This window comes from Paenibacillus sp. FSL R10-2199 (assembly GCF_038000235.1).
In the GTDB taxonomy this organism is placed as follows: domain Bacteria; phylum Bacillota; class Bacilli; order Paenibacillales; family Paenibacillaceae; genus Paenibacillus_AQ; species Paenibacillus_AQ phytohabitans.
In genome coordinates this window covers 4,205,586-4,320,928 of the sequence record NZ_JBBOBO010000001.1, presented here as the reverse complement: position 1 = coordinate 4,320,928, position 115,343 = coordinate 4,205,586, and the positions used below count along the sequence as shown (strand labels likewise).

The following is a 115,343-nucleotide window of genomic DNA, read 5'->3' as shown; positions in this document are numbered from 1 at the left end:
TCCTTGCCCTCTATTTCAATGGTCCCCTGGCTCACCCGGTCGATGGAGGACAGGACATTCAGCAGAGTCGTTTTGCCGGAACCGGAAGGACCCATGATTCCTACGAACTCCCCTTTATTCACCTGAAGATCGATCCCCTTCAAGACCTCCTGCTTGTTAAATTTATTGCCATAGGTTTTATAGATTTTGTTAGCCTGCATAATAACCATTATTCACCCACTCCTTTTCTATAGATCTATCATAAGCGGGCTGATATATATTATCCTGCGCTTCGCCGAACAAAGTGAAGAAGCATGTGACATTATCGTCACACGCCTGTAATTCTCTGAAAGTCGTTCTCCCGGGGAAAAGTAAGCGTAAATATACTCCCTTCTCCGGGTACAGATGCCGCATGAATGCTGATCAGCAACGGCTCTGCCACCTGCCGGGTCAGATAGAGTCCCATTCCGGTGGCTGCACCATCCTGGCGCCCGCGCGATGACGTGAAGCCTTTGTCATAGATCCGCGGCAGATCCCTAGGGTCAATCCCCTGCCCGCTGTCTTCTATAGTAAGCACGGCATGGCCGTCCTTTTCACCACTCCTGATGAGGATATCCGAGGCTTCGCTGTACTTCACCGCATTCGTGAGCAGCTGTCTGAGCATGAAGGCCAGCCATTTGCCGTCAGTCAGCACCTCTTCCACCTCAAGCTCCACATCAAAACCGATTCCCTTGGAGATACACCATGACTTCAGCGCCCGGATTTCCTTATTAAGAACCGGCTCCAGACTGATATTCTCTATGAACAGATCATTGCGCATAAAAGGAATCCGTTTCTGATGAAGCTGCTGGTCAAGCAGATGATGAATCCGCAGCCATTCGTACATGAGCTGTCTTTGCAGGGTTTCATCCGGCAGCCGCTCTATCATTAGCTGCATCGCAGTGAGCGGCGTCTTAACCTCATGAATCCAGGACAGCAGGTCATCCTTCTCAGACTCCAGCAGCTGGTAATTGACGGAGGATTCCCGCTTGTACCTGTCAGTCTGGGCGATAACCGCCTCATGGACGATCCGCTCCAGCGGACTGCCGGGCTCAATTACAGCATGAAGGTCATAGATCTGATCCCAGGCTTCCAGGCTCCTGTAGAATCTGGTTTCTTTGGCATATCTCAGGAATACGAACGCGAGACATAGCAGCACATTCAGCAGCACAATGTACAATACCGGCAGCAACGGGATAGCAGCATCAACATAAGCCACGAATATAATAATGAGCTGCAGGACGGCAAGCAGCAGCAGCCAGCTCCGCTTCTCGGTTATGTATTTCCTTATCATTCTGCCGCCTCTTCGGTCGCCATATACCCCTGCCCGACCTTGGTCTCAATGAAAGAATCCAGTCCCAGCGGTTCAAGCTTTTTGCGCAGCCGGTTTACATTTACGGTCAGGGTATTGTCACTCACGAAATGCTCATTGTCCCATAAGCTCTTAATCATCTCTTCACGGTCAACGATGCTGTCCTTGCGCTCCACTAATATTTTGAGGATCAGCATCTCATTCTTCGTCAGCAGAGCTGCTCCCTGATTGTTAGTCACCGTATTCTTCACGAATTCAATTGCTGCCCCGCGCCAGGTCTTCAGCTCTGTGCGTTCGGTGCTATAATTGTAGACCCGGCGGAGCGTGGCCTGAATTTTGGCAATCAGCACTTCGAAGTGAAACGGCTTCTGGATGAAGTCATCCGCTCCCAGCTGCATGGACATCACCATATCACTCGGGTGATCGCGGGAGGAGAGGAAGATAATCGGCACGTTGGAGTGAGCCCGCAGAATCCGGCACCAGTGGAATCCGTCGAATTGCGGCAGCTGAATATCAATCACCACCAGATCCGGCTTCACCTCCGTAAATTCCTGCAGGACCTTGCCGAAATTCGTGATCCCGTATACCTCATACGACCACTGGGACAGTCTTTCCTTGATCTCCCCGAACAGGGTGATGTCGTCTTCAATAAGCATGATTTTGAACAAAATGGACTCTCCTTCTGCAGATATTTCGTTATTCAAAGATCATTCTGACAACCCGGTGTGGAGCAATACTGTTAATTACTGCGGTATCGCTCGAAATCATTGACTTCCAAATATCCTCAAACGTCAGATTGCTGTCATCCGTCAGCACAATAAACCTGCTGTCCTTCAGCGGGTTTCCCACCTGACCGGTAAGGCTCAACAAATGAGCGAAGGGCTCTTGCTTCTGAGACTCTGCGGTATTATCAAACAAATAATACTTCTTATCCTGAACGAACAGATCACAATAAAAAGGGCTCTCCGTTTCATCATCAAAAAAATTGGCAATGCGAATCCCGTTATTACTGCCTTGAACTGCCGAATTCATAAATTTATCCCATACTTCCTGGCCTTCAGCCAGCTCACTGTTATGCAGTACTACATATCCAGCCGCAGCTGCCTCTTCCATTGTATAATCCCCGGGCAGTCCGGTGAACCCTGTATAGAAACCTCTCATGTCCAGCGTCAGGGCAACTGTATGACCGGCAGCTTCTCCCGCGGTATTATTTGTAGAATCATCTATTGCTTTACCCGTTGTATTCCCCGCTGCAGTAACCGCAGTAATATCAGCAGTCACACCAGCAGCATTATTAACGATATTCCCCTCATTCTTGCAGCCTGCCAGCAAACCCGCAGTACATATAACCGCCAGTACACCTGTCATCATCTTAAGCCTCTTCATCCCCATTACTCCCCGCTGGAAATTGTAATTATTGGATAATTATACTTCACATTGATGAATTGACAAAGGCTTGGGCAAGTTTTAGAATACTAAATATATCTTGATGATCAAGATAATTGAATTCGAAGATATTTTTCGGACCGGGAGGGCTCATGAATGGCATTACTAATCTTATACGCTACCAAATCTGGAGCTTCAGAGCAATGTGCGTTCCTTCTGGCAGAATATATTCCCGGTAGCACGTTATGCAATCTGGAGTCAGAGAAGCCGGACATTGAGAACTATGACCACATCATTCTGGGGGCTGGTGTACGCGACGGCAAGCTCTACAAGCCAGTCCGCGATTTCATCAAAAAAAACAAACCCGCCCTGCTGGACAAGCAGATGGGCTACTATATCTGCAATGAGAAGCCCAAGAAAACCGAAGAGATTATCACGGATAATATTCCTGAGGATCTAAGGCAGGCCTCTCTCTGTATTGAGTCTTTTGGCGGATATAAAGCCTATGCCGCTCCCGCAAAGGATGCGGATCAGCTCAAAGGAATTTTCGTGGAGAGAATCCGCACTTTTTCAGAACATTTCAAATAACCCGCTATGTCCCTCACTTATACTGTCTGCCGCTCAATCATGTTCAAATGAATCTCTTCATGGGCCCGGCCCCCGTCCACCGCTTGCAGAAAAGCCCTCCGGCCGATCTCCACCAGCGGTATCTCGAAGGTTGTGATGTGCATCATTCTGGCGATCGGCTGATTGTCGAACCCTACAATGGCAAGCTGACCCGGCACCTCTATCCCATTCTCCCGGCAAAAGGACAGAATTCCCGCCGCCACCTGATCACTGGTAACCAGCAGTGCAGTTGGAGGGTCGTCCATCTTCAGAATCCGCTGCATAATCCATTCCCCGTCTTCCAGCTGCACACAATCGTAGAACATATAGTCATGGTTATAGGCTTCATGCCGGTTCATATAGAAGTCCCGGTAGGCTGCCTCCCTTAAATTGCTGTTAGGACTGGACTGTCTAGCCAGGCAATAGCCGATCTTGTAATGGCCTTTGCTCCTCAGATAGGTAAGCGCACGGGTAAAGCTCTGATAGTGATCCATAAATATGGATGACACATGATGTCCCCTGCCATCCTCCAGCACAATAATAGGCCCGTACTGCGTATACTCGTCAACAATCTCCCAGCTGCAGGTCCGCGAACAGATAATCAGCGCATCAATCTGCTTCAGCTTCAGCATCATCAGTGCATCCAGCTCCCGCTCCACTTCATAGTTGGACTGAATCAGCACCAGCTTATAATTATCCTTGATAGCCTCATCCGCTATTCCTTCAACGACCATCCCGAAATACGGCCGCGTGATATAGGGAACGACCACCCCAATCAGATTCGTCCTTCCCCTGCTTAGATGTACTGCATTTATATTACGTTCATAATCGGCCGTCTCCATAGCCTGCAGAACGGCTTCCCTCTTTGCCTGGCTTACATAAGGATGACCGTTAAGAACCCGGGATACGGTTGTGACCGAGACTCCGGCCAGCTTCGCAATATCTTTGATATTCGCCATAAATTCCACCTTCCCATGCTTGCTGCATATAGCCTGTACTCCTCTTAATCTTACCTCAAACCGCCGGAATGCGTTACATTCAGACCACAAATAAAGCATTTGACATGGAAGGCGTTTCATAGATTACAGTGGTTCTGTAATAGGGCGGAATCAGGGCTAAGTATTGTAAAAGAGGTGAGTAGAAGATGTACAACGAGGATGCCGGGGCTGATCCAAAGAATCACCACCGGGACTTATGGGATACGCATGAGGCTCTGGCCGGATTCATGGGTGCTCAGCTGATTGAACACCCTTTTCCGCAGACAATGGGGTCTCTTGTTTCGTTTGAGCTGATGACCAAATTCCATACGTCATTGCTGGCAGAACGCCTGCTGTTGAATTCAGGCTTCTGCCATGAGGCTTATTGTATACTGCGCCTGATGCTTGAATACACGATTACTTTGAAATTCATTCTGCTCCTGCCTGAAGAAAGGGCCATGCGCTATTTGGATGACAACTCCGCAGCTTCCCGGCCGTTTGATTTCGACATTCCGCTGATGGCAGACGAAACCCATATGCAGGAGTGGCTACGAATCATTGAACACCCTCTTTCCGGCTGCTCCAGCCCGCTTGAAGCTGGAGATCTGCTGGCGAAATCTTGTGAGCTGACATCCCTTATGCTGGAAACCTGCCGGAATAAAGAAGATGAAAAAATAGATTGTTGATGTTCACATTCCCCTTCGTATGTCCGTACAAGAAGGGTAGTCAGCTTTGAACAGTCTCTTTCATCCGTCTGGCGACCAGAGCGGCCAATTTCGCCCGCTTGAGCTCCAAATCCGTATTATCCGTATTATCCGTAATCTTCACAACGGCCCTATCCCCCGTGATCCACTCCAGCAGTCCGGAAGTATCCGTGAACAAGGGTTCCGTGGCAGCTGCTTCCTTCACTTTCACACCGGTATGGAAGATCAGCCGGAAGCAACCTTTCCCCTGCAAGTTCATGGTTACACGGTCTTGTCGGTTGTAGCAAAAACTCGGCGCATTCCACTTTATCTGCTCCGTGATGTCATCAGCTGCACTCAGGATTATCTTCCGTACTTCTTCAATCTCATCTTTAAGCGGATGCTCCAGCTCCTTCAGAAATAGGGCTACCTGTTCCGGTCCGGTCAGTTTCACAGTCTTGCTGCGACCAGCTGCGGGTTCTTTAGAGCTTGAGGCCATGGTTAGGCTCACCCTTTCATTATGGTTATCCTGAAACCATTCGCTTCACACCCTATAATTCCTTTATAGAACTCACCCTGCAAATATAGCAAAAAGCAGCGCCTCCCCCTAACAGGAGCTGCGCTGCTTGTCTCATTCCTTCGCTGGCCGGCTTCTACTGATGGTTCAGCACAGGCTTATGGCAGGATCGTCGGTCTAATCACAATCTCATTCACACTGGTATCCTCAGGTTCATTAATCGCATATACGATCGCTCTGGCAATACTGTAAGGAGATATTGCCATGCTGTTCATCTGGCCTGCCATCGCCCGGATCTCCGGACTGCTGATCGTGTGGGTCAGCTCTGTGTCCGTCATCCCCGGCGAGATAATGGTCGAACGGATATGGGAGGCGGCTGATTCTTCCTGGCGCAGCCCTTCAGAGATGGCCCGGACAGCATATTTGGTCGCGCTGTAGACTGCAGATGAAGGACTCACGCTATAACCTGCTACCGAGGACAGGTTGATGATATGCCCCGACTGCTGCTCCCTCATAACTGGCAGAACGGCAGCGATGCCATACAGCACGCCTTTGATATTGACATCGATCATCTGATCCCATTCATGTACCTTCAGCTCCTGCAGCATGGATGCGGGCATTACCCCGGCGTTATTCACCAGTACATCAATACGTCCGAATTGCTGCAGGGCGAATCTTGCCAGCTTCTCCATCTCCTCCGCAGAAGTTACGTCGGTCTGCAGATACACGGCATCACCGCCTTCCTGCACAATTTCACTGACAATGGTCTGCAGGCGCTCTGTTCTTCTGGCTGCCAAGACGAGCTTTGCGCCTGTTTGAGCCAGCAGCCGGGCTGCAGCTTCGCCTATACCGCTTGAAGCTCCCGTAATGATAATGACTTTGGATTGTTTATTTTCCACTTGTGACCTCTCCTTTATTCAACTTGTGTTGATTATCTGACTGGTGTTGATTATTATTATATAGAGAAGAGATGGTAATTCAATCGCTAATGTAAGCGGAAATGTCCTATATACAACAAGTGCAGGCTATGTGTTCATTAACTGAAGGAGGTTCATCATCATGGGTACCGGAATCAAGACAGACAGACGGATTCTGAGAACAAAAGAAGCGATTAACAGAGCTTTTCTGGAGCTTTTTGGGGAGAAGGAGCTGGAACAAATCACGATCAACGATATCGCGGAACGAGCGAATGTAAACCGGGGAACCGTCTATCTGCACTACACCGACAAATATGACCTGCTCAACAGATGCATTGAGGACCATCTGGGCAGAATGTTCCTATCCTGCAATATGACCCGCACTCCGGACGGAGATGTTGGTCTCATCAGCGAAATGAAGCCGGTATTTCTCTATTTCGAACAGAACTTCCTGTTCTTCTCGGCTATGCTTGCCAACCAGAGAACCACAATCTTCCGTGAACGCCTGCTGGAGATTGTCTCGGCGAATGTAATTCATAAGCTGGAGATGGAGAAGTCTGTTCCTGAAGGAATGGATAAACAGCTCATTGCCCATTTCATGGCCTCGGCCTTCGTGGGCACTGTCGAGTGGTGGATTCAGAACCGGATGCCGCATGCTCCGGAAGAGATGGCGCAGCAGGTTCGGAGCTTGTTTGAGGGTAATACCATGTATAGGGGGCATCAATAATCCCGCACCTCTTCCACTTGGGAATGATGCGGGATCCGCAGCCGGGGACCAGGGCCTCCGGGTTAATCAATATGTACGCTGAATTAGACTAACTTATTCAGTTCAGTCAATAATGCCTGTTTCAGTTCTGCCAGCCTTTCCTCACTTGGTTTGCAGCTGTCTGCGTACATCGTTTCTCTGGGTGTCCACCAGACGGGATGTGCCGGATTCGGTTCCGTTAGCTGTCTCGGGAAAATATGCCAGTGCATATGCGAATCGCCGTTTCCCAGCAGCTCATAATTTAATTTGTGCGGCTTGAATGCCTTATACACCGCTTCTGCTGCGATGCTCATTTCGAGCAGAAATTTCTGTTTGTAGCCTCTGTCCAGTTCATGCAGCTCGCGTTTATGTTCCTTACCCAAAAATAAAGTGTAGCCTTCGAAATATTGATGGTCTCCAAGCACCACATACCCTGTCTCGAGCTCGGCTACAAAGTACTTATTTGTTCCTTCTTTGATCATATTAATGCGGCTGCAAATCAAACATTCTTCCATAGTGTGAAACCTCCTATTAGATAAGTAAAACTGTCCATTATCACCACTTGTGTAAGCTGAACTTAAAAATGATGGCCAGCCGATAGACACACCTCTTCCTGAGCCGGGTTTCGTCCATGCAACAAGTCAGATTCTTAAGTTGACTCTATATAGCAATAACTATTTATGAAATGCCCCTAAATAATAACATTACAGATGTCGATAATATTAAAGCAATATAAATTCCTTAGAAAGGAAAATAAATATATTATTGAGATTTTAATACATAGGTCAAATATCATATAGTGAGTAGGAGGAATTATTTAGTATGAATATTACAAAAAAAGTATTTATCTCTTCCATTTTGGCTACCGGATTGTTATGCGGGGCTGTAGGGGTTTACGCTGCAGACGGGGTTTCGTTAGTACAAGCTTACCTTAATAGTACTATTAAGTTTACTGTGAATGGCGTTTCGTGGACTCCTAAAGATGCTAATGGAAATAAACTCTCCCCTCTAGTATACAATGGTTCAACCTACCTTCCCGCCAAGGCAGTCGGTGAAGCAATGAATGCATCCGTTCTTTGGAATGCTGGTACTAAAACCGTTGCCATTACAACTACAGGAAGTGCCAGCGCCGGAGAACCTTATAATGATTCATCATCAGCTACGACTACACCAGTCACCAACGTACCAGTAACAACTGCTCCAGCAGCTACCGCCCCTGCCTCTCAGTCAAGCAGCCTTCCAAGTGGACTGCTCACCCTGCCTTATAATCATGATCTCACTGCAGTAGGCGAAAATAACAAATCGGTAGCATTAGCTTTTATCCAAGCTTACGGAAATGCCTTAACTTCCGGATCCAACTCAAGCTATAATGCTTTAATCGATAAATATGTGATTGACGATTTAAATGACTACGACATGGGCTACAAAAAAACATCGAAGGACAATGCAGCTAAATCGATTTCCGGGGTAGTAAAATTGAATGATAGTGGAGTTATCACGAAATATGCAGGTATTTTAAAGAGTGCCACACTTAGTGATGTGAAATTAGACACAACCTGGTCTGAAAAATATTCAACCTCTACTACATTGTGCTACAAAGTAGAATTACCCGGCTTCTTCATATCTTCATTCAGTGTCTTTTTTGAATTTGATATGGATAAAGAAACGAACACTTATTATCTTGTAGCAGTCAATATCTAAACTTCCAAATGAATAGAAGGTGTGCGGGCCCATGATGGCTTGCACACCTTTTTTGGATATACCCAAAAGAAATAGATGCTTCTCAAAAGTTTGGAAGGATGCCGCACCAAATGAATGTCTAAATAGCTCGCTCTTATTCGCTGACAACGATGAACTGGCGATTCTTCCATTCGAAATCCGGCTCCGCCTGGAACCCGGAGAGGCTGATCTGCCGGTTAAGCTCCTTGCGGGGCAGCTCCCCGAATCGTCCTGTATCATCTGCAAAGCAGGAATACAGCTCGAATTGCTCACCAGGAAGCAGGTTATCCTGCAGATAACGGAATAACTCCGCAACGCATTTCCTGCCTGTTACAGCAGCACCGGGATAGGGCTCAGCCACTTCGGAGATCATTTGGAAGCTCCCCCCTTCAGGATTCACCTGATAAACCAGAGGTTTCTTGAACAGATGCGACGAATCCTCCTGTGTCAGCGGTCCGGAAACATACAGGCCGGCAGCATCCTCCGCCGTCTCAAAGACCTCAATCATTTTCCCTTCCAGCGTACCGCTCTCCCTCATACCCTTCACTGGAAATTTGTCCAGGGCAGCAGGATCATTCTGCATCAAGTAATCCTTGAGCTTCATCATGGTCCCCCGCTGTCCGAAGGAGCCGGCAGGAAGCTCACGGTCAGCGGCGATATAATAAAACAAGGTCAACAGTGTTCTCTCCCCTCTTCCCGCAAGCAGCCAGGTTCACATTGACTAGTATACCGCAGCTCCGGACTATAATGCCTCTCAGGCGGGCACCTGCAATAATGTACTATAGCCATTTCCCTGCCGGGTGTATATTCATGTGACTACTTCACCTGGAGGTCATCATGAATATCGTTTCTTTTATCATCTATTGTATTGTGGTAACCTTCACACCCGGCCCTACCAATATAGTGATTCTATCTTCCGTACAGCATCACGGGGCCAGAAAAACAATGGGATACGTTGGCGGAGCCACTCTGGCGTTTGGACTGCTGCTTGCCGCCTCTGCCCTGCTGAACCGCATGCTTGCGGACATCATTCCGCATATTCTCGGCGTTATGCAGATCATCGGCAGCCTGTACATGCTCTACCTGGCTTACCAGGTCTACACTATGGGCCGTACCGAGGAGAATCCCCGGCAATCCTCCGGATTTGTCTCCGGGCTGCTGATGCAATTCGCCAATCCGAAGGTGCTGCTGTTCACGCTGACCGTTATCCCGGGTTACGTTATGCCTTATTATAGTTCACCCGCAGCAGCCTTCATCTTCGTTATGGTAATTACTGTAATAGGTTTTCTCGCATTCACTACCTGGGTCGTATTCGGCTCCATATTCAAGAGCTTTCTGCAGCGGCATCAGCGGGTGATGAATAGTATCATGGCACTTTTTCTAGTATACTCTGCTGTAATGGTATCCGGAATTTTATAGAGGACGGTGATTAAGGTGGAACAATTCAATTATAGAAAGTCTGCAGAGATTCTCGCCTTATCGGCCAGCATGACGGATTTCACTTACAAAAAGCATTGTCACGAAGAATATGCCCTGGGCGTAACACTGCGCGGAATCCAGCAATACCATCTGGCCGGCAGCCTGCACTCCTCCCATCCGGGCGGTGTCATGTTGTTTAACCCCGAGCAGTATCACGACGGCAATTCCTATGACAGAGAAGGTATTGATTATGTCATGCTCTATATCAAGCCGGCCATGTTTGCAGAGATTCTGGGCAAGCAGGAACTGCGGTTCACCTCGCCTATCGTCTATGACAAGGAGCTGGCGCAATCTATCTGTTCCTTGAATCAAGCGGTCCAGAATGGCGCTGACAGCGCACTTTGCAGTGAACTGCTGCTTCAGCTGGCCCATCTGGCCGCCCACACCGAAATCGAAGCCGCCATGCGGACCGATAGTGCCTTTGTTCAGCAGGCCAAGGAAATGATGTACTACAGCCTCGGCCAAGTGCTTAAGCTTGATCACATCTCACAGGAGTTAGGCCTGTCCAAATACCAGTTCATCCGCGAGTTCAAATCACATACAGGCATCTCCCCTTACCAATTCTTCCTGAACTGCAAGGTTGAGCATGCGAGACAATCGATCGAAAAGACCAAAGATGTCTATTTCGCAGTAGCGGAATGCGGCTTTACAGACCTGACTCACCTGAACCGGCATTTCAAAAGTGTCTTCGGCCTTACAGCCTATGAATACATGTCCCAGCTGGCTTAATCCATATTCTTCGGCGCCCGCATAGCAGTATCCTTGTCCACTTCTTATGTTACGGAATCCGCACTGTTACTCTGCCGCCAGCACCTTCTCAAGCTGTTCCAGCACCATCGGCCACGCCTGCTCATGCTGGTCCCTGGACTCCTCATCCGGGAAACCGGCATGCGTCAAGCAAAGCAGGGTATCAGTACCCCGAGTCTCTAATTCAACCCGTACCACGGTTTCCGCCCCCTTCGTCCCTCCTGCACCGGTAACCCAGGTCATTTCCACCAGGCGGTCCTTCTCCAGACTCAGGAATCGCCCGTAATGCGGATAACGCTGGCCTTCATGACGTGTTTCGAAGAAGAACGGAGTATTCACGCTTCCCTCCATGGACACCGTGCCCGGCGCTGCAAACCAGCGGTCAAACTGCTTCGTCCAAGCCTTGTACAGGTCTTCTGGTGAGGCTGACAACAGGCGTTCCACACTCAGGTTATACGGCCTGGATGAAAGATCAGGTGCATTTACGGCCATAGCCATTGTAATCATCCCTCCCTATTCGATGTCTAGTTCTACAAAACGGTTTGTTACAGCATTCAAATAATACAGCTTGTTATCCACGATGTGGATATATAAAGTCTTGTCATCACCCAGCTTCTCACTGGTATAATCGGTTAGATTGAGCCGGTACAGCTTCTTGCTGTACTCTGAGTAATTGCTGAAGTACAGATGGTTTCCGCTCAGATTCATCTCTTTGCCATTCAGACCGGAAATTCGGGTTAATCCGGTTCCATCCAAGTTCATAATATATAAATTCTCTTTGAAATTGAAGTACATAATATCGTCTTTCATCACTATATTAGTGATGTATCCGCCATCCAGCAGCTTCTTTTTGTGGCTGCCGTTCAGATCCATAACAAACAGCTTACTGAAGTCAATCGTGTAGTAGATCTTTCCGCCATACACCGCCAGGCTGGATACCCCGTACTGTTCAAGCACCGTTCTGGAGCTGCCGTCGGTCTTCATCCGGTAGAGCGGCTTGTTCATCGAAGAATTTCCCTGCGTGAAGTAGATCCAATTATCAGCAACCGTCACCAGGTTCTTCCCGATGGCAAAATCTCTAAGCATCGTCCGGTCCGAGCCGTCCGTATTCATGCTGAACAGCTTGTTGTTGTCGCCCGTATAATACAGCTTTCCGTCTACAAGATTAATATAAGCCGCATATTCGTCATCGCTGAGCTTCTGAAGTTCAGTACCCTCCTTCTTCTGTTTATAGAGCCTCCCCGAGTCTTGCGGATTATTGAAATATACCCATTCATTGTCTGTAGCGTACAAGCCCCCATTGTTCAGATTGCCCACCGAATTCCCGGTTATACCAGAACCGACGGGTTGTACGGCTTCTTCCTGCTTGATTGCTACCTGACCGTTGGCATAGGTGACCGTTGCATCAAAAACCTCAGAAAGCACCCGGAGCGGCACCAGCATTCTTCCATTCACCAGTCTCGGAGCCGCGGCCAGCGTGAACGGCTGCTGATTCTTATAGGCTGCGGTCGAGCCCGCCGTTAGACTCAGCGTAATGGTTCCTTTGGAGATTATGATTGCTTTATTATTCCCCGGAACAATCATCCCGCCCAGCTCATCCGCCACGAAGCGGAGGGGAACATACACCGTACCCTGATCATTCACTGGCTGCACATCAAAATTCACCAGCTTCCCATTGACTGTAACCGTAACCGCCGGCTGATCCGCCGGAGCTGCGTAGCCTGTCCCCGCCCCCGTTAAACTCAGCAGCAAAGGGGCAATAATGAACCATTTTCTCAATGAACACACCTCTTTGAACTCAATTTCTGAACAAACAACTCTTATGTATTCTACACCCTTCTTCTTCATTCTTCCATAATATCAAAGGATCACCATCCTGAAGATCAGCTTCCGCACACAATGTTCACTTTACAATTTCTTGTATATGGTTTATTTTAACATTAAGTATTCACTGAATGTTGTTGTATGTTAGTCAACATTCAGTATTCAAAATAATTAACTGGAGGACATGATGAACCATTCTTTGCAGGAGACATTACTGAAGAATATCCTCTTTGCTTACAACGAAGCAATCGAGCTTGTGATTTCCATGGGAATGCTTGCTTGTGAGGACCAGATCTCAGATTTGGCAGAGGATTATAAAATCGAAGCAGATGAGCTGCTTGGAGCCTATCTTGATGATGCGCGCAAGCGGTTATCCCACTTCTTTACCCGTGAGCTGCTGTTTTTTTTCCGTTATGACCTGCTTCATCATGCACTTGATTTCCCGTTGTATGAATCCATCTTCACTCATCGGGAAGTGCTAACTGCAGAGGCGTTGATTAACCGGCTGGATAACAGCCCTGCGGAGCATATCGTTGCAGAGATGGTCTACGGCGTCTACAACGATAACCTGGAAGCGCTACTCCAGGGCAACGACTGGGAGCTGGTCAAGAAGGATCTGAAGAAGCTCTCTGAACTGGTGACTGCAACAAAACCGCAGCCCGAGGTTGCTGAAGCCCATGCGCCGCTGCTTGAATGTCTCGCTAATCCGCAAGAGACCAAGCTGCGCTACCTGCAGCTATTGCGTCAATTCAATCAGGATGTCTTCATTCACTGGAAAGACCGGATCCGTGAGCTTTCTGAGCAGGCTTCCCGCAGGTATGAGGCTCAATTCCGCAGCAACCCTGAGGTTTTCATTCGTGAAATCCACAATAATGAACCTTCGCTGTTTGACTTCCCCGTCACCTTCCATGTCAGCTTTGTTTTCCAGGTGGCAAATGGCTTTTACAATTTCCACACCGATGCCGGGCAGGTCGGCTGGGTCATCTTCGGCATTAATAATGAACGGGTGCACGGACCCGCCGCTGACCGGGAGAAAACCGAACTGTTTCTCAAAGCCTTCTCGGATAAGCGGCGGCTGGACTTCCTGCTGTTACTCAAGCAGCGTCCGCATTACGGCCAAGAGATTGCTGCAGCGCTAGGCATTACACCGGCTGCTGTGAAGTATCATTCCAACTTCCTGTTCTTTCTGGATCTGCTCGATGTCGAGCGGGTGGATCACCGGCTGTATTACGTGCTTAGAACCGATACTTTGCGCAGTCTGCTGGCCTTGATGGCTAAAGTTATGCTGGACAAAGATCAATTCATGAGTTGATAACTGGAGGGGTCCACTTGAACAGGATCACGAATACCGCGGCAACGCCGCTGGATGAACCGCCCGCCGCTGCCCAGAGTACATTTATACGTTTGCTGCAGCTAGGCAAACCTTATACAGGCTGGTATATCATTCTGTGTGTTCTGGCAGCGGTCAGCTCACTCACAACTGTAGGTTTGGCTGAGTCCCTGCGGCGGATTATCAATGCGGCCACCAACCACAACACCTCCGGTCTGACAGCCGGAATGACCTTTGCTGCTGTCATCGTAGTTACGGATGCCGGAGTCCACTTTCTGAATACATATCTCTCAGGTCTGCTTGAGATCAAATCTACCTCGAAACTCCAGATGTCCATGCTGACAAGAATGCTGAATGTCCGGATGAAGGATCTGGACCGCTATCATTCCGCCGATCTAATCAGCCGGATGAATGACTCGGCTCCAGCCGCACAGCAGGGAATAAACCGGAAGACGATTGAACTGATAAGCAATCTGCTGCAAATCAGTTTTCTGCTCACTTATCTGCTGTCTCTGCAATTTGCTCTGACACTGGGGACAGTCATCATCTGTGCACTGGTTCCGCTGGTTATGCTCCCCTTCACCTCACGGCTCCGCACCATGAATGAGCAGCGTCAGAGCATTGAGAGCGCCCAGCAGGCATTCATCCAGGATTCGATGCAGGGCGCTGAGGTGGTGCGTGCCTTCTCCCTTGCTACCCGTCTGCTCGGGCAATTCACCAGCAGAGTCCGGCAATACAACACAGTCCACCTGCCGCTCTCTCGAGTAGAAGCTGTAGGTTACAATATGCCTCTGGCTGTTATCCTGGGCGGATTACTGTATGTACTCTCCTATGGCGGCTATCTTGTAATTGGAGGGCGGATTGATGTAGGCGCCGTTGCTGCTTTTCTCATTTGCTTTGAACAAATTTCGAATCCGGTATCGCGGCTTGCCAACCTGTGGACAGAACTGCAGGCTTCGCTGGCACAGGGGAAGCGTTTATTTGAGATCATGGATTTAACCGAAGAAGGCATCAGCCCTGCTAATTCGGGTACCGCAGGGCATCTGGCTGAAGCACGGGATACCGTTAATCTGCCCGTTGCCGGACAGCTGCCGCTCATATTCAACAATGTCAGCTTCGGGTACGGACAAACGAAGGTATTAACTGAAACTCAGCTGCGGATTGAACCAGGTAAGGTTACCGCTTTCGCCGGAGCCAGCGGGAGCGGCAAGAGCACGATTCTTCAGCTAATGCTTGCAGCTTATGTACCTGACGGAGGAAGCATTTATCACGGCAGCACGCCCCTACATACGATTCCTCCGCGCAGCTGGCGCAGCCGTATCGCCTATGTATCCCAGGAGCCTTATCTGTTCTCCGGAACTCTATACGAGAATATTGCCTGGGGACGGCCGGAAGCCTCCCGGGAAGAGGTGATAGCCGCCGCACAGAATGCAGGTATCCACGAGTTCATTATGCGGATGCCGCAGGAATACAATACTCTCATCGGTGAGCGAGGGCTTACCTTATCTGGAGGTGAACGCCAGCGTCTATCGATTGCTCGCGCCTTCGTCCGTGAACCGGGGCTGCTGCTGCTTGATGAACCTACTGCTGCCCTTGACAGCCATAATGAAGAGATTGTCCAGCAGGCATTGAAGGCCCTGATGACGAACCGGACAACGGTCGTAGTCGCCCACCGGCTCTCAACTATTAAGTACGCTGATCATATCTACTTCATGGAGGCCGGAACAATTGTTGAACAAGGGACCCATATGGAGCTGATGGCGCTGCAAGGTAAATATCACGCAATGGCCCAAGCGGGCGTTCAGACAGAGGTTGCTGCCGGAGGAGGACTGCAAAATGAATACTAAATCATCATCATCCGGCCGAATCCGGCTCGGGGAAGCCCTCCAGCGGCTGCTTCCTTATGTCAAGCCATACCGGCTCGGCTTTCTGGCAGCAATAGTGCTGCTAATGGCCAGACTTGCACTGGATATCGGATTTGCTACAATTCAGCAGGTTTTCATTGATACGATCAACAGCACGAACATGCAGTCACTGACACGGATAACCTTAATTTGTTCACTGGCCTGCTTCCTGATTATTCTCTGTCTTATGCTGCAGCATTACTTCCGCTTCACCGTGCACAGCCGGATGGCCTGGGATTTCCGGGCGAAGCTGTTTGACGCGAGCCACCGGCTGCCTTACCGCCAGCTGGAAGCCATGCACTCCGGGGATCTGACCTCCCGGAATACCAAGGATGCCGGAGCGGCCATGGGGATGATTAGCAGTCTGGTCTACGATCTGGGTTATAATCTTCTGCTCTGCCTGGTTGCATTTCTGTATTTGGCCAGCATGGATGTCTGGCTTGCACTCCTTGCACTTGGAACGGGCCCCGTTGTCTTTCTGTCCGGCCGTTTCTTTGACCGCAGACTGCGTAAGCTGTTCACGGAAATCTATGCCCAGGAAGCCTTGCTGCGGGGAATCCTGCAGGAGACCCTCCAGGGGATGAAGGTTATCCGTTCATTTTCACTGGAGAGTACGCTGCTGGGCAGGTATGCAGCTGAACGCGAGCAGTTGAACCGGCTCCAGAAGCAAAAAACTCTGTTAAACGCACTGCTCTGGCATTCTTCAGCCTTCATCAACAATGCAGTAATGATCAGCTGTGCGGTACTAATTGCCCGGTCAGCGCTCCGTGGGGAGACTTCGGCAGGGGAAGTGCTTGCCTTCATCATCCTGATGGGACGTGTTCAGTGGCCATTCGTCCATATGTCGCAGACATGGGGCGGAGTACAGGAATCTCTCGGGGCAGCTGACCGTGTATTTGAGATTCTTGATGCTCCCCGGGAAGGGGCAGCATCTAGCGATGAACAGGATTCTGCTACCGCATCCGCTGCGGTAGCCGCCGCTGAAGCAACCGCCTTGGCGGAAGCTGCTGCACTAAGCATACAGGGGCTGCACTACAGCTTCGCGGGACCCCAGTCCAGGGAGGGAACCTGTCTGAGCGGGATCCACCTTGAGCTGAAGTATGGCGAGACGGTTGCCGTTGTGGGCCCCAGCGGCTCGGGCAAGACGACACTTGTACGGTTGTGCTGCGGACTCTATGAACCGGAGGCCGGCAGTATTACCGTGTGCGGTTATGGTGTGCATGATCACCTGGAGGCGGCGCGCCTGAGGATCTCCTATGTGCCGCAGAATCCTTACCTGTTCTCCGGCAGCATCCGGGATAATCTCGCGTTCAGCGCTGAACATGCCAGCGATGAAGAAATCCGGGAAGCTGCCCGCCTGGCAGGTGCAGATGAATTTATTATGCGGCTGCCTGAAGGATACGACACGCTGATCGGTGAACACGGCTCTACTTTATCAGGCGGTCAACGGCAGCGCCTCGCCATCGCCAGAGCTTTTCTGCGTAATGCCCCGCTCCTGCTGCTGGATGAAGCTACTTCAGCACTCGACAACGAGTCCGAACGGCTGGTTCAGCAATCGCTTGATCTGTTGATGAAAGACCGGACCACCCTCGTGATTGCCCACAGGCTCTCAACGGTAAGGGAGGCTTCGCGGATCATTGTTCTGGATCATGGAAGAATTGTTGAAGAAGGCACACATGATGCGCTCATTGAACAGGATGGGCTCTATGCGGAGCTGTATCATTTACAGTTTAGAACAGCACCGGTTGAAGAATTGGAATCCGCATCCTATGCGAAATCCCTTACTTCAGTATTACCGGCATAACATCAGTTCTCCCGGGAAAACAAATCACAATTACAGACGAAGACCCCGAAGGTCCGTGTCACCACGGCGGCCGGAGTCTTCGTCTCTTTTCAGACTCAAATAGAAATGTTGTACGTTTTGCAACTTTGATACTTAGATACCCGGATACTCGGGAAGATTGTTGTATGAAATGCAGGAATTCTCCCAATTAACGGCTTGTTCACGGAGGAATGCTGCATTGTGTACAACAATTTGCGATTAGGGCTGATATTACAAGGGAATTGTTGTATTTCGTGCAACACTCCCGCCATTGAAGGTTATGCGAAGCCCCTGCACTTTTTATTTTGAACCACCTAGCGGAATCGCCCCGCTGTCTCTGGCGTCTGTTATGATTTTGGAAGCGGCCACTTCCCCGTCCTCATCAAACCCTTCAATCTCAAACGGGACACCCGCCGTAACCGGCTGAAAAGCGAACCAAATCGTCCGGTCTGATCCGACTTTAATCAGCTTTGCTTCGGATGTATCCGTTCCTGCCTCCTTCTGCTCGACTGTAATATGCTGAATGGACGGGTTCAGAACATCTCCGATCACCATGGGAAATGGAGTCGAAATATGCTCCAGTTCAGGAAAACACATATAATTTATTGCAGAGCTCTCCGGACCTCCGCCCATTCCGTAGCCGCCTCCCCATACCCACTTCCATCCGAGCCAGGTTTTGCGGACATACTCTACTTGAAGATTACTGCTGCCTTGCTGCCCCGGCCGGGTAAGAAATACCAGCTCCCCTCTGGCTGCAGGCTCCTGATGAATTACAGTCATCGTGTCAGAGGCGCGGAACAGCCGGACAGCTTCTTCCGGACTTTTGCCAAGTGGAATCTGGAGGGTCTGGTCCATTCCGAGTGAGCGGGACATCCGCTGGTCAGACCATCCGCCCGGTCTTTCATACATATACAAAAGTAAATAGAGTACGGCTACGGAAGCTAGAATCACTCCGGCAGCCATTCCCAATCTCCGGCTATTCTTCATGAATAATTGCATCCCCTGTCCCATGTGTTTGCGCTTACAATACCTTCCATAATACTATAGAATATTTCAGCGCAGAATACAAAAAAGCCCGTAGAGCAAGCCCCAAAGGGCCTGTCTACAGGCTGTTTGCAATCCATTCTAATATTGTAACTGCTATATTAGGTTTGAATTATTTAACTTCATTTGCTCCGGTTACTTTGCCTTCGATCACAGCAGTAGCCTTCACATCTTCACTTGCATAGTAGAGGTTACCGTCGATAGTAGCATCTTTGTACAGGTTGAATCCGTTAGCTTCTACATATACGTCACCTTTGATTGTACCGCCTTGAACGCGGAAGTTCTCGCTCTGTACAGTTACTTTAGGTGCTGTCAGTGTGTAGGTAGCTGTAACCTTGTGATCTGCATCTTGTGCATACAGGGCAAGCTTACGGTAGATCGCTGCAGATGCATCGCCTTTGTCATGGAATTCACCGGCTACAACAACATCTTTGTCAACGGTCAGATCGTTCAGGATTGCTACAATCCAGTTGCCGCTTTCGCTTACAGCAGCAGTGAAGGCATCTGCCTGGTTAACAATCGAAGCTGTGCTTTTTGCATCAGTCTGCTCTGTGGCTGGAGCTGTTGTTGCTGCTGCACCTGCATTATTAGCTGCGTTATTATTATTCGATCCACAACCCGACAACAATGCTGCTGATACCCCTGCTACTACTAGAACTTTGAATAATTTCATTTTTAATTCCCCCTGTTTCTTTTAATTAACTTTATTATATATTAAAATTTTTATGATAACAACGTGATAGTTTTCACAATATTGTGTCTTTTTTCACAAAGAAACATTTTAATTGTTTCATATCGTGCAAAATGCAGGTATTTCATGCTTATTTGTCTAATTTTGTTCGCGAACCCTCAGCGGCTCCAGCGGCTGATCCTTTCAATGCTAAAGCCTCCCACTCCTCTCTAAGCAGCCCCATTCGAATAGAATCGTAGAACTGCCCATCGTAGTAACGGCATTTCCGGAGTCTTGCTTCCATCGTCATGCCTAATTTCACCCCGGTCCTGATCATCCGCTCATTCCCGGACCATGTGGTATAGCCTACACGGACCAGCGGATACGCATTGAACAGATGACCGATCCACAGTCTGAGAGCTTTAGTCCCGTAACCGCTGCTCCAATATGCCGGATCATAGATGATAATACCCATTTCCAGCCAAAGGGATGGCTCATGCTCCCAATAGTAACTGACGTCGCCAATAACCCCGCCCTCTACTTCTATTACCCAATTTTTTCCGCATCCAACAATCTCCGCTCTGTTCCCATAATACTCTTCCCACGGAATCCGCTTGTGTTCGTAGTAAGGTGCATCCCATTTCTTCCACTCCGGTGCTTCCTCTTTGTGTGAGAGCTCCCACAGTCTGAATAGATCCCCTTCAGCTATCGGCCGAATCTGCAATTCATTTTCCTGATACATAGATTTCCTCCGTTGCCGCTAATATTTTACATACTGATATTATATTAACTGAACTGCTGAAGCTGTTGCTGGTAGTGAACATTTATAATTAAGGAATACTGAATGTAACGGCTGCTGTAAACTTTTCACGGAGCTTAGCGTTGTATAGGGGAAGGGGGCAGGACATGGCCAAAGAAACCATTCATCACTTTCTGCAGCAAGCCGGAACTTTGCTATACCGGTATTTGAGGAAACGCGGACTCGCCCGCGAGGATGCTGAAGATATCGTTCAGGACACCTGTTATAAATACTTAACCTATCAGGATGGTATCGGCCCGAAACAAGTCATGGGCTGGATGTTCCGTGTCGCCACCAATCAGTTCTATGATCTCAAGCGAAAAGACAAACGTCATCCGGCGGTCGATGTTGACGATATCCAGCTTCTTTCTTTAACCCATCTGCCGGAGATCCAGCTGCTGAGGCGGGAAACCGCACAGAATATCCGCGACACGCTGTCTATGCTCTCTGAGCAGCATCAGGAGCTGCTGATTCTCAAATATGAGCTGAACCTTACTTACAAGGAGCTCTCGTCCCTGTACGGTATGAATGAGAACACGCTCAAGACTCATGTTACACGCGCCAAAAACCAATTCATCAAACATTATGGGGAGGACTATTAAATGGAACAGAATCATGAACAGGACCCGTTTATTTTCGGAGGGAAAGGGGCTCAGCAGATAATCAAAAAAGCCAGACTCCGCTCCACCCTGAAGACCATTGGCATCATTGTTATCGTAACCCCGGTTATTCTCGCCGTTATCTGGTATGGCCTCTACCACTTGAGACTGAACCAGGGAGACAAGGTGCAGTCTGAGATTCTCTGGAAAAATGAGATCAGTGCACCCAATGTGCACATCAGCAACCAGTCGGTGAAATTAGACAGCTTTGGAGGCGAGACCTACAATCAGACTTACAAATGGCTGGGAAATAAACCTTATATATGGCAGCCCATCGAGGAATCCTATAATCTGCTGGGCCACTCGACCGGCAGGTATGGCGCATTTGGAGCGATTTCTCTCCCGGAACAGCTGAGCGCAGCGTCCACACACCGTTACAACTCTGCCACCGGGGACCGGGAAATGATCTTTTATCATCCGGAGATTGATTATGATTCCTATGAGGACAGCATCAGCCAGCTGAAGCAGCTGGGAGACGATACACTTGTGGAGATGGCGTTGTCTTTTGACCAGGCCTATACGCTGGATAAGACGCAGAAGCTTCTGCCTGCCGGGATGCAGCCTGTCTGGTTATGGACGGATGCATATACTCCCTCTTATAAAAAATACCTGAAGGAAACGCGCCAGACCATCGCAGCTGATTCGATGATCATCTACGGATTTCATGGAGAGCAGTTTGCCCCCTACGGCGGTGTAAACTCCTTCATTAATAGTGTCGAACAGCTGCGGAAGCACGGCAAAAACTTCACCTGGGAAGCAGATCAGGTTCATCAGAGCCTGGCCGGGGATAATAATATTCTGGAACCGGATGATATCACAATTATTGGTGTAGTCGTAACCGGCACCGCTAAACAGCTGGAAGCTCTGCAGAAACAGGCTTATATCAAAGCCTCTACCTTCGGCGTGGTCTCTGATTCCATTACACTTCCTAATTAAGCTGTCATTCCAAGGAAGCTTCCCAGCCGGACGGTTGAATTGGACTTCTTCACTACAGCTTGAGATAATTAAGCCAATCCATCCAAAGATTACTGCAAATCCATAAAGCAAGGAAGCCAGCAGTATGGGCAGCATGATATAAGAGCTGCCCGGATGACATACCGAAAGGACACAACTATGAACCTGTCAGCACTTTCCGACTCCCTAAAGCCGCTGAATCTGCGGAGCTGTCTGATCCAGCAGCAGGGCAGTCTGATCTTTGAACATTATAGAGATCAGCGCACTTCTTCCGAGATTGCCAAGATCAACTCCTGCACCAAAAGCATACTCTCCGCGCTGGTCTGCATCGCGATGGACCAAGGCCAGCTTTCCGGTCCTTCGGCTCCTATCAGCGAATACTTCCCGCAGCTCAGCCGTGACGCTGATACACGCAAGCAGCAAATTACAATCGGACAGCTGTTAACCATGTCGGCCGGCTTTCGCTGGACCGAATTCGGCGGAGCGAATTCCTTCCCCAAGATGACCCGTTCCTCCCATTGGGTGAACTATGTACTGGAGCAGCCGCTCGCGGATGAACCGGGAACCCGGATGGAGTATAACTCAGGGATCTCGCAACTGCTGTCGTCTATTGTGGTGCAGGCTTCAGGAATGAGCACAGCAAGATTCGCCGAGCAATATCTCTTCGGACCTCTCGGAATTACGGAGTATGAGTGGGAGACAGATCCCCAAGGCATCCATACGGGCGGCTACGGGCTGAAGCTGAGGCCCGCCGACCTGCTGAAATTCGGACAGCTCTATCTGCAGCAGGGTGTATGGGAGAATTCGCAGATTATATCCGGCGAACGGGTCGCATGTTCGGCGCAGCCGGCTCTGCCGGCTGAACCGCCCCGCCATGGCGGATACGGCTGGCACTGGTGGACAGATTCAATAACGGGTGATACCAGAACCGGGGGGTCTGCTGCTGTGGATTATTATTATGCACGCGGGTACGCCGGGCAATTTGTGTATGTACTTCCGGAGCTTAAGACGGTGGTCGTGCTGACCCGGGACAACATGCGGGGCCGTAACAACCCTCCGCCTGATGCATTCGGCGAGTATATTGTACCGCAGCTTATGAATCCAAGCGGACTTTAGCAGCCTCCAAATAAGCTGCCTCTCCGGTGAAACCAAGCAGCTTCCCGCCTTCTTTCTGTACGCTGAAAAGATTCAAAAAACTCCATTTCAGCCGCACTGGCGAAATGGAGTACCTTATGTATATACGCATAAATCCCCGCTGCCTGATTACTTGAGGCACGGGGATTTATGTGTTTATTCCTGTATTCAATTCAATCATTTCCTCCTGCTAACAAAGCCATATCCCTGACATGGTGATTGTTCAAATTTCATGTTACCGTGTTGCCCGTTCGCTCCTCTTCGGAGTGTTGCTCCATGTCCTGCATATGGGGTGAATTCCCGCGTACACGATTTCACGAAAAACGTTTTCACGGACGTTTTCCCTGCTGTGAAGAATCGTTTTAGTACGCTTCGCTAACCTTTTTCAACGGAATCACGCTCTTTCTTCCGCAAGATTACTCTTGCTTGAATGAATAGCTTTGGTTCATCTTCAAAGATTTGCTCTTGGGTTCCCGCATACCCACGATCTGCCAGAAGATGTTATCATCCACTTTCCTCATCAGCAGCCGATTCCGGCACGCTTCGCTAACGCTAGTACATCGGGATTCTCTCCTTTCCTTCATTCATTGCTAATTTTAGGAATGAGGCAATCACCTGTGGTTACCACCTGTGGATTGTTGCTGTGGCTCCTTTGGTGATGTCTACATTATATCCCAGAAACAATAAAATTTAAAACTTCAAAAACCTGCATATCCCGGCATAATCCCTGAAATTCCCTGCTATTTATAAGCAGAATGCCCATGCCTAACGATTACTCTTTTTAGGGATAATTTGCTCCGGCTTGCTGGTTTCATGTTATGTATGCGTTATCATTAATCGGATTTCCGGCCGGCATCCGGGATAACTTCCTGAATGCCGGCCGGTTAATTTACATTGACAGGCTATGATTTTTATTCCGCCGGGTTAATTCAATAACTAAATAAATGCCATACAGCAGATACATGATATTCAGAATACCCACTATCAAAACCTCATGCTCCAAGTTCTCATTGCTGACCAAAGCCAGAGCATCATAAATGAAATGAAAGGCGATCAGCGGGATGATATTGTTGCCTGCCTCAATCAGCAGGGCGAGTACGCAGCCCAGCAGCAGTGCATTGGCAACCTGGAGAAGTGTGCTTATGATATCATTTCCGCCAAACGCGTTGGCCATATGTAGAGCACCAAAGATTACGGACGAGAATACAATATAAAATACAGGCCCCTTATGCTTCAGCTTATCTCTGATGATTCCTCTGAAAATGGATTCCTCAGTATACCCCACAATCATAGTCATGATCACGATACTGATCACTTCAGCCGCCGTCGTCTCCACATTGATTCCAGATATAACCGGCTGGGCTACCGCAAGAATCAACAGGGGGATGTAGAACAGCACAGGCTTGGCCTGCTTGGCGTCAAGCTTGCGGAAGCCGAATCTCTCAAGCGAGGAATCCTTTCGCTTCATATATACAGTAACGATGATGGCCATAACCAGAAAGGCGCAGGCCTGGGCATTTCTTACCCCCATGTCCCCAAACTCCTGAATAGATGCTACTGCAGATGCTACTGAAACTAGAAGGGTCAGGACGACTCCCAGCATCAGCGAGAAAATAACCGGATGTCCTTTTGCAACGGTGTTCTTCATCTCTTATCTCCTTTTATGTAGGTGGTTTCATCATTGCCATCCAAGGACAATAATGGATTTATTGTAAACGATCGCTTGGAAATATACTACAGTTTTCACTGCGGTTACTACCCCTTCCATTCAGGAGCACAGAGACAGATTCATCCGCTGACTTGCCGTCCTCTACAACAGTCTGTCTTTAATCTGCAGAACAACTTCATCCAGTCCGATCTCACTTGTATCCACTGAATGTGAAGGCATTCCTGCATAAGTGCTTATCCGTTCCAGACTCCGATTGATCTGCTCCTCCGTTCTATGATCTTCCTGCATCCGCTGCCTGAGTGCTGATTCCGAACAGGTCAGTGTAATTACCTGATGTTCAAATTCCAGATCTGACAGCCTAGCTAGCAAACGGTCAATCATCTCTTTACGGTGAAGAACCCAACTGAAGATTACGTAATCGAACGACGTATTCGTTAAGAAGCTGTGCAGCAAGTAGTTTATGTTATTCTCAACCATAATGATATTCTCGTCATTCACAGTCCAAGGCTGCATCATCCAGCACCAGTCCCCATCCAACCATACGGAGCGGTCCATCGACTTGAATAGCTGTTTACATACTGAACTCTTGCCAACGCCCATTGTACCGTTTACGATGATGAGCTTTTTCATTACAATCTCTCCCTCCTTAAAATAACCGTATTGTCATATCCTACATTGTAATAGCTACTGCAATATATCACATCACTTTACCTAATATTCCAGTGGGAAATACAGCTGACGCATGCTATAATCTCTGAGTCCTATAGTGAGAATTGAACATAAGTATGGGGGTTGCAGGAGGTTTTGCTCAACATGAACAGTCCTATTAAAATTTTTAAAGTGACCGTACAGCTGGAGAAGGATGAATACGATGTCGAGGCCAGTCATTGGAGACTGCTGACGGAAACGAACCGCTACTATGAGATCAAACCCGAAAGCGGCCCTGTAAAGCGGATTTACAAAGAGAAATTGAATACGGTAGTGGATGATACCAAATCCTATACAGATGGATATCTGGCTTGTTCGGCATTCTGTATCGAAGACCGTATTCATGATATGCATATCGAAATGCTGCACAAGCTGCGGATGAAGGTCAATGCTTATATGGATGAGCTGCAGCTGAACCAGCAGGCCATCGAGCTGCAGATCAAGAGCCCCAAGGCTGTTCCGCACAAGAAGTAACCCTATTTCTGCTGGCGGCACGCAAAAAACCGGAAGAATCGCAGTGTGCTGCGGATCTTCCGGTTTTTTGTGTATCTGATTCAATTACAGCAATCCGGCGTTCTTCACGGCATGTTCCCAGCTCGGAAAATAATGCAGCGCACTGCGCATTAACTCCGGATCCTGCTGCTTAACCTGCTTCTTGTTTACGGTACCTCCACCAGACTGAAGCTGCTTGATCCGACTGATTACTTCATCTGAAGCCAGCGTAATATCCAACTCTCCACCCCTTTCTGGTACGTCTTTCCATATTTTTCACAACTCCTGCGTGTTCTATACAAAACCTGCAGCAATGAAATTAATGGCTGACCAGATAGGAGGCATCCAGAATCAGTGCAACCCGCCCGTTCCCCAGAATTGTTGCCCCGGAGAGATGGTTCATCGTCCCCAAATACGCACCCAGCGACTTAATGACCACCTCCTGATTACCAATGATCTCATCAACGGCAAAGGCGGCGATCCGGTCCACAGACCGGACAATCACCAGCGGGATAGTCTTGGAGCTGCGCTCGGTCCGCGGGTAATGCAGCTTGTCTCTAAGCCAGGAGAGCGGCACAATCCGCCCGTGGTTAATAATCGCCTGTTCGCCTTGAACGATCTGAATGTCTTCGGGGGAGATCCGCACTATTTCCGCTACATTATACATAGGAAGGATCAGCACCCGGCCGGATACATTCACCAGCAGCCCCTTAATGATGGCGAGTGTAAGCGGCAGACGGATAATGAACACAGTCCCTTGGCCCGGTACCGTTTCAATATCAATGATACCGTTAAGCCGTCCAATCTGGCTGCGTACGATATCCATCCCCACCCCCCGGCCCGATACCTCACTTACTTCGGCAGCCGTTGAGAAGCCGGGCTCAAAGATCAGGTGGATGGCTTCTTGAGCGGTTAAGAACCCGGCCTGTTCTTCAGTGATGATGCCTTTGCTAAGTGCAGAGGCTTTGATTTTGCCGGCATCTATGCCCTGCCCGTCGTCCTCCAGACGGATAACCACCTGATTCTCCTCGTGGAACGAGGTAAGCGTAATCGTTCCCTTGGGAGATTTCCCCCGCTCTGCCCGGACTTCCGGGCTTTCAATCCCGTGATCGGTGCTGTTGCGGATCAAATGGATCAACGGATCACTCAGCTCTTCGATAATCATCCGGTCGAGCTCGGTCTCGCCGCCCTGGATCACGAGTTCAATCTCCTTCCCCAGCTTGTGGGCGAGATCCCGGACCAGGCGCGGAAAACGGTTGAACAATTGATCCATCGGCAGCATCCGGGTCTTCATTACACCTTCCTGGAGCTCTTTAATTATAGCCCCCATATGATCCGACACTCCGCCTATACCCGGCAATACCTTAGCCGGATCATTCCGCTGGCCGGCTGCGCTCAGATCGGCCAGGGAGGTCTGCTCGATCAGCAGCTCGCCTACCAGATTCATCAGATGATCCAGACGCTCCACGCTGACCCGGACTGTCGGCTGGGCGCTGTTCCCCCGTTGTTCCTTGTTCGGAGATGACGGAGGCCCCGCCAGTAACGGTTCAACCGCCGCTGCTGCGCCAATAACGCTTGAAGGACCAGGCACAAATGGAGTGATGACAATACCCTGGACATCTGAATCACCTGCCAGCTGTTCTGATATCTGCTGAATTTCTTTGCCGGCAGCAGCCACTACAGCAAACCGGCTGTAACGCGAGTCTTCGTCTGCTCCGGCGGCCGCAGCTGCCGGCAGCGCGACAGCAATGACCTTTCCGCATACATCTTCCATACGCTGCAGCAGCATATAATACCGTGCCGCCTTCATCAGGCACTCCTCTTTGAGTGTTACCGCGAGGGACAGCAGCGAGTACCCGGCAGCCACGGCTTCTTCGGCCAGGAGCATCTCCGCCGGACTTAAGACGGGCAACCGGACCGGCTGTGGTTCAGCCGGCTGATTAATCAATGCCTTGATCTCCGCAACGACGGCGCTGCAGTCGGCGTAATCCCCGCCGCTGATATATTGCGTGCGCAGCAGCTTCATGGCGTCCAGCGCCCGGAAGAGCGTATCAATCAGCTTTGCGGTAATCTCCGGTTTCTTCTCCCGGACCCATTCAAGGGCATATTCAACCTCATGCGTCAGATCGCTCATTTCACGGAAGCCCATGGTTGAGGCTGAGCCCTTGATCGTATGAGCTGCGCGGAATATCGTCTGGACCAGCTCAGGTGCCGGAGCATGCTCCAGTGTGAGCAGGGATTGGTCGATCCGCTCCAATTGCTCATTCAGCTCTTCTATGAAAATATCGCGGTAGGCAGACAGTTCCATCATCATTACTTGTTCCCCTTCCTAACCGCCCAATATTTCCTCGAGCTTCAGAATGCCAATCAGCTGGTCATCCCGTTGGCCAATCCCGTGGAAGACTGCTTCGCGGCTGCGGTTATGTCCGCCCGCCGGAGGGTGGATCTCCGCATAAGTAGTCACTTTATTAACCTTATCCACAATGAGGCCCACGAATTCCTCCCGGTAGTTGACCACAATAATTCTTGTATTCCGGGTGTACGGCTCATCCGCCATCCCCAGCAAATTGCGCAGGCTCATCACGCAGACCACTTTACCGCGCAGATTGACCACACCCTTCACTTCATTCCGGGTGAACGGGATATCTGTAATGCTGAGCATTTTGATTATTTCATGAATTTCTTCGATACGGATCGCACAGGTTTCGGCTCCTACAGCAAGCTCGATATACTGTTCCTTCTGTAAGGATGACATGACTTCACCTTCAGTCTGTAGAATTAATGAGTCTTGAATGCGGCAGCGGACTGGGCCAAATCCTCGGATAACAGGGCCAGCGCCTGGCAGGTAGCTGCCGTTTCCTCTGAAGCCGCTGCGGATTCCTCGCTGGAGGCGGCAATGGACTGGACCGAGCTCATCACTTCGGCTGCCTGGGCGGATTCCTCTTCACAGGCGGCAGCAATTTCATTCACTTTGAGTGAAGACGTATTAACCATACTGATAATCTGTTCAAAGGCCTGGCTGGTCATCGAAGACTGCTCAACGCTTTCCGCTACTGCCCGGACGCTTTGCTTCGTATTCTCCTGCATGGCCTTGATGATCTTCGTGATTTCCTTCGTGGCATCACTGCTGCGCTCGGCAAGCTTGCGGACCTCATCCGCCACCACTGCGAAGCCGCGGCCCTGCTCTCCGGCGCGAGCAGCTTCAATCGCCGCATTCAAGGCCAGCAGATTGGTCTGCTCGGCAATATCATCAATTACTTCGATGATATCTCCGATTTTGCCGGAATCCTCTTCGAGCTGTTTCATCTGGTGATTGACGGTCTGCATTCCCTGCAGCGAGGTCTCAACCACATATCCGCCTTCCCGGGCCGTGCGCACCGTCTCATTCGACAGCTCCGCCGCTTCCTCTGCACTGGAGGCTACGGAATCAATAGCCAGCGACAGCTCCTTGAACAATTCGGTAATGTTCGTTGCCGCTGCAGACTGGTTCGTGCTGGTGCCAGCGATTTCCTGGGTACTTGCCGAGATTTGCTCGGAAGACGCAGCCACACTCTGTGAATTCATAACAATCCCGTTGATCAGATCCTTCAGGTTATGAACCATCCGGTTCAGGGCAGCAGCCAGCTGGCCTACTTCATCCTTGGTGGAAATATCAGATTGCTGGGTCAGATCACCGTTCGCCACCTCTGAGGCCAGCCGCAGCATCTGCATAAGCGGTTTGGAGATGGATCTGGCGATCAGGTAACCTATAAGAATGCTGATGATAACAGCAGCCGAGACAACTGAGATGGTGAGCACCAGTGAGGAGGAATATGCTGATTGGGAGTGGCGGTTCGCTTCCTCGGCCAGCTCCACGTTAAATTCGATCAGACCATCCAGGTTCGCAAGCACTTTCTCTCCCTGCGCAGTCAATTGGGTGGTCAGGAATGTATTAAATTGAGCCGGATCATCCAGTTCAGCCAGAACAAGCGCTTCCTCAAACAGCTTCAGATAAAGCTCATATTCTTTGTCAAAATCGTTCAGCAGCTCTTTCTCCGTACTAGTCGTGGCCAGCGGACGGTAATTGTCCACCTTCTGGATCAGATCCTGCCGGGTGGATGCAATCTTGTCCTGATAACCGGCAATTTGGGTTGCATCCGTGGTGTTGCTCATATCGCGCATATATACCCGGATGACCTGATAATTGATTTTGGCAGCAGACAGATCTCTGACCGAAATCAGATTGTTGTTATACATGCCTTTCATATTCTGATTACTGCTGCTCAGCGAGAAAATGGAATACACCCCGAGTCCCGCCAGAATTAATGAGACCACCATAAAAGCTGAGATAATTTTTGTTGCTGTCTTCATGTTTCCGAACCATTTCATGTGATTTCCCCCTGTGGTTAACTTCTTAGTGTCCATCCTGCCGTAATCCTGTTGTATTCTCCCATAACACTCTCCCATCAGCCGGACACATCAGCTATATTTCGACATTTTTCGTTAAATAGTTAATATGATTATTTTGCATTAATAAATTTTTAATTTATTTTCTGTAATGCGCTTCCACATTGTCTATATGTAACGGTTATCCAGCCGGCTGCGTTAGCCATATTCAGCTTGACAGAACATCAAAAAAAGTTATAAATAAACATAATTAGCAAATGGTACAACCCTACATATACACAACGAAAAGAGGACTGCCCATTGACAACAAAAGTACCTTTGGCTGAGAAAATGGTGTTCTCCGGCGGCTTGCTGGGCCAGAATATGCTGTACAGCTTCATGTCGATGTATATTCTGTTCTTCTACACGGATCTGCTGGGCATTCCGGCGACTACCGCCAGTGTCATACTGGTAGCAGCGAGCATCTTCGATGCTTGCCTTGATCCGCTGATGGGCATGATTACCGACAAAACACGCTCCAGTTGGGGCAAATTCAGGCCTTATCTGCTGTTTGCCCCCTTCCTGATTGCACTGGCAACCATCGTCTGCTTCTGGGACTTCGGCGGCTCCTCTAGGACGACGCTGGTGATCGCCACCGTATCGTATCTGCTCTGGGGTATGCTGTATACGGTCTGTGATACGCCGCTTTGGGCCTTGTCGTCCGTTATCTCTACAGATCCGGGTGAACGGACATTGTTCGTCACTTTAGGCAAAATCGGCGGGACCCTCGGTGCGGTCGTGATCACAGTCGGCGGCATCCAGCTGCTGCTGGCCTTCGGCGGTGAACGGAGCACGCAAGCTTATCTGTATTCTGCAATTATTATAGGAATCATTGCTGCGTTATCTATTTTGCTGACCGGAATTCTTACCAGGGAAAGAGTCGCCCCTTCACCCGTGAATATCTCCTTCCGGCAAAATCTGCAAACGGTGTATAAAAACAAACCGCTGCTCACCCTGCTTGCCTCGCTGCTGATTATCAACCTGGTCAACGGCATCCGGCAGAGCATCCAGCTGTATTATGTGGTCTATGTCTGGGGAGATGCCGGTTATGCAACCCAGGTCGGGATTAGCCTTGTTGTAGGCATGCTGCTGGGCATGACGGCTACGCCGCCGCTTTTGCGCCGCTTCTCCAAGAAGAAGGTATTCATCCTATCCTGCATTCTGGGGAGCTTGTCCTGCATCCTGCCTTACCTTCTCGGTGACCACAATGTTATGACCACACTGGTGTTCTTCGCGGTCAGCTTCTTCTTCTCGGGCATGACAACCATTGTGAGCACGTCCATGCTGCTGGATACCATTGATTATTCGGAGTGGAAGCTGGGCTTCCGGGGCGAGGGGATTGTGTTCTCCACGAACACCTTTGTCACTAAATTCAGCGGGGCATTGTCACGGCTCATTATCGGTGCAAGTCTGGGCCTGCTCAGCTATGTTGAGAATCAGCCGTCGACTCCAACGCTCCAGCATGGGCTCAGCTTCGTGATGTTTCTCCTGCCCGCCCTCTGTTTCCTGGCCGCAATCCTGCCGATTCTGTTCTACAATATAAGTGACAAGCAGCGGCTGCAGACGCTGAGTGATTTGGAGAATACCCGGTCCGTATAGAAAGGAACTCAAGCATTTATTGATATAAGGAGTGATCATGAACATGGATATATCCACAATGGCAGCACTGATGTCCCCTCCCGATCTGACAGGCTGCCGCAGAATATTATGTGTACAGCCGCATCCGGATGATAATGAGGTGGGCATCGGCGGGACAATCGCCTCTTTGGCGGAGCAGGGCTGCGAGATTCATTATTTGACTGTGACGAACGGGGATCTTGGTGCGTTGGACGAGCATTTGTCTTCTGCCGAGATTGCAGCCGTCCGCGCACGTGAGCTGGAGGCCGCAGGGCGGTCGCTGGGTGCTACGGTGTTCCATCAGCTGGCCCACGGCGACGGCACCCTGGAGCATATTCCGGCGCTGGCAGAAGAGATTGCCGGGATCATCCGCACCGTGCAGCCGGATGTTATCCTCTGTCCTGATCCGTGGCTGAGCTATGAGGCACATTATGATCATATCGTTACCGGCAGAGCCGCAGCCCAGGCCTTCCTGTCGTCCGGACTTCCGCTGTATCCCCGAGGGACAAGCACCCGCCCCTGGCAGCCGAAGGCGATTGGTTTCTATTTCACCTCGGAGCCTAATACGGTGATCGACATTACAGACCACTTCGAGCGGAAGTTCGCAGCCCTAGCCCTGCACAGCAGCCAATTCAGTGAGGAGACTCTGGCGATGTACCGGATCTATTTCCGTGAAAAAGGCCGCCAGCTCGCTGAAGGCAAAGACTTCGAGCTTGGTGAAGGCCTGAAGTTGCTGTCCCCGCTGCATCTGCACTGCTTCGTGGATGCCCGGCTGATCTAAAGTGTATTAACATATAGAAGAGCAGCACTTCTCACCTAAACGGGAGATTTGCTGCTCTTCTTTACGTGGAATCTATGAACTTTAGGCTTGTTCCAGGATCTTATTCCTTCTCCAAGGCGAATCTCAGCAGACGGCTCAGCGCCGCAGGCAGTACGCTAACATGGCTCTCACCGGCGAATTCATTAAGACTCGTCTGCAGGCCATGTTCTGCCAGAGATGCCAGCCGTCCTGGAAGCTTCCCGGCATCCTCGACCATATGCTCCAGCTCGTGGGCACCGATCGTAATCAGCAGCTTACGCTGCAGAGCCTTAGAAGGATATGCTTCCAAGAACTGCTCCAGTTCAGCCAGCAGGGCATAATCATTCCACCAGACTGAAGGACTGCCAGCCGTATAACGGGTTACCAGCTCGGGACGCGTGAACAGTGCGTGCAGTACAAGTAAACCGCCGAGGGAGTGGCCGAACAGCGCCTGACGCTTTGTGTCTACCCGGAACAGGCTGGCGATCATCGGCATAATCTCCAGCTGCAGCAGATCGAGGAATTCGTCTGCCCCGCCGCTCTCCGGCCACTGGCTGCCATCCGGCCGCTTGGGCAGCTGCTGCTCCTCAGCCGGCATGGTGAAATCATAGCAGCGGCGCTTCATATCGAAGGGCTCACCGGAAGGATAGCCGATCCCCACCACTACCACCGGATCATAACCATGCGGTTTGCGGGACTGCAGACGTGCAGATTCGGCCAGGGTATGGAATACGGCATGGCCATCCAGTGCGTAAATGACCGGATACCCCTCCGGCGGGGCTTCTCCGGTTGGATGCGAGATCAGAATCCGGTACTCCTGGCGTTTTGCCCCGGCATAAATGACATGTTCCTCGCAGCCAAGATGCGGGTAGCTCCGTTCATTCGTTATAGTCATGGCCGAGGATCTCCAGAACATCGTCAATGACATTGCTGTAGGCAACGATACCGCCGCCCAGCCAGTAACGGTCGTCCACATCATAGACCTTGCCGGCCTGGACGGCAGGGATGCTTTTCCAGAGTGCACTCTCTGTGAGCTCCTTATAAAAGGTTTCTCCGGTATTAGCTGTATCGTTAGCCAGGAAGATGTAATCGGCATCGATCTGCGGCAAAACCTCAAGCGACAGCTCTACACTGTTCTCTGTAGCGACAAGATCGCTCTTGGTAATTCCCAGCTCTTCCGCCAGTACAAACCCGCCGTAAACACCGCCCATCAGGAACATCCCCCGCGAATTGAACCGGATAATCAAGGCCTTTTTGTCTTGGATATGCGGAGCCAGGGTTGTCTTGGCCTCCTCTACCTTTTTGCGGTAATCTGCAAGGCCTTTAGCCGCTTCCTCCTGCTTGCCGAGGAGATCACCCAGTATCGTTACGGAGCTGTCCAGGTCACCTGCCGCCTGCTGGAAGACATAGGTCGGGGCAATTTTGGAGTATTGCTCATAGACACCATTCTCCGCATAGTAGGAGTTATGCAGCACAATGAGATCAGGCTGCATCGCCATGACAACCTCCGGCGAAGGCAAGCCGCTGGTGAAATCAACAAGCGGAACCCCGGCAAGCTGATCCTGAAGATACTGCTGTCCCTGGCCTTTATTGGACCACTGTCCCACCGGCTTTACGCCGAGCACTACCAGAGAGTCTTCCATATATGGAGCAAATACTTTCGTTGGAGCAGTGTTTAATGTAACCTCATGTCCCAGTTCGTCCTGAACCACTAGCGGATAGCCGGTTGCCTCTGCAGCTTCAGCCACTGCCGGCTCCACTTCAGGAGACGTTGACGGTGTCGCTTCTGCGGTGTTTGTCTGAGCGGCTTCATTCCCGGCCCCGCTGTCAGCCGCCGAATTGTTGCCGCAGCCCGCCAGCAGCATAATCACGAAGATTAGCGCTAACAGGGCCGGGATTCCTGACTTCTTTCTCTTGGCTGAATTGACCTTATGATCTTGCATGTTTTATCTCCCCCTAGTGATAATCATTCTCATTACTAGGGATTATAGAGGATAAACAGAAGGGTAACCATGGACAATTTCCTGTTCCGGGCTTGGACTATTTCCTGTAAACATCAGAACGGCCTCCTCCAGCATCCGGTCCAGTGCTACCGCCGAGTACTCGAACCAGGGATCAGAGGGGAGCAGGTCCAGTTTGCCTGACTGTACTGCCGGCAGATTACGCCAGCTCTCACTGTGCTGCAGGGACAACCAATGCCGCCTCGTGGCAAAATCAGGACAGATGATCAGCATTAGCCGCTGCGGATTCAGCAATCTGACTTGCGCAAGCGAAATCGGCTCATTATACAGCGTACCGGAGCCGGTATATGCCGGCTTCAAGGCAAGTTCGCCATAGATCACATCACGGATTCCCCTGTTGCAGTAAGCATGCCATTGATCTTCGTATAGGCGGAGCACCATACAGCTCTCTTCACCCGCGGCGGCGGCCACCTGCTCTCTGGCATGGCGGGCTTTGTGTTCAAACCGCTGCAGCCACTGGCTGCACTGCTGTTCCCTGCCCAGAAAAGCAGCGATCTCCCGGAGCTGGACATCCCAGCGGTCCTGTTCGCGGGGGATGAAGAGGTTCTGGCTATTGCGCTGCAGATGCTCCTCCCATGCCGAATCCCAGGCATCGTGGCCGATAATTGCCTCCGTCCGGGCATTGATCAGCTTAGCCCGCTCAAGCTCCTGGTCCATCAGGTCTACCCTAAGATGTGTTTCAATCCGGTCGTAATACTTGTTGAAGTAATAGGAAGTCCATTTGGAATCCAGCGGAGCGGCCACCGGGATAATATCCAGGGCCAGCAGTTGCCCGACCGCAGCAGCAGAGCAGGCGGCAACCCTCCGTTTATGTTGACGGATGAACGACGAAGGAGGAACTCCGGTTTCCTTTTTGAATTTGCGGCTGAAATAGAATTCATCGCTGTAGCCGACTTTATGCGCGATCTCACGCAGCAGATCATCCGACTCCTGCAAGTATTGCTTGGCCCGGCCGATTCTCAGCTCAGTCAGATAGTCCATCGTGCTCTGTCCGAACGTTTTTTTGAACAATTCACCAAAATACTTCGGCCGCAGTCCGGCCATTCCTGCCAGCTGATCCATGGACAGCGGTTCATGATAATGCTCCGCCATGTATTCCCGGACGGCCGCCAGGTTAAACCGCCCGCCTTCCGGATGAAGACTGCCCTCCAGCAGCTGTTCCCGCTCCATACGTATTCCTCCGTTCTTATTTAGTATTGTAATGCAGACCGCAGCAAATGCGGCTGACTGCAGAATATCAGCTCTACAGCGATAATGATAATCATTATCTGTGTAAAACTCAATAAAAAAGAACGCCACCGGGCACTCTTCTCTGGATTGATGTTAAAAATCAATAAAGTTCTAGACTGAAAAATAAAGTGTTAGATTCACATTGGTTTTTCCTATAGATTTAATTACATTTATATATTAGACCAATAAGATATTACATCATACTATGTATTTATATAATACTAACGAAGGGGGAGTGTTCTGATGTCTATTTATGATATTCAAGTAAACACAATCAATGGTAATACCCTTGATATGTCAATATACCTTGGAAAAGTACTCCTTATTGTCAACACTGCAAGTATGTGTAGTTATTCACGCCAATTCGCTGGTCTTCAGAAGCTTTACGAAAGTTACAGTGAGCAGGGGTTTGAAATACTCGGTTTTCCTTGCAACCAATTCAATGAGAAAGAGCCAGGGGAAAACTCGGAATTACAGGAATATTGTGAGAGGAACTTTGGAGTGACGTTTCCGTTATTAGAGAAAGTGGATGTTAGGGGGCAGACCGCTCATCCATTATTTCAATTTTTGACGAAGCAAGCGCCATTTCAAGGCTTTGATACAAGAAATCCGAACGGTGAATGGATGCAGAAATTTCTGCAAGAAAATTATCCTGACATATACACTGGGGATGGGATCAAGTGGAATTTCACTAAGTTTTTGATCGATCGGAACGGACAAGTACATGATAGATACGAAACATCGACGGAACCATTTGAAATACAGCCAGCTATTGAAGCACTGCTTTTAAAGGAAATGGATTGATTCGGTCATGACACTAACGGGAAACGTTTATTTAACAACAGCAGCGGCAGTCTAAGACTTTATTTATCAAGTCTAAGACTGCCGCTGCTTCTTTTGATTGATCGGTTAAAAACTTAAACAATTGATATGTTATTCTGCTGAATCTGTTATTCACTCGGCCAACCGGTAATAGGGGATGTACAGCGATGGCTTGAAGCCCAGCTTCTGAGCCAGTCTGTAAGAACCCTCATTCTCCCGGCGGCAGCCCCACACCGGCTCCAGCCCGTGCTCCAGGCAGTAATCAATCAGTGCGGAACATACGGAGAAGGCAAAATGCTTCCCCCGGTGGCCTGCTGCCGATTCAATCCCAATCTCCAGCTGATCCGCTGTACGGTACGCCGAGAACGCACTCGAGGCGCTCTCCCCCTCCCTGAGCAGGGTGTATCCTATGCCTGTACTTAGGAAATGCTCTGCATCTCTCCAGAAATAGCGCGGAATCACAGCACCTGATTGCCCGTCAAACAGCCCGGCAGTCATCTGAACAATTACTGCATCCCGCCGGAACCATTGCTCCTTCGCACTGTGGTAGACTTCCGGGTCAAAGGTGAAATTCACTCTGGTATGGGTGTGTATCTTCCGTGTATCAGCCGTTTCAGGACCGGGCTCGACCGCATTTAACAGTGCGTTATGCTCAGTAATTATGGACTCCACCAGCGGAGACCAGCCTCCTGCCGGGTCACCCTGCAGCCATTCCGGAGACTGCCTGTCCCCTGTCTTGTTGGTAATATAATCATATAAGCTCCGGTTAAACGCCTCATTGCCCGAATCCCCATAGACCAGCGACATCCCGTAATCATGGGCCACATAAAAGGTATGGGGGTTCTGCACATTATCCACATAAACAATGCCGGTAGTCTGGCCCTTGAGTACAGCTTCGGCGAACAGGGTGTTGATCTTCACTTGACTTAACAGCGGCAGAGCCAGGGCATAGTCCCGGCCATCCAGCTTCAGCATAATGTTCTCCTCTTTTCTCAGGAATGAGTATATGTATCGTACAGCCAGCGGAAATTCCACTCAAAGATATGGGAGCCCTCCCATGTATCGAATGGTGCCGGAATTCCCTTAGCTAACCAGAAATCCGCGTTCTCCCCGCTCCGGGCAGCCGCTGCGGCATACGCCTGGATCTCTTGAAGATAACTTAACATTTCAGCGATGCTCTCACGTCCGGCAACCCCTCCATGACCGGGGATCAGCCGGGTGAAGTCAATCTCGCGGCCAATCCGTTCCACGATTAAAGCCCATGCTTCAGGGAAACCGTGCAGCATAGCCGGATGGGATTGGTTCAGCACCAGATCCCCGGCAATCAGCACCTTAACGTCAGCAATATATACCATGGCATCGCTGCAGGTATGGCCGCCGCCGTATGTAAACAGCTGTATGGACCGCTCTGACCCGTGGATATCAAGCGTATCCTTGAATGTCACAGCAGCTGTTACTCTGCGGATCGCAGGCGTTGCCTCCAGCAGGGCCTGCTTTTCCGATATTTCATATCCCAGCGCTGCCTGCAGGCGGGTGTCCACAGCAGTACTGTGAGCCTCCTGAAGCGCTTCAATCTGCTTCTGCAGCCCTTCCTGCCATTCCCCAAGCTCAGGCGGACCATTCGTTGTCAGCACTTCACGGGTAAGCTCCGTGGAAATGATGACACAGTCGGCAAACTCCATATTCCCGTAATGATGATCCCCGTGATAGTGGGTATTCACTATGTATTTGACCGGCTTCCCCGTCAGCTGCTCAGCCGTTTCCCGCAGAAGCTTCGCTGCCCCGGGCAGGCTGAAGGTATCCACCACGACTGTGGTATCCCCAAGATCTATAATGGACGCATTGCCTACCGCGCCCCGGCCCGGAATAACAATCGCTGCCCACACTCCCTGTGCTACTTCCTCTACCGTGAACATACATATCCTCCCATTTATATTTTTACTTATTATACCTTAATATGGCATGCACTTATTGACTAATTATTTGCAGGGAAAAACAGGAGTAAAAACAGATCATTGTCCCCTGAAATCGTATGTTATAATACATTCAATGTAATTCCATAGCCTTCATTCTGATTCGACCTGAAAGGAAACGATCTATGATTATTCCAGCACCTGAAGTGAACTTCACAGCATCCCCATTTTATAATCCCAGCCTCAAAAATGTAGTTATTCTGGCTACCGGCGGCACCATTGCCGGCAGCGGCGAAGCGCATAAAACCTTGAACTACGAACCCGGTGCCCTGCCCGTGCAGGATCTGCTGGATAGTGTGCCCCACCTGGAACGGCTTGCCAATTGTGCCGGCGTGCAGGTCAGCAATCTCTGCAGTGCAGATATCACCAGCGAACACTGGCTTACACTGGCTGCGTACATCAACACGCTCGCCCTCCGGGAGGATGTGCACGGCTTCGTAATTACCCACGGCACCGACACCCTGGATGAGACCTCCTATTTCCTGAACCTGGTGATCAAGACCGACAAACCGGTGATCATTACCGGCTCCATGCGCCCCGCAACGGCAATCAGTGCCGACGGTCCGCTCAATCTGTATCAGTCCGTTGCACTGGCAGCCAATCCGGATGCATCCGGACAGGGCGTGATGGTTGTCTTCGCCGAGGGCATCTACAGCGGACGGGATGTGCAGAAGGTGAACACCTTCAAGGCTAATGCCTTCGATGAGCGTGATTTCGGCTGCCTGGGCTACATGCGCGACAGTCATGCCTTTTTCTATACCCGGACGCTCAAAAGACATACGACTGCTTCACAATTCGATGTATCGGCCATGACCGGACTGCCGGAAGTATCCGTAGCCTACTTCCATGTCGACGCCGATCCCGGCATCCTGGATTATCTCGCCACGATCTCCAAGGGCATTGTGATTGCCGGAGCAGGCGGAGGCATCTACAGCAAGCCGTGGATAGATAAAGTCGGCGAGCTTAAGAACAATAACATCCCTGTGGTCCGCTGCTCGCGGATCTCAAGCGGAATTACGCTCAAGGACTCCTACATTGACCTGTCCGCCAATTCCATTCCCTGCAACAGTCTGGTGCCGCAAAAAGCACGGATTCTGCTCTCCCTGGCGCTGACTCAAACGACCGGCTACGACGAAATCGCTGCAATGTTCAACGAATATTAAAACATTAGACATCACTCTAAGGGGGTGTCCCGTAAGCCTTATAGTGGCTTCCGGGACACCCCCTTTTTTTGAGTAAGAACAATGTATGCACTTGAGAGGACGCTGCGTGAACGGACCGTTGTTCCAATCGCTTTGCTCTCCAGCTTAGAAAATCAGTAGACTAAGGCGAGTATTAAAACAAGCTGCAAATGACTAAAAGCGCAAAGCGGCGATCTTCCAATAACAAGAGATATGCTCTGACTCTACTTATAGAATCTATTTATAGACTCTACTTATAAAACGCCACTTTTTTGTCTGCCGGCAGCTATTACCCGGCTGCGGATGGAAATTCAAACGTGAGGACGGCCCCGCCTTCCGGGCAGTTCCGGGCGGTAATCTTACCGCCGCAGCGCTCCACGATGGCGCGCGAGATGGCCAGACCCAGCCCGGAATCACCATTTTTCCCTTTGACGAACCTGTGAAACAGACTGGGCAGCAGCTCCTGCGGAATGCCGGGGCCGTCATCCGAAACTGTTAATGTGATCAACCCCTTGCTTACATAGCCATGGACATCAATCTTCCTGTCTGCATAACGCGCAGCATTGGATAATACGTTCAGCAGTGCCTGCAGCAGCTTATCACGGTCAGCCCTCAGCATCAGCCCGCGGTCTCCGGAGATTACAGTCTTGAGCGACAGCTTTCTTGCAGCCAGCTGCGGATTGATCCGTTCTACCGCCTCTGAGAGCAGCTCTTCCAGATCGCATTCTACCGCCCGGAATATATCCTCTTCGCTGTCCAGCTTGGCCAGTAGTGTCATTTCGCCCACCAGGTCCCGCAGGCGTCCACTCTCGCCCAGGATAATATCCAGCCCTCTACGGACATCCTCACCTTCAAATATCCCGTCCCTGATGCCCTCCGCATAACCGGATATCGACATCAGCGGTGATTTCAGCTCATGCGAGGCATTCTGGAAGAATTGCTTCTGTACCCGGTTGAACCTGTGCAATTCTCCGGCCATTTCGTATACGGTCCGGGCCACAGAACCGATCTCCCCACCCGCCCGGATCAGATTCACGTCGGCAAACCGGCGGTTTTTCACTTTTTTGAGTTCCTCGCGCAGGCTGATCAGCGGATCAATCAGCTTCCTTGTGATAAACAGGCTGAACAGGAACATCACGGCTGCACCGGCGGCAAAGACAAGAATCAGACGTTTGAGCAGTGCCTGCTCAATCGCTTTGATTCTGCTGACAGGGGTCAGCAGGGTCAGCTTGCCTTGGGGAAGCGCATTTACCTGCACCAGATAACGCGGGTCGTTGCCGTCCCATAAGCTCTGCAGGCTGCCTGTCTCTACTGCAGCTATGCCGGTAACTGCCTGTGCCTGTCCGGGTATCGCCGGGAGGGTGCCCGACACCACCTTCCCCTGCTGATCCGTCACAATGGCCTGTACTCCGCTGGAAAGCGTAGCATATTGAACAGGAAACAAATCATTTTCTTCAATTGGGACTGCACTTATTGCTGCGGCGGGCAGCTGCTGCATGCTGGCGGTCAGTGTTGCGCCTAGCGTCCGCAATCCCTCCTGTTCCTTACCGATGAAATGATCCATCAGTACGAAATGTATCATCACTCCCGTGATGGACAGGACAAGCAGCAGAGACAATCCGAAGGCGAAGTTGATCTGATGCACCAGCTTCAGCTTCTTCATCTGCCCGTTTAGCTTCATCCGCATATTCATCATTCCTGCCCTTCTCTCATCCGGTAGCCGTGTCCCCAGACCGATTCCAGCGGCAAGCCGTCTATTTTTTTGCGGATGCGTTTGATCAGATGGTCCACTGCGCGGTCACTGCCGAAATAATCATCCCCCCAGACATAACCCAGCAGCTCTTCCCGCGTAAATGCCCGGTTCGGATGTCCGGCAAAAACCTTCAGCATCAGGAACTCCTTACTCGTCAGCTCCACCTCTGATCCGTGCCAGAAGGACCTCCTTTCTTCCGGAAGCAGCAGCAGTCCGCCCAGCTCTATGCCTGAAGGGGAAGGCAACGCAGCTGCGGGCTGAGGCTGCTGGAGCCGTTCCCACCTTTCCAGCTGCCGTTTGATCCGGGCCACCAGCTCACGGGGACTGAACGGCTTGACCAGATAATCGTCGCTGCCCAGCTCAAGACCCAGTATTTTATCGACTTCATTATCTTTGGCAGAGATCATAATGATCGGCACCTCTGCTTCATCACGGATGCGCCTGCATAGTTCATACCCGTCCATCCCCGGAAGCATGATATCGAGCACCCACATGCCGGGAGGATCGCTTGTCCACAGGGCCCAGGCTTCTTCGGCACTTCCCAGGCCAATCGTGCGGAAATTCTCCTTATGTAAATAAGCCTCGACCAGCTTGCGTATATTCTCATCATCGTCCACAACGGCAATGACCGTTTGATTGTTCATCGTAGCCCTCCACAGTTTTGTCTGCTCCATTATAACAAGCTGCCGGAGGCGGTAGGGCCCTGCCATTGTTTTTCCACAAAGCCACCAATTTCCTGCCACAGTAGAACGCTATATTGGGAGCTGTAAGACAAACCTCACCCATAAGGAGTGTTAGTTCATGAACCGTTTAATCTTGAGAAGAATGGCCCTCTCCACCCTGCTGCTGTCCTCCATCGCAACCCCGGTGTTCGCCGATGCAGACCGCACGCCGCCACAGGCCGGGAACGCCGCCGTTACCTTAAGTGCAGCCTCAGCCCCGTTGCAGGGAAGTATCCTGATTACTGCACGTATTCCAGACTTGCTGGACCTTGCAGAACGCTACGCGCCGGAAACCGTTCAGGACTGGACCGACACGCTCAGCAGATACAATAAGGCCATCCGCCTTAATGTACAGGTGCTTACCCTGGATGCAACAGGAGAAGTTACCGCTCCAGCCGTGCAACTGGCCACACCTGTAGCCTTGACAGCAGCAGTAACACCTTCCCTTGCCGTTTCAGCGCCGTCAGCCGATCTTCAGCTTGTCGTAACAGACGGAACCCTCAGTGCCTTCGCTACAGGAACAACGGCTTCATCCACTGCAGATTTCGCCGTGTTTGCAGCACCTGACAGCCTCTCGTCCGCCGAACTCACAGGCTCTGGCTCAATAACAGCTGCTGCAGCCCCGGCTCTGCTCCAGATGACAGAAGATAACGGATTCTTCAAGGCACAGGCTGCACTGGCTGAAGCCGTAGAATCCAAAGATGCCGGTGCGGTCAAGCACGCACTGGGCGGGCTGCTGGAACAGTACAAGGACCTTACCAAAAAGCTTGAAGAAGCGAAGTAAGCACGGAATAACGCCTCTATAGCAGCAGGAGATACAAAAAGCAGGTCAAGGGCGGGTACCTTTGGCCTGCTTTTCGTTTAGACAAGCTATCGTCAGGAGAGCGCGGCCACCGATTCAGGGGTAAATGCCTGAAGCTCACTCAGCCGTCCCTCACGGATTTTGACCGCCCAGGCTGGATCTCCGAGCAGCGCCCGGCCCACGGCCACCAGATCAAACTCATTGTTGCTAAGCCGCTCCACAAGTCCCTCCAGTCCGGGATGAGCCTGTCCTTCCCCTTCGGCGGGATCACTGTCCATGCCAACCGCCCCGACCGTAATGGTCGTCTTGCCTGTCAGCTTCTTAACCCAGCCGGCAAAGCTAAGATTCGAGCCGGCAAATTCGGGCTCCCAGAAACGGCGTACTGAGCAGTGGAAGATATCTACTCCGGCGTCCACAAGAACGTTCAGCAGTTCCCTCAGCTGTTCCGGTGTGTCCGCCAGTCTGGCAGTGTAATCGCCCATTTTCCATTGGGACAGACGCATGGCTACCGGATAATCCGGACCTACCGCAGCACGTACAGCTTCGACTATCTGAGCAGCAAACCGGGCGCGCTTCACCAGATCGCCGCCGTAACGGTCTGTCCGCTGATTGGTCTTCGCCCACAAGAACTGATCGATCAGAAAGCCATGGGCTCCGTGAAGCTCTATACCATCGAACCCGGCTTCTTTGGCATGAAGCGCTGCAGCCGCGTAAGCCTGAATTACATCCGCTATTTCGTCCTCTGACATCGGCTCGCCTGCCTTGTTCCCCTCCAGATCCAGTCCGGACGGACCGATGGACAGGGCTTCCGGATTAGGCTGGGAACCATTCGGCCGGATCATGCCCATATGCACGATTTGCGGGAAAATTTTGCCCCCTGCTTCATGCACCTGTCTGACCACTTCCGCCCAGCCGTTCAATGCTGCTTCCCCATAAAGCCTAGGCAATCTGGACTCACTGGTTGCTGAAGGATGGTCAATTAGGGCTCCTTCGGTTATCACAAGACCGACACCGTTCTCGGCACGGCGGCGGTAATAAGCGGCTACGTCGGGTCCCGGCACACCCTCAGGCGAGAAGGCACGGGCCATCGGCGACATGACAATTCGTGTCGGCAAGGTCAGTTGATGGATCGTATAAGGCTGAAACAAGGCTTGGATGGAATGATTATTGTTCTGCGGATGACTCATGAACCGCACCTCCAATATTATTTTGGCACCCGCAGTTAAGGGGTACGAATGCAATATTAGCAATGCCACCTGCCCCATTCAACCAACAATCCGCACCATCTGTTGCTTAAGCGAAATGAAAAATATATTGTTGGTTATCCAGGGATACCTTGGTTGGCGCAGCCGCAGATGTTTATAATAGATAAAGCATTAGTTACTGAAGGGAGCATGGATAGAGAATGCCCAGTATACTTTCACCGAACCCGAACGACCCGCGCGTCATCCGGACACGCCAGTTAATTCTGGACTCATTTGCCGAGCAGTTAAATACCATGGACTTCAACGCAATTACCGTACAGGATATCACGCGAAAAGCCACGATTAACCGGGCTACATTCTATGCTCATTTCCCTGATAAATACGCACTGCTTGAATCGTTCTTATCAGATGCCTTCACGGAGCTTGTTCTCCGCAAAATCGATGACCAGGCAGCCTTAACCGAGGAAACGCTCTATACACTGGTTGCCGCTCTTTGCGATTATCACGAATCCAGCCATCACTGCCTGAAGAAATATGATTCCCTGGCGCTGATTATTGAAGAGAATATTAAGCTGCAGCTGGAACAGCTGCTGCAAAGACTGCTGTCCGGAGTAGACAGCACAGCGGATAGCCGTACACTGCAAACGGCCGCAACCCTGCTCAGCTGGTCAATCTACGGGGTGACCTATCGCTGGAATAACGAGGGCCGTCATGAATCCGCTGCTGCGCTGGCCGGCAGATTAGTGCCATTGATGAACAACGGAGTATCGTTGCTGACTCCCGCTGGCGGAGAGTGAGAAGCACGGTTCCGCTAAACACCTTCGGATGATTGTCCTCCGTCCGGCAGGCAGCATATTCTTTCCGGCCCCAGGCAGTCCCGGTGAAATCAAGTGCACTAATTTTGCTCTTCATTTCCTCCTTTTGGCGGCATTTGGCGGCATTTGGCGGCATTTGGCGGCATTTGGCGGCATTTTTGGCGGAATTAGAGGGATTTATCCCTTTGATTTCCGCGTACCGCTCACTTTCAGCGGAATTAGAGGGATTTATCCCTTTGATTTCCGCGTACAGCCTACTTTCGGCGGAATTAGTGGGATTTATCCCTTTGAATTCACCATGCTGCCGACTTCTGGAGGATGCAGTAGGACCCCTGATACAAGGACAAGTTCTTCCTTCAGTAGGAAACGGATCTGCTCCAATTTCCAAAGAAAAGTATCTGGGGCATTATGCACGTTATATCCACAGCAGACGAATATCATAATTTCCTGCATAACCAAAAAGGAGCGCAGCCGTTCTGAGCTCCGTACCTCCACCGCTACTTCCGCTTCCGCTTCTTCCGCTTGCCGCCGCCTTTTGTCCCGCCCTGGCCCGAATGCCTGCCGCTCTGATCCGGGCGGTTATGACGTTCCTCCAACCGTCCCTGATGACGATCCGTCCATTCCTCCGCAGCCTCCATCTGCGCTCTGCCTCCAGGCACCTTAACCTGCAGGGAGGGCTGCCGCCTGCGCCCGGATTCTCTCCCCTTACGCAGTGCCCCCACCGCATAAATGCCTGAGAAGACCAGAACAAACATAATTCCCGCGGCCAGACCTCCCCCTTGTCCCGGAATCAGCGGCATGCTGGCGAGTATGGTGACCAGACTTCCCATTGCAATCCATGAGCTGTACGGATAGCCGCGTAACCCGCGCTGGCCCTTGAAGGGTCCTCCGTGGCGCCGGCGCAGCCGGTAGTGGCTGGCCATGATGATGAAGTAGGAGAACAGCAGCGCGAAGCCGCCGGAGCTGACCAGAAACAGGTAGACTCCCTGCGGCAAAAGCATACCCAGTCCAAGCCCGGCCAGCATTGCACCGCCGGAAATGAGGATGCCCCGGTACGGGATATCTGTACGGTCCCGCATCCAGGCCGGAGTATGCCCTTCTTCCGACAATGAGCGGAGCATCCGGCCCAGGCCGAATACGGAGGCCAGCATCGTTGACAAAATAGCGGACACCAGGACGATATTCATCACCGTCCCGGTCCAGCCGAGGCCATACAGGCTGAGGGCAGACACAAACGGACTGATCTGTTCAGAGACCAGAGCCTGGGGCAGCAGCAGAAACAATGCGATCATGGCAGCCAGATAGAGGCTGACCAGCAGCAGGATCGTCCGCCGGATCGCTCTGGGGATGGTGACTCCGGGATTGCCTGTCTCCGAGGCTGCCAGTCCCAGCACTTCAAATCCCGCATAGGTAAACATCACCATGAGCATGCTGCCCGCAATACCGGCAATTCCCCCGGGGAACAGGCTCTGGCCTCGCACAACTTGAATACCGGCCGCGCCTTCGCCCCTGGTTCCAAATCCGGCTACTATAGCCACCGCGATCACGATGAATGCAACAATGGCCAGCAGCTTGAAGGCAGCCAGTCCGCTCTCCAGCTTGCCCAGCCGTTCTGCTCCGAGCAGATTGAGCAGTGTTACCAGAACAATGATCCCCGAGCCCGCCAGCGCCAGCGGAAGCGCAGGAAACCAGCCCCTCAGCAGGATGGATACTGCCGTCGCTTCACTGGACATCGCGAGTACAAGGCCTGTCCAGTATACCCAGCCGACCGTGAATCCCGCTCCCCGGCCGAACGCCTGCTCGGTGTACGTGCGGAATGAGCCGGGTGCCGGATTCGCCACCGTCATTTCCGACAGCGCGGAGAGGATGAGATAGACCAGAACCCCTCCGATTACATAAGCCAGCAGCACAGACGGGCCAGCCGCCCGGATCGCCACGGAAGACCCCAGGAAGAAAGAGCCGCCGACCACGGTCCCCAGTGCGAGCATCGTCAGCTGCCATACTGATAATCCTTTTTTGCCCGGGTTCCCGGACTTCCGCGGCTTCTCCAGCTTCTGCAGCTTATCCAGCCTCGCCAGCTTCTCCACCTTCTCACGCTTCACCTGACTACCTTGTTTTCCTTCCTCCATAATCCTGCCTCCCGGTTTGAGATAACAGAAGTATCTGCATATTCCGGGGAAATTAGCCAAACCAGCCTTTGGGTAAGATGGAGACCTGTCCGGGCTTCAGATGATAGGTCATCAGCTTCTGGGTAAACGGATCGAACAAGGAGGTAATCAGCTCGCCGCTGATGACGAACACCATCTCCGTGACGTTCGTGTGCCAATGCGGCTGTACAATAAACCCTTTGCTCATATGTGCATTGAAGAACCCGTTCCGGATCGCCGGAAGCTGCATAAGCTCAAGTTTTGTGAACCTGTAATTCAGCTGGGCAATCGCCCAGATACTTTATGCCGGGGAGGAATCTTTTGACACAGCGGCTTCTATGGCCCAGCAGCATAATCACTCTGACAGGTGAATCAAACGGGGGCATTGCCTCATTTAGCTCGTCTACTCTATCACTTGCACATTCTATTCGGTTTATCGCATACATTTAGCTCGTCTACTCTATCACTTGCACATTCTATTCAGTTTATCGCATACATTTAGCTCGTCTACTCTATCACTTGCACATTGTATTCGGTTTTTCGCATACATTTGGCTCATCGTCCCTATCATTGGCACATTGTATTCGGTTTTTCGCATACATTTGGCTCATCTACCCTATCGTTTTCTTAAGCCCCCGAGCAAGACGTACGAATCAGATCGCACACTGGGCAAGAGGCTCAGAACCGCTTTTTAAAGAATGTAGAGCGCCCCAATTCAGTTTTTTGACATACCGGTCACCGAGTGACATCCTGCCTTTCGCGTCTAAAACATGTTCCTTGTAAGAATTGGATTATTAAATCATATTCATCCTTTGGACAGATCTGCTCCAAATTTCAATGTATCTTATCCATCACAGATGAATAATATCATTTCCCACTTTAGATAAAACAAGAAACCATGCCGAAACCCTCAATCCGAACACAACAAAGGCTGACCCAGGCAGCCATATCATAGCCTACCAGGTCAGCCCACACTTCATTGCATTACCGCTCGAACAGCGTGACGCAGTTGCGGCCTTCCGCTTTGGATTGATAGAGCGCATCATCGCCCAGCTTGTAGATATCCTCCTCGCGGAGTCCGTCGACAAGAACGGCCGCTACGCCGATGGATACGGTAATTCTTCCGTATTCCGGGCTAAGCTCATGCAGAATCCGCAGCTCCGCGATGCTTCTTCTGATTGCTTCGGCATATTCCCGCGACTGCTGAGGGGTGAACCCGGCCACCACAATGCCGAACTCTTCTCCGCCCAGGCGGAACGCAACTCCGTCCGCCCGTTCAGCCAGCTCATTCAGCAGCTGGCCGACTCTCCGCAGTACGGTATCGCCCTCGTAATGGCCGTAGGTATCATTGTATTTTTTGAAATAGTCTATGTCCAGCATCAGGTAGGTCAAATGCCGTTTGTACGCAGCTGCCTTCTCTACCTCGTCCAGGAACAGCTTATTGAAGTATCTGCGGTTGTACAGCCCGGTCAGCTCGTCGGTAATCGAGATTTGCTCGATCAGTCCGATATATTTGTTCAACTCCTCGTTGTTGAACTCCAATTCCTTGGTCCGTTCCGCCACGAGCTCCTCCAGATGCTCCTTATGCCGTAGCAGCTCCTCTTCCGCCTTCTTGCGCTCGGTAATATCCTTCACGGTCCCCTGAATGGCCGGTTTGTCCATATACATGATCCGGATGACCTTGTGGATCACGATGACTTCACGGGTCTTGTCCTTGTGAACAAGCCGGGTCTCATATTCATCAGGCACCTGCTTGCCTTTAACCCTTCTTGCATAATAGTGCGATACTTTCTCCTTCTCGGAGGGGCTGAGGAAGTTCTCGAAGGGCTGATCCAGCATCTCATCCATCTCATACCCCAGCATCTGCGCCAGGGCTTCGTTGACATATTTACACCGCTTGTCCTGGGTAATGAATACCCCGTCCTGCAGATTGTTCACCAGTTCACGGTATTTCTCTTCCGACCGCTCCAGCTCTGTATAGAGGCTGGCATTTTCCAGTGAGAATACCATTTCTCTGGATAACAGATTAATGATCTTCATCCGTTCCTTGGTGAACACGCCGGTAACCAGGTTATTCTCCAGATAGATAATCGCAATCGTCTTATTCTGGTTGATCAGCGGCATACATACCATGGATTTCGGCTGGTGCTTCACAATATACGGATCGTTCACAAACGGTGTCTCCGAAAAAGCATCATTGTAAATCAGGCTCTCCCGGCTCTCCTCCACCTGTCTAATAATCGAGACCGGCAGGTTATCCAGCCTTGACGATTCATGAACAGCCACTGAGATTCTATCAGCATCGGCTTTATATTCACCCTCCACCAGAAGATTCGCCTGGGAGGTCATCAGAATGCAGCCCCGCTGGGCACCGGCATTCTTGATGACAATCTCCATGAGCGCTTCCAGCAGATTGTTCAGCTCAATCTCCTTGGAGATTGCCTGGGAAGCGAGAATCATTGAATTCAGATCAATGCTCTCGGTGTAGTCCGTAACCGTCCGACCATGGAGGAATTCCTTCGTATTAATTTTTTTGACAATGGAAGAGTAACGCTCGTTAATGAACCTGATCTTCTCCTTGGCGCCCCAGACCGAATAATAGTATACGGATTGTCTGAGCAAATAAGCGGCGAACTCATTGAACTCCTTATGATAATAGAACCGGGCTGCCAGCTCATTGCTGAGCGCTTTATAGCGTACAAAGCTTCCTTGCTCACTGGTCTCAATCGCCATATCATAATAGCGGCTTGCCTGATTATCGTTCCCGCTGATTCTGGCCCATTCGGCCTTCATCAGATATTCATGCTGGCGGAAGGTTCCCGGCGCATTCCTGGCCCATTTACGGACCCGCCCGTACTCTTTGCGCATTCTGGATTTGGCTTTGCGTTTGCCGTTCACACTTAAATCCTTATAGGCGTAAGCCAGATTCAGGAAAGTATACAGGGCGAACTCCTCCATAAAAGCAGAACCGGCCAGCGTTCCGATGATCGGGTAGGCTTTATCGATATACTCCAGCGCTTCATGATGCTTCTCATATGTGAACAGCAGCTTCATTTTATATATATAATAGATGGCAATTCCCGAATAATACCTCGCTTCTTCCAGCTGGCTCAAATAGGCCTCTTCACTAAATGACTCACTGTTGAAGGAAGTCCGGTCCGGCAGCTCGCCTGCGAGACTGCGGAAATACTGGCGGGCCAGCTGCGCTGTGGCAAGTGATTCCTTATATTTCGTATTCTCGATCATAGAAATTGTACGCGTACTCTCCTGAAGCGTAGTCGCGATGTCCATCGACGGGTTCCAGAGATTCACATAGAATGCGGAATGGGCGAGATAGAGCAGATCCCCTGTCCGCAGACTGGCTTCAATCGAGGTGCCGAACCAGTCCTGCAGCGTATCCCAGGGCTCGGTCCAGGAATGGCTGAACAGCGTATATAATACATGTGCCGCACCTTTCCACTGCAAATCATTGAACTTGTCATTAATCCTGATCCCGAGCCGCCCGAATTCAAAGGCCCCTCTGGTATCTCCGAAGCCGGACAATAGCATGGCGTATCCGATAAAAGCAAGCGCCGACTCGGGGGAGTTGCCGTATTTCAGGGTCAGGCCGACCTTTTTGAGGACAACAAGACCAAACAGCGAAGTCTCACCTGAAATAAAAGATGGCGGGATAAAATTAATCAGCAGCCGCATGACCAGCTTCATCTCCGGATCTTTCATTTCCGGCGATGTAAAAATCCCTTCTGGTGTTCTTCCCCGCAGCGCAGCCTTGATCACCAGCAGCTCCTTCAGTACGGAGGCCATTCCCACCTTGGCGGGAATCCGGATTCCCAGCGCCTGCAACCCTTGTCTGCCTGCAGCGATCGATTCCGGCATCATACCCAGATACATATAATGATTGGCCTGCATTTCGTAAATTTCCGCGAGTGTTATTCTGTCTGTAGTATGTATCTGTAAAAGGCTGCAGGCCTGATCCGCCTGTTCTACATGGTGGGTGAGATAACCGCATTCCGCATACAGTCTGTAGATCTCAGCAGTCTGCTCCCTGTCCGCCAGCCAAGAATTCTCCGGCAGCAGCTTTATTGCCGCCTCCAGCAGGATGAATGCAGAATCATACCCGTAGCCAGCCTTCGCTTTTTGCGCTGCACGGAGATTTAGAGCAATCACATCCTCAATTTCAGAGCGCTCGCTGATAAATTCCAGGCCTTTGTTCATGTGTGCTGCAATATCTACGATCTTGTCCTCGGCATCCCCGTTGCCATAATTCTTCAGCAGAAGACGCCCGATGCTAAGATGCAGCCTTTTCCCCCGCTCAGCGTCAAGCATCTGGTAGAAGGCCTGCTGAATCCGGTCATGGGCAAATTTCAGCCGGATTTCCGTCTGCAGCGGTGCCGCCCCTGCTTCACTCAGCATCCCGGAGAATATGGCATAGCGGTGGTCCGCAGGAAGAATATACTCCTCGTGTACGGCCCGGCTGATGGCAGCTGCAATCACCTCCGGCGGTTCTTCACCGATCAGGGTAAGCATGCCGTAATCGAATACATTGCCGACGGCCGAGCTTAACATTAAGATCCTGCGGACATCTTCCGGCAAATTCTGCAGCTGACCCACCAGGAAATCAACGACATTCTCATTGACCGGCAGCGCCTCAATCCGCTTCAGATCCCAGTTCCATTCCCCGCTCAGCTTATCAAAAACAAAAAAGCCGCGTTTATGCAGATCCTTCAGAATTTCCGTCAGGAAAAAGGAATTGCCTTTGGACCGCTTGAAGATCAATCCGGTAAGCTTCTGCACTCTCTCCTTGCTGCTGTACAATGTGTCAGCGATAAGAGTCTGCACATCCTCCTCGTTCAGAGGCTTCAGGTGGATGCGTGAAACCTCACGGCTCTTCTCTATTCTGGCGATGGAGGCAAACAGGGGATGCCCTTCATGAATTTCATTCTGCCGGTAGGAACAGATTACAAACAGCCTCTGCAGATGGTTATCCAGCACCAGCTTCTCCACCAGCTGCAGGCTGGAGTAATCCGCCCACTGGACATCGTCCAGGAACAGGACGAGCGGTTTGTCATTATGGGTGATCCCTTCCACGAACTTGGCAAAGGTCAGGAAGAAGCGGTTCGTCTCCTCGGCTGGATTCAGGGGCTCAACCTCCGGCTGAACGCCGATCCAGGCGGCAAGCTCAGGGATTAACCCGGTAATCACACTGCCGTTTCCGCCCAGTGCCTTGTTCAGCGAACGGCCGATATAACCCTTGTAATCCTCATCCGGACTCTCCAGCAGCTGGCTGATCAATCTCCGGAAGGCCTGGATCAGCGCGCTGTACGGAATGTTTTTGTTATACTGGTCGAATTTTCCTTCCGCGAACAGCCCTTTCTCCTGGCTGATGGTCTGGTGGAGCTCATGGACCAGTGCCGTTTTGCCGACACCGGCATCGCCGGATACCAGCATCAGCTGCGAGCTTGTTTTGAGGCTGCTGCGGAAAGCATCCCCCAGGCGGGACAGCTCCTGCTGCCTGCCTACAATTTTTTGCGGAATGCGGAAGGTATTCAAGAGGTCCTCCGTACCTATCACGAAATCCTCATGCCCGGCCAGACATTTCTTCAAATCCGCCTTGATTCCGTGAGCGCTGCGGTACCGGTCTTCCGAGGACTTCTCCATAAGCTTCATAATTATAGCCGACAAGCCGCTGGATACACGGCCCCCGCTTGCCTTATAGGGAGGAATAGCCTCTTTGGCAATTATGGAATAGATCTGCTCAAGCATTTCCTGTGAATTAAAGGGCTTGATGCCGGTCATCATCTCATAGAGTACGACGCCCAGCGAATAATAATCGCTCCGGTAATCAATATTGCGGTTCATCCGTCCCGTCTGTTCAGGAGAGATGTACAGCAGGCTGCCTTCAAGCACTCCGCTGTTCTGGAATTCCCGTTTCTCCTTGGACAGCTTCACCGCAAGATCGAAATCAATCACCTGCACAATATCCTGTTCCCGGTTCCAGATAATATTGGACGGCTTAATATCCTTATGGATTACATTCTGCTCATGAATGGAAGCCAGAATATCCACAACCTTGACCGAGAGCTTCAGCAGCGCCTCCTGCCCGGGTTTCTCCTCCGCCAGAACCTTCTTGAGCGAACGCCCGTGGATATCCTCCAGCACCATGACATACAAGCCGTTCCGCTCTTCCAGCTTAATGGGCCGGATGACCCCCTGTACGGTGTGGCTAAGCTCTGTAAGCAGCTTATATTCCTGCTTGAAGCGCATGACCGCCTCGGCTCCGGTAAATTCCGATTTTAATACTTTTAGAATGACTGTTGCTCCGGTTGTAGCGTCGCTGCATCTGTAAACCGCTTTTATATTATTATCTGAAATGGTTTCCAGTATCTGATAGTTGTCGTTAACAATCATTCCTACTCCACCTTTAGCTCTGTTCTCCCGTGACTTCGATATCGGCGTCGAATTTAAACACGTACGCGGCAATCAGCCAAATAATCCAGCAATTCAGCCCAAAGAATAAATAACCGAAGTATCCGAGAAGCGGCATCTCGGAGAAAATATGAAACTTGTCCAGATAAGGCACGGAATATTTCCAATAATTCGGATTGGTAGGGGCATCGTCATGGAACCACTCACTGCCAAAGTTCCAGAACTCCCAGAAGAAGCCGTTGAATACGGTAGCCAGACCAACCAGCATGACCTTGGACCAGTCCCCGTTCTTAATCGGTGTAAAAGGCGTCCAATAGCCGGCAAGCGCCATTGCTGCAGACAGCATGGGAACAAGCGCGACCCATAGCACCCAGAACAGCAGGTATGGATAATAACCCATCCCAAATGCCAGGATCAGCCCGAGGATATAATAAATGATCAGGAAGACTCCGGATACCTTCAGTTTAGGGCCGTTATTATACCGGGTACGGAAAAAGCGGAAGGTCTTCAGCAGCAGATACCATTCGAAGATGGCCGGAAGAACAGTCGTATAGGATAAGGAGAACCAGAACACATTGCCGAAATTGGAGAACACTTCATTATTGGGATAATACCAGTTCTCGAGTACGAAGAAATTGAGATATTCGAAGGCAAACCAGCTGAAGCAGGAGACCACAGCCAGCAGCTGCATTACCTTGGGCTTGCGCGAGATAATCGAGGCCCCATTATTTCTTTTATACACCAGTCCGTCCAGAATCAGAATGAATGACCACCAAAGCGGAACAAACGTGTAATACTCCAAGGAAACATGCAGCTTAAGCCGTGCCCACATCAGAAACCAGCTGACCGCGAGGACCGGCAGACTCCACCAGAACCAGACTGGAAAAGGTGTAGCCGCTCCCTTCTGCCGGGGTGCCTCCTGGGTCTTCTTGAAGCCAAACAGCCGGGGGAATACAAAAACCAGCGTAATGATCAGCGCTACAACACAGGCCAGGGAGAAATAAAGCAGGCTGAATCCGGGGTCAGCTTCCACCTTTTGGGCAGGAAAGTCGCCGTAGCCGGGGGGCAATCCGTGCCATTTCGCCAGACTCCCGAATAACGGAAGCAAGAAGATCAATCCAAAAGTAACGATCAGAAACAATGTTTTTTTCCATGTTTTCATTGTGCAATACCCCGCTTATGTATGTAGTTGAAAAGTCGAAATTTGTTGATATTCGCTACTATTCGATAACCCTCCAGATTATTCCTGCTGACGGCACACAAAAAGATGCCCCAACGTCCACTTCCATGACGTATGGAGCATCCCGTGTGAGGTTTCTATACAATTACCCCTCCAGATCGAGCTTCATGCTTAGCGAACGTATCCCGCGCTCCTCTTCCTCTTCCCCAACCGGCACAAAGCCTTGGGAAGCATAGAAACCAATTGAATTCGGGGATGAATTCACGGTAATTTGCCGGACCCCGTCTGCCTTCATCTTGTCAACCGCATGCTGCAGCAGGATCCGGCCGATCCCGGTTCCTTTGTACACATTCTTCACGAACAGCAGCGAGATGTGGTTGTTGTTGCGGAGTTCTATAATTCCTGTAACTCCCTGATCGGAGGTGGTGATGAATATCTCGTGATCCTGCTGCATGCGCTTCCGGATGGCGGCAAGTTCAATATACCTGTAGAATTCAATAACCCCCTGCGCCGAATAGTTAACGGAAATATGTATATCAAACGCCTCGCGGATTAATGGAGTGATCAGCTTCTCCTCACCGGGCATCAACTGTCTGATTGCTATAGCTGTCATACGGCAAGTCTCCTTTATTCTGACTGGTTGCTGGGAAATTCGCCCAGTAATTAAGAAATAGAAAAGACAGTCCGCTTCTTCCTGCGGAAACTGCCCATCATACACCATTTCCGCCATGATCTAAGCGATAATTCAAAATTGTTGTGCGGGTTAGCTGGCTTGCGGCTTAATGATCTGCTCCAGCACGGCAACGATCATCTCATGATCCTCTTCACCGGAAAGTCCGGACACAGATATGGTTCCGACTGCTCCGGCACCCCGGATCAGAAGCGGGAAGCACCCGCCTTCGGCTGCGTATTCCATCGGATCTACAAAAGCATTATCCTGAATTGTGGTATTCCATGATTTATACAGCACATTCATATAATAAGAGCTGTGTCCGAAATGATTCACTACGTTGATTTTGCGGGTGATCCAGCGGTCATTGCCGGGGCCGTTCTCATCCATTTTGGCGTGAAACAGCACGGTTCCGTTCTTCCGGATATCCACCGTAATCTGCTTGTCCATGCTCTGCGCTCTGGCCAGAATTGCACTGCCCACCTGGATGGCTGTCTGATTGCTGAACGCGCTGAACTGCAGCTCCTGTTCCTGCTTAAGTATCTGCTCCAATAATGGGGTGTAGTCTTCCATAATCAACACTTCCTTAGTCCGGTTATAGTTGTAGTAGATGGATCTAATGCAGTTAATCGGGTCATTTGAGATATTCAAGTTTGGTTAAAGGCAGACCCAGGAACAGTGCATAACGCTCAGCGGCCTGCTGCACTCCTTCTATTCCCTTGTGATCCAAGGGGGCGAAAGGGGTTATGAACAGCTCGACACTTTTTTTCTTAATCGTCCGCTTCCAGGTTCCGGCTACCCGCCCGTCAGCTACCACCGTCGCCAGGAAGATGCCGTTATTGCCCGGCACGATCAGCGGGAACGACTCCGGCTCCAGCACGGCACTCCGGTCTTTATAGCCGAGAATATATTCATCGAACCCGGCCAGCAGATGAACACCGGCAGGCTCTGCTGCCGTTACTGCCGCAGGATCAGGCATCCAGTATTCGCTGCCGTCAATCACTTCCGGTTGCAGACTGCATCGCACTGCCTCAAGACCTGCTCTTGCATCCGTTAACGTCAGCCCTGCCCACCAGGCAAAGTCCTGCACAGTTGCAGGCCCATGCGCCGTGAAATACAGCGAGGCCAGTTCATTCAGTGACTCCTCAAATGAAAGCTCACGCGAGTATTCCACCCATTCATCCAGCAGGACGAATGTCTGCTGCTTGCCGCTACGCGGACCAGAGCAGATCAGGCCGTTATACGCACTATGCCATAGAATGTGATAGCCGCGCTGGCCGGAGATGCTGATGCCCTGATCCTTCAGCAGCTTCAGCAGCTCGGGACGGGGGAGCTGGCGTCCGCCCTTCAGTGCGTTATAGATGATCTTCCGGCAGCGCTCCAGGATCTTGTCGTCAAGTTCAAGCTGGGTCAGTCTGGCTGCCGCCTGACGCAGAATGCGCGGGGCACAGAGCTGAAGCATCCACTTCGCATTCTCCGGCGGCACGAAGTGAAGCGTCCCGCGCAGCGTCCAGGTCAGCAGCAGCTTCCTGTCCGCGATGGCCTGCTCAACCTCTATTAATCCTGCTGATGGTGTTCGCAGCCCTATAGCCCAGACGGCCTGCATATAATCCTGAGCCTGCATCGCACCGAACGCACGCACCACTTCTCCGGGCTGAAGGGATGGAGGCTGCTGAATCCGCTGATGCATCAGCCGCTGATCGGCAATACGCTTGCTCATCACAATCATTCTCCTCTGCTGTCCCTGGCACTTTCCTCCAGTATAGGTATCTGCCTATCTGCTGTCCATCTCCAATAAGTAAGCTGCTGGTAGAGCGGCCGGCAATTTGCATCCGCAAGTATAACTCTTTTGCAGGTAAAAACTGTATTATGGCGAATTATACATTCTAAATAAACCTCACTGTAGACAACAATGTTGTACGTTTTACAGCTTTGAATCACTGGTAGCCGGGTGTTCGGGAAGATTGTTGTATGAAATACAAGAATAATCCTGCTAAGCCGCTTGGAGACGGTGAAATCCTGCATTTTATACAACAATTTTGAATTTCGGCCGATAGGATGAGGAAAATGTTGTATTATGTGCAGGATTCTATAAATAACCTCCTGATCTCTGCCACAGAAAGTCAATGAATCTAGGAGTTCCTGCGGACTCAGCAGCCGCCCGGAAGTCCGGATATTTCGCTAGGTGAAGGTTAATAATCACGAAGACATACGGGGTGAATCGTTTGCAGCAATTTATGATTGGTCAATACGGAGGATTCGATTACAGCAAATTTCACAAGGATTTCAAAGCCGGATTCTATGGGATCGAGGCTTGTTCCTTCAAGTCAGAGGAAGATTGCCGGAATCTGATCGCGGAAGCGCAGCAACACCAGTTTCACACCGGTGTCCATTTCCCGCTGCGCGCCGATCATGCGCGGTTGCGGGACGCCTTGTTCCTCTCGCCGGATGGGCAGGAGCGCGCGGCTGCTTTTGAGCATATTCAAGAAGAGCTGGATTATATGGTCACCCTGCGTCCCGGATATGTATTGTTTCATTATCCGAAGCCGGTCATTCTGGATGACCGCGTGGACTGGCAGCAGTGGCGGTTCGGTGACCGCCGGGAGTACATCTATGAGAGCGAAACCTCTCTGGAAGAGCTGATCCGGCACAGTGAGTATCTGTTTGACTGGCTCAGCCGGAAAGGACGAGAGTATCATTTCCAGCCTATTTTGGAATTCGACGGACTGAACAGCTATGTCTATAATCAGGATTTTTTGGAACGTCTATTAGTGAGGTATCCTGATATTAAGCTGTGTCTGGACACAGCCCGGCTGTACCTGCAGGATAAGCTTGACCCCAATTTCGATGCCCGGGCACTCCTGAGGAGATACACCAAATACGCAGCACTAATCCATCTGTCGAGTGTTCAGGTCAAGGACACTGTCCGGTACAGCCATTACCCGGCACTGCCGGAACTGAGTCCCGCAGACGGCTGGGCACCCATTGAAGACTATCTCCGCATCATCCGTGAGGAGAACAGCGGGGTGAAAATCATGTTCGAGCACCGCTCAGATCTCATCACAACAGAGCAGCTGGAGCGTTGTTATGCATGGGTGGATGGGATTCTATCCGGAGTTTGATTTTGATTTAAAAGAGTCTGACTGCTAGTCCCTCCCGCTCCCTGCTCGCCCATTCCCCTTCCGTGGCGAATGGCGGCCGGACAGGCCAGTGTTTCTCCAGATCGTATTTATAAATACAATACGCGAGCGGTATGCAGGCCATCATAGAATCTCTGGCATGCGGATTGGCCTTCCCTGCCGCATCCAGTGTTCCAAGCGCAGCCTGCGCCGTGACCGTTATCGTGAATATTTCATCCACAAGCGCTTTGAAGCGGGGGCCGATCTCCGCAGGCGCTGCCGGATCACTGCTTTTCAGCTGCAGGGTCTTCCAGCCATGACTCGGGTATACCTCATACAGCCGCGAAGCATGATCCCGTACTTCATCGAAGGGGTAAACGGATACCGCCTCCCGCAGATTAAACAGCAGCTTCCGTCCGCCATACAGCATTCCGTGCATGGCAATCGGTGTCGAAGAGACCGGGCTTTTGGCCTGCAGCGCAATGTCTGTCACCCGCATATCCCGGCTGTTCCTGCCGCTGTGTATCACCCCAAACCGCTGCCTGAAGGACTCGCGGGTATCGTCATAAGCCCCCTTCAGGAAATTGTCCCATGATGAATGATATTGTTCCTGCAAGTAATAGTCCGGTATGGAAAAAGGAAAGTCGAGGCCCCAGGGGGCCTGGCTTGAGCGGATATAATACGCCAGATCCAGCCTGTCCTCACAGCTGAACACCCGCTCTACCGTTAATTCCCCCGCCTCCAGGTTCCCTTCAGTCACGTAAATTTTGCCCTCCGGATTCTTCGCTCCGCTGAAATCACAGCCATATATTTTCACAGCATAGTCCTCCTGTAATTCTTGTCTCCGCTTGTTTCCCTATCTTAGAGTCTGCCAAGTATATTTGTAAATAGACAGGCACATGATACAATATGACAGAACCGTGCCTGCCTTAATTTAACACTAGAGGAGTGACGCATGTGGCAATTGATATTTACTTGAATTTCAACGGAAATACCCGGGAAGCTGTTGAATATTATGCTGAAGTATTCGGGACCGAACCTCCGCATATTATGACTTTCGGCGAAGCTCCGCCCGATCCTTCCCACCCTCTGCCGGAAGAGGCCAAGCACCTGGTGATGCATGCCAATCTGAGAATTGCCGGCAGCACGGTAATGTTCTCGGATGTATTTCCCGGAATGCCTTTTGTGGAAGGCAATAACATCAACCTGACGCTGATGGATACGGATGAAGATAAGATCAAAGACTGGTTCCATAAGCTCAAGGAAGGCGGCACGGTCAGCATGGAACTGCAGGAGACGTTCTGGAGCAAATGTTACGGCAGCCTGAAGGACAAATTCGGCATCTACTGGCAGGTCAGCCACGATAACGGCCAGAACGGGTAACAATTCCAGCATTAACATATCTTTTATATACAACAAAACCGGTAAGGATATGTTCAATCTTCCCCTTGGGAGGGCGGCATATCCTTTTATTATTTGCTCTTAGCCCTCTCCCTTACGAAGTTGTAACCCAATTGTTAATGCGCTTACATCATGTTATGTGTTTTAATTGAACTAACGTTTATGTACACATCCTACTGTAAAGGAGACTAACCTATGGAAATATCCTCTTTTTTGCTGCCCAAAGATCAGGTGGCGTTTATCACTTCCTCGATCTCAATGCGGGAAGCGCTGGAGCAGCTGGAGAATCATTATTACTCGGCCATTCCGATTATTGACGAAGAAGGCAAATATGTTGGGACCTTGTCGGAGGGCGATCTGCTATGGAAACTGAAGAACACCGAGGGTCTTAGCTTTGAGAATATGACCGGGGTAACTGTGGGCACCATTCAGCGTCATGTGCATAACGAGAGTGTAGAGATTCACGCACAGATGGAGGATATGCTGACATTGGCCGCAGACCAGAATTTCGTTCCTGTGGTGGACGGAAGCGGGATCTTCCTCGGCATCATCCGCCGCAAGGATATCATCGAGTATTACACCCGGAATATTACCGATTAACCTCATAACGCCGCATTAAGTGATCCGTTGTTCACTGCAGCAAAGGCAAAGGCAGGACTGTCCTCCGAAGGACGGCCCTGCCTTTGTTCAAGTCAGCAAGTCTATATAATCTCAAACACATGAGTCAGCCGGGTTAGCTCAAAAATCTTCCGGACATTGTCATTCATCCCCGTCAGCCTAATGGTACCGCCTGTCTCTACACATTTCTTGTAGGAGCTGACAATCACGCCAAGTCCGGTGCTGTCAATGAAACGGCAGGTCCCGAAATCAAGCAGGAAGCTTGAATGGCCGCCAAGAATATAATTCCGTACTTCTTCTCTGAAATGTCCGGCTTCCTCAACCGAGAACAGCTCCGGCATCTCAATAATAATCTCGCTCAAGCTACTCACCCCTGATTATAAATTTCTCAACAAGAATCTCCAGTTCATTAGCCATAGCACTGATCTCTTGCGCGGAAGCCGCGAAATTATTGACCGTTGCCGCCTGCTCCTCCGTTGCACTGGATACATTCTCTGTATTCGCTGCCGCAAGCTCCGAGATCGTGCCCATGGAATCAATCAGCTTAATAATCTGATCGGAGGTTGCTACTTCATCTCTGGTAATATCCAGAATCTCCTGCACATTCTCTGTAATCCTCTCAACAGATTGAATGATATGCACGAACGCGCGGTCCGTCTCATTCACAATGCTTACGCCGCTCTCTACCGCCTCTGCAGCGCCTCTCATGGAATCTACAGCCTGGGTAATCCGCGTGACCATCTCACTGACCAGACCTGTAATCTCGCCGGCCTGGGTATGCGTCTCATCCGACAGCTTCCGTACTTCACCGGCCACTACACTGAAGCCGCGGCCATGCTCACCGGCACGCGCTGCTTCGATGGCAGCATTCAGGGCCAGGAGATTGGTCTGCTGGGCGATCTTGTTAATTGTTCCGATCATTGTGGATACCTTCTCTGACAACCCGCTGACCGTCAGCAATAGCTCTTCCGTCTCTTTGGTGCTGCTGTGAATCGTATCCATCGCCTGTACTGTACTGATAACTCTGGCTCTGCCTTCCTGCGCTGCCTGATTCGTGTTATCGGCATTACCGGAGGTAGCCGACGCTTTACTCTGCGCCAGCTGCACCAGACTGGATAGCTGCACAAGCACCTGGGAAGCATTGATTACCGACTGGTTGTTGTTCTCGGCTCCGGAAGCAATCTCCTGGGTACTGGAGCTGATCTCTTGAATCGATGCGCTGATCTCCTCTGAAGAGGCTGCCATTTCCTCGGACATGGAGGTTAAGGATACCGAGCCTGCTCTTACCTTCTCGATAATGGCCTCCTGCTTGTCAATCATGGTGTTGAATGATTCACTCAGCGTCTGCAGCTCATCTCCGGAGCGGATTGAGGTATGAACGGTCAGATCCCCGTCACCAGCCCGGCCCATGGCTCTCTCCAGCTTCTTGATCGGATTCACAATATTGCGGGTGGTAAAGAAATATGCGGCCAGCATGGCAACGACGATAAAGCCCAGAATAATGATTATCGTAGTATTACGGATTTCGTCCGCCGGAGCCATATAATCCTCTACATTGGCCGTTGTAGCTACTACCCAATTGCCTGCGGGCTGAAAGGAAACATATTTACGCACGCCTTCATAGGTGTAGAAGCCGTGTGCGGTTTCTCCGGCCTTCATCAGCCGGACTAGCTCATTCAGTTCAGCATTGCTGTTGCCGTCCAGATTCTCCTTCAGCACCTTGTCTTGCTCAGGATGCGAGACGATCAGGCCGGTGCGGTCAATCATATATCCGTATCCGTGCTCTCCAATCTTCACCCCGGTTACCGGGGAAGTGATATTCTCAAACAAGGCGGTACCGATTAACACGCCTGTAATCTGATCATTTACCCGCAGCGGTCTCGCGATCGCTACGATGTATTGGTTCGTCTCCCGCGACAGAATAACTTCACTGACAGCGTCTTTGCCTTGCAGCGCTTCCTGGAAGTATGCACGGTCCGACACATCAAGCCCGGGCGATTCGGAGCTGCTGGTAATCAGCGCCTTACCGTGTGTATCGGCGATGATCAGCGATTCCAATAGCTTGGCATTGTCTTTCTGCACACCGGATATGTAATTAAATGCTGTGTTTCTTAAGGATGCAGCAGAAGGATTCCCGGCGAAATCGGCCAGCGTGCTGTTCCTGCTGGCGATGCCCAGATCATTGCCTACCGCTTCCAGCTCGGCATCCACCGCTCTGGCTGTAGAATTAGTAGTCCCCCTTAATTCCTCTTCAATCGTCTTCTGCAAGGCTCCCGAAGCCAGCTGATAGGATACAGCCCCGGATATGCCCAGCGGTACGCTGATAATCAGAAATAACAGGATACTCATTTTGACTTTCAAACTTAATTTCACCGAATTCTCCCCTTTGTAATTCTATGAGGGACAGATACTCTTGCTGATGTACATCGTATTATGTATCATCTCTGCACTGTCCGAGAAACAGCGGATCAGGTATAATCCCCTTCCCCCTTCTTCCAGTAACTCATCGCTCCCGATAGCCTCCGGGAACACCAATCCGCTGTCCCCGGCCCCCGAATCCTCTATCTGCAGCTTAAGCAGCTGATCCATCAGCAGATAACGGATGGTAATCGGTTTGCTGCAATCGCTGAGGTTCCCGTGGTAATAAGCATTGGTTACCGCTTCGATCAGAATCAGGCGGATATCAAACGCATAGGCTTCTAAGTCAAGCTCCTGAATGATTCCGTCAATGATCATCTGATGACGCTCCAGACCGTGAAGCATCACTTCCTTATGAATAGCTCCCATGACTCACTCCTTATAAGTTCTGAAATCATCGTCCTGCGCATGTACACGCCATGAATCCGCCCTGCAGGCAGCACCCCGTCCGTTACTGGATGTTCAGGCCGAGCCAGGTGCAGTCATCCTGCAGCGCTGCTCCGGCAAATCTCTCGAGCAGATACCCGTACTCCCGCCCCAGCTCATCACTGTTAAACAGCAGCTCCATCCCGTCGCTATAAAAACAAAACCGGTCCCCGGATTCAAACGGGATGGTCTTCTCCTCAAATTCACTGCTCTCAAACATGCCGAGCGGTGCACCCTTAACGGTAATTCTCTGGCAGTCCCTGCCGCGGGGAACATAGAGAAACTCATTAATTCCGGCTCCGGCTGCCTTGAGCAGTCCTGTCCCGAAGTCGAGCAGGAAGCAGCAGCCCGCGATATAATCCTCACCCAGATGCTGCAGCGCTTTGTAATTCAGATCGCGCAGTACCTGTACGGGGTCCTGTGTACATGACAGGCTGTCCATGAACAGCACCCGTAGGGCCGAGATATTCAGCGCTGCAGTAATCCCCTTACCGGTCACATCACCGATAATGCCAATGACCTGTTCTTCGTTGACCTTATGGAAGATGAAGAAATCGCCGCTTAAGGTTCGGGCCGGGATGTAGAGCTTCTCCAGAACCGCCTTGCTGTCCAGCGGGAAGGACACCGCATGCCGGTGCTCCTGAAGCCGGACCGCCCGCTCCACTTCCCTTTTACTCTCGGTAATATCCCTGAACACCAGCTGCAGCGCCTTCGCTTCTTCATATATGACCGGCACCCCGGAAATTTCAAGATCAAAGCTACGGTTGTCCTGCCGCCTGATCAGCCGCTGTTCAATGCGGAAGCGTTCTTTCAGCAGACCTGTTGTCTTGAGCTTGTTATGCTCTGCACTCTGGAAGTACACCTCATTGAAGAAATCCTCAATTCTTTTGCCGGTCAGCTCCTGCTTCTTGGCGCCGAACATCCGCTCTGTCTGCTTATTGGCGAACAGGATAGTGCCGCTGCTATAGACCAGAATAGCCTCGGGGCACAGCTCGACCAGATCTCTGTACCGTTCTTCACTTTCTCGAAGCCGCTGCTCGGAACGGACCCGTTCGCTGATGTCGTGAATTACGGTGTATACACAGTTTTTGCCCAGCATCGTCATCATGCCGGTATGAACCTCCACATCAATGGGCTCCCCGCTGGCCAGAACATGCCGGTCAATGAACACACGGTTCTTCTGGTCACCGCCCTCAGGCAGCGCCTTCTCTACAAATTCCTGAACCCCTGATTTCGGGTCAGCCGCCAGATCGCAGATCAGAAGCTGCCTGAATTGCCGGATGCTGTAGCCGTAGAACTCGCATGCTGCCCGGTTGGCATCAGCAATTCCGCCGTTCTCCGGGTCCACCAGCAATGTAATGAGATGATTATTCTCATAGATGCAGCCGTAATGCTCCATGCACTGCGCCGGACTGGGGGAGCGATGCAGATTCTTACACGGTTTATCTGTTGCCATTTCACAAGCCTCTATTCTATTCAGCTTTAAAGTCTCCCCATTATATTCAATAAAATGGAGATAAGCCGTGAATTCCGACACAGTTAGACAGAAAAACCCGGCCTGCGGCATGAAAACATGACCACAGTCCGGGTTCTAACCTAACATCCTTCATTAAAATAGCAGGCAGCAGCTGATTCTTACAGCTCTGTCAAAATAATGGTGCCCTGCGGAGTTACCGCCAGCGTATGCTCATATTGTGCCGACAATCCGCCGTCAAAGGTACGCGCTGTCCATCCGTCCGCATCAACCTTGGTCCGGTAGCTGCCGGTGTTCAGCATGGGTTCAATGGTGAACACCATACCTTCCTTGATGCGCGGGCCTTTGCCTGCCGGGCCATAGTGAGGCACATCAGGCTTTTCATGCATTTCAGAGCCGATGCCATGCCCGATGAAATCACGGACTACGGAGAAGCCGTTAGCTTCCGCGTATACCTGGATGGCATGAGCGACATCACCAATCCGGTTGCCGGCCACAGCCTGCTCAATGCCTTTGAACATAGCCTCTTTGGTGGTAGCCAGCAATTTGTCCGCCTGCTCACTAATGGTGCCAATGCCATAGGACCAGGCTGAATCTGCCAGCCACCCGTTCAAGTTGACTACCATATCAATTGTTACAATATCTCCATCCTTCAGCTCCTCGTGCTTGGGGAAGCCGTGGCAGATGACATCATTCACAGATGCGCAGGTCGCATATGGATAACCATGATAGCCTTTTTGTTCAGGGGTAGCCCCCTGGGAGAGAATGAACTTCTCAGCAAACTGGTCAATCTCCCAGGTCGTAATTCCGGGCTTCAGCATCTGAGCGATTTGCCGGTGGCATTCGGCCAATATTTTGCCGGCCGCACGCATTTTCTCGATCTCTTCCATCGTTTTCATGATGATCATTAAATTCGCCTCTTCTGTACAGAGGCCACTGCTCGCAGCAATGGCTCTTGGTTATGATTTTGTAGTGCTACTCTATATTATGTAAGAAAACCGCCGGAAATCCAAATTCATTCTGTGAATTGTAGCAAATTTACTGCTGTCTCATAAAATAAAACAGTGCAGGGTTGTGTAAGGAGGGATTCCGGCAGCGCATGAACAAGAAAACGAAACACCGTATCAGAACCACCGGCAAAACCATTCGGCTGCATCCCAGATCCAGAAAGCTTATTGCTCATACGGTAATCCGGGCACTCAAAAACATAAATATAAATCAACAGAAATTATCCGCTAATCTTCCGCAGCCTGCCAGGGCTGTTGAGTTCAAAAAACTGCGGGTTCTACTCGTATCCGCCATGCCGGAAGAGGAGCTGTGGCAGACCGAACAGCTGATTGCCGACCAGTTCAGGCTGCTTACCAAAGAAGTTGTAGCCATTAAGGCTTTCCAGAGCTTCTCTACAGCGCTGGTCCAGCTCAATCCGGATCTGCTGCTGGTCGTCGGAGGCGATACAGACTTCTCGGACAATGATCTGGAGGTGATCCGCAGAGCCACTCTCCAAAAGGCAATCTGGCTCACCGACAGCTCCGGCACGAGCAGCTCAACCGGGCGTCTGGCAGCTCTGTTTAACTATGTCTTTACGCAAAATATGTACCATATCCCATTTTATCAGCACTCCGGCAGCAGTTCTGTTATGTATCTGCCTTTTGCTGCGGACCGGAACCTGTTCAGTCCAAAATATGTGGATGAAGCCTGCCGCTGCGATGTGCTGTTGCTTGGCGACGCACTTCCAGCCGGTATAGCCTACCTTCACGAGCTCTCTCCGCTGCTCAGCGGCTGTAAGGTATATGCAGCCGGCAAAGGCTGGGAGGAATATCCCGGAATTATCCCAGTGTCTCCTGGTATAGAACTGCAGGATTATTACAATGGCGCCGAGATTATTATCCACTGGGGGCAGCCGCCGCTTCGGGCTTTTCAAATCGCTTCCTGCGGGGCTGTCCAGCTGGCAGAGGATCATTCCAATCTGTATGCATATATGAATCCCGGTGAAGACATCATCACATTTCACACCGGCCAGGAATTGAATGAGAAGGTCAGCTACTACCGAAATCACCCGGAGTCCGCAAGGGCGTTAGCTACCCGTGCCTTATGGAGGAGCACCTACGATTACTCATTTATGCAAATGGCGGCGAAGCTGCTGCATACTGTTTTTAACAGCTAAACGGGGAGCCTGCAACAATAACCAGTGATTACCTGCAGCAGAATTGGGAGGTAGGTGGATTGAAGCTCATCGCTTTTTTATTGCCGCAATTTCATGTGATTCCCGAGAACAGCCTGTGGTGGGGGGAAGGCTTCACAGAATGGACCAACACCAGGAAAGCTGTTCCGCTCTACTCAGGACATCAGCAGCCCAAGGAACCGCTTGAACAGTATTATTATGACCTGACGGACGCTGCAGCGAGAAACTGGCAGGCAGAAGTAGCCAAATCCTACGGCATCTATGGGTTCTGCTACTACCATTACTGGTTCAGAGGCAAGCCGCTTCTGGAGCAGCCCTTGAAGCAGATTATGAAGTCCGGCGAGCCGGACTTTCCGTTCTGCCTCTCCTGGGCTAATGAATCCTGGACCCGCAAATGGGACGGCGGAGAGCATGAGGTGCTGATCCGCCAGGATTATGGAGATGAACAGGATTGGGAGAATCACTTTCATGAGCTGCTGGGCGCCTTTAGGGATAAGCGTTATATCCGCATCGGCAACAAACCGTTATTCATCATATACAGACCGGGAAATATTCCCCGCTGCGAAGAGATGCTGTATTTCTGGAATACACTCGCGTTGCAGAATGGCCTGGACGGGATTTATTTTGTCCGCACACTGGGCGGCTTCGAAATTCCGGGCCAGGGCGGCTTCGATGCCAATGTGGAATTCGAGCCGCATTACACCTTTGCCCACGGCAATACAGAACGTCTGTGGAATTACATGATTATCGACGGTCAGGAGCATCTCGTCTTCGACTATGACCAGGTCTGGCTGTCAATCCTAAGCCGGTCACCCCACCGGAACGGAGGTAAAATATTTCCGGGAGCCTACGTGAACTGGGATAACACCCCGCGGCTTGGCAAAAGGGGACAGAGCTGTATAGGGGCTTCGCCGCACAAGTTCGGATGGTATCTAGCGAAGCAGATCGAGAGAGCCAGAACCCTGTATCAGAGTGAATTCCTCTTCATTAATGCATGGAATGAATGGGCTGAAGGCGCGTTTCTGGAGCCGGACCAGCAGCATCGCTTCCGCTATCTAGAAGAGGTCAAGAAAGCGCTGGAGCAGACGGGGAGCCTTCCTTATATAAATTCCCGCAGCTAGGCAGACTGTATTACACTACGCCAGATGAATAGCCAGGCTCGGTGTCCCGCTGCTGACATCGATAAAAACAACATAATCCAGACCATCTGTGCCCTTTAGCACCAGACCCGGCTGATTCGGCACAGGCAGGAAATAATGTCTGACCTGCTGGATTACTGCCACGCCTGCTGGTAAGGAGGGCTGGTTACTGGCTGACAGCCGGCCTACCGCCAGCACATTTCCGCCTGCATCGACATCTCCGCCGGTTGCCAGGCTGTTGACAATGGACTGGTTGCCGTTGATCTGCATATCTCCCGAAACTGTTTCATTGCCTACAATGTTTAAGGCTCCCATTATTGTTTGATTTCCATTGACCTGCAGGTCCTGCTGAATTGTCTGATTCCCTGTGACAAGTATGCTGTCGAAGGTTGGCAAGGCTATCATTCCTTTCAATTGGTGATACTATACTATATGTGATAATCAGTAGATGGGTATGGTACAACCATACATTTCATATAAATAATAAAAGAACCTGTCCCTATGTCATTAGGGAACAGGTTCTTTTATTATTTGGAAAATTAGTCGTGGAAGTTAAGCCCCGAAGTAACGGCTTTGACATATCCGCTGCGGATCACAAAGTCTCCGAAATGCTCACCGGTACTGCGTTCTTTGGCATAACGGTGAATGATCGGACCGAGAGTGTCCAGAATCTCCTTCTCGTCAATGTTCTCCTTGTACAGCTTGTTCAGCCGGTCTCCGGTAAAGCCGGCACCCAGATACAGATTGTATCTGCCCGGGCCTTTGCCGATGAACGAAATCTCGCCAAGCGCAGGACGGGCGCAGCCATTCGGGCAACCGGTCATGCGGATGATGATCTCTTCATTACGCAGGCCGGCTTCATCAATGATGACTTCCAGCTTATCGAGCAGAAGCGGCAGATATCGCTCAGCCTCCGCCATCGCAAGACCGCAGGTCGGCAGCGCCACGCAGGACATAGCGCTTCTGCGCAGCGCGGAATGATGAGCTCCGTCGGTCAGCCCGTAATGCTTGGCAAGCTCGGCTACCTTGCGTTTCTTCGCATGGCTGACTCCGGCAATGATCAGATTCTGATTCGGCGTCAGGCGGAAATCCCCGCCGTGAATCTTGGCGATCTCCCGCAGGCCTGTCATCAGCGGATACCCCGGGACATCCTGAATCCGTCCGCTCTGGATATACAGCGTCAAATTCCATTTGCCGTCGAAGCCTTTCACCCAGCCGTAGCGGTCGCCGTTGTGGTCGAAATGATATTCACGTGCCGGCTCAAGCGTCCAGCCCAGCCGCTCATGCAGCTCGCCCGTGAACCAGTCCAGACCGTGGCGGTCGATCGTGTACTTAAAGCGGGCGTTCTTGCGGACCGAACGGTTGCCGTAGTCGCGCTGAATGGTGACGGTCTTCTCCGCCAGATCAATCATCTGCTCCGGACGGCAGAAGCCGATAATCCGTCCCAGCTGCGGATATGTGCTGGTATCACCATGCGTCATCCCCATACCGCCGCCGACCGAGACATTGAAGCCGGCCAGCTTCCCGTCTTCCAGAATGGCAATGAAGCCCAGGTCCTGGGAGAATACATCTACATCGTTGGAGGGCGGCACAGCCAGGCCGATCTTGAACTTGCGGGGCAGGTACACAGGCCCGTAAATCGGTTCAACGACCTTGCTGTCCACTACCTTCTCGCCATCCAGCCAGATTTCATGGTAAGCCGCGGTGCGCGGGGCTAAGTGGTCACTGATTTTTCTGGCCCACTCGTTTACCTCGGCATGAACCTCCGACTGATACGGATTGGGGCCGCTCATGACATTGCGGTTGACGTCACCGCAGGCTGCGAGCGTAGTCATCAGCGTATCATTAATTCCCTTGATCGTCTTTTTCAGATTCCACTTGAGTACACCGTGCATTTGAAAAGCCTGTCTTGTTGTAATTCGCAGTGTGCCGTTGCCGTATTTCTGGGCCAGATCGTCCATTACGAGCCATTGCGCCGGTGTCGCCACTCCGCCTGGCGCTACAACACGCAGCATGAACTGGTAAGCAGGCTCCAGCTTGGAGCGTTCACGCTCACTGCGCAAATCCCGGTCATCCTGCATATAACTGCCGTGGAATTTCAGCAGGCGGTTGTCATCCTCCGGCAGCCCTCCGGTGATCGGGTTGCTGAGGGTTTCGACAAGCGCACCCCGCAGATAATTGCTCTCCAGCTTAATATGTTCTACATCACTCGGGGGTCCGCCAATCGGCTTCACCGCTGGTTCATTGTTTGCCACTATTGATCCTCTCCTTCCGCATTGCCTCGCGCTCTTCAAGAATTGTATCGTAAGCCCAGCGGAGATCCCTCCACTGAATATCGTTTAATAGACATCACGCTGATAACGCTGCTCCTGCTGCAGAGTCTCCAGATAAGCGGCTGCCCCTTCCGGGCTCAGTCCGCCTTCCTGCTGGATTACTGTAACCAGCGCTGCGTGTACATCATGGGCCATATGCTTCTCGTCTCCGCATACATAGACATGTGCACCCTCCTGCAGCCAGGTGTACAGCTCCCGGCTCTTCTCCAGAATGCGGTGCTGTACGTAAACTTTCTCGTCCGTATCGCGTGAGAAGGCAACGTCCAGCCTGCTAAGCACACCGTCCTTCAGCATTCTCTGCCAATCCGTCTGGTAGAGGAAGTCTGTGACGAAATGCCGGTCGCCGTAGAACAGCCATGACTTGCCCTGTGCCCCCTGCTCTTCCCGTTCCTCCAGGAAGGAGCGGAACGGGGCGACTCCAGTGCCTGGTCCGATCATGATCACTGGCGTATCCGGATTTGCCGGAAGCTTGAAGTTCGGATTGCTCTGGATGTAGACCGGCAGTGTAGCTCCCGGCTCTGCACGTTCCGCACAATGTACGGAGCAGACCCCGTAGCGTTCACGTCCATGCGACTCATAGCGCACAGCCCGTACCGTGAAGTGCACTTCATCCGGGTTGGCATTGTAGCTGCTGGCAATGGAATACAATCTTGCCGGCAGCTTGCGCAGAATCGTCACGAAGCTGCGGGCCGGAACTTCCCATGGTGCGAAATCCTGAATCAAGTCCAGCAGATCACGCCCATGGATGTAATTCTTCAGCTCCTGCTGCCGGTCCGGGGACAGCAGCTCCTGCAGGGCAGGCGCAGAGTTCAGCTTGGCTGCCTGCTCCAGCAGCGGTTTCGTCAGTACGGTAATTTCATAATGCCGCAGCAATGCTTCATGCAGCGTGCCCTCTTCCCCCTTCTTGTTCAGGGGAACGGATTCACCCGCCTCCCAGCCCATGGCAGCAATGATCTCCTGCACAAGCTGCGGGTGGTTCTCCGGATAGACTCCGAGCGAATCACCCGGCTCAAATGTAATATTCGAACCGGCCAGCGACAGCTCGAGATGGCGGGTCTCACGGTCTGAGCCGCGTCCGTTCAGATTCAGATTCTCCAGCACCTCGGCATGGAACGGATGATTCCGTGAATATGCCGATTCCAGCGATTCTGCGCTCTCGGCTGCCAGTACAGCATCATCCGCGATCGCCGCAGCCTGCTGCGAACCGGAACCGCTTAGCGAGCGGATAACATGCCCGAACCATTCGGCCACAGGCTCATCATAATCGAGATCGCAGTCCGCACGCGGCGTTAAGCGCTGTGCGCCCAGCTCTTCCAGCTTCTGATCGAAATCTTTCCCGGTCTGGCAGAAGAATTCATAGGAAGTGTCGCCGAGTGCAAGTACCGAGTAACGCAGCTGCGGAAGCTGCGGGGCTCTTTTACTGTAGAGAAATTCATGGAAGGCGCGGGCATTATCCGGCGGTTCGCCTTCACCATGGGTGCTGACCAGCAGCAGCAGATTCTCAATCTTCTTCAGTCCATTCGGCTTGAAGCTGTTCATTGCGGCAACCGTAACCTTGAAGCCCTGCTCTTCCAGCTTGCGCGAGAGGCTCGCCGCCAGCCGCTGGCAGTTGCCGGTCTGGGAGCCGAACAATACGGTCACCTCACGGGATACCTCCGGCTGTGGTATTGTGGCTGTGGACATTAACACTCCTGCTGCCGCTTCAGCAGCAAGGGGGAGCACCGCCGGGCCTGCTTGACCGGTGTCTCCCAGCAGAGACAACGCGGATAAATAACCGCTTAACCATACCTGCTGCGAATGGGTCAGCGTCGGCAGCAGCCGGTTCAGAAGCTCAGCCTGGCTCTCATTAAAGGGACTGTTCGTAACTTGTAATTGCAACAATATCGACCTCTCCTTAACGTGCAATCTTCTATCCTCTTAACATCATGAATTCAGGCTAACACATTAATAAGAAACGATCAACGAAGCAGATAACAGGCATTTTATGGTCGCAAAGCATAATAAAGGTAAAAAACACACAAAACCCGTCTAAATCATAGTAAAAAGCTCTGATTTAGGCGGGTTCATTACAAATAATGATAACTTGTATTAGATAAAATGATAAACCGGAATAGCCTTAGGACCGCTTTTCTTCCCCTGACCGGGCAGCTTTGTGTCCAAAGTGGTCGACCAGCAGGTAGACTGCAATCAGAATTGCCCCGGCATTAATCGCCAGATCCGCCAGATTGAGAATCCCCCCGCGGTTACCGAACACTAGAAAGTCCGTTACCTGATGGTAGACCACACGGTCAATCGCATTGCCGAGCGCTCCGCCGACCAGAAACCCGCTGGCTGCCTCAAGCAAAGGCCCGCGAATCTTGCCCTGACGCCGGTAATAGAACACTGCCGCTACAAAAACAACAGCGATTATGGAGAAATACTTTCCGTAGCCCTGAAAGGAGCTGAAGGCTGCCCCGCTATTCTCATAATAGACGAACTGCAGGTGCGGACTCCAGAAGGGAATCCTCTCCCCAAGCTCCATATGAGTGCGGACCAGCCATTTGGCGGCTTGGTCAACCAGCACTACCAATATGGAAATCAGATAAAAAAGCATTTGCCGCCACCTCATCCCCCTGTGATATCATCAGAATGATTTCACTTCTCACCTTCTAGTCTATCACAGGTCGGAGCCGGGAATCATCCTGCCAGCTCCAGCGGACAGGCCGCTGTCCCGGCCAGAAGTTGCTTGTTACACGATATGGTGCATTGGTTAAACACTCTTAGATTCATTCATATCTGGAGGGTGGTAGCCAATGGAGTACGGATCGATATTGGTTAAGCTGATCGCCGGTTTTATCGGACTATGGGCAATGACCCGATTGCTGGGCAAGAAAGAGATTTCCGCCCTGACGCCTTTTGACTTCATTTCTGCAGTTATTCTAGGCGATCTGGTCGGTGACACGATTTACGAGAAGGATCATTCGGTACTGAAGCTGCTGTTTGCGCTAGCCGTCTGGACGGTACTGTCCATCACCTTCGAGAAGATTACCCAACATGTCAGCAAGCTGCGCAAGCCGCTGGAGGGGGAGCCGGAGATTCTCATCCGGGATGGTGCCATTGATCTCCATAAGCTGCGCAAGAACAATCTGGACTTCGAGCAGCTCCGGATGATGCTGCGGGCGAAGGACACCTTTTCTATCAATGAGGTCGCTTATGCAATCTATGAAACGAACGGCTCGCTCAGCATTCTGAAGAAGCCGCAATATGAACCGGTAACCCGGGAAGACCTGGATATTGAAGCGAAGGGAGTTTGTCTTCCGCAATGCCTCGTTGAATCCGGCAGCATTCAGCGTCCGGCGCTTGAGAGTCTCGGGAAACACGAAAGCTGGCTGCTGCAGGAGCTGCGGAAGAAGGGTTATCCTGAGCTTACGTCAGTGGCTTATGCCGAACTGAATGAAGAAGGGGAGCTGTGCGTCATCGAAGCCGCCACGCATCAGGCAAAACCCGGTGAATTCTGAACAGCTTCTTAGACCCAAACAGTGAAAAGACTTTAACAAAAAAGGGCCGGACTACCTCCCAAAGGATAGTCCGGCCCTTTTTACTTTAATAACTTGAATTTGTATTGAATTATGGCAATTACAATCTTACCAGGCATAAGCTTCCGGTGCCGGCTTGCCCGGTCCGGGGAAAATCTCGTCCAGCTTATTCAGCACAGCTTCTTCCAGTACAATCTCCGTAACACGCAGCGAATCCTCGAACTGCTCTATCGTACGCGGCCCGATAATCGGCGCTGTTACAGCCGGATTGGCGAGTACCCAGGCCAGAGCAACCTGATCCTCATGCTCGCCAAGCTCCTTGCAGAGCGCGGAGAATTGCTCCAGCTGGCTGCGGTGCTGCTCCAGCTTGGCCGAGCGGGCGCTGCGCACACCCGTCTTGGACAAGGCGTTGCGGCCGAGCAAGCCTCCGGCCAGCGGACTCCATGGAATGACGCCCAGCCCCAGCTCCTTGGATGCCGGCAGCACTTCAAGCTCCGGTGTCCGTTCCAGCAGGTTATACAAATGCTGCTCGGACACAAGGCCGAGGAAATGGCGTTCTTTGGCCTTAGCCTGCGCAGCGGCGATATGCCAGCCGGCGAAATTGCTGGAGCCGATATAATCAGCTTTGCCCTGGGAGACAAGAATTTCAAATGCGCCCCACAGCTCTTCCCAGGATACATTCCGGTCAATATGATGCATCTGGTAAAGCTCAATATGATCCGTCTGCAGACGTTTCAATGAGCCTTCGAAATGCCGTCTGATCTTATAAGCGGACAAGCCGGAGCCGGAATTGGGTCCGTCCTGCTCGTCGAACATGTCATTGTACACCTTGGTGGCCAGCACAACCTTCTCGCGCCGTCCGTCCCCCTGCTGAAACCAGCGGCCGATAATTTCCTCGGTCCAGCCGCGGCGGTCCTGGCCGCCGTACACATTGGCCGTATCGAAGAAATTGATTCCCGCATCCAATGCGGCATCCATAATCCTGAACGCTTCCTTCTCCTCGGTTTCCGGCCCGAAATTCATCGTGCCCAGACATAATTGACTGACCTTCAAACCGGATTTACCCAAATAGCTGTACTTCATCGCATTTCCTCCCATTCATTTCGGTTAGGTTGTCTGCATCGGGTCTAATATAATCCTTAGAGTAGGCTCTAAGGCAAGCTTTTTGTTGAACAAACTTCAAAATGCAGTATGACTGGGCCGGACAAAAAATAAGCCCTCCGCGAAGAAGGACTTGTTCAATGAATATATATAATCAGCTTAAGATTGCATTCACTCTATATAACTATGTTCTCTATTATACGCCTACTGCTCAGTTCCCCCGCTGTCCGGGAAAAGAACCTCACCCGTCTTCAGCTCGATTTGCACAATATCCTGCAAGGTATTCGACAGCTCGCCCGGCGGATACGGTTTGGTCAGATATTTCTGCACTTTATCCATCATGCTCTTATCTTCCTTATCCAGCGCCGAGGAGATGACAATCGGCACATTCTCCGTGCGGGGATCATTCTTCAGCATACGGATCAGATCCCAGCCGTCCAGCTCTTCGCCGAGCATCAGATCCACGACGATAGCTACAAAAGGCGTCTTCACCGCCTGATCAAATGCTTTTTGCGGATGATAGTGGTGAGTCACTCTGAAGCCTTTGCCCTTAAGCTCCTCAGAGAGCAGCAGGGACAGGCTGTAATCGTCCTCGACGATCATCACATTTGGCTTCTGCTCCTTGTCGGCACTCCATTTATGCGGCTCCTCTTCATGACGGCTGCTCTCCGCATGGAGGACCGGCAGGCTGAACCACACCGTGGTGCCTTCGCCTTCAACCGAATCAATTCCGATCATCCCCTTCTGCTTCTCAATGATCTCCTTGCAGATCGCAAGTCCGAGACCCGTTCCGCCAATCCGCTTGGATGCACTGTTATCCACCCGGCGGAATTTCTGGAACAGCTGTCCGATCTGATTCTTCGGAATCCCGAGTCCATGGTCCTGAATCCGGACCATAACCGAATCCCGCTCATTATGCAGCGTTACCTTAATCTCATTGCTGCCTGGAGAGAACTTGATGGCGTTGCTCAGCAGGTTGGTCAGCACCTGGATAATCTTGTCCTTATCCACCTCGACCTCGGCGTTCAGCGCCTCATCCTCCAGAAGGATATGGTGGGTACCGCTAAGCTTGTACTGGTCAATTACACTTAGAACGGTCTCGCTGAGATTGACCGGCTCTGCATTGTACAGCTGTGTGCCGGATTCCATGCGCTGCAGGTCAAGGAAATCATTGATCAGCTCGGTCAGACGTTTGGCTTCCTTATGAATCGTTTCCAGATATTTCAGCTGCTTCTCCGGCTTCATTGTCTTGGATAACAGCAGCTCGGTGAAGCCCAGAACACTGGACAGCGGTGTCCGCAGCTCATGGCTGACGGTACTGACCAGCTCCGACTTCATCAGATCCAGCTCGTATTCACGGGTGATATCCCGGTGTACAAACAGAGTTCCCACCCGCGCTTCGCGGCGGAACACGGGAATCGCATAGACGTCGACATGCTTCATCGCTTCCTTGCCCAGGGAATACTTCATCGTGCTGGAATCCACGGAGTGCAAGGACATCGCTTTCTGATAGAACTGCCCCATCTCTTCCGATTCATTAACGCGCTCTATGAAGTGGTCCATCCAGCGCTCTTTGGGAATCAGCATCCCCTCGGTCCATTCATCATAGTCGAACAATTGGCTGAGAGCCTTGTTGATGTGCTGGATGACGCCTTCCGTGTTGACGAACTGGATGCCTTCATTGACATTGTTGACAATATCCCGGTTCAGCTTGCGGCCATTCTCGATTTCCTCATACATGAACAAACGCTCGATGGCCAGCGCCACCCGGTTCATCATCCCTTGAATTTCGCTGATTTCCTCTTCGGTGAAGGAATGCCCGATTCGTGTACCGCAGAAGATCGCCAGGATCTCATCCTCGGCATTGACTACAGTTGTATAGAAATCATAGCAGTAAACTTCTTTGGCGGAGATCCCCTGCTCTCTCGGGACTCCGGTCCGTTTCACAATATAGGACTTCTCCGTGCTCATCCGGTATAACATATCTTTGTTGTTTGCATCAATATAGCGCTCCACATTCTCCTGCGGAACCCCTTTGACCACCGATATCTTATCTTTGACCAGCAGAAAAAGACTGCTGTCGAACGAGTACAGCCGGTTCATGAACCTGCTGAATTTCTCGGCAAATTCCTGCTTGTCCAGCGTGTAGGTAATTTCATGATTGAGCTGGTTGTTAAGCTCCAGCATGATGGTGGTCTGCTCCGTGCTTTTAAGCGTCTCAGCCAGCTCCTGCTGGACACTCTTCATGGAGGTAATGTTGTTGGCAATCAGAATGTACTGGTAAATCTGACCCTCATCATTCAGATACGGCATGACCGTCAGCTGGAGCCAGACAGCAGAACCATCTTTTGCCACAATCTGCGACTCATCGCTCCATACACCGCCAGTCGACAGCTTGCGTATAATCTGCTCCATCGAAGTATCCGAAATATTATGCAGCTCAAACAAACGGAAGGTGTATCCGACAATCTCGGCGTTCTTGTAGCCGGTGTAGACGCTAATGTTATCATTGGCATATGTGAATACGCCCTTGCTGGACAGAATGGCTACGGCGGAGGTCTGGTTCAGCGCCTTCATCATACTTTCGATTTCGCTGAGTGAACGCTCCAGCTTGAACTGCTGATCCTGCAGCTCATCCTGCTGGGCATGCAGCTCTTCATTCTGCATCATCAGCTCTTCTTCTTTATCCTGGATACTCCGGGCCATATTAAGGAAGGCCTCATAAAGGCGGCCGATCTCATCATGCTTATGCAGCTTACCGAGCAGAACAGCCTCGCCTGCCGCCAGCGAATTCGTTGCTTCTTCCAGCTTAACAATCGGATCAAGCACCACTCTAAGCATCCGCCAGATCATCAGGGTGAAGAATAACAGCAGTACAGCGCTGAGCCCGAAGGCGATAAATGTGAAGGTATCCGCCTGCCTGATGGACTGAGAAGCCATGGCGTTCAGCTTGCTGTCCGAGCTTGTTTTGAATTCTTTGGTATAGGCCAGAAATTCATTCAGAGCCTGGGTGCTGCCGCCTTGAGAGAGATTGCGGATACCGGTATAATCATCGTTCTCCACCAGCCGGATCGCTTCAGGAAGGGTCTTGGTTTTGTACTGCTCATAGAATAACTTCAGATCATCCCGGTATTGCGCTTCTTCAGGCGACAGATTCAGAGCCGAATATTGCTCCAGAATTCCGTCAAGGCCCGTGAGTGCAGCATTCAGCAGCTTAAGCTCACCGTCGCTTTTGAGGGCAACATAACCTCTGGCCCGGAAAAAGACATCATTCAGCGTCGCCGCCAGCTCATTGATGGTCTCAGTCTTATGCTGCAATACACCGCGGTCATGCTTCAGCTTGTCCTGCTGGTTATTGATGTAGAAGAACAGGCCGATACCAGATAACATAATTGCAATAAACAGGATAAAGATAATCCGGAAATACTTGGTTTTGATGCTCACATCCGCAAGCTTATGGTTTCTCACTAAGAATGCCCTCCACGATCTGCAGCAGCTCCATCGGGCTGAACGGTTTAGGCATGAAATAACGCGCTCCGGCTTCCCTCGCCCTGTTACGGTCCATTTCCTGTGCTTTGGCTGTCAGCATCATAATAGGGGTCTTGTTCTTCAGCTCTTCATTCAGCTCACCGAGCACTTCAATTCCGGTCATTTCCGGCATCATATAGTCCAGAATCACGAGATCATAGGGGTCTGAAGTAAGCCGCGTTAGCGCCTCAACCCCATTCTCGGCGGTATGAATCTCTACGTCCTCCAGATCCTCCAGCGTATCTTCAATCAGCATGCGCAGTACATCTTCGTCGTCCACAATCAGTATTTTTTGCATAAACACTCACTCTCACTTTCAGTTCATCCACGGCTGGATACATTGCTATTAGAACAAGAATCTGTGGGCCAGGCGCTCAATCCGGGACAGCAGCTCCGGCACATGAAACGGCTTAATCACATAATCGTCCGCCCCCAGCTGCAGGGCATGGATAATATCGCGCTGATTATTGCGGCCTGTCAGCATAATCACCAGGATGTTCACTTCAGGATAGCCGCTGCGGATCTTCTCCAGAACCTCAAGCCCGTCGAGGCCGGGCATCACCCCGTCCAGCAGAATAATGTACTTCTCCTCCGGAACATACCAGTCCGATTTCAGAAAAAGCTCGCCGTCGGCATAACTGTTCACTTTCATTCCGGCGATATTCCCCGGCTCCCAGGAGGCGAAATTGCCGGTAATAATTCTGCGGATCAGCGGATCATCATCAACAATAATTACATTGAGTACCGTTTCCCTCTGGCCCGTTAACATTCCCTCGCTGTACAAGGTTGTCTGGTTTCGTCCGCTATACTTGCTGGAATACAAAGCCTGGTCTGCCTCGTCAATTAGTTTATCGGTATCCTGCTGCCGTTCGCTTATCTCTGTAATGCCGCAGGAGAAGGTAACATGGAAGTTTTCCCGTTTGGCACAGAATTCCCTGGAAGCGAATTTCTCCTGAATCCGTTCAATGACAAGCAGCGCTGAGTCCGCAGAGGTATTTGGCATGAACAGGGCGAATTCCTCTCCCCCGTAGCGGCACAGTGTATCTTCCGTACGAATTGAATCTCTGACCAGCTCCGAAAAAGTCTGCAGGACCTCGTCCCCCACAAGATGACCATACGTATCGTTGACATGCTTAAAGTAATCCAGATCCAGCAGCGCGAGCGAGAACGTCCGGCCCGTCCGTCTGAAGTCAGATGAGAGCATCTTCAGGGTCTGATTGAAATATTTCCGGTTAAAAGCACCCGTCAGCTCATCTACAATGATGGACTCCTGCCATTCTTTTTTCAGTTCAAACCGGTTCTTGATCAGCACCAGGAACAGGTCGATATCCACCGGCTTCCGGATGTAATCCATCACACCGAGCGAATAGGCATATTTCTGGACTTCCTTGGAGTGTTCACCGCTGATGATAATGATCGGAATCCGCTCTTTTTTGGCTTTGCCGATAATCTGGTTGAGCACATCAATCCCGCTGCGGTCCGGCAGCAGAATATCCAGCAGAATTAAATCCGGCTTGGTCTCATAAAAAATCTTAAGTCCGCGTTCAGCGGACAGGGCAATGCTTACATAGTATGACTGCTTCTCCAGCGACTCGCGCAAAAAAGCCACCAGCTCCACATCATCGTCAATGACCAGAATTTCGTACTGCTGGTGGGTGCTGCCATGGGACAACGCAATTCCCGGAATCTGGGGAGGCACTGCACCTGTAATTTCAGGCTCATCAAACAGCTCCAGCAGCGGATATAAATAGTCCCCCCACTCGGCTTCCGTCCAGCTTCTATGGTTATCATCCGAGAAATAGAGCAGAGAATTGCCGGAGAACGCCTCCACCGCGTCAAGGCCCACTGTCCCGGAAGTGCCTTTTAAATTATGCAGAAAGCGATAGATATCCCTTTCCTCAACTGCCGGCTGCTGCGACCACTTCTGCAAGGTTTGTCTGGTTCGCTGTTCAACCAGCTCTTTATATTTTCTCGTTGTCATAATAGCTCCTTCAGTTCGTTCCTTCATATCAATAGTTCATTCAAACCTTCAATTAATCATATTTTTAAGGCGGTGTCAATTTTAATCTGTTTTTGTCGAATTGCAAGCTCAAATCTCTGATCAGCCCTACAAAAAAGCTTTGGTTGATAACCTTCTATTCATTTGACATAATAATTGAAACCGTTCATTCCGTTAAAGCGGCAGCGGGCGGAGAAAACAGAGTAATCTATAATAGGAGGCTTTCAATTGAAGGGGATTATTACGGTACTGGGAAAAGACAAAGTCGGAATTATTGCCAAAGTATGTACATACCTCGCAGAACACAATCTGAATATTCTGGATATTTCCCAGACGATTGTGCAGGACTATTTCAATATGATGATGATTGTGGACATTTCCGCCCCAAGCAAATCCTTTGAAGAAATCGCACGGGATCTGCAGCATGTCGGTGAAGACATCGGCGTGGAAATCAAGCTTCAGCATGAAGATATCTTCAATATTATGCACCGGATCTAGCCGGTCGGCAAAGAGAGGAACAACCATACTATGATCTCAATTGGAGAAGTGCAGGAAACCAATAAAATGATCCGGGAAATGAACCTGGACGTGCGTACGATTACCATGGGCATCAGTCTGATGGACTGCGCGCATACGGATATGAAGATCTTTAACCGCAATGTGTATGACAAAATTACCCGTTCCGCCGAAAAGCTCGTGAAGACGGGTGAGGATCTGGAGCGTCAATTCGGCGTGCCGATCGTGAACAAACGTATTTCTGTTACTCCGATCTCAATCGCCGCCGGCGCCGTACATACCGATACTTATGTTCCTGTAGCACAGATTCTCGACAAGGCGGCCAAGGAGGTTGGCGTCAACTTTATCGGCGGTTACTCCGCACTGGTTCAGAAAGGCTGCACCAAAGGCGACCGGATTCTGATCGACAGCATCCCGGAAGCGCTGGCGGTGACGGAACGTGTATGCTCCTCCGTGAATGTCGGCTCCTCGCGCAGCGGCATCAACATGGACGCCGTGAAGCTGATGGGCGATATTATCATCCAGACTGCACAGCGCACCAAAGACCGCGATTCCATCGGCTGCGCCAAGCTGGTCGTCTTCTGTAACGCCGTTGAGGATAACCCGTTCATGGCCGGAGCCTTCCACGGTGTCGGCGAACGGGAATGTGTCATTAATGTAGGCGTCAGCGGTCCCGGCGTAATCAAGCGGGCGCTGGAAGAGGTGAAGGGACAGGACTTCGAGACGCTGTGCGAGACCATTAAGCGTACCGCCTTCAAGGTTACCCGCGTCGGGCAGCTCGTTGCCCAGGAAGCCTCCAAACGGCTGAATGTGCCCTTCGGCATCATCGATCTGTCGCTGGCTCCTACACCTGAAATCGGCGACTCCATCGCCGAGATCTTTCAGGTCATGGGTCTTGAAGAAGCTGGAGCTCCCGGCACTACGGCTGCGCTGGCCATTCTTAACGACAATGTCAAAAAAGGCGGGGTCATGGCCTCCTCCTATGTCGGCGGCTTAAGCGGCGCGTTCATCCCGGTCAGTGAAGACCACGGCATGATCCAGGCTGTTCAGCGCGGTGCACTGACGCTGGAGAAGCTCGAAGCAATGACTTGCGTGTGCTCCGTCGGCCTCGACATGATTGCCATTCCGGGCAGCACCAGCAAGGAGACCATCTCGGGTATCATCGCCGATGAAGCGGCGATCGGCATGGTCAATAACAAGACAACCGCGGTCCGCGTCATTCCGGTTATCGGCAAGGAAGTCGGCGAAATGGTTGAGTTCGGCGGCCTGCTGGGTTATGCACCGGTCATGGCGGTCAACCCGTTCAATTGTGCAGGCTTCGTTAACCGCGGCGGACGTATTCCGGCGCCGATCCACAGCTTCAAGAACTAGTACACCCTAATAGAGACAGGACGGCTGATTGAGCACCGCCCTTAAGAACTTAAGAACATAAAGACCCGTTACCTCTCCCGGCAGGGATGGATAACGGGTCTTTATGTTCTGCCCCCGGATTAACTCCGCGGCGTCTCCGGATGAACTGTAATACGGCTCATTTTGGCCGGGTCCATCATTAGGTAGATGTTCTGGATCTGCTCGCCGCTCCGGTCCGGAATCAGACAGATCACTCCTTTGATCTCCCCCTGATGGGTGAAGATCAGGCCTGGCTCGCCATTGACTATTCCATAATGCTGTTCCCATTCCCGCAGATAATGCATCACCCTGCGTGAGGTCAGCAGCGCCAGCACGCCTTTGCGGCCGGTCATCGGCCGGAGAATCGTATGCACTTCCTGTCCGCCGCCGTCAGCAACCAGCACAGGATGTTCCCCCAGCAGCTTCAGCATGCCGCCGACATCATAAGAGGTGAATGCGGCAGTGAAGCTCCGCAGCAGATTCTCTTTGACAGCTCCGTAACCGGGAGAAGGGGAAGGCGATGTAGCCGCACGCTCCGCCTGCAGTGTGCGCTTCGCCCGGCTGAAGATCTGCCGGCAGTTGCTCTCCGTCTTGCCCACCATCCCGGCAATTTCCTCGTAGTCGTACTGGAATGCCTCACGCAGCACAAATACGGCCCGCTCCGTTGGCGCCAGACGTTCCAGCAGCACCAGAAAAGCATACGATAGGCTATCCTTCCGCTCCGCCTCCGCTTCCGGACCATCATACCCTGTGCTGACCGGCTCCGGCAGCCACTCTCCGATATAGGTCTCTCTCCGGCTCCGCGCAGAATTCAGCATATTCAGGCAGCGGTTGGTTACGCCCTTGGCCACATAGGCTTTGATATTCTGGATACCGCTCCGGTCCCGGCGCTGGAGCTCAGCAAACGTATCCTGAACAGCATCCTCCGCATCCGCAACCACACCTAACATCCGGTAGGCAATGGAGAATGCATAACCTTTATAATTCTGATACAGCTCCTCCATACCTAAACTCTCCGCAGACGGACTCTCAGCCTCTATGCCTTCTTTATCCCGGACCTCCACGCGCTGCCCCTCCTTCACCCTTACGGCTATCTTAATTCAAGCTCAGTTGAAGCATCCGGGGAACATCCCCGTGGTAATGGCAATCCGGTTCCAGCTGTTGATCGTATTGATCGCCATAATCCAGTCTACCAGTTCCTCTTCGCTGAAATGCTCCAGTACCTTGTGATACAGCTCCGGCGGAACACCTGCCTGGCTGATCTGGGTTACATGCTCGGCGAATTCCAGCAGCACCCGTTCTTTATCAGTGAATATCGGCGCTTCACGCCAGACACTCAGCAGCAGAATATGATCGGCATAGTTGCCCAGCTTCATCAGATCCTTGGCATGCATATCCAGACAGAACGCACAGCCGTTAATTTGGGAGACCCGTATTTTGACCAGTTCATACAGTACTTTATCCTTGCTGCGGCTTCCTGCATGCTGCTCCAGTGTCATCATTGCCCGGAAAGCCGGCGCGTTAACCTCACGATAATTCATTCTCAGACTCATGTCCAATCGCCTCCATTAATGTTCTACATTACTGTAGACAAGATGGGGCCGGAGTTTGTGACAGATATCTAAATGTTATTTTGGATTACACCCGGACAAGTTCAATCTAAATAGCATTAATGTTGTACATATTGCAACTTAGACACATAGAAATCTGTGTGTTTGGTAGGATTGTTGCAGAAAATACAGGAATTATCGCGCTAAGCAGTTTGGAAGAAGAAAATTGCTGTTATTTGTACAACAATTATGGATTATGGCCGAGATTATGAGGGAAATGTTGTATTTTGTGCAGGATTCTAAAAAGGAGTAGTCAGCTTCACGCGTTCAATCTCTTAGCCCTGCGGGACGAGAACAGCCGCCAGCCTGTCAGCAGCGCCGATAACAGACAGATGGAAGACGAGGTCATGAAGACAACATGCATCCCCGAGAGGAAAATATCCGGTCGTCCTTCAATCAGTCCGGTCACCCGGTAGCCTGCCCTGCTGCTCATCACGTTGAACAGGATGGACGTAGCAACAGTGATTCCCACGACCATCCCTACATTGCGGACCAGCGAATTCACACTGCCTGCGGAGCCAAGCTGGGTACGCGGCACGGTCGACATCACAAGTGAATTGTTCGGCGAGCCGAACAAACCGCTGCCGATTCCGAGCATGGCAATCCATACGCCGACCAGCAGAACCGGACTGCCTTCATGCAGCCGGGCCAGCCCGAACTGGGCAATGACCATAACAATCAGCCCGGCAAAGGTCAGCAGCTCTGAACCAATCTTATCGGACAACGCCCCGCTAAGCGGCGCGACAATGACCATCGAGATCGGAAAGAGCATCAGCAGGAAGCCTGCACTGAAGGGCGACATATTCAGCATATTCTGCGCATAGAACGGCGCGATAATGTTGAAGCAGAAGTTGGAGACAAATACCAGAAATGCACATAAAATACTCAGTGAGAACAGCGGATTCTTAAACAGCGACAGCTGGAGCAGCGGCTGCTTGCGGCGCAGCTCCACCATCACAAAAGCAATAAAGGTTATAGCAGCCGCGATCAGGGAGGCCAGAATCCGGTTATCCCTATACCCAAGCTGCTGGCCAAGCAGCAGTCCGGCGAATAAAGTAATAATAAAGACAGCAAACAGCATGCTGCCGGGAAGATCGATTCTGGACTTCACCCGGACCAGATCCTTCGGCAGCACCTTCCAGCCGAGCACAATCGCAATCAGACCAATCGGAACATTTACCCAGAAAATATATTCCCAGCCCATAGTGGAAACAATGATCCCCCCGAGACTTGGCCCGGCTATACTGCCCAGTGATACGAAGGTTCCGATCAGTCCCAATGCCTTGCCCCGTTCGGTGGACGGGAAAATATCCGTAACAATCCCCTGGCTGTTCGCCATAGTCATCGAAGCGCCGACCGCCTGAACCACGCGCGCCGCAATCAGCAGCGGCAGACTGTGGCTTAGACCGCAGAGCAGGGAGCCGGCGGTGAATATAATCATGCCTAATTTAAAAATCCTGATCTTCCCGGCAATATCGCCCAGCTTCCCGAAGAACAGGATGACAGTGCAGATGGCCATCAAATATCCGGTAGTCACCCATTCTACTTGAGCAACCGGCAGCTGCAGCTCCTTCACCAGCACCGGCAGCGCAATATTCACAATACTTCCGTCCAGTGTTGACATAAATGTAAATAAATTCAGGACGATCAGAATAATCCAGCGTTTCCTCTGAATCACTGCATCCTCCTGGTATGTAGCACCTATACTGCTCATCTGCAAACACCCTCTTGCGTCATATTTCAAAACTAGTTGCATGCGCAACAAAACAGCCAATCCCAGTGTACTGCAAATTAGTTGCGCACGCAACCATATTGTTGTAGTATTTGAGGCAGACGATATTCCAGGTTATCCGGAAGACGTCATTATCCCCTGAAGAGGTGTCCGCCTGTGACTTCAAACAAAGAACCGATCGGCAAGCTGATCTCCCATCTTCACCGCCAGAATCAAAAAATCCTGGCCAAAGAGCTGTTGCCCTATGGTATCGGCAGCGGAGGGCAGCATAGCTTCCTTAAGCTGATCCTGAGCCACCCGGGGATTACACAGGATCAGATGACCAGTGAAATAAAATGTGATAAAGCCACCACCGCCCGCTCCGTGAAACATCTGGAGGCCTCGGGATATATCGAACGCCGGACCGATCCCAAGGACCGCCGCTCCTCCCTGCTGTACCCGACGGCCAAAGCACTCGAATTCGCCCCGGTATTCCAGTCACTGTTAAATGATTTCAACCGCAAGCTGTCTGCAGATCTAACCGGGGAAGAAATCGACACTCTGATTACTTTGCTCCATAAGGTCACGCGGAATTCAGAGCTGCTGAACGGGCAGAATTGACAGCAGCTTCTCTAGCGGCTGTGCAAGTTATCCAGCTCAGGTTAAATAGGATGTTATTATCCGTAAAACACAGCAGAGCAGCGGTTCTCCCGTCTTCTAGGGAGCCGCTGCTCTGCTGTTCGCTTATATTATAGTCTGCTTATAATCCCTACAGCAGATATATACCGTCCAGAATATAATCCCAGCTCTCCGCATCCCCCGCACGGTTCGGAATTCCCAGAGACGCAATACCGGGCAGCGGCCAGTCACGGTCGAGCACGGACTCCAGTCCATCGACACCGTTTACAATCAGAATATGGAAATCCCCGCCGGTTAAGGTGCGCAGCACTGTCTGAAGCTCACAGGCTTCCTCATACGTGCTCCCCCAGCGGATAAACAGCGCCTTCCGGCTCATCAGCAGGGTGTCCAGCAGGCGCTGGGAACGCATATTAATTTTTTGCTTGAAATCCGGGTAGACGTGGCTCCACTCCAGCCCCTCCAGCACCGGAAAGTCATGCACTGAAATTACATTATAATGAAAGTCCTTCACAAAATAGGATTTGACCGGCTGGACGACTTCATTGTCCACAAACACATCATTGCCATCGATCACACCCATATTCGGAAGCTCCATATACCCCGAGAAACGCTGGCCCAGCAGCCGGTTCACATCCGTAAGCGATAACGACACCACCCAGTCCAGCGGCGAAGAAAATACCCGGAGGCCTCTGCGGCGCAAATGGGCTGCAGGCTCGCATGAGCTTCCCAGACTGACAATGCAATCATATCCTCCCCTGATTTCCTCAAATTTCATCCGCGCTCACCTCTCACCCTTATTTCTATATTAAATGCCGCCGGTAATTGAAATGTTTGGATCATAGATGAGGAATGTTTTGCAGAGTCTGGTGAAACAGGTTAGAATGTAACCCAATATGAAAACCATGTAATTTCAGAAAGGATGCCAAGATCATGTCGATTGCCACTGTTAAAGAACATTTTCGTAAATTCTCCCGCGAGCAGGATGTACAGGAGTTTGCTGCCTCCAGCGCTACTGTAGAGATGGCAGCCGCTGTGATTGGCGTCATTCCGGCCAGAATTGCCAAAACCCTCTCCTTCCGCGGTGCACAGGAAGATGCCATACTCATCGTTGCGGCTGGAGATGCCAAGATTGACAACAGGAAATTCCGCGAGACCTTCGGGTTCAAGGCACGGATGCTAAGTCCGGATGAAGTCTTCGAACAGACCGGACATGAGATCGGCGGGGTTTGTCCCTTCGGGCTGGTCCGTCCGCTGGATGTATATCTGGATGAATCCATGAAGCGGTTCAGCACGCTTTTCCCGGCCTGCGGCAGCACCAATTCCGCCATTGAACTAACCTGCGCTGAACTTGCCGAATACTCCGGAAGCCGGGCATGGGTCGATGTCTGCAAAGGCTGGAAGGAAGAACCTACACCATCTCAGATCGGAGACAACACCTGATTATGAAACACGCTGCAACTAAATCTGTACCTTCACCCGGCAAGGAACGTTTCCCGTTATCCCTGCTGGTCCTTACACTTGGCGCCTTCGCCATCGGCATGACCGAATTCATCATCATGGGGCTGCTGCCCAATGTCGCCAGTGATCTCGGCGTAACCATCTCCCAGGCCGGCCAGCTGATTACAAGCTATGCGCTAGGCGTAGCCATCGGAGCGCCTGTGCTGACTGTCTTCACCCACCGGCTGCCGCAGAAAAAGCTGCTCGTCATCCTCATGGGTATTTTCATCTTCGGCAACGCCGTATCCGTTATAGCGCCTACCTATCCGCTGCTGATTATTGCCCGGGTATTGACCGCCTTCGCCCACGGAACCTTCCTCGGGCAGCAGCTCGGCTGGAGGGCTTCCTTCGGCGCCATCACCGTGCTGGGCATTATCTCTCTCTTTGGGATTATCCGCTTCATTCCTGTCATTATTCAGGAGCAGACAGCCAATCTTGCCGAGCAGGTGCGCGGGCTGATGAATCCCAAGGTACTGCTGATTCTGCTTACGGGAGCGCTGGGCTGCGGAAGCCTGTTCGCTTTGTTCACCTATATCACGCCAATTCTTGAAGACATCACCGGCTTCGCCGAGCATAGTGTCACCTGGATTCTGGTATTGTTCGGAGTTGGCGTTACCCTTGGCAATATCGCCGGCGGCAAGCTGGCCGACTGGAAGCTGATGCCTTCCCTGATCGTCAACTTCGCCGTGCTGGCCGGCATTATCGCATTATTCCCGCTGACGCTGCATCATCCGGTCCTTGCCGTTGCCAACGTCTTTCTCTGGGGGATCGCCGCATTCGGAATAATGCCCGGCATTCAGCTGCGGATCATGAATCTGGCACATAAAGCACCGCTGCTGGCCACCACCTCCAGCCACTCGGCGCTGAATCTGGGCAATGCCGCCGGTGCTTATCTCGGCGGGGTGACCATCAACACACTGGGAATCGCCACGATTCCGTGGCTGGCCTCGGGCCTTGCCGTTCTGGCCCTGTGCGGAGCATGGCTCAGCTATCGCTCCACCCGGGCGAATCGGGCGGAGCATGGACTCGCTGCTGAGATCGGCAAATCTGCCTGAGGAAGCCACAGGCTTATCCTTGGACAGCTATTTATTTTGGAGTAAGATCAACGTGAGCACTTGGGTGGACGCTGCGCGAACGGACCGTTGTTCCAATCGCTGTGCTCTCCAGATTTTTTTCATTCCCCTTAGCGGTGAAAATCCGGAGACCAAGGCGACCGCATTCGCTTTTCCACAATCGTTCCGTCCGCTCCGCTGTTTAAGCGGGAATTGTATTTTTAACCTTAAAAACAAACAAAGAAATTGCTTGTTTTGGTAAAATGGAGGTACCCCCAACCATTCCCAGAGGAGCGATTCCTTTGTACATTCAATAATCCCTGGGCCAACTTTGCTTGCCAATGGATCCCGATGAAGATATCCCGGAAGATCACCTCGTTCGTATTGTAAATACCTTCGTCAACCGGCTGGACTACTCTATCTTTAACGCGGTTTTCCCTGGGGGTGGCCGTGACAGACGAAAAATACGTTTCCTTTGAGTATTACTTTGTAAACGGCACCAAAATTGAGGTGAACTCCAATCGTTACACATTGTTTTGGGGAAAGCGGTCAGTACACACAAAGCCAAACTGGAGGATAAGGTACGTTCCCTGTTCGCTGAAATTGAAGCAGCCGAAAAGCAGGAATAGCAAGAGAAATTCGAGAATCTGACTCGTCAGTATAATATCTACTTTTGGGACAGCCTCTAATTTCTGTTACCTGCATCTTTTGCGGATATGCTGATCCCTGTTCACCGTTTCCTCTTTACGATTCCTGTTCACTGGCTGTTGCTGTCATCCTGCTTACTCTCTGCCTCCCGGATGTTCACAATTTGCGTGACCTCCCGCGTAATTTGTCCGCCGCCCATGTTCATCCATTTCACGGTGAATTGATCAAAAGAGCTCAGCGGCGCATCGCCGACGATAATGTTAAGGAACGTCTCACTCTCCAGCTTCTGCAGCGCCGGCCACTTCGCCGCCATATGCAGCGTACTTCCGTAATACACGCTGCGCACTCCCTCAACGGCTGTTGTGGACAATACGGCTACCCCGTATTTGTAGGCGTTGGCCGCCTTCCAGCCCTCCAGATTCTTCTTCGGCTGCTCTTCCTCCGCCAGCCAGCGGTCATAGATCAGCCGGGTATCGGGGTCGAGCGCATCCGGGTCGATCTTGCCGTGCAGCGCCTGCTGGATATCCGCATAATGCTTCTCGATGGCATCGCTATAATCAATCAGCAGATCGAACGGATAATAGGCCCGCGGCTGAATACCGGTCTGCGCTGCGAAATCATCCAGCTTCCCGACCTCCTCCACGTTCGGATCCCGTCTTCTTTCCAGCCGGGTGAACACATTCAGCAGCTTCACTACAGCCTCGGGATGCTCGTATCCTTTGCGGACAACCAGATAACGGTCCGTGACCGGGGCTATATGGGCTACGAATTTGCCGGACTCATCCAGCGGTGCGGCGTAGGCCCGCCATTCGGCTTTGGTATCCTGGGCAACCGCTTCCGACAACGGATAGAAGGGCATCCACCAGGGCCCGAAGAAAATTCCGGCTTTGCCGGCAATAATCGGCTCCTGGGTTTCTTTGTACAGCGCAAACTCAGGATCAATTAATCCCTGTTTGTACCATGCGGCGAGCTGGCCCAGCGCTTTGCGTGTCTCCGGGGTAACCGAGCCATAGACTACGTTACCGCTGCTGTCCTTAATCCAGTTGGTCGGGAAGGAATGAAAGGCGCTGAACACGGCGTCCAGACCGTTCACATACGGCTTGGTCCCGTACACAATATTCTTGTACGCGCTAATGCCCACGGTATCACGCTTGCCGTTGCCGTCCGGGTCCTTGTCGATAAAAGTTCTGGCGATCGCCTCAATATCCCCAAGCGTTCGCGGAGCCGGCAGCTCCAGCCGGTCCAGCCAGTCCTGGCGGACCCACAGCAGGGAGGTCGAATCTGCATGAATGGCTACATTCGGCAGTCCGTACAATCTTCCGCCCCGCTGCGCATCGGCTAGAGCTTCGCCATGAGTCGAATCGTACATATCCTTGATCAGTCCGGAGCCGTACTGCTCATACGTATCGGTCAGATCCTCAATCATGTCGCTTGATATCAGCTTGCTGAGCTGATCCCGGTCCACCACCATCGCATCCGGCAGATCATTGCTGTCTATGGCCAGCTGCGCTTTTTGTGTAAACGGCTCTTCGCCTTTCGCTTCCCAGGAATGAATGACTCTGATGTTCGTCAGGCTCTCCAGATAGCGGGAGATCGGATTATTATCATTGCTGTCGCCTGTAGTCAGCCGGGAATCCGGCACCTTGAAGCCGATCCGCATCACGACCGGCTCCTCATACCGGCCGTAAGCAGCGGCATCGGCAGCATTAGCGGCCGGCGCTGTCCGTTCCGCAGGCCCCCCTGCACCGCTGCTGCGGCAGGCGGACAGACTGAGCAGCAGCAATAGAGGCAGGGAATATCTCATGACCCGGTTCACCGCTCCCCCATCCCTTCAGCACGGTATTCACTGGGCAGCTTGCCTACATGCTCACGGAACAGCCTGCTGAAATAGCGGTCATCCTCAAAGCCGGACCGGCAGGCAATTTCGCAGACCGGCGCATGGGTATCGCGCAGCAGGGATTTGGCCAGCTCCAGCCGCATGCTGCGTAGGCTGTCCCCGAAGGTCTCCCCGGCAAAGCGGGCAAAGCACTGGCTGAAATAGCCGCGGCTCATATTAATGGCGGCGGCTACATCGCCCTGATTGATTTTATCCCCGGCATGGCTCTTCATATAGTTCACAGCGCTGATCAGGCAGAACATCACTTCTTTGCTCATGCCCAGCTCAATCATCCGCTGCTGAACCTGAGCGGAGAACTGGCGCAGCCAGCTTTTCCACTGGCACCAGTTCCGGTTGCGGTGTGCCGATAGTGCAAGCTCCGCCGCCTCCTCCGGCTTCATCAGCAGCCCGCTCCAGTTGCGCAGCAGCTCCCTTCCAAACTCAGCAACCGCCTCCTGGCGCGGCTGCCGGGACAGAACGGCTGCGTTGAAGTCTTCCCAGGCTCCCCGCTCAAGCGTCCACCGGAGATTCACTGCACGCACCAGCGGCTCCGGTTCCTCTACAGCGGCAGCGGGACGATGCCTTCCGGCAACCGTTTTGAGTTCATCATAGCTCAGCTTGGGCAGCTCAGATTCACCGGTATAATAGAACAGTGCCTGCGGAACCGTCCGTTCCAGAACCTCCTCCAGCTCCTTCAGCGGCTGATCACGCACCCCTTCTACAAGTACAGCTGCCCAGCCTGCTCCAAGCACGGCCTCCAGCTCACGGCGGATTTCTTCCACGGCCACACGGCAGGGAAGCGGGGTCATCCACAGGTTCTGGAATGAGATCAGCGGATGGTTCTTGACCAGTGACAGTTCAAACAGCTCCGCTTCCTTCCCTTCAGGCTCCAGGGGCAGATAGAGCAGAGCCTTGTCTGCAGACATAACCTTCAGTTCGCCGGATACCAGGGCGCCCCGGTTGCCGTCCTCCCACCTGATCCGCTCCACCAGCCTGCGGATGGTTTCGTCGGCATTCTCCACCTCCAGCAGCGTTTTAACAATATAATCGACCGCTCCCAGCCGCAGTGCCTCCTGCACATAATCGAATTCATGGTGGCAGGTGAGCACCACACAGCGGACAGCCGGAAACCGCAGCCTGACCTGGCGGATCAGCTCGAACCCGGTCATGCCCGGCATTGTAAGATCCACGAACAGCAGATCCGTCTCCTGCTGGCGGAGCAGCTCCAGTGCAGCATTGCCGTCCCCCGCTTCACCGGTAATCACCACCCCGAAGGACGGCCAGTCAATCAGCGAGATGAAGCCTTTGCGCACCAGCCGCTCGTCATCCACGACCACAGCTTTAATCATTGAAGTCCTCCTTGCTCTTAATGGGTATGATGATGGATACCGTTGTCCCGCCGCTCTCCCCGCTGAGAATCTCCAGACTCATCTGCTCCCCGTAATACATGCGCAGCATCCGCATCACATAAGCGAAGCCGATACCAAGCCCCCGTCTCCGTACGGTCTCCTCCGCAAGCAGCTCCTCAATCTTCGCCTGATCCATTCCCGCACCGTTGTCCTGCACAATGAGCTGCACTTCATTCGTACCGTGCGCGGTAATGATTACATCCACCTTGCCGTTGTCACTCAGTCCGTGATAGATGGAGTTCTCGACCAGCGGCTGCAGCAGGAACCGGGGAACCGCAGCGGACAGCACCTCCGGATCGGTCTCTACATTGAACTCGAATTCATAATCGTAACGGATACGCTGCAGCTCCATGTAATTACGGATCGCTTCAATCTCCTCCCCGATGGTGACGATGATGCTCTGCTTGCCGAGGTTATAATGCAGCACCTTCACCAGCAGGGTAACCAGCTTGTCAATCTCCTTCTGTCCGTTCAGCCGGGCGAGCCACTGCACCGTATTGAGCGTATTATGCAGGAAATGCGGATTGATCTGGCTGAGCAGCTTCTCAATCTCGAACTGGCTTTTCTGCTTCTCATTGCGGGCCACAGCCAGAATCAGCTCATTCACCTGATCCTTCATCTGCTGGAAGTTGCTCAGGACAGAATCGAATTCCTCCACATTCGTGAATGCTACCGGCGTGGTGACATTCTCCGCCATGCGGATAATTTCGAGATTGACCTTGCGCAGCGGACCATAGACCCTTCTCCAGATCAGCCAGGCCAGAAATCCTGCGAACAGGAGGGTGAGCAGCGCCAGCAGAATCATTTTGTAGATCCAGGTGTAAATCTCACTGTTGAACACCGACCGTTTGACCACGGCTACAAGCTTCCAGCCCTGCGGACTCTCATAGCGGAACAAATGATAGCCATTCAGCACCTCATGCGCAGATCCGCCGCTCCGGCTGGCCTGTTGTACGATCCTTTCCGGCACTTCACCGTCAATGACATGCGTAAGGGTGCCGCTCTGATTCACCAGGAGATGATTAACCTTCATTCCGTAGGCTTCCTGATTGAAAATTTTGCGCAGCAGACTGTAATTGGTCTCCAGATAGATATACAGCTCATGCTGCCCGCTCACCCGTACGATCCGCCGCTCCGAGAAGACGACATTATCGCCGACAGCATACATCGTGCCATGCGGACCATAATAATCAGCCCCGTTATAGCGCATGAACGAAGGCAGGCTGCTGAGATCGAAGCCCCTTCGCGTACTCATGTTGGTGAACAGCACCGGATCATCACTGTCAGGCATGATATAGGCGGTCAGACCGATATAGGGATTGGTGAAGTTGACCAGGTTGATCTTCTGATTAATCGAATTCATCATTTGCGACTTGCGGTAGATCTGCTTCTCCTGCAGAAAAGAAGACATCTCCTCCACAATCTGTCCGTCCAGCGCAAACTGCTTGGAGGCGAAATCCAGATTGTCGATGGCATTCTCCAGGCTCAGCGCTTCCTGGCGCAGACTGGCACTGATGCCGCTGCCGATTTTGCCGGACAGAATGGAATAGATGGAAGTGTAGGATATGAAGCCGACAATCAGCAGCGGCAGCAGCGTACCGATCAGCAAATAAATCACCAAAGTAGTCCGCAGGGACTTCCCCTTCGGCGGATGGCCTGCTTGCTTCTTTCCAGGCATGGGGCCGGACCTCATCTCTTAATGAAAGCGTTTCAATATATAGAATCAGAATACCAGATTTTTCTTATTCTGAAAATAAGAAGGCAGAACAGCCCGGTCGCTGCCCTGCCTATTCCCTATCCGCTTCCGCTTACTTCACACTTTTGCGGGCTTCGAACAGCTCTTCCGCTTTCTTAACGGAGAAGTCCATCACGTCCTGATAGCCGAGACCGTTAACTTTGTCATGCATTTCTTTGTTCAGCTTATCGAATTCCGCCTGGTTTTTGGCGAAGACCATCTTCCAGGAGATCTGCTGGATCACGGTACCGATCTGCTTGTTCTTCTGCTCCAGCGTTTTGTCCATCGTCAGCGGCTCTTTGCCGGTGAAGCCCTGTGGAGCTACGGCGAGCAGATTATTTTTCTCGAAATATTCCTTGGCCGTAAGCACGCCCATCTTCGCTCTCCAGTCACTGTCGAGCTTCGACGGATTGCGTTCCAGTGTGGTCTGCCACAGATTGTGGTCATACGGCTCATTCGTAGCCGGATTCACCATCGCCGGAACCACGAAGGAGAAGTTCATCTGATTCGAGCCGTAATAGTAGTCGCCGCCGCCGTATTCCTCGGGAACCTGCGTGTTCTGCTGATCGGCATAAGCCTTCCAGCCGAAGTCGGTCACGACCGGCTTGCCGCTGCTGTCAATATCCCAGGCCAGTCCCTGCGGTCCATTGGAGACTGCCGTTCCGCTGCCTGCCGAGATCATTGCGCCTTCCGGTGTGTACATCCAGTTGATGAACTCCATGATACGTGCCGGCTCTTTGGCCTTGGCACCGATGGCGATAATTCCGTTGCCGCCGTATACGTTGAAGCCTGTGGAGTACATCAGCTCATCCTTGAACGGTACAAGCGCGAACCCTTTGCCTTCTGCGGTTCTCTCCGGTGTATTGTAGTTGGCTGCGCCCAGCCACGGGAACCAGGAGAAGAGCAGGCGGCCGTCCTTGTATTTCGCCACCACATCATCGAATTTCTGGGTAAGCGAGTCCGGGTCAAGCAGGCCCATCTGATTCGCTTCGAAGTAGAGCTTGAGCGATTTCATATACCAGCTGTCCTCGGAGAGGAAGTCATAGTACTTCTCTTCATCCGCCTTGACATACAGCGCGGTATCCGCTATTTCGTCATAGCCCATCATGTTGGCGAACTGCTTCGCCAGCGTCATTTTATAGTTGCCGTCCCAGTCGGACCATAAGGAGAAAGCATAGGTTTTCTTCCCCTGCTCATTCTTCGGCTCCAGCTCCTGCATCTGCTTCAGCACCGGGAGATAATCCTCGATCTTGCTGATTTCAGGTGCACCAAGCTGCTGATACAGGTCCCAGCGCAGGTCGGGTCCCCAGGTCATATCCTTGCCCTCGGAAGGTCCTGACGGGTTGGTTGCCACGTTGTTGCCGATACCGAAGACAGAGCTTCCGCCGCCAAAGGCCACTTTAGCCTTCTCGACCGCTTTGGGGAACTGCTTCACGATATCCGCGCCGTATTTGTCCAGCAGGCCGTCCTGCGTCCAGTCCAGCAGCAGCTTGCCTTTGATCGCGTTCGGATAATGGTTCTTGTCATCCCCGAAGATGATGACATCGCCGAGATCGCCGGAGGCCATCATGGCTGAGATTTTGGTGTCCCCGCCTGTAAGGTTGGAGGCGACAATATCCAGTTCAATGTTGAATTTGTCCTTGATGACTTTGGCGAACCAGCCGATTTGCGGGCCGGCGTAATTGGCCGTTGTCGAGAATACGGTCAGCTTGAGCGGCTTGGAATGGTCCAGCGCCCCGTCTGCCGGAGCCGCTGTGGCCTCTGTGCCGGCGGCTGGCGTGGCTTCGGCCGCCGGCTTATCCGTGCTGGCCGCCGTGCCCGAATTGCCTGAATTTCCGTTGCCTCCGCCGCAGGCTGCCAGAACCAGCACCATTATCGTGCTTAGCAGAAGTAGCGATACTTGTCTAAATCTGAATCTCATTGCTTCATACCCCCTGATATATTAGTTCGGTCAGCCTTTGACGGCCCCGATCATGATGCCTTTGACGAAGAAACGCTGAAAGAACGGATACACAATCAGAATCGGCATCACTACGATCATGGTGACCGTCATCCGTACCGACGTCGGAGTCTGCATATTCTGGATGCTGGCCGCCATATCCGGTGAATTGCGGATCAGCGCGGCGAGCGAGCTGGATTCGTTCAAATACCGCCAGAGCAGGAACTGCAGCGTGTAATATTTCGTGTCGGTCATCAGGAACGCCGTATCAATGAAGGAGTTCCACTGGTTGACCGCCGAGAAAATCGTAATCGTCGCCAGAATCGGCGTGGTCAGCGGCACAATGATGCTCCAGAATACCCGCAGGTATCCAGCGCCGTCCATCGCTGCCGATTCCTCCAGGGAAGGCGGAATTGCCTCCACGAAGGTTTTGACCAGAATAATGTTGAACGGGGTAATAATCGTCGGCAGAATATAGGCCAGATAATTGTTGGTCAGATGCAGATTGTGCATCGTGATGTACCAGGGGATCAGCCCCGCGCTGAAATACATCGTGACCACAATGCTGCGGTACCAGATCTGCCGGCCCCACATTTCTTTCTTGGTAAACAGATAGCCGAGAAAAGCCGATGCCCCAACCGTCAGGAACGTGCCGACTACTGTTCTGTAGACCGAGACCAGTGCCGCGTGGCTTAGCCCGCTGATCTTCAGCACCTTGAAGTAGTTGTCGAAATGAATCTGCCGCGGATAGAACTTGATATAGCCTCCGGCACTTAGATCATTGGAGCTAATCGTGTTAATGAACAGATAATAGAACGGATAAATACAGCTCAGGGTGAATAATCCGAAGAGCAGATAGATGATTCCCTGAAAGAGGGCATTGCCCGGTTTAAGCTTGTTCCGCATGTGGAATCACCGCCCTTAAATAATGGATTCGTCACGCACAATCTTCGAGAGTGTATTGGCCGCGAACAGCAGGATAACGCTGACCACCGACTTCAGCATGCTGACCGCCGTTGCAAACGGGAAGTTGTTGGCAAAAGCGATATTATACACGTAGAGGTCAAGCACCTCGATCGTGTCCTTATTCATCGCATTCTGGAAGGCGAAATACTGCTCCATGCCGTTATTCACAAAGTTGCCGATGGAGAGCAGCAGCAGGACGAAGAAGGTAGGAATGATGCCGGGAACCGTGATATGCCAGATCTTGCGGAACCGGCTCGCTCCATCCACATCCGCCGCTTCATATAGCTCCTGGTCAATTCCGGCAATGGCCGCAAGGTACAGGATCGCTCCCCAGCCCAGCGACTTCCACCAGTACCAGGCGATCATCGTAATCCAGACATGAGAGCTGGAGGCCAGGAAGTTGAAGCCTTCATCTGCGAAGCCGAACTGGACCAGCAGGTGATTCACCACGCCGCTGTCTACGGAGAACAGTGAGAAGGCCAGCGCATAGACAAGAATCCAGCTGATGAAATTCGGAATCGTGGTCAGCGTCTGCACCAGCTTGCGGTACCAGCCTGACCGGACCTCGGTCAGCAGAATGGCAAAGATCACGGGAAACACTGAGGTCACCAGCCCGAGTGAGCTCATCGCGACCGTATTCTTCAGCACCCGCAGCACCTCAGCCGTCTGAGTCGGATTAGCGACAATGGTCCTGAACCACTTCAGGCCGACAAAGGGCGTGTCCGACAGGGGAATGCCGGGAATGAAATCATAGAAGGCGTAAATCCATCCGCTTATCGGCAAATAGTAGAAAATAAAAGTTACCGCCAGAAACGGAAGCGCCATGAAAAAGAGCTTGTATTTGTTCTGCAGCTTCCTGCGGGGCGGCGGGGCCGGCTCCACACCATGCAGCAGTTCACCAGAGGGTACTCCCATATCGAAATCTCCTATATCCAGATTTTGTTTGCGCTTTCAGTCTAGCAGAAAGCAGCCTGCTATCAGGAGAGAGGAACGGCGCCCGGCGCGTGACAGCGGTAGGAGGCTATAGGACCATTTTCACAGCGCAGCGGACCATTTTCACAAACCAGCAGCCAAAAAAGATGTTGTCCATCAGCAGCACTCCTGCCGATAGACAACACCTGACCTTACCTGAATTGAATAGAGATATTCATGGTATCCATATCCAACTAGCACAATATCAGAACTGGAGATGTGAGTTGAAGTTGATCCAATATCGCAGCATGTAATAGTTGTAAAATGTGCAATTAAAAACAGCGAAAAAGCTTGCTGGCATCCTTTAACTGTATTCAGTACAACTAAATCTCCCGAATGTGTGCTAATCGTTCAACATATGGCAGTTTAATTGCACGAAATACAACTAAACGGATAACCGGTTGTAATTCAGATGTTTTAGTTGTACAAAGTGCAGTTAAGTCTACCGGAGGAACTACCGTAATCAGGGTCACTGCAACCCCTCAGCAAGCGATTTACCTAAGTGTTCTCACAAGTTTAAACCTGATGTTATACTATCCGGCGAACCTGATCACCGGTCTGCGCCGCTTACCGAGCCATCCTGAAGCGAATAGTCCATCGCATCGACCGTGAAGGTCAGTGTATCTATGTAATACATTAATCCGGTACTGTTGCCCCTACTCTTTGATCAAAGTAATGGATGTCTTTCGTACCCGCAGCGGGGTCATATACCCGCAATTCCCTGCTGTCAATATCCACCCAATACAGCTTGCCTTCTACCAGATCCCAATGCGGTCCTTCACCAAGCACAGACTTGTCATCGGTAACTAATTCAATTTGTCCGGTCAACGGAAACCCTCCCAGTTCTTGCCTTCGCAGCGCTATTTGTACTACCGGCTGCCTGCCAACATGACATACACCTGTCCAGTTCAGCATGGTATTCTTCATATAGCAGAATAATAATGATGAGGTGATCCGGTTGAAAGTTGAATGGAGAAAACAAGACAAGTCTCTTTACCTGCCCGCTGCCGAACCCGCTCTGATTCAAGTGCCCGCCTATAATTATTTCATACTGCGGGGTGAAGGCAATCCGAATGCTGCGCCTTTCGCTGAAGCCGTCGGCGTATTATACTCCCTCTCTTATGCCATTAAAATGCTGCCCAAAAAAGGGCCGGAACCGGATGGGTATTACGACTATACGGTCTTCCCGCTGGAAGGTGTGTGGGATCTCAGCGAAGCCGGCCGTAAGAAAACGGTTCTTGATAAAGACGAATTGGTGTACACCCTTATGATCCGTCAGCCGGATTTTGTAACCCCGGAGCTTGCCGCTGAAGTGCTGGAGAAGGTCAAGCACAGCAAGCCGCATCCGCTGCTGTACAAAGCCGCCTTCGATAGCTTCGAAGACGGCCTCAGTGTACAAATGATGCATACCGGCCCCTACGATGATGAGCCGCACAGCTTCGCAAGGATGGAACAATATTGTGCGGAACAGGGGCTGCAGCGGATTTCTCATCTTCACCGGGAAATCTATATTTCGGATGCCCGCCGGGTCCAGCCGGAGAAGCTGAGAACAGTGCTGAGGTTCAAGGTATCACGCCAGAATTAACGCAGTAATTTCACCGGATTCCGTACCGTTGCGCTCTTATGAATCTCTAGGGTATCACGGTATTCCACTGTATCGATCTCGCAGCCTGTGCCGATGATAACCCTTCCGCCCCGCACAGTCTGCGCCTGCGTACTCTGCAGCTCAATCTGGTCCCCTTCAATCAGCCGGGCCTGAAAGCTCATTTTCTTGCCTTGTCCGGGCCTCAGCAACGCTCCGGTCCGGCTGCGTTTGATAGAAATGCTGCTGCCGCCGACCGCATCCGCTCTGCAGGGGCCAAACAATCCCAGTTCGAGCTTCCCCGCATTAAGCAGTCCGCTCACCTCAATGATTCCGGTAAGCTGCAGCTCCTCTGCCTCGCAATCTCCGGTAACCATAATCCCGCCGGTTAGTTTGATTTCTTCTATCCGCAGCCCGCCGCCTGCCGTAAGCTGACCTTGTCCGCGCAGACTGGCTCCGTCGATCCGCCCCTTAACCTCACACTCTCCGGTAATCTTCATATGCTGCAGCCGCAGATTGCCGTCCACTTTGATCTCTCCGGTCTGGCTGAACTTCAGGCAATCCACATCCCCGGTAAATTTACATTCTCCGGTCACTTTGACATCCTTGAAATGCCCGCCAACAGAACTGGAGGTCCCCAATATCTTCAGATCATTGCGCGTTACGGAATCATGCACCATTCTTCTCCTCCTTCTCCACACGGGCTCCGGGATGTACTGTCAGTCCCGTTCTATATTCGACCCGGCCGATGCTGCAGCCTTCCCCGATAATAACGGTGCCGCCCCGGACCACATCCGCCGTTGTATATTCCAGATCTATATAATCGCCTTCAATGAGCTTGGCCCGCAGCTCCAGTTTGAACTTGGGAATGATCCCTCCTAACAGCCTGCCCCACGCTGCGGAGCCGGTTTTGCGGATAATCAGGCTCTCCACCCCAATTTCGCCCGCCTCTGCCAAACCATGAAGCCCGAATTCTATCCGCCCTGCACTGAGCAGCCCGCCTACAGTAAATACCCCTTCACCGATCAGCTCCTCAACCTCACAATTGCCCATTAGCTTCAGCATGCCGTCCAGCTCACAGCGCTCTCCCCGCAGACTGCCGTCACCGGTCATCACACCGTTCAGCTTCATTACACCAGCCTGGAGGTTGCCCTTCAGTCTGAAGTTACCGTTAATCTCCATCTCTTCCGCAGTAAGATCACCGTTCATCTTCATTACGCCGTCACATTTATAGGTATGCGCGCTCAGCGCTCCGTTAATCTTGCTTACGCCGTTGATATTCACCTTGTTATATTTGCCTCCGGCGGCTGTATTGACCCCATCCATCTGTAAATCCGGCAGCTCATTCTTCTCCATTGCCAGTCCTCCCATTAGCTTAATCTTACTTTCAATTGTTCTGTCAGGTCGGCAAGACTAAGCCTGCTGACTACCCGGACTCCTTCATCGAAGGCCAGCTCTGCCCCGGACAGCGCCATCAGATAGAAGCTGACCCCCATCTTCCGTACAAAAAACAGCTCCCAGTTCTTTCCCGCAAATCCCGGGGTATGCACTCCAAGTGTCAGATAGAGCCGGTCTGCTTCCTCCAGATTCAGCTCCCCCTTGCTCAGCAGCAGATCTACAGTGAACAGATTCAGAATCTGCTCAAAGGTTAGCTGCATCCCTTCACTGTCCGGCCTGCCGAACCGCTCCAGGCTACTGTTCGAAACAATGTTACGTTCCCTTAGCTGTGCTACTGTTAATATGACCTGATGCTGAGACAAAGGCTCTGACAGCTTTCCAGCGAGTTCATCAAGAGAAAGATCATCTTTCTTCTGCAAAATATGCTGCACCCGGCCCAGTATTCGTTCCCGCGGGAAAAAAGTCTCTTGTCCGGTAAACGTGGACTTGCGGATGAACCATTCCTCAGGAATCAATTGTTTCCTCTTCCAGCGGTATAACTGGCCGTATGAGATGCCGGTTTCATCCAGCAGGTCCTTCTTGGATATTAGCTCCTCTTCCATATAATCACTCCTTGCGATCATCGTAACATAACACTGTTACGTTGTAAATAAACAAGCATCGCTTTCGCTTTCGCTTTATATACTTTCTTGAATTCATACTGGGGTTCACAGTGGAATTCAGCAGACAAGGACTGACACCTCACTCCACCAGTTCCATAATTCTCCACCGCTTTTCCCTGTCAATACAAGTTGCCGGTTAGCCGCTGCTGGACTGACGGAATACGTCAATTTCAATTTCTTACACTTGATTCGTTACCGGTTGACTTGGGACTTCTTAGAGTCAGGAAGCACTGTAGACGTGTAGACATAAATGTTGTACGTTTTGCAACATTGATTCCTGGATAGCCGGGTGTTCGGGAGGATTGTTGTATGAAATACAACAATCCTCCCGATCAGTCGCTTGAATCAGGTGAAATCCTGTATTTTATACAACAATGTTGGATTTGGGCCGGCATATGGAGGGAAAAGTTGTATTATGTGCAGGATTTCAGGAAAAGTCAGCTAGAAACATCCGGCTAGGAGAAGCTGCCAGCTCCCTGCCCCGGAAAGTGGATAAACGGGGAAATTCCCGCGACAAAAGCAGCCGCCCGGAAGTGCAACTATCTACAGACATTAAGGATTGGTATTATGTTAAAACCCTTAAGTTTAGCCCATATAGTGAAGACGCACTTAAGATTTGAGCTTGAAGCTTAGTCGTCACTGCGGTGAACTTTTGGACTTCCGGCCGCTGCCCGCCCCCGGATTTCTTGATGATTACCGCTGTTCGCGGTGGAAATCCGGTGACAAAGGCATCAAAAAAACCAGGCAACCCATTGGCTGCCTGGCTCCTCCTGCTTATTTCATGACAATAGCTCTATTCCGCACCGCCGCTAATGCTGCTTACTGCACATAAGTGTAATGCGGCGAATCATACTGCGGGCCGGATTTCTCGTAGGTGAACCAATATTCAATGCTGCTGCCGGTGCTGAGGCCGCTTACGGTCTGGCGCCAGGTTCCCGAGGCAAGCGTCATGCGGTAATTCAGCTGTGCGCCGCCGTTCACCTTATAGTGGACATCCACATACAGCGCGGACGTTACCGGTGTGATGAAGATGCTGGCCTCAGCAGCCGACACCTTGGTTACGCCTGCCGTGTAATCCGCTGTCACGTGATTCCCGTTGCCGCCGGAAGCGTTCGTGGTTACGGTCACGGCATTACTAGCAGCGGAGAGGTTGCCTGCGGCATCGGCCGCTTTTACCGTGAAGGTGTATGCCGTTGAAGCCGTCAGTCCGTTGACGGTTGCAGTAGTTCCGGTAACAGAAGCCGCCTGGGTGCCGCCGCGGTACACGTAATATCCGGTAACTCCAGTGTTATCGGTGGATGGCGACCAGCTTAGGCTGACCGTTGTGTCCGTTTTACCTGTTGAGGCCAGATTCCCTGGTACCGTAGGTGCTGTAGTATCTCCAGGATTGCTGCCTCCGGTCAGATATTGGCCAGTGAACGGGTTGAAACGGTGCAGCGAGAGGATCAGCCACCCGGTGCTCGATACACAGTTCTGCTGGGCCATCACCCAGTAGCTGTTGCTTGTACCCTTGAGGGAATAAGGGATTCCGCCGAGCGACGGGCCGCTGGTTCCCTGTTTTTTGATAATCTCCGTGTTGATGGCATTCGCCTTCGTTGTATTTCCCTGCATGTAGTAGGCAAGCGACATAAAAGCCGTTCCCTCCAGCCACACATCCGCCCCCGTATTGCCAATCTGATTGCCGTTGTCGTCATACGCCGGGAGCACTTCATCCGTCCAGTCAAAATCATACCCGGAAAGTGTATTTCCGGCATCGTTATAGGTCAGAGTCTGCTTATAGCGCGGATTAGCCAGTGTTCCCGGTGTACCGGCCGCGTTCTCCACATAGGTCAGGCTTGCCCCGTAGTTGCGCGTTCCGTTCAGCCCGAGGGCGAGCACTCCCCAGGGATTCACATCCAGCGGGATTTTGGGATCGATCAGATTCGTATCATTCTTCCAGCCGCCCTTGAAGCGCTTAGCCGCATCATCCCAGACCACATTGTCCAGGAAGCTCTTCACACCCGTTGCCGCTGCTGTATAGGATGCCGTTTTGCTGGAATCAACAGAAGCATAGTACTGCAGCACGCGGTACAGATCGATATTATGCTCCGTCGAGCTCCAGGGCTCATCCGAATTGCTCCATGCGCTCCAGCCACCGGCGATCCCGCCGTTTGCTTTGGAGTATGTCAGGCACCAGTCCAGCGCCTTGAGCGCCATCGGACGATAGCGGGTATCATTATACTGCTTCTCATAAGCCATAGCCGCCATGGCCATCCAGGATACAGGTCCGACATGCTTGCGGATTTCTTCGCCATAGCCATTGTTATACCAGTAGGAGTTCAGCCAATAGCCGGACGGGTCCTGGATGTCACGCATTTTGTTCAGCACCTTCTCGGCCCGGGTCCGTTCCCCTTTGACGATGAAAGCGATGGCTGCGACGGCCTGATCATACGTATAGACAATTTGCTTGGGATTGTTCGGACCCCAGAAATCCTCGAAGCTGTCAACCAATCCGTCAAAAGCATAGCCGGCCGTTGCATCCTGCTGCACCTGCAGCCAGGTCAGCGCCCGGTTTGAAGCATCACTTACCGCATCCGCGCGGGCAATACCGGCAGCGGGCAGTGAAGCGCCCAGAATCAGCACGGCGGTCATCAGGAAGAGAATCAGCTTTCTTTTCATCCATATTCCTCCTTGGTCGATCTATTACTAAAGCGTTTTCAAAGGGCGAATAAGCGGGTGATGCTATGCCATACTATGGTATTTATCCTCATTCTCAGCTTTGATAGCGCTTTCGTCAATCTAAAACTGGGACATTTTTACTAAATGAGGCGAAACACCCGTTCGCCCCTTTTTTCGACAAAGCGAAAGTCCTGAATAGGTTTCTGCGGAATTCGTTAATATGCATTTTTTGACAGCAAGGCATGCAAAAAAAGCTCCGGAATGTTGATTAACGCTCCGGAGCCTTACTCTTATTTCAGCTGAGCTCTATGAGCGCAGGACACCCTTCTCCCGGGCTTCACGCAGCCACTTGGGATACTCATTAAACAGGCGGTCATACAAATCCTCATCACTGACCTCATCCAGATCGTCCAGCGCAAAGAAATCGGCATTATCGACATAACGGCCCTGCAGATCATCGAGCTCACGCAGCACACCATAGTCCGCATTGCCGAGCCCGACAAACTGCCAGAAGATGTTATGCTTCGAGCTTTGGATCAGCAGCTTCGAGATCTTCGGTGTCTCATAAATTCCGCCGTCACTGAAGAACACAATGTAAGCAGGCAGAGCGCCCGGCTCTTCCTTCGTATACTTCTTGATAATATCAGCCATAACCACCGGCTCATTATTGCCGATGCCCAGCCCGCCGAACATCTTCGGCCCCGGGTATGTTCTCTTCACATAATCCTCGTACCCGTGCTCATCTACACTCGGCATCCGCTTGCTCTTAGTCGCGAAGAACCATACATCCAGCCTGCCGTCGTCATCCATGCTGGCTGCCACGGCCAGAATCCGTTCAAATGCCCGCTGAACAACGCCCCTCGAATACAAGCCGGACATGGAACCTGATGCATCGAACACAACGGCCACCCTGGCCTTCTCCTGCTCCAGATTCTTCTTGCGCAGCGAGATTCCGACCTTCTGCTTCAGCAGGTCAATCTTCGTTAAGTTCAGCGTGGGCCGGGAAGCCGTCTCCTCCGCCACACTTCCCTCGGTTCCGCTATATGTAGCAGCAGCTTCCGTGTGACCCTGCATCACTTCAGCCTCCGTCTTGCTGCTGTTCTCCGGCTCTTCATCCTCCACCTCGACTCCGTGCGCTTCAGCCAGCGGCTTCAGGCCGCCGTGAAATCCCCGGCCGACGGCTCTAAGCTTGAAGCCTTCGCCGTGACGGTATAACTCTGCCAGCACCAGCGAGGTCTCGGCATTACTCTGATTTATTTCATACACCAGCTCTGTGTTGGCCGCAGCCGCACTGATTCTGCAGCCCCTGACATCGGCAAAAGTCCCCGGGCCGTCCAGCGTGGCTGCGAAAACGCATTTGGCAACCGCAGATTGCCGCAGCGCATGCAGATCGATGGCAAACTCGCCGCTGTACTTGTCGATGGCATTGAACTCTACAATCCGCTTGGGATCGGCGGGCTGGTTGTAGAAGATGAAATAATCATCGGACGTAACCTTGCCGTTCTCCCCGACCATGAAACAGCTGATATCCAGCTCCGCCGGCGAACTGCTGCAGGAAATCTTCACCGTCGCCTGCGGCGAGGCTTCATCCAGCTTGGCATTAGAGCCGGTGACCAGCTTAACGATATTCAGATTCATGAATGCACTCTCCCTTACTTTCACAATGTATAATAGATGATTGCAGGATTCCGCTATTTAGCAAAAAGGAGCAGACAACTCCCTGATGAGGATATGTCTGCTCCCGGTTGATCAAGCTTATGATCCGCATATCAGCCGGTCTAAACGGGCTGTGGTGCGGCTTGTCCAATGAACTGGACTATAAAATACATAATAAGTTACTCTTCTGTCTTGCCTTCGTCAGCTGCTTCTGCCGCTGCTGGTTCAGCAGCATCTGTATCAGCAGGCTCTTCAAGAACAAGCGGAGGTGAGATCCGCACGATCAGCGTATCTTCAGGGGTAAGGATCTCCCAGCCATCATGCTTCGGCAGATCGGAGACCAGCAATTGATCACCGATGTCGAGTCCGCTGATATCCACCTCGAAGGAAGCGGTCAGCTTGTCCGGCAAGGTACGGATATCCAACTCATAGAGCTCCACCTGCTGGACGCCGCCGCTCTTGACACCGACAGGATCGCCGGTGAAGTGGAATGCAACCTTGGTGTCGAGTTCTGCCTTCATATCAATCTGCTGCAAATCTACATGGAGCAAAGAACGTGACAGCGGCTGGCGCTGTACTTCCTGAATGACCGCATTTTTGGAGCCTGAACCGGGGAATTCCACTTTCAGGATCGCCCGCGGGTTTTTGCCGAGAATCTCATTGAGTGTTTTGGCTTCTGCTGTAAAGGACTGGGTATCTGAACCTGCACCGTAGACGACGACCGGTACAAGGCCTTTGCTGCGCTGGGAAGAGGTAGAGCCGGATCTTTCTGTCAAGCGTACTGTGGTATTCATGATATTCCTCCTAAAGGTTTTTTAGCGGTGCATACTTTCAGGGGCTGCTTCTGATGCTGAACAAAGCTGGCCCTGCAAGCATCCGCCAAGTGGTGTCAGCATAGCTGCAAGTGATGGTTCTTCGTACAAAACTGGCTTATTGCTCAGGTAATAAAAAACAAGACCAATTAGATGTCTTAAGTCTAATCAGTCTCTTATTAACCATATTTGCCTGCTGTGGAATCAGTATAGCACTGGGAAGTAGGCAAGTCAAAATAGGTGTATATTCAATTTAAATCCATATTTAATATTTATTATACTAAATGACAGGCTACAAAATGTCCTGCGCCAGCGTCCCGGAACAGCGGAATCTCCGCCTTGCAGACCTCTACGGCAAAAGGGCAGCGCGTATGGAATTTGCAGCCTGAAGGCGGATTCGCCGGGCTTGGAATATCGCCTTTCAGCACGATCCGCTCCCGCTTCAGCCGGGGGACCGGCACGGGTACGGCAGACAGCAGCGCCTTCGTATAGGGATGCAGCGGATGCTGGAACAGCTCGTCCCTGGAGGCGGTCTCCACCATCGATCCCAGATACATCACGCCGATCCTGGAGCATAGATGCTCCACTACGCTAAGATCATGGGAAATGAACAGATAGGCAAGGCCTTTGCTCTGCTGCAGCTTGCTGAACAGATTGATAATCTGCGCCTGAATAGACACATCGAGCGCCGACACCGGCTCATCCGCAATAATCAGCTCCGGGTTCAGGATCAGCGCCCGGGCAATGCCGATCCGCTGGCGCTGTCCGCCGGAGAATTCATGCGGGAAGCGGTCGATATGATAAGAAGATAAGCCGCAGGCCTCCATGGCCTCCAGCACCAGATCCCGCACCTCCCCCCTCGTGCATAATCCATGGTCCAGCAGCGCTTCGCCTATCGCATCGCCAACCCTCACTCTCGGATTAAGCGCACTGTAAGGGTCCTGGAAGATCAGCTGCATTTGCGGCCGGATCAGGCGCATGTCCGCAGCGGACAGGCTGTGGATGTCCACTCCCTTGAACTTTACCTCACCGTCCGTTTTATCCGTCAGCCGCAGCACTGTCCGTCCCACCGTGCTTTTGCCGCTGCCGGATTCGCCGACAAGGCCGAAGGTCTCGCCCGGCTGAAGCGTAATGCTGATGTCGTCCACAGCCTTCACATGCCCCACTGTGCGGCCCAGCAGCCCTTGTTTTACCGGGAAGTACTTCTTCAGAGATTTAACTTCCAGCAGCGCTTCAGACATACACTTCCGCCTCCTCATACAGCCAGCAGGCTACCTTCTGCCCGCTTCCGGTTTCCTGCAGCTGCGGCTGGCGGGTGCGGCAGACGTCCATGCAATGTCCGCACCGGTCATGGAAGTAGCATGAAGGCTCAAGCGCAAGCGGACTGGGCACCTGGCCGGGAATGGAATAGAGCTCCTCCAGGCGCTGGCCCATGACGGGCTTGGACTTCAGCAGCCCCCGCGTATACGGATGCTTGGGATTCCGGAACAGCTCTACCACACCGCCCTCCTCAACGATCTGGCCGGAGTACATGACAATGACATAATCGGCCATCTCGGCCACTACGCCAAGATCATGGGTAATCAGCAGGATTGACATGCCCGAGTGCTCCTTGAACCCGCGCAGCAGATCAAGGATTTGCGCCTGAATCGTCACATCCAGCGCGGTCGTCGGCTCGTCCGCAATCAGCAGCTTGGGCCCGCAGGAGATTGCGATTGCAATCATAATCCGCTGCAGCATGCCTCCGCTCAGCTCGTGGGGATAGCTGCCCATAATCTGTTCCGGACGGGATATCCCCACCTGGGTGATCAGTTCAATGGCCCGGGCCCGGGCTTGCTTCTTGTTCATTCTGAGATGAACCAGGAGCGGCTCCATAATCTGCTCGCCAATTCTCATGACCGGATTCAGTGACGACATCGGCTCCTGAAAAATCATAGCGATCTCATTGCCGCGGATGCTGCGCAGCGTATTTTTGTCCAGCCGGAGTAAATCTTCTCCCCGGAAATCAATGCTTCCCCCGGCAATCTTACCGCCCGGCTCTTCCACCAGCCCCATAATCGACATGGCGGTGACACTTTTGCCGCAGCCGGATTCACCGACAATGCAGACCGTCTCGCCTTCCCGGATACTGAAGCTTACCTCATCAACCGCGGTCACCTTCCCGTCCTCTGTGAAGAACACGGTGCTTAGACGGTCTATATTCATTAAAGGCTTCATCGTTATGGCCACCTACCTCTTCTGTTTAGGATCAAGCACGTCTCTGAGGCCGTCACCAAAGATATTAATCGCAATAACCGTGGCAAAAATCGATAACCCCGGCGGAATCCACAGCCATGGCCGTTCCTGGAAATCGAGGATATTATTCGCCGCATCAATCATGTTGCCCCAGGTCGGCGTAGGCGGCATAACCCCCAGACCGAAGAAGCTAAGCACCGATTCACTGAGAATCGCTCCGCCGATATTCAGCGTTGCCATGACGATCAGCAGCGGAACAATATTCGGCAGCAGATGGCCAAAAAGCTTCCTGCGGTCGCGCAGACCCAGCACCACGGCGGCCTGCATGAATTCGCGTTCCCGCAGGCTGAGCATCTGTCCCCGTACCATCCGCGCCAGCCCCGGCCAGTTCACCATGCTCAGCATGAGCATGACGATGTACATCCGGTAATCCGCCTTAATCTTCCATTCCGAGAGCAGCGCACCGAAGATGAACAGCAGCGGAAGGCCGGGAATAGTCATCAGCAGATCGGCGATCCGCATAATGATCTGGTCCAGCAGACCGCCGTAATATCCGGCAACCGCACCGAGCAGCGCTCCAAGGAACACAGACAGCACCATGGAAGCCAGACCCACCGTAAGAGAGATACGCCCCGCCTGCATGACCCGGGTTAAGATATCCCGTCCCAGCGCGTCTGTCCCCAGCCAATGCTGCAGATTCGGAGCCTTGTTCATCATGGCCATATTGATTTTGTTATCCGTATACGGCGAGAAGAACGGGCCGATGAAACATAACACAAACATAAATAAGACAACCGCGAAGCCCGCCACCGCCAGCTTGTTGTGCAGAAGCCTCCGCAGGGATTGCCGGAACAGGGAAGATTTCCGCAGGTTGACCCTTGGGGCCGTTATTTCACTTACTCTGCTGTCAGCTGCCATAAGATCCTCCCCCTCCTATAACCGGACACGCGGATCAGCCACCCGGTACAGAATATCCGAGAGTAGTGTTCCGATTACGGTCAGAATAGCCAGAAACATCGTGAAGCCCATCAGCAGCGGGTAATCCCTCAGTCCGAAGGACTTCATATACAATTGGCCGATGCCCGGCCAATTAAAGATTTGCTCAATAATAATGGAACCCCCGAACAGCGCGGGCAGCTCGAAGCCGACCAGGGTGATCGCAGGCAGCAGCGCATTGCGCAGTGCATGGGTGAACAGCACATTCCGCTCCTTCAGCCCTTTGGCTCTGGCCGTACGGATATAGTCCTGCTTGAGCACATCGATCATATTGCTGCGGAAATAACGGGTTAATGAACCCAGACCCAGCAGCGTCATGACGATGACCGGCAGGGTCATATGATGCACCACTTCTTTGAAGTAGGCGAACCCGGTGGCATTGCTGCCTGTAGTCATCATTCCCCCCGGCGGCAGCCATTTCAGGTCAACGGCCAGAATCTTGATCAGGAACAGGCCGATGAAGAACGACGGGAGCGACATCGCCGCGAAGATCGCAATCATTACCAGCGTGTCGAACCAGGAGTATTGCTTATAGGCAGAAATGACACCGATGATCACAGCAATCAGCCAGGTGAGGAACGTAGAGACAGCGGCCAGCAAAAAAGAATTCCAGATATAATCACCGAACAGCTGAAGCACCGGCTTCTGCTGGGCAAGTGAATATCCGAAATCCCCGTGAAAAGCATTGTTCATCCAAGTCCCGTAACGTTCCAGCACCGGCTTGTTCAGGCCGTAAATCTCCCGCAGCTCCGCTTTGCGCTCTGCAGTCAGCTTAATATTTCCGGTAATGAAATCACCCGGGGTAAGTGCATACAGGCAGAAGATCAGCAGCGATGCGGCAAACAGGATGATCAGCATATACAGCATTCTTTTGGTCAGATAAGTGCTCATGATCGGCTCCTTAGGATTCATCCCCTGCCCATGACGCAGGCAGGGGATGAACAATTCTTTATTTCAGAGTCCAGTTTGGCAGGCTGCCGGCAAGACCGATGAACGGACTGACCGATAGATTCTGGATGCGGCCGTTATAGGCATATACTGTTTTCTTGTAATTGGTGAAAATAATCGGCAGTTCATCGTTGAACAGCTGATACAGCTCTTTATAGACTGCTTTGCGCTGTTCAATATCTGTAGTTGCCAGCGCTTTGTTGTACAGCTCCACGAATTTCGGATTCTCATAATCGGTGATTTCGCCGTCGAAGAACTGCATGAAGCCGTCCGCCGGATCCGTCAGCATGCTGGTGGAGTAAGATACGAGATCATAATCCCCGCTTTCCGTCTTGGAGACCAGCGAGTTGAAGTCAGCGAAGATCTCCGGCTGGAAGTCGATGCCGAGCGCAGCGAAGTTCTCTTTGGCCACCGCGATGAAAATATCCGAGTTCTTGCTCTTGCTCGCCAGATAATGAATGCTCAGCGGCTTCCCGTCTTTCTCGCGGATTCCTCCTGCCCCTACGGTCCAGCCTGCCTCATCCAGCAGCTTATTCGCTTGGTCCGGATCATATTTATAAGGGTTGATCCCTTCTTCTGTATAGGACCAGGAGATCGGCGAAGCCGGAATATTGGCCACAGCACCCGCCCCTTCAGCTGCGTCTACATAGATGCTCTGCCGGTCCAGTCCATAGGCAATCGCCTGTCTGACCCGCTTATCCTTCAGCTGTTCATGCTTCAGGTTAACCTGCATGTAGCCGTAAGTGCTCGGGGTATAAGGAAGAATGTTTACATAACCCAGTTCCTTCAGCTTCCCGATATTTTCTTCCGTAGCCGGGAAGGACGCGTAGTCCACCTCACCTGTCTCAAGGAACTGCCAGGCATCGCCGGTCGTTGTTTTATAGATAAAATGCTCTGTCTTCGGTTTGCCTTTGAAGTAGTTCTCATTGGCTACAAGACGGACCTCTTGTCCGGGAATGAATTTCTCCAGCTTATAAGGGCCGTCGCCCAGCGGCTTCTCATGCAGCTTCTTTATATACTCCAGCTGGCCGAACTTATAGTCCTTGCCATAGTAAGCCTTCGACAGCACATTGGAGCCGAGAGTCACCAGCGCCGTAGCATTGGGCTGTTCCAGCGTAACCGATATTGTCTGCGGATCAATGACTTTAATGCCTTCTATAGTCTGGGCAGTTCCGGCTTTGTAAGCTTCGCCGCCTTTCACCTTCAACGATGGAAGTGATGAGCCTCCGTCATAAGCTTTGTCGTACTGGATCGTCCAGGTGAACGCCACATCATCCGCAGTGAGCGGTGAGCCGTCGCTGAACTTCAGGTCTTTGTGCAGGTGGAACGTATATGTAAGCTGATCCGCCGCCACCTCCCAGCTCCCGGCAAGCTCCGGGGTTGGCACACCCTTGTCATCTACCGTCACGAGAGACGCATAGAGCAGTGAGGATACATTGCCGTCATAGCCGCTCTCCTGGAAATAAGGGGTGAACGCACCGCTCGGATCGGTAAGACCGACGATGATTGTATCGGTGCGCTTCTGGGCGACTGCGGGCAGCTTCGTAAGATCGGTTGCTGTAAAAGGCTCGCTGAGCGCACCGGCAGGTACAACCGCCGGGGATACCGCTGCTTCCGTACCGCCAGCCGCTGCACCCGGATCAGCTGTTGCTGCCGTGTTTGCAGGGGTGCCCGTGGATGCTGCATCCGTGTTGCCGTTCTCCGAGCAGGCGGACAGCAGCAGTGAACCGGCGATTAACAATGAGGATAATACAAGCGTACTTTTTCTCATGACATCATCTCTTTTCTCTCCATTTTATAAATACTAACAATTCCTACCCACTAAGTATGATTAAAGACCGATAGTTCACATTATAGAAAGTAAAAGTTGTTCTGTAAAGAGAGAACTTGAAATTAATTCTTCCCAAACAGAATAAAATTGGATGATCGCAGCAAAAAAGCCAAAATCTTCTCCATAACAGAAGTAGACTTTGGCTTTGGCGAGGCACAGGAATATTAGGCAACGCTATATTTACTTCAAATAAGCAAACAGCTGTTCATTCATCTGCTGAATCCCCTCAAGCCGCAGACTGTAAGAGGTGACGTTCTCTCCTTCGATATAAGCATTGAGCAGACCGGCGCTCCTGAGACTGGAGATATGATCATGGACAATGCCCTTGGACAGGCCGGCCTGTCTGGCAATTTCCGTGAACGATTTGCGTTCTCCGCCCAGTGACTTCAGGATCTTCAGCCGGCTCTTCTCGCCCAGACTGCGGAGCGTCCGGTGCATGGACGGCGAGATTTCCTCTTCAGCAATTTGAATTTTCCCGGCATAGTGACATATCGTCAGCGGACCAAAATTATAGATAATATTGATCGGCTGGAAGTGAAACTGCGGGATCAGCACAAGCCTGCGCAGACCGTCACCCGGCATGAAATAGAATCCGTTGGTAGTCTTATTCACAAAATCGGCTACCGGGCTGCCGGCCAGCGCCTGTCTCCGTTCCTCCGCATGCTGCTGCAGCTTCTTAATGATATCCGGACTACAGCTGCTGAAGTATTGCCGGTTCCACTCCGACAGCAGGAAGACCATGCGGCTGCGGTACTGCTCCATTTGTACCGGGAATACACTGACATAACCTGCGAGAGCCTCGTACATCTCTCCTACGGACAGGCCTTCCAGCCACTCCAGCACACGCTCCACGCTGTCTTTGTCCGGACACAGATAGATCAGCAGATTAAGCAGCTTCCAGTCATTGTCGAGATCTGTCTCTTCCAGTGCTTCCAGCAGTTCGGGGCTTAAGCCGCGTGATACTTCTGCCGCCCAGGGTGTACCCAGATCTATCTTTTTACTTCCCTTCTTGCATATAAACGTATGTATGCTGCTGATTAATTCATATACCGGCTGAAAATGAACCTCAACCTCGTAATCCATGGCTATTCCTCCTGATGCAACTTCTATTCGTTACAGCGTTAGTGCCTTAATCTTAGGGCATCGGGAAGCCAATGTGCAAGTCATTCCGCTTTTACTGACCTTGTATGGAATACGTATGTTATATTGCTGGCATTCCTGCCATGCCTTTTCTCGCTTTTTGCCGGGCAGGGTAGTAAAATATAGGCAATACACTGGAATGGAGTGAAGAAACATGGAACAGATTGCTAAGGGAGAAGGACGTTTCTATATAGCTGGTGACGGTAAGGACCTTGCCGAGATTACATACAGAACGGAAGAGACTACAGGTAACCTCGTGATTGATCATACCTATGTCTCCGAAGAGCTGCGCGGTCAGGGTGCCGGGGAG

The 115,343-nt window shown here is 51.7% G+C and carries 104 protein-coding genes (2 of these 104 cut by a window edge); 32 read left to right on the top strand and 72 right to left on the bottom strand.

Translation table 11 applies throughout. The annotated features are described in order from the left end of the window. The 4 genes from NYE33_RS18620 to NYE33_RS18605 all read right to left on the bottom strand — a co-directional run. Nucleotides 1-209, bottom strand: the 5' portion of a protein-coding gene (locus NYE33_RS18620; protein WP_042138379.1) for an ABC transporter ATP-binding protein. Its footprint begins 547 nt before the window's first position; only the first 209 of its 756 coding nucleotides appear in the window; the start codon lies at nucleotides 207-209; its stop codon lies off the left edge, out of view. Between the two features lie 98 nt (nucleotides 210-307). Then, complete coding sequence (locus NYE33_RS18615) at nucleotides 308-1,312, bottom strand: sensor histidine kinase (RefSeq protein ID WP_341066943.1); 1,005 nt, start codon at nucleotides 1,310-1,312, stop codon at nucleotides 308-310. Beyond that, nucleotides 1,309-1,998, bottom strand: a complete 690-nt coding sequence (locus tag NYE33_RS18610; RefSeq protein ID WP_076243259.1) for a response regulator transcription factor — start codon at nucleotides 1,996-1,998, stop codon at nucleotides 1,309-1,311. The genes NYE33_RS18615 and NYE33_RS18610 overlap by 4 nt, the downstream gene beginning before the upstream one ends. A 28-nt stretch (nucleotides 1,999-2,026) precedes the next feature. Further along, entirely contained in the window at nucleotides 2,027-2,716 is a 690-nt protein-coding gene (locus NYE33_RS18605; RefSeq protein ID WP_341066941.1) for a hypothetical protein, read from the bottom strand. A 156-nt stretch (nucleotides 2,717-2,872) separates the two neighbouring features. Here NYE33_RS18605 and NYE33_RS18600 point away from each other — a divergent pair, with 156 nt between their 5' ends. Next, nucleotides 2,873-3,304 carry a flavodoxin domain-containing protein gene (locus NYE33_RS18600; protein ID WP_042138384.1) on the top strand — a complete coding sequence of 144 codons (432 nt, stop codon included), beginning with the start codon at nucleotides 2,873-2,875 and terminating at the stop codon, nucleotides 3,302-3,304. 17 nt (nucleotides 3,305-3,321) lie between these two features. On the opposite strand, the gene NYE33_RS18595 is transcribed toward NYE33_RS18600, so the two are convergent. Next, nucleotides 3,322-4,281 carry a LacI family DNA-binding transcriptional regulator gene (locus tag NYE33_RS18595; RefSeq protein WP_076243261.1) on the bottom strand — a complete coding sequence of 320 codons (960 nt, stop codon included), beginning with the start codon at nucleotides 4,279-4,281 and terminating at the stop codon, nucleotides 3,322-3,324. Nucleotides 4,282-4,466: 185 nt separating this feature from the next. Here NYE33_RS18595 and NYE33_RS18590 point away from each other — a divergent pair, with 185 nt between their 5' ends. Continuing rightward, nucleotides 4,467-4,985: a hypothetical protein gene (locus NYE33_RS18590; protein WP_341066939.1), complete on the top strand. Its 519-nt coding sequence runs from the start codon at nucleotides 4,467-4,469 to the stop codon at nucleotides 4,983-4,985. A gap of 40 nt (nucleotides 4,986-5,025) precedes the next feature. On the opposite strand, the gene NYE33_RS18585 is transcribed toward NYE33_RS18590, so the two are convergent. Beyond that, complete coding sequence (locus NYE33_RS18585; RefSeq protein WP_341066937.1) at nucleotides 5,026-5,481, bottom strand: DUF1801 domain-containing protein; 456 nt, start codon at nucleotides 5,479-5,481, stop codon at nucleotides 5,026-5,028. 176 nt (nucleotides 5,482-5,657) lie between these two features. Then, nucleotides 5,658-6,398, bottom strand: coding sequence for an SDR family oxidoreductase (locus NYE33_RS18580; RefSeq protein WP_042138392.1), 741 nt, complete (start codon nucleotides 6,396-6,398; stop codon nucleotides 5,658-5,660). A gap of 160 nt (nucleotides 6,399-6,558) precedes the next feature. Here NYE33_RS18580 and NYE33_RS18575 point away from each other — a divergent pair, with 160 nt between their 5' ends. Further along, on the top strand, nucleotides 6,559-7,143 hold the full coding sequence (locus NYE33_RS18575; RefSeq protein WP_341066934.1) for a TetR/AcrR family transcriptional regulator: 585 nt from the start codon (nucleotides 6,559-6,561) through the stop codon (nucleotides 7,141-7,143). A gap of 83 nt (nucleotides 7,144-7,226) precedes the next feature. Here the strand turns inward: NYE33_RS18575 and NYE33_RS18570 are convergent, their stop codons facing one another. Continuing rightward, nucleotides 7,227-7,676, bottom strand: a complete 450-nt coding sequence (locus NYE33_RS18570; protein ID WP_341066932.1) for an HIT family protein — start codon at nucleotides 7,674-7,676, stop codon at nucleotides 7,227-7,229. Nucleotides 7,677-7,983: 307 nt separating this feature from the next. On the opposite strand from NYE33_RS18570, the gene NYE33_RS18565 reads away from it, so the two are divergent. Continuing rightward, on the top strand, nucleotides 7,984-8,862 hold the full coding sequence (locus NYE33_RS18565) for a stalk domain-containing protein (RefSeq protein WP_341066930.1): 879 nt from the start codon (nucleotides 7,984-7,986) through the stop codon (nucleotides 8,860-8,862). A gap of 133 nt (nucleotides 8,863-8,995) precedes the next feature. Here the strand turns inward: NYE33_RS18565 and NYE33_RS18560 are convergent, their stop codons facing one another. Next, on the bottom strand, nucleotides 8,996-9,556 hold the full coding sequence (locus tag NYE33_RS18560; RefSeq protein WP_042138395.1) for a hypothetical protein: 561 nt from the start codon (nucleotides 9,554-9,556) through the stop codon (nucleotides 8,996-8,998). A 161-nt stretch (nucleotides 9,557-9,717) separates the two neighbouring features. Between NYE33_RS18560 and NYE33_RS18555 the strand changes: the two genes are divergently transcribed. Together NYE33_RS18555 and NYE33_RS18550 are read left to right on the top strand one after the other, a co-directional pair. After that, on the top strand, nucleotides 9,718-10,299 hold the full coding sequence (locus tag NYE33_RS18555; protein WP_076243265.1) for a LysE family translocator: 582 nt from the start codon (nucleotides 9,718-9,720) through the stop codon (nucleotides 10,297-10,299). 15 nt (nucleotides 10,300-10,314) lie between these two features. Beyond that, a complete protein-coding gene (locus NYE33_RS18550; RefSeq protein ID WP_042141316.1) occupies nucleotides 10,315-11,088 on the top strand; it encodes an AraC family transcriptional regulator in 774 nt (257 codons plus the stop codon). Nucleotides 11,089-11,154: 66 nt separating this feature from the next. Here NYE33_RS18550 and NYE33_RS18545 read toward each other — a convergent pair whose 3' ends face one another. Both NYE33_RS18545 and NYE33_RS18540 read right to left on the bottom strand, forming a co-directional pair. Next, nucleotides 11,155-11,604, bottom strand: a complete 450-nt coding sequence (locus NYE33_RS18545) for an SRPBCC family protein (RefSeq protein ID WP_340944576.1) — start codon at nucleotides 11,602-11,604, stop codon at nucleotides 11,155-11,157. Between the two features lie 15 nt (nucleotides 11,605-11,619). Next, nucleotides 11,620-12,885: a DUF5050 domain-containing protein gene (locus NYE33_RS18540; RefSeq protein WP_042138400.1), complete on the bottom strand. Its 1,266-nt coding sequence runs from the start codon at nucleotides 12,883-12,885 to the stop codon at nucleotides 11,620-11,622. Nucleotides 12,886-13,129: 244 nt separating this feature from the next. Between NYE33_RS18540 and NYE33_RS18535 the strand changes: the two genes are divergently transcribed. From NYE33_RS18535 to NYE33_RS18525, 3 genes are read left to right on the top strand one after another with little or no spacing between them, the layout of a single operon-like run. Next, entirely contained in the window at nucleotides 13,130-14,242 is a 1,113-nt protein-coding gene (locus NYE33_RS18535; protein WP_341066927.1) for an ArsR/SmtB family transcription factor, read from the top strand. 17 nt (nucleotides 14,243-14,259) lie between these two features. After that, nucleotides 14,260-16,107: an ABC transporter ATP-binding protein gene (locus NYE33_RS18530; protein WP_341066924.1), complete on the top strand. Its 1,848-nt coding sequence runs from the start codon at nucleotides 14,260-14,262 to the stop codon at nucleotides 16,105-16,107. After that, nucleotides 16,097-17,968 (top strand): ABC transporter ATP-binding protein, encoded by a 1,872-nt coding sequence (locus NYE33_RS18525; protein ID WP_341066923.1) that lies wholly within the window; start codon nucleotides 16,097-16,099, stop codon nucleotides 17,966-17,968. The genes NYE33_RS18530 and NYE33_RS18525 overlap by 11 nt, the downstream gene beginning before the upstream one ends. A gap of 318 nt (nucleotides 17,969-18,286) precedes the next feature. On the opposite strand, the gene NYE33_RS18520 is transcribed toward NYE33_RS18525, so the two are convergent. The 3 genes from NYE33_RS18520 to NYE33_RS18510 form a co-directional block, all read right to left on the bottom strand. After that, entirely contained in the window at nucleotides 18,287-18,973 is a 687-nt protein-coding gene (locus NYE33_RS18520) for a hypothetical protein (protein WP_256703796.1), read from the bottom strand. A 169-nt stretch (nucleotides 18,974-19,142) separates the two neighbouring features. Beyond that, nucleotides 19,143-19,703 carry a polymer-forming cytoskeletal protein gene (locus tag NYE33_RS18515; protein ID WP_042138408.1) on the bottom strand — a complete coding sequence of 187 codons (561 nt, stop codon included), beginning with the start codon at nucleotides 19,701-19,703 and terminating at the stop codon, nucleotides 19,143-19,145. Between the two features lie 148 nt (nucleotides 19,704-19,851). Further along, nucleotides 19,852-20,442 (bottom strand): GNAT family N-acetyltransferase, encoded by a 591-nt coding sequence (locus tag NYE33_RS18510; RefSeq protein WP_341066921.1) that lies wholly within the window; start codon nucleotides 20,440-20,442, stop codon nucleotides 19,852-19,854. Nucleotides 20,443-20,606: 164 nt separating this feature from the next. On the opposite strand from NYE33_RS18510, the gene NYE33_RS18505 reads away from it, so the two are divergent. The 3 genes from NYE33_RS18505 (at nucleotide 20,607) to NYE33_RS18495 (ending at nucleotide 23,228) form a co-directional block, all read left to right on the top strand. Beyond that, nucleotides 20,607-21,101, top strand: a complete 495-nt coding sequence (locus tag NYE33_RS18505) for an RNA polymerase sigma factor (protein ID WP_042138410.1) — start codon at nucleotides 20,607-20,609, stop codon at nucleotides 21,099-21,101. Then, nucleotides 21,102-22,094 (top strand): anti sigma factor C-terminal domain-containing protein, encoded by a 993-nt coding sequence (locus NYE33_RS18500; RefSeq protein WP_042138411.1) that lies wholly within the window; start codon nucleotides 21,102-21,104, stop codon nucleotides 22,092-22,094. 153 nt (nucleotides 22,095-22,247) lie between these two features. Continuing rightward, on the top strand, nucleotides 22,248-23,228 hold the full coding sequence (locus NYE33_RS18495) for a serine hydrolase domain-containing protein (RefSeq protein WP_331281675.1): 981 nt from the start codon (nucleotides 22,248-22,250) through the stop codon (nucleotides 23,226-23,228). Between the two features lie 907 nt (nucleotides 23,229-24,135). Here NYE33_RS18495 and NYE33_RS18490 read toward each other — a convergent pair. After that, nucleotides 24,136-24,894, bottom strand: a complete 759-nt coding sequence (locus tag NYE33_RS18490; protein ID WP_341066919.1) for a CPBP family intramembrane glutamic endopeptidase — start codon at nucleotides 24,892-24,894, stop codon at nucleotides 24,136-24,138. Between the two features lie 162 nt (nucleotides 24,895-25,056). Next, entirely contained in the window at nucleotides 25,057-25,545 is a 489-nt protein-coding gene (locus NYE33_RS18485) for an AAA family ATPase (RefSeq protein WP_341066917.1), read from the bottom strand. A 183-nt stretch (nucleotides 25,546-25,728) separates the two neighbouring features. Here NYE33_RS18485 and NYE33_RS18480 point away from each other — a divergent pair, with 183 nt between their 5' ends. Then, nucleotides 25,729-26,097: a hypothetical protein gene (locus NYE33_RS18480; protein ID WP_042138419.1), complete on the top strand. Its 369-nt coding sequence runs from the start codon at nucleotides 25,729-25,731 to the stop codon at nucleotides 26,095-26,097. An 84-nt stretch (nucleotides 26,098-26,181) separates the two neighbouring features. On the opposite strand, the gene NYE33_RS18475 is transcribed toward NYE33_RS18480, so the two are convergent. From NYE33_RS18475 to NYE33_RS18460, 4 genes are all read right to left on the bottom strand, one after another. Continuing rightward, complete coding sequence (locus tag NYE33_RS18475) at nucleotides 26,182-26,355, bottom strand: hypothetical protein (RefSeq protein WP_171716245.1); 174 nt, start codon at nucleotides 26,353-26,355, stop codon at nucleotides 26,182-26,184. A 79-nt stretch (nucleotides 26,356-26,434) separates the two neighbouring features. Continuing rightward, nucleotides 26,435-28,429: a chemotaxis protein CheA gene (locus tag NYE33_RS18470; RefSeq protein WP_341066916.1), complete on the bottom strand. Its 1,995-nt coding sequence runs from the start codon at nucleotides 28,427-28,429 to the stop codon at nucleotides 26,435-26,437. A 15-nt stretch (nucleotides 28,430-28,444) separates the two neighbouring features. Continuing rightward, nucleotides 28,445-28,870: a chemotaxis protein CheW gene (locus NYE33_RS18465; protein ID WP_042138421.1), complete on the bottom strand. Its 426-nt coding sequence runs from the start codon at nucleotides 28,868-28,870 to the stop codon at nucleotides 28,445-28,447. 23 nt (nucleotides 28,871-28,893) lie between these two features. Further along, nucleotides 28,894-30,483 (bottom strand): methyl-accepting chemotaxis protein, encoded by a 1,590-nt coding sequence (locus NYE33_RS18460; protein ID WP_341066914.1) that lies wholly within the window; start codon nucleotides 30,481-30,483, stop codon nucleotides 28,894-28,896. A gap of 318 nt (nucleotides 30,484-30,801) precedes the next feature. Between NYE33_RS18460 and NYE33_RS18455 the strand changes: the two genes are divergently transcribed. Beyond that, entirely contained in the window at nucleotides 30,802-32,139 is a 1,338-nt protein-coding gene (locus NYE33_RS18455) for an MFS transporter (protein WP_341066913.1), read from the top strand. Between the two features lie 43 nt (nucleotides 32,140-32,182). Then, nucleotides 32,183-32,938, top strand: coding sequence for a PIG-L deacetylase family protein (locus NYE33_RS18450; RefSeq protein ID WP_042138426.1), 756 nt, complete (start codon nucleotides 32,183-32,185; stop codon nucleotides 32,936-32,938). A gap of 100 nt (nucleotides 32,939-33,038) precedes the next feature. Here the strand turns inward: NYE33_RS18450 and NYE33_RS18445 are convergent, their stop codons facing one another. Genes NYE33_RS18445 through NYE33_RS18435 form a run of 3 tightly spaced genes read right to left on the bottom strand, consistent with a single transcriptional unit; the run spans nucleotide 33,039 to nucleotide 36,147 of the window. Then, nucleotides 33,039-33,851 carry an alpha/beta hydrolase gene (locus NYE33_RS18445; protein ID WP_341066911.1) on the bottom strand — a complete coding sequence of 271 codons (813 nt, stop codon included), beginning with the start codon at nucleotides 33,849-33,851 and terminating at the stop codon, nucleotides 33,039-33,041. Beyond that, nucleotides 33,835-34,899, bottom strand: coding sequence for an ABC transporter substrate-binding protein (locus tag NYE33_RS18440; protein WP_076243277.1), 1,065 nt, complete (start codon nucleotides 34,897-34,899; stop codon nucleotides 33,835-33,837). Before NYE33_RS18440 ends, NYE33_RS18445 begins: the two co-directional genes overlap by 17 nt. A 42-nt stretch (nucleotides 34,900-34,941) precedes the next feature. Continuing rightward, entirely contained in the window at nucleotides 34,942-36,147 is a 1,206-nt protein-coding gene (locus NYE33_RS18435; protein ID WP_341066910.1) for a helix-turn-helix domain-containing protein, read from the bottom strand. Between the two features lie 303 nt (nucleotides 36,148-36,450). Here NYE33_RS18435 and NYE33_RS18430 point away from each other — a divergent pair, with 303 nt between their 5' ends. Beyond that, on the top strand, nucleotides 36,451-37,011 hold the full coding sequence (locus tag NYE33_RS18430) for a glutathione peroxidase (RefSeq protein WP_341066907.1): 561 nt from the start codon (nucleotides 36,451-36,453) through the stop codon (nucleotides 37,009-37,011). A gap of 150 nt (nucleotides 37,012-37,161) precedes the next feature. Here the strand turns inward: NYE33_RS18430 and NYE33_RS18425 are convergent, their stop codons facing one another. Both NYE33_RS18425 and NYE33_RS18420 read right to left on the bottom strand, forming a co-directional pair. After that, the gene (locus tag NYE33_RS18425) at nucleotides 37,162-38,004 is read right to left on the bottom strand and encodes a GNAT family N-acetyltransferase (protein WP_341066905.1); all 843 of its coding nucleotides are present in this window, start codon (nucleotides 38,002-38,004) and stop codon (nucleotides 37,162-37,164) included. A 17-nt stretch (nucleotides 38,005-38,021) separates the two neighbouring features. Beyond that, nucleotides 38,022-38,945 carry an MBL fold metallo-hydrolase gene (locus NYE33_RS18420; protein WP_052421934.1) on the bottom strand — a complete coding sequence of 308 codons (924 nt, stop codon included), beginning with the start codon at nucleotides 38,943-38,945 and terminating at the stop codon, nucleotides 38,022-38,024. A gap of 182 nt (nucleotides 38,946-39,127) precedes the next feature. On the opposite strand from NYE33_RS18420, the gene NYE33_RS18415 reads away from it, so the two are divergent. Further along, a complete protein-coding gene (locus tag NYE33_RS18415; protein ID WP_042138440.1) occupies nucleotides 39,128-40,165 on the top strand; it encodes an asparaginase in 1,038 nt (345 codons plus the stop codon). A 307-nt stretch (nucleotides 40,166-40,472) separates the two neighbouring features. Here NYE33_RS18415 and NYE33_RS18410 read toward each other — a convergent pair whose 3' ends face one another. Next, the gene (locus tag NYE33_RS18410) at nucleotides 40,473-41,879 is read right to left on the bottom strand and encodes a sensor histidine kinase (RefSeq protein ID WP_341066902.1); all 1,407 of its coding nucleotides are present in this window, start codon (nucleotides 41,877-41,879) and stop codon (nucleotides 40,473-40,475) included. After that, nucleotides 41,876-42,580 carry a response regulator transcription factor gene (locus NYE33_RS18405; RefSeq protein WP_076243283.1) on the bottom strand — a complete coding sequence of 235 codons (705 nt, stop codon included), beginning with the start codon at nucleotides 42,578-42,580 and terminating at the stop codon, nucleotides 41,876-41,878. Before NYE33_RS18405 ends, NYE33_RS18410 begins: the two co-directional genes overlap by 4 nt. A gap of 157 nt (nucleotides 42,581-42,737) precedes the next feature. On the opposite strand from NYE33_RS18405, the gene NYE33_RS18400 reads away from it, so the two are divergent. After that, nucleotides 42,738-43,442 carry a hypothetical protein gene (locus NYE33_RS18400; RefSeq protein WP_076243284.1) on the top strand — a complete coding sequence of 235 codons (705 nt, stop codon included), beginning with the start codon at nucleotides 42,738-42,740 and terminating at the stop codon, nucleotides 43,440-43,442. A gap of 92 nt (nucleotides 43,443-43,534) precedes the next feature. Here NYE33_RS18400 and NYE33_RS18395 read toward each other — a convergent pair whose 3' ends face one another. Next, nucleotides 43,535-44,647: an NADH:flavin oxidoreductase gene (locus tag NYE33_RS18395; protein ID WP_341066901.1), complete on the bottom strand. Its 1,113-nt coding sequence runs from the start codon at nucleotides 44,645-44,647 to the stop codon at nucleotides 43,535-43,537. A 218-nt stretch (nucleotides 44,648-44,865) separates the two neighbouring features. Here NYE33_RS18395 and NYE33_RS18390 point away from each other — a divergent pair, with 218 nt between their 5' ends. Further along, complete coding sequence (locus NYE33_RS18390) at nucleotides 44,866-45,462, top strand: TetR/AcrR family transcriptional regulator (protein ID WP_042138447.1); 597 nt, start codon at nucleotides 44,866-44,868, stop codon at nucleotides 45,460-45,462. A gap of 515 nt (nucleotides 45,463-45,977) precedes the next feature. On the opposite strand, the gene NYE33_RS18385 is transcribed toward NYE33_RS18390, so the two are convergent. The 7 genes from NYE33_RS18385 to NYE33_RS18355 form a co-directional block, all read right to left on the bottom strand. Then, nucleotides 45,978-47,609, bottom strand: a complete 1,632-nt coding sequence (locus tag NYE33_RS18385; protein WP_336101877.1) for an amino acid permease — start codon at nucleotides 47,607-47,609, stop codon at nucleotides 45,978-45,980. Nucleotides 47,610-47,661: 52 nt separating this feature from the next. Beyond that, nucleotides 47,662-47,877, bottom strand: coding sequence for a cupin domain-containing protein (locus tag NYE33_RS18380; RefSeq protein WP_052421935.1), 216 nt, complete (start codon nucleotides 47,875-47,877; stop codon nucleotides 47,662-47,664). A gap of 734 nt (nucleotides 47,878-48,611) precedes the next feature. Further along, nucleotides 48,612-54,035, bottom strand: a complete 5,424-nt coding sequence (locus NYE33_RS18375; protein ID WP_341066899.1) for a diguanylate cyclase — start codon at nucleotides 54,033-54,035, stop codon at nucleotides 48,612-48,614. 13 nt (nucleotides 54,036-54,048) lie between these two features. Beyond that, entirely contained in the window at nucleotides 54,049-55,215 is a 1,167-nt protein-coding gene (locus NYE33_RS18370; protein WP_341066898.1) for a small-conductance mechanosensitive channel, read from the bottom strand. A gap of 163 nt (nucleotides 55,216-55,378) precedes the next feature. Then, nucleotides 55,379-55,846, bottom strand: coding sequence for a GNAT family N-acetyltransferase (locus tag NYE33_RS18365; protein ID WP_052421936.1), 468 nt, complete (start codon nucleotides 55,844-55,846; stop codon nucleotides 55,379-55,381). Between the two features lie 150 nt (nucleotides 55,847-55,996). Next, nucleotides 55,997-56,476, bottom strand: coding sequence for a heme-degrading domain-containing protein (locus NYE33_RS18360; protein WP_341066897.1), 480 nt, complete (start codon nucleotides 56,474-56,476; stop codon nucleotides 55,997-55,999). Nucleotides 56,477-56,537: 61 nt separating this feature from the next. After that, entirely contained in the window at nucleotides 56,538-57,623 is a 1,086-nt protein-coding gene (locus tag NYE33_RS18355) for a winged helix DNA-binding domain-containing protein (protein ID WP_341066896.1), read from the bottom strand. Between the two features lie 496 nt (nucleotides 57,624-58,119). On the opposite strand from NYE33_RS18355, the gene NYE33_RS18350 reads away from it, so the two are divergent. After that, complete coding sequence (locus NYE33_RS18350) at nucleotides 58,120-59,025, top strand: sugar phosphate isomerase/epimerase family protein (RefSeq protein WP_341066895.1); 906 nt, start codon at nucleotides 58,120-58,122, stop codon at nucleotides 59,023-59,025. 7 nt (nucleotides 59,026-59,032) lie between these two features. Here NYE33_RS18350 and NYE33_RS18345 read toward each other — a convergent pair whose 3' ends face one another. Beyond that, the gene (locus NYE33_RS18345) at nucleotides 59,033-59,839 is read right to left on the bottom strand and encodes a hypothetical protein (RefSeq protein ID WP_341066893.1); all 807 of its coding nucleotides are present in this window, start codon (nucleotides 59,837-59,839) and stop codon (nucleotides 59,033-59,035) included. A 140-nt stretch (nucleotides 59,840-59,979) separates the two neighbouring features. Between NYE33_RS18345 and NYE33_RS18340 the strand changes: the two genes are divergently transcribed. Then, a complete protein-coding gene (locus NYE33_RS18340) occupies nucleotides 59,980-60,405 on the top strand; it encodes a VOC family protein (protein ID WP_171716581.1) in 426 nt (141 codons plus the stop codon). 213 nt (nucleotides 60,406-60,618) lie between these two features. Then, a complete protein-coding gene (locus tag NYE33_RS18335; RefSeq protein WP_039293958.1) occupies nucleotides 60,619-61,023 on the top strand; it encodes a CBS domain-containing protein in 405 nt (134 codons plus the stop codon). A gap of 101 nt (nucleotides 61,024-61,124) precedes the next feature. On the opposite strand, the gene NYE33_RS18330 is transcribed toward NYE33_RS18335, so the two are convergent. The 5 genes from NYE33_RS18330 to map form a co-directional block, all read right to left on the bottom strand. After that, nucleotides 61,125-61,412 carry an STAS domain-containing protein gene (locus NYE33_RS18330; protein ID WP_341066891.1) on the bottom strand — a complete coding sequence of 96 codons (288 nt, stop codon included), beginning with the start codon at nucleotides 61,410-61,412 and terminating at the stop codon, nucleotides 61,125-61,127. Then, nucleotides 61,405-63,390 carry a methyl-accepting chemotaxis protein gene (locus tag NYE33_RS18325; protein ID WP_197074401.1) on the bottom strand — a complete coding sequence of 662 codons (1,986 nt, stop codon included), beginning with the start codon at nucleotides 63,388-63,390 and terminating at the stop codon, nucleotides 61,405-61,407. Before NYE33_RS18325 ends, NYE33_RS18330 begins: the two co-directional genes overlap by 8 nt. 45 nt (nucleotides 63,391-63,435) lie before the next feature. Further along, nucleotides 63,436-63,828, bottom strand: a complete 393-nt coding sequence (locus NYE33_RS18320) for an ATP-binding protein (RefSeq protein ID WP_042138462.1) — start codon at nucleotides 63,826-63,828, stop codon at nucleotides 63,436-63,438. A gap of 82 nt (nucleotides 63,829-63,910) precedes the next feature. Then, nucleotides 63,911-65,341, bottom strand: coding sequence for a SpoIIE family protein phosphatase (locus NYE33_RS18315; RefSeq protein ID WP_197074257.1), 1,431 nt, complete (start codon nucleotides 65,339-65,341; stop codon nucleotides 63,911-63,913). 179 nt (nucleotides 65,342-65,520) lie between these two features. Next, complete coding sequence (gene map / locus NYE33_RS18310) at nucleotides 65,521-66,267, bottom strand: type I methionyl aminopeptidase (protein WP_042138464.1); 747 nt, start codon at nucleotides 66,265-66,267, stop codon at nucleotides 65,521-65,523. Between the two features lie 191 nt (nucleotides 66,268-66,458). On the opposite strand from map, the gene NYE33_RS18305 reads away from it, so the two are divergent. After that, complete coding sequence (locus tag NYE33_RS18305; RefSeq protein WP_341066889.1) at nucleotides 66,459-67,523, top strand: CgeB family protein; 1,065 nt, start codon at nucleotides 66,459-66,461, stop codon at nucleotides 67,521-67,523. A gap of 59 nt (nucleotides 67,524-67,582) precedes the next feature. Further along, entirely contained in the window at nucleotides 67,583-68,662 is a 1,080-nt protein-coding gene (locus NYE33_RS18300) for a glycosyltransferase WbsX family protein (RefSeq protein WP_341066888.1), read from the top strand. A 15-nt stretch (nucleotides 68,663-68,677) separates the two neighbouring features. Here the strand turns inward: NYE33_RS18300 and NYE33_RS18295 are convergent, their stop codons facing one another. The 4 genes from NYE33_RS18295 to lspA form a co-directional block, all read right to left on the bottom strand. Beyond that, nucleotides 68,678-68,995, bottom strand: coding sequence for a hypothetical protein (locus tag NYE33_RS18295; protein ID WP_231575170.1), 318 nt, complete (start codon nucleotides 68,993-68,995; stop codon nucleotides 68,678-68,680). Nucleotides 68,996-69,219: 224 nt separating this feature from the next. Continuing rightward, on the bottom strand, nucleotides 69,220-70,935 hold the full coding sequence (gene cysI / locus NYE33_RS18290) for an assimilatory sulfite reductase (NADPH) hemoprotein subunit (RefSeq protein ID WP_076243295.1): 1,716 nt from the start codon (nucleotides 70,933-70,935) through the stop codon (nucleotides 69,220-69,222). A gap of 84 nt (nucleotides 70,936-71,019) precedes the next feature. Beyond that, complete coding sequence (locus tag NYE33_RS18285; RefSeq protein WP_076243397.1) at nucleotides 71,020-72,891, bottom strand: assimilatory sulfite reductase (NADPH) flavoprotein subunit; 1,872 nt, start codon at nucleotides 72,889-72,891, stop codon at nucleotides 71,020-71,022. Nucleotides 72,892-73,129: 238 nt separating this feature from the next. Then, nucleotides 73,130-73,606, bottom strand: a complete 477-nt coding sequence (gene lspA / locus NYE33_RS18280; protein WP_341066887.1) for a signal peptidase II — start codon at nucleotides 73,604-73,606, stop codon at nucleotides 73,130-73,132. Nucleotides 73,607-73,805: 199 nt separating this feature from the next. On the opposite strand from lspA, the gene NYE33_RS18275 reads away from it, so the two are divergent. Further along, nucleotides 73,806-74,510 carry a DUF421 domain-containing protein gene (locus tag NYE33_RS18275; protein ID WP_341066886.1) on the top strand — a complete coding sequence of 235 codons (705 nt, stop codon included), beginning with the start codon at nucleotides 73,806-73,808 and terminating at the stop codon, nucleotides 74,508-74,510. A 126-nt stretch (nucleotides 74,511-74,636) separates the two neighbouring features. Here NYE33_RS18275 and NYE33_RS18270 read toward each other — a convergent pair whose 3' ends face one another. The 4 genes from NYE33_RS18270 to NYE33_RS18255 form a co-directional block, all read right to left on the bottom strand. Then, a complete protein-coding gene (locus NYE33_RS18270) occupies nucleotides 74,637-75,611 on the bottom strand; it encodes an aldo/keto reductase (protein ID WP_341066884.1) in 975 nt (324 codons plus the stop codon). Between the two features lie 222 nt (nucleotides 75,612-75,833). Next, entirely contained in the window at nucleotides 75,834-79,097 is a 3,264-nt protein-coding gene (locus tag NYE33_RS18265) for an ATP-binding protein (protein ID WP_341066882.1), read from the bottom strand. Beyond that, nucleotides 79,084-79,455: a response regulator gene (locus tag NYE33_RS18260; protein ID WP_042138476.1), complete on the bottom strand. Its 372-nt coding sequence runs from the start codon at nucleotides 79,453-79,455 to the stop codon at nucleotides 79,084-79,086. Before NYE33_RS18260 ends, NYE33_RS18265 begins: the two co-directional genes overlap by 14 nt. Nucleotides 79,456-79,503: 48 nt before the next feature. Further along, nucleotides 79,504-81,138, bottom strand: coding sequence for a GGDEF domain-containing response regulator (locus NYE33_RS18255; RefSeq protein WP_042138478.1), 1,635 nt, complete (start codon nucleotides 81,136-81,138; stop codon nucleotides 79,504-79,506). A gap of 246 nt (nucleotides 81,139-81,384) precedes the next feature. Here NYE33_RS18255 and NYE33_RS18250 point away from each other — a divergent pair, with 246 nt between their 5' ends. Next, a complete protein-coding gene (locus NYE33_RS18250; RefSeq protein ID WP_039293974.1) occupies nucleotides 81,385-81,654 on the top strand; it encodes an ACT domain-containing protein in 270 nt (89 codons plus the stop codon). Nucleotides 81,655-81,687: 33 nt separating this feature from the next. Further along, on the top strand, nucleotides 81,688-83,043 hold the full coding sequence (locus NYE33_RS18245; protein WP_269323278.1) for a PFL family protein: 1,356 nt from the start codon (nucleotides 81,688-81,690) through the stop codon (nucleotides 83,041-83,043). Nucleotides 83,044-83,162: 119 nt separating this feature from the next. Here the strand turns inward: NYE33_RS18245 and NYE33_RS18240 are convergent, their stop codons facing one another. The 3 genes from NYE33_RS18240 to NYE33_RS18230 all read right to left on the bottom strand — a co-directional run bounded on the left by NYE33_RS18240 (nucleotide 83,163) and on the right by NYE33_RS18230 (nucleotide 86,385). Continuing rightward, a complete protein-coding gene (locus tag NYE33_RS18240) occupies nucleotides 83,163-84,125 on the bottom strand; it encodes a sigma-70 family RNA polymerase sigma factor (RefSeq protein ID WP_371916265.1) in 963 nt (320 codons plus the stop codon). A gap of 42 nt (nucleotides 84,126-84,167) precedes the next feature. After that, nucleotides 84,168-84,614: a carboxymuconolactone decarboxylase family protein gene (locus tag NYE33_RS18235; protein ID WP_341066881.1), complete on the bottom strand. Its 447-nt coding sequence runs from the start codon at nucleotides 84,612-84,614 to the stop codon at nucleotides 84,168-84,170. A gap of 316 nt (nucleotides 84,615-84,930) precedes the next feature. Next, nucleotides 84,931-86,385: an MFS transporter gene (locus tag NYE33_RS18230; protein WP_341066880.1), complete on the bottom strand. Its 1,455-nt coding sequence runs from the start codon at nucleotides 86,383-86,385 to the stop codon at nucleotides 84,931-84,933. Between the two features lie 174 nt (nucleotides 86,386-86,559). On the opposite strand from NYE33_RS18230, the gene NYE33_RS18225 reads away from it, so the two are divergent. Further along, nucleotides 86,560-87,003 carry a MarR family winged helix-turn-helix transcriptional regulator gene (locus tag NYE33_RS18225; protein WP_039293985.1) on the top strand — a complete coding sequence of 148 codons (444 nt, stop codon included), beginning with the start codon at nucleotides 86,560-86,562 and terminating at the stop codon, nucleotides 87,001-87,003. A gap of 148 nt (nucleotides 87,004-87,151) precedes the next feature. Here the strand turns inward: NYE33_RS18225 and NYE33_RS18220 are convergent, their stop codons facing one another. Next, a complete protein-coding gene (locus tag NYE33_RS18220) occupies nucleotides 87,152-87,796 on the bottom strand; it encodes a DUF1796 family putative cysteine peptidase (protein WP_340986387.1) in 645 nt (214 codons plus the stop codon). A gap of 155 nt (nucleotides 87,797-87,951) precedes the next feature. Between NYE33_RS18220 and NYE33_RS18215 the strand changes: the two genes are divergently transcribed. Together NYE33_RS18215 and NYE33_RS18210 are read left to right on the top strand one after the other, a co-directional pair. Next, nucleotides 87,952-88,461: a YbaK/EbsC family protein gene (locus NYE33_RS18215; RefSeq protein WP_341066879.1), complete on the top strand. Its 510-nt coding sequence runs from the start codon at nucleotides 87,952-87,954 to the stop codon at nucleotides 88,459-88,461. Between the two features lie 2 nt (nucleotides 88,462-88,463). Beyond that, nucleotides 88,464-89,573, top strand: a complete 1,110-nt coding sequence (locus NYE33_RS18210; protein ID WP_341066878.1) for an MFS transporter — start codon at nucleotides 88,464-88,466, stop codon at nucleotides 89,571-89,573. 754 nt (nucleotides 89,574-90,327) lie between these two features. On the opposite strand, the gene NYE33_RS18205 is transcribed toward NYE33_RS18210, so the two are convergent. From NYE33_RS18205 to NYE33_RS18175, 7 genes are all read right to left on the bottom strand, one after another. After that, nucleotides 90,328-92,034: an ABC transporter substrate-binding protein gene (locus tag NYE33_RS18205; RefSeq protein ID WP_341066876.1), complete on the bottom strand. Its 1,707-nt coding sequence runs from the start codon at nucleotides 92,032-92,034 to the stop codon at nucleotides 90,328-90,330. Beyond that, nucleotides 92,031-93,443 carry a response regulator transcription factor gene (locus NYE33_RS18200; RefSeq protein ID WP_341066873.1) on the bottom strand — a complete coding sequence of 471 codons (1,413 nt, stop codon included), beginning with the start codon at nucleotides 93,441-93,443 and terminating at the stop codon, nucleotides 92,031-92,033. The genes NYE33_RS18205 and NYE33_RS18200 overlap by 4 nt, the downstream gene beginning before the upstream one ends. After that, nucleotides 93,436-95,181 carry a sensor histidine kinase gene (locus NYE33_RS18195; protein ID WP_341066871.1) on the bottom strand — a complete coding sequence of 582 codons (1,746 nt, stop codon included), beginning with the start codon at nucleotides 95,179-95,181 and terminating at the stop codon, nucleotides 93,436-93,438. The genes NYE33_RS18200 and NYE33_RS18195 overlap by 8 nt, the downstream gene beginning before the upstream one ends. 130 nt (nucleotides 95,182-95,311) lie before the next feature. Next, entirely contained in the window at nucleotides 95,312-97,159 is a 1,848-nt protein-coding gene (locus NYE33_RS18190) for an ABC transporter substrate-binding protein (protein WP_076243309.1), read from the bottom strand. Between the two features lie 30 nt (nucleotides 97,160-97,189). Then, nucleotides 97,190-98,083, bottom strand: a complete 894-nt coding sequence (locus NYE33_RS18185; protein ID WP_076243310.1) for a carbohydrate ABC transporter permease — start codon at nucleotides 98,081-98,083, stop codon at nucleotides 97,190-97,192. Nucleotides 98,084-98,098: 15 nt separating this feature from the next. After that, on the bottom strand, nucleotides 98,099-99,058 hold the full coding sequence (locus NYE33_RS18180; protein WP_341066869.1) for an ABC transporter permease: 960 nt from the start codon (nucleotides 99,056-99,058) through the stop codon (nucleotides 98,099-98,101). Nucleotides 99,059-99,751: 693 nt separating this feature from the next. Then, nucleotides 99,752-99,943 carry an SMP-30/gluconolactonase/LRE family protein gene (locus NYE33_RS18175; RefSeq protein ID WP_341066867.1) on the bottom strand — a complete coding sequence of 64 codons (192 nt, stop codon included), beginning with the start codon at nucleotides 99,941-99,943 and terminating at the stop codon, nucleotides 99,752-99,754. A 121-nt stretch (nucleotides 99,944-100,064) separates the two neighbouring features. Between NYE33_RS18175 and NYE33_RS18170 the strand changes: the two genes are divergently transcribed. Continuing rightward, the gene (locus tag NYE33_RS18170) at nucleotides 100,065-100,700 is read left to right on the top strand and encodes a GyrI-like domain-containing protein (protein WP_341066864.1); all 636 of its coding nucleotides are present in this window, start codon (nucleotides 100,065-100,067) and stop codon (nucleotides 100,698-100,700) included. Here the strand turns inward: NYE33_RS18170 and NYE33_RS18165 are convergent. From NYE33_RS18165 to NYE33_RS18110, 12 genes are all read right to left on the bottom strand, one after another. After that, complete coding sequence (locus NYE33_RS18165; protein WP_076243313.1) at nucleotides 100,697-101,377, bottom strand: hypothetical protein; 681 nt, start codon at nucleotides 101,375-101,377, stop codon at nucleotides 100,697-100,699. The genes NYE33_RS18170 and NYE33_RS18165 overlap by 4 nt on opposite strands. Continuing rightward, nucleotides 101,367-102,053, bottom strand: a complete 687-nt coding sequence (locus NYE33_RS18160) for a hypothetical protein (protein WP_341066862.1) — start codon at nucleotides 102,051-102,053, stop codon at nucleotides 101,367-101,369. Before NYE33_RS18160 ends, NYE33_RS18165 begins: the two co-directional genes overlap by 11 nt. A 14-nt stretch (nucleotides 102,054-102,067) precedes the next feature. Next, entirely contained in the window at nucleotides 102,068-102,697 is a 630-nt protein-coding gene (locus NYE33_RS18155; protein ID WP_171716610.1) for a YhbD family protein, read from the bottom strand. 879 nt (nucleotides 102,698-103,576) lie between these two features. Continuing rightward, nucleotides 103,577-105,415 carry a fibronectin type III domain-containing protein gene (locus NYE33_RS18150; RefSeq protein ID WP_341066861.1) on the bottom strand — a complete coding sequence of 613 codons (1,839 nt, stop codon included), beginning with the start codon at nucleotides 105,413-105,415 and terminating at the stop codon, nucleotides 103,577-103,579. Between the two features lie 306 nt (nucleotides 105,416-105,721). After that, nucleotides 105,722-107,053: a vWA domain-containing protein gene (locus NYE33_RS18145; RefSeq protein ID WP_042138513.1), complete on the bottom strand. Its 1,332-nt coding sequence runs from the start codon at nucleotides 107,051-107,053 to the stop codon at nucleotides 105,722-105,724. A gap of 197 nt (nucleotides 107,054-107,250) precedes the next feature. Next, nucleotides 107,251-107,865 (bottom strand): 50S ribosomal protein L25, encoded by a 615-nt coding sequence (locus NYE33_RS18140; protein WP_042138514.1) that lies wholly within the window; start codon nucleotides 107,863-107,865, stop codon nucleotides 107,251-107,253. 293 nt (nucleotides 107,866-108,158) lie between these two features. Next, nucleotides 108,159-109,124, bottom strand: a complete 966-nt coding sequence (locus tag NYE33_RS18135) for an ABC transporter ATP-binding protein (RefSeq protein WP_340784853.1) — start codon at nucleotides 109,122-109,124, stop codon at nucleotides 108,159-108,161. After that, nucleotides 109,117-110,100, bottom strand: coding sequence for an ABC transporter ATP-binding protein (locus tag NYE33_RS18130; protein ID WP_042138517.1), 984 nt, complete (start codon nucleotides 110,098-110,100; stop codon nucleotides 109,117-109,119). Before NYE33_RS18130 ends, NYE33_RS18135 begins: the two co-directional genes overlap by 8 nt. Before the next feature lie 12 nt (nucleotides 110,101-110,112). Further along, on the bottom strand, nucleotides 110,113-111,036 hold the full coding sequence (gene opp4C, locus NYE33_RS18125) for an oligopeptide ABC transporter permease (RefSeq protein WP_341066857.1): 924 nt from the start codon (nucleotides 111,034-111,036) through the stop codon (nucleotides 110,113-110,115). A gap of 15 nt (nucleotides 111,037-111,051) precedes the next feature. Beyond that, nucleotides 111,052-112,005, bottom strand: a complete 954-nt coding sequence (locus NYE33_RS18120) for an ABC transporter permease (protein WP_340784844.1) — start codon at nucleotides 112,003-112,005, stop codon at nucleotides 111,052-111,054. A 58-nt stretch (nucleotides 112,006-112,063) separates the two neighbouring features. Continuing rightward, nucleotides 112,064-113,833: an ABC transporter substrate-binding protein gene (locus NYE33_RS18115; protein ID WP_341066853.1), complete on the bottom strand. Its 1,770-nt coding sequence runs from the start codon at nucleotides 113,831-113,833 to the stop codon at nucleotides 112,064-112,066. Between the two features lie 240 nt (nucleotides 113,834-114,073). Continuing rightward, a complete protein-coding gene (locus tag NYE33_RS18110) occupies nucleotides 114,074-114,976 on the bottom strand; it encodes an ArsR/SmtB family transcription factor (protein WP_340986369.1) in 903 nt (300 codons plus the stop codon). Between the two features lie 211 nt (nucleotides 114,977-115,187). Between NYE33_RS18110 and NYE33_RS18105 the strand changes: the two genes are divergently transcribed. Continuing rightward, nucleotides 115,188-115,343: the 5' portion of a GNAT family N-acetyltransferase gene (locus NYE33_RS18105; RefSeq protein WP_341066851.1), read on the top strand. Its footprint extends 120 nt past the window's final position; the window shows 156 of its 276 coding nt (coding positions 1-156); it begins with the start codon at nucleotides 115,188-115,190; the stop codon falls past the right edge of the window.

Excerpts from the sequence above, each read along its gene's own strand:
- NYE33_RS18355 (WP_341066896.1), bottom strand. The coding sequence starts at position 57,623 with ATGAGCAAGCGTATTGCCGATCAGCGGCTGATGCATCAGCGGATTCAG.
- NYE33_RS18325 (WP_197074401.1), bottom strand. The coding sequence starts at position 63,390 with ATGAGTATCCTGTTATTTCTGATTATCAGCGTACCGCTGGGCATATCC.
- NYE33_RS18505 (WP_042138410.1), top strand. The coding sequence starts at position 20,607 with ATGGCCAAAGAAACCATTCATCACTTTCTGCAGCAAGCCGGAACTTTG.
- NYE33_RS18500 (WP_042138411.1), top strand. The coding sequence starts at position 21,102 with ATGGAACAGAATCATGAACAGGACCCGTTTATTTTCGGAGGGAAAGGG.
- NYE33_RS18385 (WP_336101877.1), bottom strand. The coding sequence starts at position 47,609 with ATGGAGGAAGGAAAACAAGGTAGTCAGGTGAAGCGTGAGAAGGTGGAG.
- NYE33_RS18485 (WP_341066917.1), bottom strand. The coding sequence starts at position 25,545 with ATGAAAAAGCTCATCATCGTAAACGGTACAATGGGCGTTGGCAAGAGT.
- NYE33_RS18370 (WP_341066898.1), bottom strand. The coding sequence starts at position 55,215 with ATGAAAACATGGAAAAAAACATTGTTTCTGATCGTTACTTTTGGATTG.
- NYE33_RS18335 (WP_039293958.1), top strand. The coding sequence starts at position 60,619 with ATGGAAATATCCTCTTTTTTGCTGCCCAAAGATCAGGTGGCGTTTATC.
- NYE33_RS18360 (WP_341066897.1), bottom strand. The coding sequence starts at position 56,476 with ATGGAAGACTACACCCCATTATTGGAGCAGATACTTAAGCAGGAACAG.
- NYE33_RS18320 (WP_042138462.1), bottom strand. The coding sequence starts at position 63,828 with ATGGGAGCTATTCATAAGGAAGTGATGCTTCACGGTCTGGAGCGTCAT.
- NYE33_RS18600 (WP_042138384.1), top strand. The coding sequence starts at position 2,873 with ATGGCATTACTAATCTTATACGCTACCAAATCTGGAGCTTCAGAGCAA.
- NYE33_RS18545 (WP_340944576.1), bottom strand. The coding sequence starts at position 11,604 with ATGGCTATGGCCGTAAATGCACCTGATCTTTCATCCAGGCCGTATAAC.
- map (WP_042138464.1), bottom strand. The coding sequence starts at position 66,267 with ATGATCATCATGAAAACGATGGAAGAGATCGAGAAAATGCGTGCGGCC.
- NYE33_RS18570 (WP_341066932.1), bottom strand. The coding sequence starts at position 7,676 with ATGGAAGAATGTTTGATTTGCAGCCGCATTAATATGATCAAAGAAGGA.
- NYE33_RS18420 (WP_052421934.1), bottom strand. The coding sequence starts at position 38,945 with ATGTTCACGGTAGAGGAAGTAGCACAGGGAGTGTGGGCAGCGATTGTT.
- NYE33_RS18130 (WP_042138517.1), bottom strand. The coding sequence starts at position 110,100 with ATGAAGCCTTTAATGAATATAGACCGTCTAAGCACCGTGTTCTTCACA.
- NYE33_RS18190 (WP_076243309.1), bottom strand. The coding sequence starts at position 97,159 with ATGAGATTCAGATTTAGACAAGTATCGCTACTTCTGCTAAGCACGATA.
- NYE33_RS18435 (WP_341066910.1), bottom strand. The coding sequence starts at position 36,147 with ATGGAGCGGGAACAGCTGCTGGAGGGCAGTCTTCATCCGGAAGGCGGG.
- NYE33_RS18410 (WP_341066902.1), bottom strand. The coding sequence starts at position 41,879 with ATGATGAATATGCGGATGAAGCTAAACGGGCAGATGAAGAAGCTGAAG.
- NYE33_RS18270 (WP_341066884.1), bottom strand. The coding sequence starts at position 75,611 with ATGAAGTACAGCTATTTGGGTAAATCCGGTTTGAAGGTCAGTCAATTA.
- NYE33_RS18215 (WP_341066879.1), top strand. The coding sequence starts at position 87,952 with ATGTCGATTGCCACTGTTAAAGAACATTTTCGTAAATTCTCCCGCGAG.
- NYE33_RS18295 (WP_231575170.1), bottom strand. The coding sequence starts at position 68,995 with ATGGGAGCCTTAAACATTGTAGGCAATGAAACAGTTTCGGGAGATATG.
- NYE33_RS18510 (WP_341066921.1), bottom strand. The coding sequence starts at position 20,442 with ATGTATCAGGAAAATGAATTGCAGATTCGGCCGATAGCTGAAGGGGAT.
- NYE33_RS18180 (WP_341066869.1), bottom strand. The coding sequence starts at position 99,058 with ATGGGAGTACCCTCTGGTGAACTGCTGCATGGTGTGGAGCCGGCCCCG.
- NYE33_RS18615 (WP_341066943.1), bottom strand. The coding sequence starts at position 1,312 with ATGATAAGGAAATACATAACCGAGAAGCGGAGCTGGCTGCTGCTGCTT.
- NYE33_RS18400 (WP_076243284.1), top strand. The coding sequence starts at position 42,738 with ATGAACCGTTTAATCTTGAGAAGAATGGCCCTCTCCACCCTGCTGCTG.
- NYE33_RS18440 (WP_076243277.1), bottom strand. The coding sequence starts at position 34,899 with ATGCAAGATCATAAGGTCAATTCAGCCAAGAGAAAGAAGTCAGGAATC.
- NYE33_RS18380 (WP_052421935.1), bottom strand. The coding sequence starts at position 47,877 with ATGCAGCTTCCGGCGATCCGGAACGGGTTCTTCAATGCACATATGAGC.
- NYE33_RS18275 (WP_341066886.1), top strand. The coding sequence starts at position 73,806 with ATGGAGTACGGATCGATATTGGTTAAGCTGATCGCCGGTTTTATCGGA.
- NYE33_RS18230 (WP_341066880.1), bottom strand. The coding sequence starts at position 86,385 with ATGAGCAGTATAGGTGCTACATACCAGGAGGATGCAGTGATTCAGAGG.
- NYE33_RS18155 (WP_171716610.1), bottom strand. The coding sequence starts at position 102,697 with ATGGAAGAGGAGCTAATATCCAAGAAGGACCTGCTGGATGAAACCGGC.
- NYE33_RS18260 (WP_042138476.1), bottom strand. The coding sequence starts at position 79,455 with ATGCAAAAAATACTGATTGTGGACGACGAAGATGTACTGCGCATGCTG.
- NYE33_RS18165 (WP_076243313.1), bottom strand. The coding sequence starts at position 101,377 with ATGGTGCATGATTCCGTAACGCGCAATGATCTGAAGATATTGGGGACC.
- NYE33_RS18425 (WP_341066905.1), bottom strand. The coding sequence starts at position 38,004 with ATGCTGAAGCTGGATGGCCGGGACTATGCCCTGGCTCTGCCGCTGTTA.
- NYE33_RS18465 (WP_042138421.1), bottom strand. The coding sequence starts at position 28,870 with ATGTCATCCTTACAGAAGGAACAGTATATCGAGCTTGCTGTAGGAGCC.
- NYE33_RS18605 (WP_341066941.1), bottom strand. The coding sequence starts at position 2,716 with ATGAAGAGGCTTAAGATGATGACAGGTGTACTGGCGGTTATATGTACT.
- NYE33_RS18405 (WP_076243283.1), bottom strand. The coding sequence starts at position 42,580 with ATGAACAATCAAACGGTCATTGCCGTTGTGGACGATGATGAGAATATA.
- NYE33_RS18140 (WP_042138514.1), bottom strand. The coding sequence starts at position 107,865 with ATGAATACCACAGTACGCTTGACAGAAAGATCCGGCTCTACCTCTTCC.
- NYE33_RS18255 (WP_042138478.1), bottom strand. The coding sequence starts at position 81,138 with ATGACAACGAGAAAATATAAAGAGCTGGTTGAACAGCGAACCAGACAA.
- NYE33_RS18160 (WP_341066862.1), bottom strand. The coding sequence starts at position 102,053 with ATGGAGAAGAATGAGCTGCCGGATTTACAGATGGATGGGGTCAATACA.
- NYE33_RS18195 (WP_341066871.1), bottom strand. The coding sequence starts at position 95,181 with ATGCCTGGAAAGAAGCAAGCAGGCCATCCGCCGAAGGGGAAGTCCCTG.
- NYE33_RS18210 (WP_341066878.1), top strand. The coding sequence starts at position 88,464 with ATGAAACACGCTGCAACTAAATCTGTACCTTCACCCGGCAAGGAACGT.
- NYE33_RS18365 (WP_052421936.1), bottom strand. The coding sequence starts at position 55,846 with ATGACAGCTATAGCAATCAGACAGTTGATGCCCGGTGAGGAGAAGCTG.
- NYE33_RS18450 (WP_042138426.1), top strand. The coding sequence starts at position 32,183 with ATGGATATATCCACAATGGCAGCACTGATGTCCCCTCCCGATCTGACA.
- NYE33_RS18470 (WP_341066916.1), bottom strand. The coding sequence starts at position 28,429 with ATGATGATGGAACTGTCTGCCTACCGCGATATTTTCATAGAAGAGCTG.
- NYE33_RS18555 (WP_076243265.1), top strand. The coding sequence starts at position 9,718 with ATGAATATCGTTTCTTTTATCATCTATTGTATTGTGGTAACCTTCACA.
- NYE33_RS18235 (WP_341066881.1), bottom strand. The coding sequence starts at position 84,614 with ATGAGTCTGAGAATGAATTATCGTGAGGTTAACGCGCCGGCTTTCCGG.
- NYE33_RS18495 (WP_331281675.1), top strand. The coding sequence starts at position 22,248 with ATGACATACCGAAAGGACACAACTATGAACCTGTCAGCACTTTCCGAC.
- NYE33_RS18220 (WP_340986387.1), bottom strand. The coding sequence starts at position 87,796 with ATGAAATTTGAGGAAATCAGGGGAGGATATGATTGCATTGTCAGTCTG.
- NYE33_RS18515 (WP_042138408.1), bottom strand. The coding sequence starts at position 19,703 with ATGAAATTATTCAAAGTTCTAGTAGTAGCAGGGGTATCAGCAGCATTG.
- NYE33_RS18525 (WP_341066923.1), top strand. The coding sequence starts at position 16,097 with ATGAATACTAAATCATCATCATCCGGCCGAATCCGGCTCGGGGAAGCC.
- NYE33_RS18445 (WP_341066911.1), bottom strand. The coding sequence starts at position 33,851 with ATGACTATAACGAATGAACGGAGCTACCCGCATCTTGGCTGCGAGGAA.
- NYE33_RS18565 (WP_341066930.1), top strand. The coding sequence starts at position 7,984 with ATGAATATTACAAAAAAAGTATTTATCTCTTCCATTTTGGCTACCGGA.
- NYE33_RS18375 (WP_341066899.1), bottom strand. The coding sequence starts at position 54,035 with ATGATTGTTAACGACAACTATCAGATACTGGAAACCATTTCAGATAAT.
- NYE33_RS18490 (WP_341066919.1), bottom strand. The coding sequence starts at position 24,894 with ATGAAGAACACCGTTGCAAAAGGACATCCGGTTATTTTCTCGCTGATG.
- NYE33_RS18575 (WP_341066934.1), top strand. The coding sequence starts at position 6,559 with ATGGGTACCGGAATCAAGACAGACAGACGGATTCTGAGAACAAAAGAA.
- NYE33_RS18200 (WP_341066873.1), bottom strand. The coding sequence starts at position 93,443 with ATGATTAAAGCTGTGGTCGTGGATGACGAGCGGCTGGTGCGCAAAGGC.
- NYE33_RS18430 (WP_341066907.1), top strand. The coding sequence starts at position 36,451 with ATGTCTATTTATGATATTCAAGTAAACACAATCAATGGTAATACCCTT.
- NYE33_RS18145 (WP_042138513.1), bottom strand. The coding sequence starts at position 107,053 with ATGAATCTGAATATCGTTAAGCTGGTCACCGGCTCTAATGCCAAGCTG.
- NYE33_RS18590 (WP_341066939.1), top strand. The coding sequence starts at position 4,467 with ATGTACAACGAGGATGCCGGGGCTGATCCAAAGAATCACCACCGGGAC.
- NYE33_RS18135 (WP_340784853.1), bottom strand. The coding sequence starts at position 109,124 with ATGTCTGAAGCGCTGCTGGAAGTTAAATCTCTGAAGAAGTACTTCCCG.
- NYE33_RS18395 (WP_341066901.1), bottom strand. The coding sequence starts at position 44,647 with ATGAGTCATCCGCAGAACAATAATCATTCCATCCAAGCCTTGTTTCAG.
- NYE33_RS18120 (WP_340784844.1), bottom strand. The coding sequence starts at position 112,005 with ATGAGCACTTATCTGACCAAAAGAATGCTGTATATGCTGATCATCCTG.
- NYE33_RS18460 (WP_341066914.1), bottom strand. The coding sequence starts at position 30,483 with ATGAAATGGTTCGGAAACATGAAGACAGCAACAAAAATTATCTCAGCT.
- NYE33_RS18480 (WP_042138419.1), top strand. The coding sequence starts at position 25,729 with ATGAACAGTCCTATTAAAATTTTTAAAGTGACCGTACAGCTGGAGAAG.
- NYE33_RS18110 (WP_340986369.1), bottom strand. The coding sequence starts at position 114,976 with ATGGATTACGAGGTTGAGGTTCATTTTCAGCCGGTATATGAATTAATC.
- lspA (WP_341066887.1), bottom strand. The coding sequence starts at position 73,606 with ATGCTTTTTTATCTGATTTCCATATTGGTAGTGCTGGTTGACCAAGCC.
- NYE33_RS18305 (WP_341066889.1), top strand. The coding sequence starts at position 66,459 with ATGAACAAGAAAACGAAACACCGTATCAGAACCACCGGCAAAACCATT.
- NYE33_RS18595 (WP_076243261.1), bottom strand. The coding sequence starts at position 4,281 with ATGGCGAATATCAAAGATATTGCGAAGCTGGCCGGAGTCTCGGTCACA.
- NYE33_RS18315 (WP_197074257.1), bottom strand. The coding sequence starts at position 65,341 with ATGGCAACAGATAAACCGTGTAAGAATCTGCATCGCTCCCCCAGTCCG.
- NYE33_RS18185 (WP_076243310.1), bottom strand. The coding sequence starts at position 98,083 with ATGCGGAACAAGCTTAAACCGGGCAATGCCCTCTTTCAGGGAATCATC.
- NYE33_RS18150 (WP_341066861.1), bottom strand. The coding sequence starts at position 105,415 with ATGAAAAGAAAGCTGATTCTCTTCCTGATGACCGCCGTGCTGATTCTG.
- NYE33_RS18390 (WP_042138447.1), top strand. The coding sequence starts at position 44,866 with ATGCCCAGTATACTTTCACCGAACCCGAACGACCCGCGCGTCATCCGG.
- NYE33_RS18415 (WP_042138440.1), top strand. The coding sequence starts at position 39,128 with ATGATTATTCCAGCACCTGAAGTGAACTTCACAGCATCCCCATTTTAT.
- opp4C (WP_341066857.1), bottom strand. The coding sequence starts at position 111,036 with ATGGCAGCTGACAGCAGAGTAAGTGAAATAACGGCCCCAAGGGTCAAC.
- NYE33_RS18520 (WP_256703796.1), bottom strand. The coding sequence starts at position 18,973 with ATGAAGAATAGCCGGAGATTGGGAATGGCTGCCGGAGTGATTCTAGCT.
- NYE33_RS18585 (WP_341066937.1), bottom strand. The coding sequence starts at position 5,481 with ATGGCCTCAAGCTCTAAAGAACCCGCAGCTGGTCGCAGCAAGACTGTG.
- NYE33_RS18115 (WP_341066853.1), bottom strand. The coding sequence starts at position 113,833 with ATGAGAAAAAGTACGCTTGTATTATCCTCATTGTTAATCGCCGGTTCA.